We start from the raw sequence: 111,139 nt of genomic DNA on the forward strand, positions 1-111,139 counted from the left end.
CATTGCCAATACCCATATAATAGATAATAATGGAGATTAATAATAGAAAGGCAAAAAATATATTAAGTAGGAGTCTATAAAACATTTAGGCTTTGTTATATCAGTCTTCTTTACCCGCTTTGAATAGAAAATCTTTTTCTGCTTGTGATAAACTTTCATAACCAGACTTACTGATTTTATCTAAGATAGCGTCTATCTTTCTTTGATGACTTTCTTTGTCGTAATCAACCTTGTTTTTTGTATTCTTGGTAGTATTTCTTTTATAAACCGTTTTCAATGGGGCCTTTTTAGTTTTAGATTTAAACAATTCCCCAATACTATCTAGTAATTTATTAAAACCTTCTCCGATATCGCGTCCTTTAAACAACTGCCTTGCATAAACGTAGCCCAAAAGTGCGCCACCTAAATGAGCAAACATTCCGCCTACGTTCTCACCAGAAGCCAAAGTGACAACATCTTTTAGAATAACAAAAGCTCCCAATTGCCATAGTTTGACATTGAAAAAAATAACCCGTATTTCCTGGTTTGGAATATAGGTGCAAATAAAAATTAATACTGCTGTAACACCGGCTGAAGCACCAATTAAAATAGCATTTGTAGCTGATAGTGTTGGAAAAACATTATAAGCTAACATAAAAAGCAGCCCCCCCACTATAACCCCTAAAAAATATACTGCAATGAATTTTTGTTTATCGAAGAGATTAAAAAAGATTCTACCAAAAAAATAAAGCAATAACATATTCCAAAAAATGTGACCAAAACCTCCATGAAAAAAGGAATAGGTAACTATCGACCAAGGTTGTGATACAAACGAACCTAAGGCCTCAGGCAACTCAAACCAGCTTATAATTTGCTCACTTGAAATACCGAAAAGTACAGGTAAAAGGTTTACCAACAAAAAGATAAACACATTTACAGCTATGAGCTTTTCTGCAAAATTTAGTCTACTAAATTGATATTGTAAGTTTCCACCAGCCATATTAATTCCAACGGTTTTTATTAAACTGATTTTTTTTCCAATACCACATCATAATAAAGCCAATTAGAGCCCCACCTATATGTGCAAAGTGTGCGATTCCTGTATTAGTTCCTGAAATACCAAAAAACACATCACCAAGAATTATTAAGGGAACAAAATATTTGGCTTTTATAGGAACTGGAAGAAAAATTAGCATTAATTCGGCGTTTGGATACATAAACGCAAAAGCAACCAATACACCATACACTGCTCCGGATGCACCAACTGCAGGTGTATTAAAGGCTGACAACATTCCTTCTACAACATTTTGACCAGCTAAACCATACCAGTCTGGACTATATTGACCATTCTTTAAAACCTTTAAAACTTGTGATTCATTTATACCACTATTAACAATTGCTTCCAAACCTTGGTTAAAGAAATAATAATTAGCGGCGGTATGTAATAGCGCGGCTCCTATTCCTGCAGAAAAATAAAAGAATAAAAACTTATTCCTACCCCATGCTTTTTCCAATGGTGAGCCAAAAGCCCACAGGGCATACATATTAAAAATTATATGCATCAAATTGCCATGCATGAACATATGAGAAATGACTTGCCACCACTGAAAATTTGAGTTCTCTATAAACCAGAGTGATAGCCATTGATACATTTGATCACCATACAACTGAGTTGCGATAAAAAAAAGTACATTGATTATCAATAAATGTTTTATAGCTTCTGTTATTCTTCCCATTTATATAAATTTCTTCTCAATTAAGTCTGTTTCAATAGTAGTATAAATAATTCGATTAAAAGGATCTAGCTTCGATTCTTCACACCCAAAAAGGTCATTTACCAAAGCTATTTGAGAGGTTGTATCTAAAGGTTGGCCACTCTTTAAAGCTAAAGTTCTACAAAGTATCTTAGCTATTAAAACTTCAGATGATAACACCTCTTCATCTGTAACTTCACTTTCATTGTTTATAAGCAATTCAGCGAATACTGTGCCAATTGAAGTTTCAGTCATAATAGTTGGTATACCTGACACAGTGACTTTCTGTTTTTTACCAAAATTCATGATAAAACCCAATACTGAGAGATGCTCATGAAATTGCTTAAGTTGTTGAATTTCTGGTCCTGTAAACTCCAGAGTTAACGGAAATAATAATTGTTGGCTAACACCTTGTTTTACTTCGTTATTAGCCAGAAATTTTTCATATAACACCCTCTGATGTGCACGGTTTTGATTTATGACCAACATTCCTGATTTTATTGTAGTCACAATAAACTTTCGACGTAATTGAAAAGCTATCTGATTGGTTTTTATATCTTCTTCTTGTCCTTCAAAAATATCAGGCACCTCAATTTGTGATTCAAATTGAACACTACTAAAAGAGTTGTCTTTATCGTCAAGGTCAGTATATAAATTTTCCCAACCTTCTATCGACTTCTTTTTAAAAGAGCTTGTTCTTACGGTGCTTGATTCCTTAGATTCAAACGGATTAAATCGAGCATCAACAGTTACTTTAGGAACAACTGCTTCTTTACCTTGGTACGAATATGGCGTTAATAAATTATTGTCATGCTCAAAATCTAAACTTGGCACCACATTAAACTGACCCAAACTATGTTTTATAGTTGACCTTAAAATTGCATATAAAGTATTTTCATCATCAAATTTAACTTCGGTTTTAGTTGGATGGATATTAATGTCAATTGCTTTAGGGTCAACGTTCAAGAACAAAAAATAACCAGGTTGCATTTCAGATTTAATTAAACCTTCAAAGGCTGCACCAATGGCATGATGTAAATACGGGCTCTTAATGAATCTGCCATTAGCAAAGAAAAATTGTTCTCCCCTACTCTTTCTAGCAAATTCAGGTTTGCATATAAAACCAGAAACTTTTACAACTTCAGTTTCTTCTTCAACCGGTACTAATCGTTCATTCATTTTTGCACCAAAAACATGGACAATTCGTTGTCGAAAGTTTTCTTTGGGTAAATTAAATAGTTCTGAACCATTGTTATAAAACTGAAAAGCAACATCAAAATGGACAAGTGCGACTCTTTGAAACTCATCTGTTATATGGCGGAGCTCCACTTGATTAGACTTTAAAAAATTTCTTCTAGCTGGAATATTAAAAAATAAATTTTTTACAGCAATTGAAGTACCTTTAGGCGTTGCCGCTACATCTTGAGCTGTTATTTTACTTCCTTCAATTTTTAAAAATGAACCTAATTCGGCATTCTCAGGTTTTGTTTGAACATCAACATGAGCTATTGCGGCAATGGAAGCTAATGCCTCGCCTCTAAAACCTTTTGTGTTTAAATTAAATAAGTCTTCGGCACATGAAATTTTTGAAGTAGCATGGCGTTCAAAAGAAAGACGAGCATCTGTCTCGCTCATTCCTATACCATTATCAACTACCTGAATTAATGCTTTACCCCCATCTTTAACGATAAGCTTGATATTGGTAGCCCCCGCATCAATTGCATTCTCTAATAATTCTTTAACTACAGATGCCGGTCTTTGTACTACCTCACCTGCTGCAATTTGATTGGCAACATGATCTGGCAAAAGTTTTATAATATCTGCCATTAAGCACTATAGAATATAGATAAATCGAAGTCAATAATAAACAAAAACAACAAAATTAAGACAGCTAAGATGATAATGAAACGCATCTTAATATTTCTATCTCCTTCTGTTTTTAAATCATCAAAAGCGGAAGAAAATTTATTTTTTAGGCCTCTATTTGTCGTTGCAGTACTTCGGAACTTATCAAGTTTATGTTCAATCTTGTATGGACTACCATCGCCTTTATAATATCGCGGCTTATACTCGAAAGTTCTATTTCCCCTTAGTTTTAAAAAGTTACGCATAGTGTCCAATACCTCTATTATCAAAGGTACTTAAAAACGAAAAATAGCGCATTGCCTAGGTCACAAAAATTGTTAAGGAAAAAAGGAGCTTAAATTTTAGAAAAAAGAAATCTTATTTTCCTAGAACAGCCATTTTAATTGCAGCTATTGCAGCCTCAGTACCTTTATTTCCATGTTTACCACCGCTTCGATCGATAGACTGTTGTAGATTATCATCTGTAAGAACACAGAATATAACTGGTACTTCATATTGTAGGTTCAAGTCTTTAATACCTTGGGCTGTCGCAGAACACACATAGTCAAAATGACTTGTTTCGCCTCGTATGACACTCCCGATTGCAATGACTGCATCTATTTCTTGAGAGGTTATAATCTTTTTACAGCCATGAATTAACTCAAAACTACCGGGAACGTTCCAACGAAGTATGTTGTGGGCTGATGCGCCACAATCGAGTAAGGCTTTTAATGCCCCCGAATAAAGTCCTTCGGTAATGGACTCATTCCATTCAGAAACAACAATCCCAAATCGAAGGTTTTTCGCGTTTGGGATTGTTGTCTTATCGTATGTAGATAAATTTTTATTCTCTGTAGCCATGATGCTACTTTTTTACTGAACCTATCAAAGCTTCAATATTTGTTGCTTCATTGGCAGAAGAAAAGTCTGCTTTAATTCGCTCAAAATATTGTAATGCCTTTTCCGTATACCCTAAATTCATCGCCGTGATGCCTGCTTTATATAAATATTTAGGTGTAGAATATGCATTCTCATTGTGGGCAATTGCTTTCTCATAATAGTCTAAAGCATCTTCAGCCTGACCTAATTGAGAAAATGAATCACCTATTGCTCCTTTTGCAAGAGCACCTAAAACAGCATCATCTGAAGAAAAATTCTCAAGATGCTCAATAGCCTCCTTATAATTTTGAGTATTCAAATAAGCCATACCAGCTGAATAGCTAGCTAAGTTTGCAGCTTTTGTTCCTTTATACTCACTAATAATATCTAAAAAGCCATATTTACCTTCTGAACCTAATAAAGCTAAATTCAACAATGAATCTTTATTAGCTTCATTGGTCATTGCTTGGTCAAAATTTTGTTGTGGGTAATACAATTCATTAGCCGCACTTTGTTCTTTAGGCTTTTGAATAAACTCGTTATATCCTAAATAGGCTAAAATACCAACAGCGACCAAAATAATAGCTCCAAGTATAAAATTTTGATTCTTTGAAACCCATGCTTCAGTTTTAGACGCGCTTTCATCTAGCGTGCTAAAAACTTCTGCTGTTGTACTATCCTGTACATCAAACTCATGCTCTTCAGCTTTATTTTTAGGTTTATAGCCTCGCTTCTTATATGTTGCCATTCTTAATTTTATTAATCGCGCAAAAATAAAGTTTTTATCCAAAACGGAAAGGTAAAATATTCGTTATTTTTGGAATCTTTCCTATTAAAATAACCATCGTCCGAAAGCAAAATATGTTTTTAAAACGCTTATCGTTAGTTAATTACAAGAATTTCTCTTCTCAAAATTTAGAATTCGACGCTACAATTAACTGTTTGGTGGGAGCTAATGGCATTGGAAAGACCAATATTTTAGATGCCATTTATCATCTTTCTTTCGGTAAAAGTTATTTTAATCCGGTGGCAACACAGAATATTAAGCATGGTACCGAATTCTTCATGATTGAAGGCGAGTTTGAAAAAGACAAAAGGTTAGAAAAGGTAGTTTGTAGTTTTAAACGCGGGCTAAAAAAAATCATTAAAAAAAATGGTAAAGCCTATGATAAATTCTCTGACCATATTGGCTTTTTACCACTTGTTTTAATTTCACCCGCCGATCGTGATTTAATAACAGAAGGCAGTGATACCAGAAGAAAATTTGTAGATGGTGTTATTTCACAGTCGGATAAGGACTATCTAAAAACCTTAATTAAATATAATAAGGTATTATTGCAACGTAATTCATTATTGAAATACTTTGCTTTGAATCGTACTTATGATCAAGATACTTTGAGCATATATGATGAACAATTACATACATATGGTACTATTATTTATAATAAAAGGCAGGCGTTTTTAGAAGCATTTATTCCAATATTTAAAGAGCAATATTTAAACATTTCTGGAAAAGATGAAGGTGTTTCATTGGAATACCAAAGCAAATTAAAAGAACAAGAGCTAAAAGTTCTGCTTAAAAATGCTGTTGAAAAAGATAGAGCTCTGCAATACACAAGTGTTGGTATTCATAAAGATGATTTAGACTTTGCAATTGATGGTCATCCCATCAAGAAATTTGGAAGCCAAGGACAACAAAAATCATTTTTAATAGCTTTAAAATTAGCTCAATTTCACTTTATCAAAGAACAAGCTAAGACTACCCCAATTTTACTATTGGATGATATCTTTGATAAGTTAGATGAAAGTAGAGTTTCTCAGATTGTCTCTTTAGTTGATAATGACTCTTTCGGGCAAATTTTTATAAGTGATACTCACCCTGATAGAACTGAAAATGTAGTTAAAAGTATACATCAGAGCTACAAAATTTTTAACTTGTAATATGTTGCGCTGCGGGTACATACTTATTTTGTTTTTTTTAGTGGGTTGCTCTAGTAAGGTATCCAAAAAAAATCTAGAATTCCTCAACGGGTATTGGGAAATAACTGCTGTTGAATTCTCAAATGGACAAAAGAAGACTTATAATGTCAACCCAAGCGTTGATTATATTAAGCTGGATAAATTGAAGGGATTTAAAAAGAAAGTGCAACCAAAATTTGATGGTTCTTACGTAATCTCAAATGATACAGAATTCTTTACCATTTTTGAAAAAGATGGGAGTTTAATTATTTCTTTTGAAAATGACTTAAGTTCTTGGGAGGAACAAATAATTACGCTAGAAGAAGACTTTTTTTCTATAGTTAATCAGGACAATATTACGTATTCTTACAAGCGTTATGAACCTATCAATATTCAGAATTAATGGCTAAGAGACAAAACTCACATCTAAATATGGGTGATGCCCTTAATGAGTTTATTAAAGAGAATAAACTTCAAAAAGGAATTGATAAAGTTGATGCAAAAGCAGCATGGGCCAGTTTAATGGGCAACGGGGTTAATAACTATACCGCTCAAGTTGAACTACGAAACGAAACTTTATTTGTATCGCTTACTTCTTCTGTTTTAAGACAAGAATTAAGTATGGGTAAAAGCAAAATAATTGCCATGCTCAATGAGGAACTCGGAAAAGACTTGGTTAAAAAATTAATATTGAGGTAATAAAAAACCCCAATTCGTTAAATTGAGGTTTTATCTTTTAAACTAATAAATATATTATTTAATTTCTTCCATGGCGTTTGAAATTAACGTTCTCAAATGTGTTTTATGAGCCCTAGAAGTTACGTTCCCACTTGAATTATTGGCCATTCTATTTATTGCTTTTAAATTATATAGTGCCATCGATTTTGCTGCATTAGTATAATTTGACTTCCCGACTAAAATATCTATCAATTTTTTGGTGTAAGCTAATTGTAGATTTTGTCTAAACGAATTTACTGAACCATAGATATCAGCCTCAAAAACCCCTTTATTTAAATCGGTCATAAATTCACCCAAATCATACGAATTGCCATATAATTCAGAATCTTGAATGCGTTGCATTGTATTTGGATGCAATATATGACGCATAATATTTGTTTGAAATCTTAATACCGTGGCATGGATTTTAGGATCTTCAGGACCACCAAAAAAGTTAAACCCCCTGCGCTGTCTTGCCAAATAATTATAGAGATCATTAGGTGTTTTAAAGGCTTCTTTTGAAAAGAAGCTTTTGTTAAGTGCTTCCATTGCCCTTTTTTGGTCTTTGTAAGCTACCGGTGTAAAGGGCATTGTGGAACCTTCTTGCCCTATAGTTGACCGATCTACATAAACTCCACCTATAAACCTTGATATCACATTACCAGCTTGGGCATATTGCCCCATTAGAATTGCATGTGCTATTCTTAAGTCATTATAACTACTTCCCTTATCAGCGTATTTATCTTTTATCTTCCCGAACATTCCATTCACCAAATCAATACGCTTTAAAGAATATGCAATCTGGTCATTTGATAAGTCACCCGTATTTACCCTAGGGTCAATACCTTTTCCTGGCGCACGCATATCATCTGCATCATTACCAAAAATTAGTTCCGGTTTTGTTGATTTGTTCAGCAAATTTTCCATTTCGTTGGCATCCTCAAACTCTTGATAGCCAAATTGAATGGCCCACTCATCGTACGGACCGATTGTAGTACTATAATATGGACCTTGATTTTCTGGGTCATTGGCAACATTAATTGCGGTATAGTCCATAACAGAACCTACAAGGGCCTTGCCTTTTAAGAATTCAGGATTATCCAGTTCTTCAGGACTAAATAATTGACTCGCCTTCATATTGTGATTAAGCCCTAAGGTATGTCCAACCTCATGCATAATGAGTTCTAGCATTGCTTCTTTACGGAGACCTTCCATCTCCAATGGGTTTGCATCTACCAATTCTAATACCGTTTGTCCGAACTGCGTATTGAATTGCATCATATGGCCATACGAACAATTAATTTGGTTATGTCCCTCATTATTCCAAATCTCCTTATCACTATCAGCCGCGGTAATGGCATCAAATAGTTTCTCAACACGAACTCTATTTGTATGGTAAACAAACTCTAACATGATATCAGCACCCAAGATTTGGCCTGTTTTAGGGTTTACAAAACTAGGTCCATACCCTCCAAAAGGTGGGTTTGGTGATGATGTCCATCGCAACACATTATAGCGAATATCGCCTGCATCCCAATCTGCATCGTCTGGTTGAACCTTAACAACCATAGCATTTTTATATCCAGCTTTTTCAAATGCTCTGTTCCATTCCAAAACACCCTGCTTAATAGTTTCCCTAAATTCAAGTGGGGTAGAGTTTTCAATCCACCAAGTAATAGGCTCTACAGGTTCCGAAATGGCCGCCTCAGGATTTTTTTTCACCAAGTTCCATCGGTGGATTTTATCCCTATAATTAGCAGCATTAACGGATGTCATATCGTTCTGTGAAGTAAAGAAATAACCCACTCGTGGGTCATCAAAACGAGATTTATATCCATTCTCAGGAAGATCAATAAAGCTGTGGTACATTTGTATAGCAACATTTCTTCCATCAGTTACGGCTTGGCTTCCACCGTTGAGAACTGAGCTTTTTGAATAGACGTAAGACACCGTAAGATTAGTGTTCTTAGGATAGTTTTTAATTGAATTAATTTTTGTTTTATCCTTATCAAGATTCCCCAAAGAAAAGTCTGTTGGTTTTCTGCCGGGGAAATTCGGTGGTTTGATTTGTGATAAGGTTTCTTTCAAGAACAAATTGCTAGCCTTTATCAAATAAAGCTCTTTTTCCGCATCATGTGCCTCAATCTTAAAACTTGCCAATGGCGCCTCACTTATATTAGCGTTACTTGATTTTGACAGAGCATTATCAGGATTAAAATAATAGGACAAATTCTCATAAACAAATTCTAATTTATCATAATATTTTTGAATGGTAAATATTCGTGAACCGCGATAAGCACCTCTAAAACTAAAGGCATCTGTCACTCCATTTGCCACTTGGGTGAAATAGATAAACTCTTTATTCAATTGGTCTTCTGAAACCAGCAATTGAATGGAACCGTTTACGGTGTCTCGATAAATAGTAAAAAGTCCCTCTAATTTCTCGCTTGATTTTACAAGTTCATCAATTGTTTTCTCTTTTGTCTTCTTTTTTGTGGTTTCTTCAACCAGTTCTTTCTTCTTTTTCTTTTTCTGTGCTGGCAAAGTATTTGTAGTGAAAAACAAAGCACCTAAAAAGAGCATTGCTAGCGGAAAAGATGTGGTTCTTAATTTCATTTTGGATTTTTAAATTTAAAATAGATGGTATTGAAAAAGGAACCACCATTTCATTTTAATGAAACACAAAATAGAGTAAACTGCTCAATTTATGCAATAATTATTTGTTAAATACATAAATACTGACCATAAAAAAACCACCCCAAAGAGGTGGTTTTTTTACATTATATATATTATTCTCTAGTAAACTTCTCTTCCTGAAAAATGAAATGCACCTTCAATAGCAGCATTTTCGTCACTATCAGAACCATGTACAGCGTTTTCACCAATACTTGTGGCAAAAAGTTTTCTAATTGTACCCTCAGCAGCCTCAGAAGGATTAGTAGCTCCAATCAATGCTCTGAAATCTTCAACGGCATTATCTTTCTCTAAAATTGCAGCAACAATTGGTCCTCTGGTCATAAATTGTACTAGCTCACCAAAAAATGGGCGCTCACTATGAACAGCATAAAAAGCTTCTGCATCTCGCTTGCTTAATTGCGTAAATTTCATAGCTACAATTTTAAAACCAGCAGCTGTTATTTTTTCCAAAATAGCACCGATGTGTCCGTTTTCAACAGCATCTGGCTTGATCATGGTAAACGTTCTATTTGTTGTCATTATCTAAAATTTTGCGCAAAAATAAGGTTTTTAAACAGCTTTACCATATTAAAACCTTTGTTTTAATTCTTGTAAAACTTCTCCATTATCACCCATAATTTTAAGCAATGCTGTACTACTTTCCACATTTATTTCAATAAGACCGTAACTAGGAACAAAGGTTACATCACCAACACGATAAGGGTTAGGTTCTCCACTAAAGCTGGAATACGAATGTGTTAAACCACTACTAGTAAAGTCTAACAAAGGATAAGACATACCTTCAACATCAGTTTTAGAAAATTCAGAGATATGACGGTCGCCTGACAGAATGATTACTCCTTTTGCTTTTGAAGTACTGATAATTTGTTTCATTTTATCAACTTCAGCCGGATGATTGGCCCACTTTTCAAAACCATGTTTATCTGATAAAAACTGAATACTACTTATAATTAAATTAAAATCTGCTTTTGAATTATTTAATTCATCTTGAAGCCATGTCCATTGTTGCACACCTAGAATAGTACCTTCTCCATAATCGTTAGCTCTGTATCTTCTTCCTTCTGCCTTATCATCTGTGAGGTTTGTTCTAAAAAACCTTGTATCTAAGTTGATAATCTTTACTGAGCCATTTGGTTTTGAAATCAATTGAGATGAATAAACGCCATCTCGTTCTCTTCTTGCATCCCTTTCAGGCACATCCATGAAATCTAAAAATGCTTGTTGACTTCCTTTCTTAGCTGAAAATTCTACCCCACCATCATTAAGTCCATAATCATGGTCATCCCAAGTACCTGTAATAAAAGTTTCTTTTTTTAGTAACGAATAGCCAGGTACCGCATCTTGCATATCATAGAACTCCCTAAGTTTTGTAATATCGTCAGTATCTGCATAAATGATATCGCCTCCCCAAATAAACACGTCTGGGTTTTGTCCTAAAATATCGTCCCAAAAAATATTTTCAACATTGTGTTTATTACAAGAACCAAAGGTTATGACAAAATCTGTTGTGGTAGCTGAGTTGTTATTTAATCTTTTTTCTGTTGTAGATGTCTTTGTCTTACATCCAATTAATAAAAACAAAAGAACTATGACAAAAAAAATATTACGCATGTTATTAATTTTTTAACAACGTAAAAATAGCGCTTCTTGAATTAGCACTGTGTTATATTATTGTATCTTTGAACGCATGAATTCAGCTGACATCGCTACTATAAAGTCGCTACTTGCAACTCCTCAAAACATTGTTATTATACCACATAAAAATCCTGACGGTGATGCTATTGGCTCGTGTTTAGGGCTGTCAAAATTTCTTGATTGTTTAGGCCAAAATTCTACTGTGGTAGCTCCAAATGACTATCCAAAATTTTTAAAATGGATTCCTGGTAATGAAGAAATTCTAAATTTCGAACGAGAAAATTCACAATCTAAAAGACTTATTGAAGAAGCTACGCTAATTTTTACTTTAGATTTTAATCACTTGTCAAGAACTGGACAAATGGAATCTTACTTAGAGGCTGCTAGTGCGGATTTTATAATGATAGATCATCACCAACAACCAAGTGATTATGCTAGAGTAACGTATTCTGATGTTAGCATGAGTTCAACCTGTGAAATGGTGTATAACTTCATTGATTCTTTAGATGGTGTTAGCAAAATATCTAAAGACATTGCCACGTGTCTTTATGTTGGTATCATGACAGATACAGGTTCTTTTAAATACGCTTCGACCACTAGTCAAACACATAGAGTAGTTGCTCAACTTATAGACAAGGGTGCCGAAAACATGCAAATTCATCAGCAGGTTTTTGACAACAATTCGCCTGCTAGATTGCACTTATTGGGGGTCGCGCTAAATAATTTAGTGATTTTAGAAAAGTATAAAACTGCCTATATCACTATGTCTCAAGACGAACTTGACAAACATAATTACAGTAAAGGTGATACAGAAGGCTTTGTAAATTATGGATTAACCTTAGATGGAATTATTTTTGCTGTAATCTTTATAGAAAATAAAGAAGAAGGCATTATAAAAATTTCCTTCAGATCAATAGGTGATTTTTCGGCTAACGAATTTGCTAGAGAACATTTTAATGGCGGAGGGCATACCAATGCTGCCGGGGGTCGAAGTGATTTTAATATGGAAGAAACCACAGAAAGATTTATTGAACTTTTGAAAAATTATCAAAAACAACTCAATTCATGATTCGAACCTTATTACTTCTAAGTATAGTTCTATTTTGGGGATGCGGTGAAACGGAACCTAGAAAGCCGATTCAAGTAAAATCAGGTAGTTTTTATGAGAATTCAATCGAACGTAGTAAAAAGCTACTTCAACAAGAAGAACAACTAATACTAGCCTTTATACAGAGAGATTCAATGAATTCTTACTCTATTAGTAATAATGGGTTCTGGTATAAATATGAAACTAAAAATGAAACTTCAGATTACGAACTAAAAACCGATGATGAAGTATTACTGACCTACACATTGATGAGTTTCAATAACGATACACTTTATTCTAGCGATAACATTGGTATTGTGCAACATGCCATTGATAAGTCACAATTATTTCCTGGTTTGAGAAATGCTGTTAAGCTTTTAAAGGAAGGTGAAAAAGCTACATTTCTTTTTCCATCTTCTCAGGCATATGGTTATAAAGGTGATGATAATAAAATAGGTCCAAAGACACCTATCATATCAAGTCTTGAATTATTAAAAATTCTCAATAAAAAAGATAGTTTAAATTAAATGTAAGCATACCATGAAAAGATTTTTTATTTATTCCACTATTTTATGTTTGATTTTTTCAAGCTGTAAATCAAGTAAATATGCTGATTTAGGTGATGGGATTTACGCAGATATTCAAACTAATAAAGGTGATATAGTGGTGCAGTTGTACCATGACGCCACACCAGTTACTGTTGCCAATTTTGTTTCCTTAGCAGAAGGCAATAGTCCTTTTGTAAGCGAACAGTTTAAAGAAAAACCTTTCTATGACGGACTCACTTTTCATAGAGTTATGAAAGATTTCATGATTCAGGGTGGTGATTATTTAGGCAATGGCACGGGGAATCCAGGTTATAAATTTAAGGATGAAATAGTAGATTCTTTAAAACACACAGGGAAAGGTTTATTATCAATGGCGAACGGTGGTCCAAAGACCAACGGAAGCCAATTCTTTATAACTCATAAAGAAACACCTTGGCTAGATGGTATTCATACCATTTTTGGAAAAGTAGTTGCTGGTATTGACGTAGTTGATACTATTGCTAATGTGAAGGTGTTAGCTCAAAACAAACCTGAAGTTCAAGTAACCATGAATAAGGTTGAAATTATTAGAAATGGCAAGGAGGCTAAAAAGTTCGATGCTATTCAAATAATGACCGATTATTTTGCTGAAGAAGAGAAAGTTATTGCAGAAATGGCAAAAATGAAAGCTGATTTTGTCACTGAACTAAGAGAACAACAAGCAAATGCTGTAGGAACTACGAGTGGACTTAAAATATTTTCATTAAAAAAGGGAGAAGGAGAGCAACCCAAAATTGGTCAAAAAGTTGCTTTAAATTATGCAGGTTGGTTACTAGCAGATGCAACTTTATTCGATACCAGTTTAGCTGAAGTAGCAGAAAAATTTGGCAACTTAGCTCAAATCAAACAAATGCATAGAGGTCAATTTAGTCCAATGATAAGTGAATATAGCGCTGAAGCTCCATTAGCAGCCGGTTTTAAAGAAGGAATGTTGACTATGAAGGTTGGAGATAAAGTAAGGTTATTTATTCCTCCACATTTAGGTTATGGAGATAATGACTATGGGCCAATTCCTGGAGGTTCTACCTTGGTTTTTGATTTAGAAATGGTAGGAATTCAATAAAATAACGCTTACTATGCTACAACGGCCCAATGTGTTATTTGCTATTTTACTGACCATTTTGGTGAGTTGTACTTCCTCAAGTGAGAATAAAAACCCTATAACCGTTAATGACTCTTCAGAAACCGAAGAGTTAAGGGATACCGAGACAAGCTTGACTTCTGCTGTAGAAACGCATGGGCAATTAAAAGTAAGTGGAAATAAAATACTAGACCAAAATGACATCCCCGTTCAACTTCGTGGGATGTCATTATTTTGGAGTCAGTGGATTGGTAAATATTATAATGCCGAAGCTATTAATTGGTTAACGGATGATTGGCAATGTAATATTGTGAGGGCAGCAATGGCTGTTGATGAAGGCTTAGGCTATATTACTAATCCAGAGATTGAAAAGCAAAAAGTTTTTGATGTAATTGATGCTGCTATAGAAAATGATATTTATGTCATAGTCGATTGGCATAGTCATCATGCTGAAAACTATCTTGAGCAGGCCAAAGAATTTTTTACTGAAGTAGCCAAAAAGTACGGAGACCAACCCAACATCATCTATGAAATTTATAACGAACCATTAGATGTTAGTTGGAACGAGGTTTTAAAACCATATCACACCGAAGTGATTCAATCCATAAGAATGCACGACCCCGATAACATTATTGTTTGTGGTACTAGAAATTGGTCTCAGCGCGTAGATGAGGTTATTGGAAATGAAATAGAAGCTAGCAATATTGCCTATACCTTACACTACTATGCAGCAACACATAAATCGGAACTACGTGAAATAGCGCAGCAAGCAATTAATAGCGGTCTTGCACTATTTGTTACAGAATACGGGGTAAGTGAAGCATCAGGAGATGGTTCAATTGACCAGACCGAAGCTAATAGATGGTGGCAATTTTTAGACGATAATAAAATATCATGGTGCAATTGGTCAATTGCCGACAAACAAGAACTTTCAGCAGCGTTAAAACCTAATGCAGCGGCAAACGGTAATTGGACTATGGAAGAACTCACTATTTCTGGTGCAATGGTTCGAGAAGAAATAAAAAGTAAAAATCCTGAGTATAACTAAAATTTAAGGGCAACTAAACTCTAATGAAGTACTACAAAAAACTACTGGCGATATCTATAGTTCCCCAGATTATTTTTGTAAAATGGTTTGGTAGTTATCCCGATTTAGTAGAAAAATATTATTCGGAGGGCCTTTATCCATTCATTTCTAAATTTTTAAGAATACTATTCGGTTGGATTCCTTTTTCTATTGGTGACCTTTTTTATACTTTACTAGTATTATCAGTATTTAGGTACTTTTATTTGTTTGGAAAGTCAATTAGAAAAACACCAAAACAATTCCTGCAACATTTGGGCTTATTCTTATCCATTGCCTACTTCATTTTTCATTTATTCTGGGGAATGAATTATTATCGTTTGCCCATCAATGAAAAAATGAATTTCAAAATAGAATATTCAAAAGAGGAATTAGTGGAATTCACTTTAAAAATGGTAAAGTATACCAATCTATCGCAAAACTATTTAACCAACGACACGATCACAGCGGTTCAAATACCTTATTCCACTAAGGATATTTATATTAAAACCTTAGAAAGTTATAGTAGAGCTTCAACTATTTTTCCATTTTTTGAATATCAAACACCTAGTTTAAAATCGTCATTATATTCAACTCCATTGACATATATGGGTTACGGAGGTTACTTAAACCCCTTCACCAATGAAGCACAGGTTAATGCAATTGCACCAAAACTTAGGTTACCATCAATTAGTGGTCATGAGGTTGGGCATCAAATTGGATATTCTTCTGAAAGTGCCACCAATTTCATTGGTATGTTAGTCACCTTCAGTAACAAAGATTTGTATTTCAAATATGCTTCTCTATCGCATATATTAGCTTACTGTCTCTCAGATCTAAAAAATAGAGATGAGGAAGCTTTTCAAATTATTTTTGCTCAATTAAGTCCAGGAGTGAAAAACAACTACCAAGAATTGAATGATTTCTGGGCACAATATGAAAACCCAACAGAGCCCATCTTTAAGTCCGTTTTTAATACTTTTTTAAAAGCTAATAACCAAGAAAGAGGTATCGAAAGCTACAATGCCGTGGTAGGGCTATTGGTGAATTTTGATAGCGATTTTTGGTATACCTATTTTTGGCAAGACTTGAACTTGCAGAACTAACACTGTTCTGCTACCTTTAGACAGCTAATTCAAAAAACACTTCAATGAAATTAAAATTATTTGCACTAACCCTGTTATGGTGCTGTGCTACTACATTTTCACAGGACTACTTCCCTGAAAATGATGGTGTTAAATCAAAAAATAACAATTATATGGCATTTACTAATGCCAAAATATATGTTACACCAACCCAAATTTTAGAAAAGGGTACATTACTAATTCAAAACGGCAAAGTTGTCGAAGTAGGCACTTCAATTTCTATTCCTAAAAACGCAGTGGTTGAAAATCTAGAAGGAAAATCTGTTTATCCTTCTTTCATTGATGCTTATTCTGCTTTCGGAGTAGAAAAACCAAAACGTGCTCCCGGACGTGGCCGTGCTTCACAGTATGAAGCTACTCGTGAAGGGTTTTACTGGAATGATCATATCATGCCGGAAAATGAAGCAATATCTAAATTCAAATTTGATAATAAAAAAGCTGGGGAATTACGTAAAGCGGGCTTCGGGGTTGTAAATAGCCATATTCAAGATGGCATTGCAAGAGGAACTGGTGTTCTTGTTGCCTTAAATAGTTCTGGTAGTGACGGTGATAGAATTTTGGAAGATCAATCGGCACAGTACTTTTCATTTTCTAAAAGTATCGCTAAAAGACAATCCTACCCTACATCACTAATGGGAGCGACAGCCTTATTACGTCAGTTACATTATGATCTAGATTGGTATGCAAAAGGTAATGTATCAACTAAAGATCGGTCTTTGGAAGCGCTTATAGAAAATAAAGGCTTACCTCAAATTTTTACTGCTGGCAGTAATGGTAATGTAATGCGTGCAGATAAAATTGGCGACCAATTCGGAATTCAATACGCAATTCTAGGAGGTGGTGATGAATACCAGTACATCAGTGCAGTTAAAAACACTAATGCTAAATTGATTATTCCTATCAATTTTCCAAAAGCCTATGATGTTTCAAATCCGTATTCAGCAGATTATGTAAATCTTTCTGATATGCGCCATTGGAACCTAGCTCCAACAAACCCAAAGGTCTTAGAAGATAATGGGGTTCAATTCTCTTTGACTACGCATGAGTTAAAATCGCCTTCGAATTTTAAAGCAATGTTGATGAAAGCCATAGCACATGGTCTTTCAAAAACTAAAGCACTTGAAGCTCTGACAACTGTGCCCGCAAGTATCCTAGGAAAATCTGGTATGATAGGAACATTACAATCAGGTAGACAGGCCAACTTTCTAATCACATCTGGGGATATTTTTGATAAAAGCACAACACTCTACGAAAATTGGGTTCAAGGCACTAAAAACGTTATTAATAATAAAAATCAAAAAGACATCAGAGGTAACTATGATTTGACCGCAGGCGGTCAGTCTTATAAAATGTCCATAACTGGAGAAATTAGCAAACCCAAGGTTGAAATCAAAAAAGATACGACTAAGCTAAAATCTAAAATTGATTATGCTACTGATTGGTTGAACTTTTCTATCACTTCTGAAGATGGAAAAATTTATAGAATGACAAGTTTGGTCTCAAAAAACTCTGATAACCTTAATGGAAAACTGATTCTTCCTTCTGGTAAAGAAAGTTCGTTTACGGCAAATAAAACTAGCTCTTTTGAAGCTGCGGAAAAGAAGAAAACTAAAGAAAAAGGAGCCCCAGAATTGGTAACGATGACTTACCCAAATATTGGTTACGGTAATGTCTCCAAACCAAAGCAAGAAACTCTAATTTTTAAAAATGCAACTGTTTGGACAGGGGAAACCATATTAGAAAATACTGATGTATTAGTTAAAAACGGTAAAATTAGTAAAGTAGGTAAAGACCTAAGCGGTGGCAGTGCAAAAGAAATTGATGCCACAGGCAAACATTTAACTGCTGGTGTTATTGATGAACATTCACATATTGGAGCATTAGCTATTAATGAAGCAGGACATAATTCTACCGCTGAAGTTAAAATGGAAGATGTAGTTGATCCGCGAGATATTGATTTATACAGAAATCTTGCCGGAGGAGTTACAACCATTCAATTGCTACACGGCTCTGCAAATCCTATTGGTGGGCGTTCAGCAGTATTACGTTTGAAATGGGGTGAAGGCGTAGACGGGCTTTTATTTCCTAATATGCCTAAATTTATAAAGTTTGCCTTAGGTGAAAATGTAAAACAATCAAATTGGCAAAGCTTTTCACGTTTTCCTCAAACCAGAATGGGTGTTGAACAAGTATTCATCAATTACTTTCAAAGAGCTAAGGAATATGATAGTAATAAGAAGTCTGGTAAAGCCTATCGCTATGATGAAGAAATGGAAACCTTGGCTGAAATTTTAAATGGTGAAAGGTATATAAGTTGTCACTCTTATGTACAAAGTGAAATTAATATGCTAATGAAAGTTGCTGATCAGTTCAACTTTAAAATCAACACCTTTACTCATATCTTGGAAGGTTACAAAGTAGCCGATAAAATGGCTGAACACGGTGTTGGTGGTTCTACTTTTAGCGACTGGTGGGCATACAAATACGAGGTTAAAGATGCTATTCCGCATAATGCTGCAATAATGGCAAGTCAAGGAGTTACCGTTGCTATTAACAGTGACGATGCCGAAATGTCTCGTAGATTAAATCAAGAGGCAGGAAAAACCATTAAATATGGCGGAGTTTCAGAAATAGAGGCATGGAAAATGGTCACTTTAAACCCTGCAAAATTACTTCATATTGATGATAAGGTTGGCACTATTGAGGTCGGTAAAGATGCTGATTTGGTACTTTGGTCTGATTATCCAATGTCAGTATATGCTAAGGCAGAAAAAACAATCATTGAAGGAGCGGTATATTTTGATTTAGAAAAAGATAAAGTACAGCGAGAAACCATTCAGAAAGAGCGCAATAAACTGATAACATTGATGCTTAAAGAAAAAGATGGTGGTGCAAAAATGCAAGGGCCAAGACAAAACAAAAAAGCACGATTTGAGTGTGACACCCTTTAAACTAATTAAAAATGAAAAAATTAAATATAGTATTAGCAATTTTATGGGGTTTTGCACTAATAGGGCAACAAACTCCCGCGGATAAACAATCTGAGCCAATAACCATTGAAGGTGCCGTTGCACATTTAGGAAATGGAAAAGTTATTGAAAACTCACTTATCATGTTTGTGGACGGTAAAATCACTTTCGTTGGTGATGCAAAAATGAAGATTGCCCGAATTGGCAAGGTGATTAATGCTAAAGGAAAGCACGTGTACCCTGGCTTTATAGCACCTGGAAAATCTCTGGGTTTAGTAGAAGTAAATGCAGTGCGCGCCAGTGATGATCAAGATGAAATTGGCGACATCATACCACATATTCGCAGTTTAATTGCTTACAATGCAGAATCACAAGTAGTGGAGAGTATGCGACCTAATGGGGTTTTACTAAGTCAAATTACTCCCCAAGGTGGTCGCATTTCAGGCACTTCATCCATTGTTCAATTTGATGCTTGGAACTGGGAAGACGCCGCTGTAAAAGTTGACGATGGTATTCATTTAAACTGGCCAAATACCTTTAGAAGAGGTCGCTGGTGGATGGGTGAACCGAGAGGGTATCAACCCAATAAAAACTACCAAAAAGATGTTGATGAGGTCAAAAGTTTTATGGGTAATTCTGTTGCATATGGTAAAACTATTGCCAAAGAAAGCAATCAACCATTTGAAGCAATGCAAGGACTTTTTGATGGTACACAAAAATTATATATTTATGCCCACGGTCAAAGGGAAATAATGGATGCCGTAACCTCTGCCAAAGATGCTGGAGTTAAACATGTTGTCTTAGTTGGTGGATATCATGCTCATAAAGTAACTGATTTTTTAAAAGAAAATGATATACCAGTATTGGTGAGATTTACTCACACACTGCCCTTCTTTGAAGATGATGACTATGATTTCACTTTTAAACTTCCAAAAATACTAGTTGATGCTGGTTTGTTAGTAGGTCTTCAGAATTCTGATGCATCCAACTTTCAGACTAGAAACCTGCCTTTTTATGCTGGCCAAGTGGTGGCGCAAGGTTTAGATAGGGAAACTGCCTTACAACTAATTTCTAGTAATAATGCTAAAATATTAGGTATTGATGCCAATTATGGCTCATTAGAAGTTGGTAAGAGTGCTACACTTTTTATATCCGAAGGTGATGCTTTAGACATGCGCACCAATCAATTGAGCAAAGCTTATATTGATGGACGTGATTTATCTTTAGAAACACACCAAACTGAGCTTTGGAAAAGGTATATGGGTAAGTTTGAAGGAAAGTAAAATTTGAAGAAACAAAAACATCGAATAGCTACTATCCCAGTAGCTATTCGAAACGTTTAAATTAAAAATTAGTTATTTTCATTTCAATGAAAATTAAATTCCTTTAAATTTACTTTTGAGGTTTTTGCCAATACATCGCCTTTTCTGGTTTAGCATAAAATTCATCTGAAAGTCTGACCTCAGTCGCTGAAATATTTTCAAAGTCCACTGTATTACGAGCCTCTTGAATCTCACGCCCTTCATAATTATGCCATGTAATTGATTTGGGTAAAACCAAGTTATTTACTGCTGCCCAATTATCATATCGAATCCATTTTACATTATCAGATTTTTCGCCACTTCTATATGTTACCGTATAACCTAACCATGACATTTGATGGGTTTCAGCATCAAAATGAATAAAATATTCATCCTTTGGTGTAGTTCCAACGCCATTGTTGTAACTGATACTTATTCCTGGATAATTGACACCTTCAAAAACCAAATCTTCAGTCTCACCATAAACAATACCATCATCAGCCCATACAAAAGGCATGGCATAAAAGTAAAACATCAGATTATGGTAAAACTCTACATTGCCTTTATAATTTTTATTAGAATCAAGTAACCAGGGCTTTCCATCAAAACCCATTGAAAATTGTTCGGTATCAATTCGGTCATTCCTATTCCATAAATCGGTCGTATGTGTCTCAGGGTTACTTTCTTTAGTTATGGTATATATTAGGGTGCGCTGTTTTTTCCAAACATCAAGTCCTCCGTGAGCTTCAAATATCTGCTCTAAACTTTTTGGGTATGTTTTGACTATAGTCGCTTCTTTTGATTCTTCTTTAATAATTTCTTTAGCTTCTTTAGGAGCAGGCTTACAACAAATAATAAAGAATAAAAGATAGAATAGAGAAATATATTTCATGATTTGTTATTTGTGATTTATGTCGGAATGGCGCCTATAAAATTACTGGAATACCTACTTTTAAAGTGTGGAGGAACAAAAAACAATTACAAGTTTGCAAAACCCTTTGGTTAAGAAGGTTTTACAGCTTCAAGAAAAATCTCGAATAAGAAAAAAACTAGGCCTTTTTATTATCGAAGGGCAGAAAGAATTAGAGTTAGCCCTAAAAAGAGGAATTGAGCTTGAAACAGTATTAATTTGCGAAGACTTAAGAGATTCAGCACTACAAATCGAAAAAGTAAGTCATCAACTAATTATAATTTCTAAACTTATTTATGAAAAACTAGCCTATCGAAAAACTACAGAAGGCATTATTGCTATTGCCAAAGTAAAAACTCATGCTTTAGAGAATTTAAAATTTCAAAGAAATAATCCTTTAGTTTTGGTAGCTGAAGCTCCAGAAAAACCGGGAAATATTGGGGCCTTGTTAAGAACGGCAGATGCAGCAAATTTAGATGCGGTTTTAATCGCAAACCCAAAATCGGACATATATAATCCAAACATCATTAGATCAAGTGTGGGATGCGTATTTACGCAACAAATCGGCTTAGGTTCAACAGAAGAAATCATCAGTTTTTTAAAAGATAAAAAACTAAAAATTTATTGTGCTGCGCTAAGTGCATCTGATAATTACATAAATATTGATTATACCCAAGCAACTGCAATCGTGGTAGGTACAGAATCAACAGGCTTAAGTGATACATGGTTAGAAAATGCCGACAAAAATATCATCATTCCCATGCAAGGTGAGATTGACTCAATGAATGTTTCTGTATCAGCAGCAATACTTATATTTGAAGCTAAACGCCAACGCGGATTTTGAATTATATGAGCAGTAGTTCCCTTTTTTATAGCATCATTTCCATATTGATTATTCAATTTTTAATTGATTTTTTGCTTGATTATTTAAATGCCATGCGCTTTAAAGAAAGTGTTCCTATGGAATTAAGTGATATTTTTGATGAAGCCGATTATGATAAATCTCAAGACTATAAAACCACCAATTACCGCTTTGGAATTTTGAATGATATCTTTTCGTTAACCTTAACCCTTGGATTTTTGTTCTTCGGTGGCTTTGAGTGGCTAGACAATTTTGTTCGCGAGTTTACCGAAAATAATATTGTTATGGCATTGTTGTTTTTTGGGGTACTAGTTTTTGGAAGCAGTATTATCTCTTTACCATTTTCATTTTATCAAACTTTTATTATTGAAGAAAAATTTGGTTTCAACAAAACAACCAAAAAGCTTTTCTTTCTTGACATGTTCAAAGGCTGGTTGATGACCGCTATTTTAGGTGGTGGGGTTTTAGCACTGGTTATTTGGATTTTGCAATGGTCAGGACCTAATTTCTGGCTATATGCATGGGGTGTTGTAATCTTTCTAATGCTTTTCATGAACCTCTTTTACAGCAAGTTAATTGTGCCACTATTTAATAAACAAACACCTTTAGAAGCTGGTAACCTTAAGAACGCGATAGAGAGTTATGCTAAAAAAGTAGGTTTTGAACTCAAAAATGTTTTTGTTATTGACGGCTCAAAACGTTCAACAAAAGCCAATGCATATTTTTCAGGTTTCGGTAAACAAAAACGAGTTACACTTTTTGATACTCTTATTAATGATTTAGATGAAAAAGAAATCATTGCTGTTTTAGCGCATGAGGTTGGCCATTATAAACGAAAGCATATCATTTTTAATTTGACAGCTTCAATTTTACTGACTGGGTTAACATTATTTGTTTTGTCCATTTTCGTAAACAATCCAGATTTATCATTAGCTATTGGTGTTAAGCAACCTAGTTTTCATGCAGCATTAATCGGTTTTATGTTATTGTATAGTCCAATTTCTGCAATTACAGGGTTGGCAATGAATTTCCTCTCAAGAAAGTTTGAATTTCAAGCCGATGATTATGCTAAAGAAACCTATGAGGCGGCACCACTTATTACTTCATTAAAAAAGCTATCGAAAAACAATTTGAGCAACTTGACTCCACACCCCGCGTACGTATTCATGCATTACTCTCATCCTCCGCTAGTAGAACGTATCCGTAATTTAAAGGCATAATTTTTGTTGTTTACCTCTTAAGTTTACGCTATTTTTAATCCTATATGACGGAGGCTGCCATTGCACAAGAGAATAAAGAAATTGCGAAGCAATACAAAGAATTGCTTCGAATCAGCTATCAAACGCTCAGTGCTTCGGATAAAAAATTGATACGTTCTGCTTTTGATGTCGCTGTTGATGCTCATAAAGAACAACGACGAAAATCTGGTGAAGCGTATATTTTTCACCCGATTGCTGTTGCCAAAATCGTAGCTTCAGAAATAGGTCTTGATGCAGTTTCTATTGCCTCTGCCCTGCTCCATGATGTGGTTGAAGACACGCCATACACCCTTGATGATATTGAACGCATATTTGGTGAAACGGTAGCTCGTATTGTAGATGGACTTACTAAAATTTCGCACCTAAAAAAAGATAAAAATATAAGTCAACAAGCGGAAAACTTTAGAAAGATGCTCTTGACTTTAAATGATGACGTACGCGTTATCATTATAAAAATCGCGGACCGTTATCACAATATGCTTACAATGGATTCTATGCCGGAGCATAAACAAGTTAAAATAGCATCAGAAACTCTATATATTTATGCTCCACTAGCACATCGTATCGGCCTTTACAATATTAAAACTCAATTAGAAGATTTAAGTTTAAAATATACAGAGCCAGAGGTTTACGCTGATATTTTTAATAAAATAGAAGACACCGAAGAGGAGCAAAAAGCGTATATTAAATCCTTTACTAAAGTCATCCGAGACTCTTTAGATACTGAAAACCTCAGTTATGATATTAAAGGTCGAATGAAATCAATTTTTTCTATTCGTAGAAAAATGATTACTCAAAGCGTTGCGTTTGATGAGATATATGACAAATTCGCCATTAGAATCATCTACAAGGCTGACAGAAAAAATGAAAAATTTGTCGCTTGGAAAATTTATTCCATTGTTACCGACCATTTTACACCAAATCCTGTGCGCCTTCGAGATTGGATTACTTCTCCCAAATCTACTGGTTATGAAGCCTTACATATAACTGTTATGGGTCCGGAAGGTAAATGGGTTGAAGTTCAGATTAGGAGTGAACGAATGCATGAAATTGCTGAGAAAGGATACGCCGCTCATTTTAAATACAAACACGGTGAACAAAAAGAACAAGGAATTGAAATATGGCTAAATAGATTGCAAGAGGCTTTAGAAAATGCTAATACTAATGCCGTTGATTTTGTAGAAGAGTTTAAACTCAGTTTATACTCAAAGGAAATTTTTGTCTTTACTCCAAAAGGAGAATTAAAGTCATTACCTAAAGGGGCAACGCCCCTTGATTTTGCTTTTCATATTCACACACAAGTTGGTATGAATACTAGAGGGGCAAAAGTAAATGGAAAACTAGTACCCTTGAATACAGTTTTACATAGTGGAGACCAAGTAGAGATTATGACTTCTGAAAGCGCTAAGCCTAATCAGAATTGGTTAGACTATGCAAGCACTGCAAGAGCTCGAGCAAAAATCAAATCATCTTTGCGAGAAGAAAAACGAGAGGTTGCAGATGAAGGCAAAGAAATCTTGCGCAGAAAATTAAAATCTCAAAAAATAAGTTTAAATGAAGATGTGGTCAATAAAATGGTCATATACTTTAAATTAAAAACTAGTCTTGACTTGTTTTTTAGAATTGGTAATGGGGTTATTGATAATCAAAAAATAAAAGAATTCGCCTCATCATACAATAATGCCTTTCTCAATTTTTTCAAAAATAAAATTAGACGCACTCCAACACCTGAAGACATAAATAAGGATGAGATAACCAGCAATTATGACATGTTGGTATTTGGTAATGAAGAAGAGAAATTACCTTATAAATTATCGCAATGTTGTAGTCCAATACCAGGTGATGAAGTTTTCGGTTTTGTTAGTGTGAATGATGGTATAAAAGTTCATACAAAAAATTGCCCTAATGCTATTTCATTGCAGTCTAATTATGCGTATCGTATTATGAGTGCTAAATGGATTGATTCAACCCAAGAAGATTTTACAGCCGATATTCAACTAACCGGTATTGACAATCTTGGTTTAATCAATGAAATTACAAACGTGATTTCAGACAACATGCATGTCAACATGCGTAATCTAAATTTTAGCACAAACGGTGGTACTTTTACAGGTAAAATAACTGTCGTTGTAAAAAATAATGCGATTTTGAAGAAATTAACTGCAAATTTAAAACAGATAGGTGGTATCGATAAAATCAGCAGAATTTAATTTTTAGCTGTACATTTGCAAGATAGTAAAGTCACTATGGGCAACGTTAAAAATCAGGAAATTGTTAAAAATGTTTTCACCAGTTTTTTAGAAGAAAACGGACATAGAAAAACACCTGAACGTTATGCCATTTTACAAGAGATTTATGAAAGTGATGACCATTTTGATGTAGAGTCTTTATACATTAAAATGAAAACGAAGAATTATCGCGTAAGTCGCGCTACGCTGTACAATACCATAGAATTATTATTAGATTGTAAATTGGTCAGAAAGCATCAATTTGGTAAAAATCAAGCTCAATATGAGAAGTCTTACTTTGATAGGCAGCATGATCATGTTATCTTAACTGATACTGGTGAAGTCGTTGAGTTTTGTGACCCAAGAATTCAATCTATTAAAAAAACAATTGAAGAGGTTTTTGACATTAAAATTAATAACCATTCATTATACTTCTACGGAACAAGAAACAAAGAAGAAAACCTAACCGAATAACCAAAAAACTTCATGGTAGATTTATTGCTTGGACTCCAATGGGGAGACGAAGGAAAAGGAAAAATAGTTGATGTTCTTACCACGGATTACGATATTATCGCGAGATTTCAAGGAGGACCAAATGCCGGACATACTTTAGAGTTTGATGGTATCAAACATGTATTACACACTATACCTTCAGGTATTTTTCATAAAAATGCATTGAATGTTGTGGGTAATGGAGTTGTAATAGACCCTGTTATATTCAAAAAAGAGCTTGACAATCTTAAGAAGTTTGATATTGATATTGTTTCAAAACTTTTTATTTCAAGAAAAGCGCACTTAATTCTTCCAACGCATCGTTTACTTGATGCTGCGTCAGAGGCTTCCAAAGGGAAAGCCAAAATTGGTTCAACACTAAAAGGGATTGGACCTACCTACATGGATAAAACCGGACGTAATGGTATGCGTGTTGGCGATTTGGAATTTGAAAATTGGGAAGAAAAATATAGAACCTTAGCTGATAAGCACGAAGCAATGATAGGTTTTTACAACGTAGATATTCAGTATGATTTAAAGGAACTTGAAGCTGAATTTTTAGAAGGAATAAAGGAGCTAAGAAAATTAAAATTCATCGACAGTGAAGAATTTATTTTCTCGGCGATGAATGAAGGAAAGAAAATTTTAGCTGAAGGAGCTCAAGGTTCACTTTTAGATATTGATTTTGGTACTTATCCTTTTGTTACTTCATCTAACACTACTGCCGCTGGGGCCTGCACAGGTCTTGGTGTTGCTCCAAATAAAATAGGTCGTGTATTAGGTATTTTTAAGGCTTATACTACACGTGTTGGTAGCGGCCCTTTTCCTACAGAATTGTTTGATGAAGATGGTGAAACCATGGGGCGTGTTGGTAATGAGTTTGGTGCCACCACTGGTCGTCCAAGACGTTGTGGTTGGCTTGATTTGGTAGCTTTAAAATATGCTGTTCAAATCAATGGTGTAACAGAATTGATGATGATGAAAGGCGATGTATTAAGCGGTTTTAAAAAGTTAAAGGTTTGCACCGGTTATAAATATAAAGGAGAAACGATTTCTCATTTACCGTATAATATAGAAGCAGAAAATATAACTCCGATTTATAAAGAAATGAAAGGATGGGATAAGGATTTAACCAAACTAACTTCAGAATCTGAATTTCCAGAGACTTTGAACGAGTATATTAATTTTCTTGAAAAAGAACTGAATGTACCTATTAAAATAGTTTCGGTAGGGCCAGATAGAACGCAAACTATTCATCGATAAGTTTCCCAAACCTTTCTAAATCAAACTAACAAGTTGCATCAAAAATCATACTTTTGAGCAAAACTCGGCGATTTGAAAAGAATATTATTTTTCGTCTTTATTTCAACTATTTTGGTTGTTCACGCACAAGAGGAAACCAAAGAGGGCAAACAAATCAATATTGTATATGGAGCTAATTTTACTAAAGATGAGGCTTCAGCACCTGGCGCTTCCATTTTTAGCAAAGACAACGACCGTCAAGTTCAATTTGAGCATCAAGGAGCCGATTTATGGTGTGATATTGCCATCTTTTATTCCGCCGAAAATAAATTAAGAGCTATTGGGAATGTCCGTTTGCAACAGGGAGATTCCATCGAGATGAATAGTGGCAAATTAGACTATGATGGTAATACCAAAATTGCAAGAGCTTGGCAAAACGTTGATTTAACCGATGGTCAAATGATTTTGACCACAGATACCCTTTATTTCAATAGAGAAAAACAAGAATCATTTTATAAATCTGGTGGTAAAGTTGTTGATTCGGCGAACACCTTAACGAGTATTATAGGGACCTATTTTATGGAACTTAAAAAGGTTCAGTTTCGTAATAATGTTCATATTGACAACCCGGAATATACAATAGATTCGGAACAACTTGATTATTATAGGGTTTCCAAAAATGCATACATGTATGGCCCTTCTACTATTATTGGCGAAGAATATACTATATACTGCGAAAGAGGATTTTACGACACAAAAATTGAACAGGGTTACGGAGTTAAAAACACAACCATTAACTATAGCAACCGAATTATAGAAGGTGACAGCGTTTATTTTGATAAAACTACTTCTTTCGCCTCGGCTACTAACAACATTAAAGTTACTGACACCATAAATGATGGTGTTATCAGGGCTCATTACGCAGAAGTATTCAAAGAAAAAGATTCTCTTTTTGCAACAAAAAGAGCTGTAGCAATTAGTCTAGTTCAGCAAGATTCACTCTATATTCATGGTGATACTTTAATGGTCACTGGCCCTCCAGAGGATAGAAGATTACGTGCATTCAGAAATGCAAAATTTTATAAGACAGATTTAAGTGGAAAATGTGATTCTATACACTCTTCGGAAAAAACAGGAATCACAAAATTAATTACTGAACCGATACTTTGGAACGTTGATAATCAAATGACTGGTGATAGTATTTACCTTATTTCAGATTTAGAAACAGAAAAATTAGATTCTTTAAAGGTGATTGAAAATGCCTTTATAATTGCTTTAGACACTATCGGTAAGGTTGGTTACAATCAAGCTAAAGGCGTAAATCTGTATGGGAAATTCATAGAGAATGAGCTAAAAATAATTGATTTAGTTAGAAATACGGAAGTCGTTTATTACCTCTATAATGATGATAATGAACTCATTGGAATTGATAAAACTATATGTAGCAAGATTCGTTTAGAGATGGCCAATAGCGATATTGAAGACATTACTTTTTTTGTAAATCCTGATGGTAATATATTTCCTGAAGAAGATTTACCAGAAGAAGGTCGTAAGTTAAAGGGGTTTATTTGGCGAGGTGACGAAAGAATCTATTCAAAAGAAGAAATCTTTGACGAAGACGATAATAATATTCAATTAGTTAAGATAAGAGGTATTGACAATCCTATTGATATTGATGCCGAAGAGCAAGAAAGAAATGGTATTCCAATATCCACTCCTCCTAAAGTTCAAAAACCAAATTCAAAAGCTATAACAAACAAAAAACCAGTACTTAAAAGAACGAATAGTAACTAATAATTTAGGAGGGTCTAAATGAAGGAAGATTTCTTCAAATATCAAGCACAAACTACACCACACCCTTTAGCATTAGAAATATCTCATGCAAAAGGAAGCTATATTTACGACATTGATGGTAACGCCCATTTGGATTTTGTTGCAGGTGTTTCAGCTTGTAGTCTTGGACACTGTCACCCAGCTGTTATAAAAGCAATCGAAGAACAACTTCAAAAATACATGCATGTAATGGTTTACGGAGAATACGTGCAAAAGCCTACTGTAGAATACACCAAGCTTTTAGCCTCTCTATTACCAGCAAAGTTAGATACTACTTATTTGGTAAATTCAGGAACAGAAGCCATCGAGGGAGCACTAAAATTAGCTCGCCGTGTGACCGGCCGTTCTCAAATAATTTCAGCTGAACATGCTTACCATGGTAGCACAATGGGTAGTTTGAGTGTAATGGGGTTTGAAGAAAGAAAAAAAGCCTTCCGTCCATTGATTCCAGATATTAGTTTCATCAATTTTAATAATGAAAATGATATTTCCAAAATAAATAAAGAAACCGCCGCGGTCATTTTAGAGACAATTCAGGGTGGTGCAGGTTTTATTACCCCCAATAATGACTACCTTCAAAAGATTCGTCAACGCTGCGATGAAGTTGGCGCCTTACTCATTCTAGATGAAATACAACCCGGTTTTGGAAGAACAGGGAAACTATTTGCTTTTGAACACTATGATATTGCGCCCGACATTTTGGTTATTGGAAAAGGGATGGCATCTGGGCTGCCTGTTGGCGCATTTATAGCTTCAAATCAAATGATGGCTTGTTTAAAAGATAAGCCAAAACTGGGCCACATTACAACCTTTGGTGGAAACCCTGTAATAGCTGCAGCATGTTTAGCCACATTAAAAGTTCTATTAAAAGAACAGCATATTAAAGAAACTCTCGAAAAAGAAAAACTATTCAGAAGTCTACTAATTCATCCATCAATTAAAAAAATTAGAGGCAAGGGTTTAATGCTAGCATTGATGTTGGAAACTACTGAAATTGTTAACTATTTAGTTTTGTCTGCGGCCAAGAAAAAACTTATTTTGTTCTGGTTATTGTTTGAACCCAAAGCCGTTCGAATATCGCCACCCTTGACTATTTCTAATGAGGAGATTAGACAAGGATGCGAGCAAATAATCAAAATTTTAAATGGATATCAATCAACAACTGTTAACTAATTTGTTGATAACATACCCAAATCAAGGACTCAAATTAGACTAGATAAAGGCTAATTTTAAGTCCATAGCAAAACACGATACGTTTATATGGCGTTAAGACCTAACGAAAATAATGATGACTCAATTCTCAAGTTTGAGTCAATGCTAAAAACTGATGACGTCTACTTCTTTGATGCAGACGACTTCGAAAGTATTATTCACCACTATCTCAATATTGGTAAAATTGCTTTAGGTAAAAAAGCTATTCAAATTGGTTTACAACAACATCCTCATTCTTCTGAAATAAAATTACTTCGTGTTGAAGTACTTGTTTTTGAAGATAATTTTGAAAAAGCCGAGCAATTACTTGATGAATTACAAACTATCGACAATAAAAACGATGAGATTTTTATTCAAAGGGCTAATATTTTATCTAAACAAGATGACCACCAGGGGGCAATTAATATGCTCCATAAAGCATTGCTAATTTCAGACGAAAGCTTTGATATCTATTCCTTATTAGGTATGGAATATTTATTCTTAGATGATTTTGAAAAAGCAAAAGACAACTTTGTTAAATGCTTACAATATGATGAAAGTGATTATTCATCCTTATATAATGTTATCTATTGCTTCGAATTTTTAGAAGATTTTGATGGGGCTATTGTTTATTTAAATGACTATTTAGAAAGAAACCCATATTGCGAAGTTGCATGGCATCAATTAGGCAAAATGTATTTCACCAAAGAGATGTTTCTAGAAGCACTTGCAGCTTTCGATTTTGCTATAATTTCAGATGAATCATTCCTTGGTGCCTATTTTGAAAAAGGGCGTGTTTTAGAACGATTGGGCAAGTACAATGAAGCCATTGAGAGTTATCAAACAACAATTAGTATTGATGACCCTACTTCTCATGCTTATTTAAGAATTGGAAGATGTCATGAAAGGTTAGGTAATGATGATTTAGCTAAATATTATTACTACAACACAGTTCACGAAGACCCTCTTTTAGATAAGGGTTGGTTGGCGATTACTGAGTTTTATACAAAAAAGAAAGAATTTTCTAAGGCGCAGCGATATATCAATAAAGCTATCAATATTGATGGTGAAAATGCACTTTATTGGAAAAAAAGCGCTAAAATCTTTGTTGCACTAAATAATTTGGACGAGGCGGACTTTGCTTTTAAACAAGCCGTTGATTTAGGAAATTACGAAATAGATACTTGGCAAGAGTGGAGTGCTGCACTACAAAAACTAAACGATTTTCATTCTGCAGTTCAGGTTTTGATACAAGGATTGGAGTTTTACCCTGATAACGCCGAAATGTGTTATCTACTTTCTGGTTTGTATCTAAAAACCAATCAAATAGACTTGGCGAAAGAGAAATTAGGTATTGCCCTACAATTAAATTCAGAAAAAGCTGTTTTCTTTAAAAAGAAATTCCCCGAATTTATTAATGTAAAATGGGTAAAGGATATTTTCTCAAAGAACAAAAAGGCGTCAACTTAATTCTCACAGTTACTTAAACATTATGGCAGGTCGTAATTTAATAGACTACGTATTTATTACGTTGAAGGGTATAGCAATGGGTGCCGCTGATGTTGTACCTGGCGTATCTGGTGGAACTATAGCATTTATCTCAGGAATTTATGAAGAATTGATTTCTTCAATCAATAACATCAACTTAGAACTCTTTAAAACCCTAAAAAAAGAAGGATTTAAAACAGCGTGGAAACAGTTAAATGGGAATTTTTTATTAGCACTTTTTACTGGTATTTTCATCAGCCTCTTTTCTCTTGCCAAATTTTTAAGTTGGTTGCTTGAAAATGAACCGATTCTACTTTGGTCATTCTTTTTTGGTTTAGTAACTGCAAGTATTTTTTTAGTAGGTAAAGAGATTAAAAGATGGAATGCAATTGCTGTTATAGCCCTACTGATAGGCACTGCCGTTGCTTACTTTATAACCACATTACCTCCAAATGAAAATGTCAATAGTCTACCTTTTCTATTTCTATCAGGTGCTTTAGCAGTATGTGCAATGATACTTCCTGGAATTTCTGGAGCCTTCATTTTGGTGCTATTGGGGTCATATAAAACTATTTTAGACGCCGTTCATGAACGCGATATCAAAATGGTCACCACAGTAGCTATTGGAGCAATTTTTGGTCTTTTGAGTTTTGCTCGTCTTTTAAAATGGATGTTTAAAAACTATAAGAACACTACATTAGCGATTTTGACCGGATTTATTCTTGGTTCACTAAATAAAATATGGCCATGGAAAGAAGTTTTAGAAACAAAGGTTTTTGATGATAAAATCATTCCAATAAAAGAAAATAGTGTTTCTCCACTTTCCTTTGAGGGTGAGCCTCAATTAATGCTAGCCATTATGCTAGCGGTGCTAGGTTTTTCCCTTATTTTTATCCTTGAAAGAGTGGCTTCCAAAAAATAGAAGAAGCCAACATATTCTATGCTTCAACCAAGGAAATTTACAGATAAAATATTTTTGGTCATTAAAGGACTCTTTATGGGTGCAGCCAATAAAGTTCCAGGAGTTTCTGGAGGTATTGTTGCATTTGTTGGTGGCTTTTATGAAGAATTTATTTACTCCCTTCAAAAAATCAATGCTAAGGCTTTTAGATTACTTATTAATGCTAGATTTAAAAGCTTTTATCAATACATAAATGGTACTTTTCTAGTGCTTCTGATTACTGGTATGCTTATCAGCTATTTCAGTATATCTCGTCTGTTAGATTATTTTTTAGAGAAAAAAGAACTTTTTGTTTGGGCAGCCTTTTTCGGTATGGTATTAGGTTCCATTTACTATATATCAAAGGATTACCAGCATTGGAATAAAAAAACAATTTTCACTGGTTTGATTGGTTTGATTGTCGGTATTTCAATAAGTTTTTTAAGTCCAGCAAAAGAAAACGATAATCTAATTTTTATATTTTTCTGCGGTATGATAAGCGTTTCAGGTATGACTCTACCTGGTTTATCAGGTTCATTCATCCTAATCCTTTTAGGTAATTATGTGCTTTTATTAGTAGATTCTGTAAACGGCTTATATGATACTTTTGCTGAGTTATTAAACGGTGATTTTAGTTTTTATAGAAATGAGGTACGTATTCGAATTTTAACCATATTAGGTGTTTTTACCTTAGGCTCCGCAACTGGCCTGGTAACTTTATCGCATTTATTAGGCTATGTTTTAAAGCATTACAAGCGTATAACAACATCCGTAATTATTGGATTTATAACGGGATCTTTAGGTGTTATCTGGCCCTGGAAAAAAACGATTTTTAAAACCAATGAATTCGGTGCCACCCTATTAGACTCTAATGGAGATAAGATAATTTTGAACTACGAGCGATATTGGCCAAATGTTTCATCAATGGAAACGTGGGGTGCTATTTTCTTCATTATTTTTGGCATCTTCGTATTGTTGAGTTTAGATTGGTATGGAAAAAACAGAAAAGAAAGAGAACAGGTTCGGACTAGTAGGTAAAGACATTTCCTATTCCTTTTCACAAGGTTATTTTTCAGAAAAGTTCGATAAGCTTGGCTTATCAAATTGTTCATATGAAAACTTTGATTTACCCAACATATCAAATTTCAAAGAATTACCAAATCAAAAAAATATAAAAGGCCTCAACGTTACCATACCTTATAAGGAGCAGGTAATTCCTTATTTAGATGATTTAGATCAAGAAGCTAAAACTATTGGAGCCGTCAATACTATTAAATTTACCAAAAACGGATTAAAAGGTTTTAATACTGATGCCTACGGCTTTAAAAAATCAATAACGCCAAATATCAGAAAGCATCATAAAAAAGCATTAATACTTGGTACGGGCGGAGCTTCCAAGGCCATTGCTTATGTTTTTGACACCATCGGTATAGACTATATTTATGTCTCAAGAAACCCTTCCCGAACACAGTTTAATTATAACGACTTGGATGAATCTGTTTGTAATGAATATAAAATTATAGTGAATTGCAGTCCAGTTGGGACCCATCCAAATATTAAAGAAAAGCCCAATATACCTTATCACTTGTTAACATCAAATCATTTATTATTTGACCTTATTTACAATCCTAGTAAAACCGCATTTTTAAAAGAGGGCGAACAAAAAGGAGCTACAATCCAAAATGGTTATAAAATGCTTGAATTACAGGCAGAAAAAGCCTGGGAAATCTGGAATTTGTAATTCCAATACTCCAAACCCAGTTGAAACACCATCAAAAGAATAAAGATTATCTTTGACAATGCAGGGTATAGTTAGTAACTTACTCATAAATGCCATCAATCTAAAACTTTAAAGAATACTCGTGATGGACGAAAAAGAAAACAAACTGCAAGATACCGCAGGTGAAGAAAAACAGGCGACCCCTGAAACTGAGAATACCGAAAACACTGTAAATGAAAATACAGTGGCGAAAGATATTACTACTGAAGATGGTATTGAATCATCAACTACTCATGCCCTTGAAGAAAAGCCTATAGAGGTAAAAAACGATGAGGTATTAGAAGAAATTGATCAAGAAAACGCTGAGGATGCTGAAGATTCGGAAAATGAAAAGCGTCATCAAATTCCTGTTCTAGACTACCATTCCATGTCCATGGAGAACTTAGTAGGCGAGTTGCAACGTTTGGTAAAGAACGAGAAGGTACAAGCTATAAATAAACATGTTAATGATATCAAGCATGAGTTTGACCTTAAGTTCCAAGAATTTTTAGAACAAAAAAAGGAAGAGTTTGTCACTAATGGCGGTAACGAAATCGATTTTAGATATAATTCCGTTACTAAAAGACAATTCAACGAAGTTTATGGAGAGTTTCGTGAAAAACGAAATCAGTACTATAAAAACCTTGAAAAAAGTTTAAAACAAAATCTTGAAAATCGTCTTCAAATTATTGAAGAATTGAAGGGACTAGTTAATGTTGAAGAAGACATTAATACTACCTATAAAAACTTTAAAACTATTCAGGAACAATGGCGAAACGCCGGACCTGTTCCTAGAAATAATTATAATGATGTATGGCGCACCTACCACCATCATATCGAGATTTTTTATGACTTCCTCCATTTAAATCGAGAACTACGTGATTTAGATTTTAAACACAATCTAGATGAGAAACTGAAATTGGTTGAACGGGCGGAAGGTCTTCAAAACGAACCAGACCTCGGCAAAGCTTTTAGAGAACTTCAAACCTTGCATAAGGTTTGGAAAGAAGATATCGGACCAGTAGCGAAAGAAAAACGAGAAGAAATTTGGGAACGTTTTAGTAATGCTACTAAAGCTATTCATGCAAGAAGACAAGATTACTTTAACGAGTTAGAGGCTTCTTATGAAGAGAACTTGGTTAAAAAGAATGAAATTATTGAAGCTATAAATAGTATCGCGGAAAAAGTTTCAAATAACCATAAAGGAATTCAAAATCAAATTAAAGAGGTAGAGGCACTAAGAGAATCTTTCTTTAAAGCTGGTAAAGTTCCTCAAAAGGTAAATGAGGCAACCTGGTCGGCTTTTAAAGGTGCTGTTAGAGCTTTCAATCGCGGAAAGAATGGCTTTTACAAAGGTTTAAAGAAAGAACAACACGACAATCTTGAGAAAAAACGTGCATTACTCAAATTAGCCATAGCGTTAAAAGATAGTGATGACCAAACGACAGCAACCCCAGAATTTAAACGTATTCAGAGTGAGTGGAAGAAAATAGGTCATGTACCTAGAAAATATTCAGATAAAATCTGGAACGAGTTTAAAGATGCCTGTAACCACTATTTTAATAAATTACATTCAGAAAAGAACGAAGCACAAAAAGAAGAGTTTGCCAATTTTGAAAAAAAGAATGCCTGCTTAGACCGATTGAAAGTTTTTCAACTTTCAGGTGACAAGAAAAAAGATTTAGCTTCCATCAAAGAATTTATATCAGAGTGGAAAACCTATGGCCGTCTTCCTTATAACAAAAAACATATTAACGGTAAATTCAATAAAATTATTGATGCTCTTTTTAAGAAACTCGATATCTCAAAACAAGAGTCTGAACTACTTAGATATGGTGATAAGATAAAACAACTTGCTAATTCTGATAATGATTATGCAATCAATAACGAAAGAACATTTATTCGTCGTAAAATAGACGAAAGTAAAAGTGAAATTCGTCAATTAGAAAATAATCTACAGTTCTTCTCGAATGCTTCAGAGGATAATCCATTAGTAAAAGATGTTATTAAAAACATCAACAGACACAAAGATTCTTTAGAAAGTTGGAAAGCAAAACTAAAGAACCTTAACATCATGGAAAATAACCTCAATAAAGAGGCTGAAGCTGAAAAAGATAATTCGGAGGAAGAGTAGTTCAAACTCTTTTTTAAAGATTCGAACTACTCTATCTATTATATTGATTGAATTTTATTTGGCCACATTCACCGCTCTTGTCTCACGAATCACGGTAACTTTAACCTGACCTGGATAGGTCATGTCAGTCTGTATTTTCTGAGATATTTCAAACGATAGTTCAGCAGCTTTATCATCATTTACTTTTTCACTCTCAACAATTACCCTAAGTTCGCGACCCGCCTGAATTGCATAGGCCTTTTGAACTCCATTGAACCCGAAAGCAACGTCTTCTAAATCTTTTAAACGTTGAATATAAGAATCCAAAACTTGACGTCTTGCACCAGGCCTCGCACCGCTAATAGCATCACAGACTTGAACAATAGGCGATATTAATGTTGTCATTTCAATTTCATCGTGGTGCGCACCAATAGCATTACAAACATCTTTCTTCTCTCCAAACTTTTCTGCCCATTGCATACCTAATATAGCATGTGGAGTTTCTACCTCAACCTCTGTATTTGGCACTTTACCAATATCATGAAGTAATCCAGCTCTTTTTGCTAGTTTCGGGTTTATACCTAATTCTGCAGCCATCACACCACATAGCTTAGCCACTTCACGCGAGTGTTGTAATAAATTTTGACCGTATGAAGAGCGGTACTTCATTCTACCAACAGCTTTTATCAATTCTGGGTGTAACCCATGAATACCTAAATCAATAACTGTTCGTTTTCCTATTTCAACTATCTCCTCGTTAATCTGCTTTTCAGTTTTCTTTACTATCTCTTCGATTCGTGCCGGGTGTATGCGGCCATCGGTTACTAAACGGTGTAATGATAATCTTGCGACTTCTCTTCTGACAGAATCAAAACATGAAAGTATAATTGCTTCTGGAGTATCATCAACTATAATCTCAACTCCTGTGGCCGCTTCAATTGCTCGAATGTTTCGACCTTCACGACCAATGATCCTACCTTTAACATCATCTGATTCTAAATTGAAAACGGAAACACAATTTTCAACAGCTTCTTCTGTACCAATACGTTGTATCGTATTAATTACAATTTTACGAGCCTCTTGTTGAGCTGTAAGTTTGGCTTCTTCTAAAGTTGTTTGAAGATAAGCCATTGCATCAGTCTTTGCGGTTGCCTTTAAAGACTCCATCAACTGGCTTTTTGCATCATCAGCTGATAATCCAGATATTACTTCGAGTTGTTGTACTTGACTTTTATGAAGTTTTTCTACCTCGGCTTGTTTCTTATCTAGAATTTCCCCTTTGTAATTAACTTCCTTGATTTGTGTATCTAATTGTTCCTTAAGTCTTTTTCCTTTAGCGAGCTCGCTACTAATCTGTGACTCTTTATCTCTAGTGCGCTTTTCAGCTTCGGCTATTTTCTTGTCTTTATTAATAATAACTTTTTCATGCTCAGCTTTTAATTCTAAAAACTTCTCTTTTGCTTGAAAAATTTTATCCTTCTTTATATTCTCTCCTTCTTTTTTAGCTTGTCTAATTATACTAGATGCCTCTTTTTTGGCATTAGTAATGGTTTTTGCAGCTTTTCCTTTCTCTAATACTTTGGCAATAATAAAGCCAATTACTAGTCCAACTAATGCTGCTATGATAATTATTGTGGTACTATCCATTGTGTTACGTTTGGTTAAAAAAAAAGCCCACATGGCATGAAGTTTTGTACAAACTCCTAATAACAGGTTTAGGGCTAACAAGCTGCTCAAGAATCCCTATACGAGTAGGGCCTGCTTTTACAACTTAAACTCACCCTTTTTAAAATGTAATAACGTTGAGTTTGTCAAAAAGTAAATACCGATGTGGGCAGTAAAATTATTTTAAAGAACTTATTATGACCCTAGTTTGCTGTGAATTAAATCGTCAAGTGCAATCAATCGCTCTTTTGCCGTTTTTGTATTCTCAGATTCGTTAATTCCGCTTTGCTCAATTTTAGAGGCAAACTGCAATGCGCACATCGCAAGAACATCTTGCTTATCACGTACTGCATAGTTTTGCTCAAATTTCTTCGCTAAGTGGTCAATATTCTTAGCGGCTTTTCGCAACCCTTCTTCTTGCTTAGGATCAATCGTTAAAGGATAGACCCTGTCTGCTATAGAAAGCTTGATTTTGAGCTTTTCCTCCATATGCTATAGTTCACTATTCTGCTAATTGGGCAATACAACTGTCCAACTCTCTAATTAGTGTATTTATTTTGAGCTTTGCTTCTGTTTTATTTGTGTTACTGCCTAACATTGAACTTGCGAGTTTCAAGGAATTATATTTTTCTTCCCAATCCACCATAGCACTTTCAGTCTTTTGTTTTTTCTCTTTGGCAGCTATCAACTCCTCTTGAAGTTTAATATTTGACTGCTGAAGTAACTCAAGCTTGTGCAAAAGTTTACTTACCTTATTTTCTAAAGAATCAACAATTTCAACCAGTTCGCCCATGTGCAAATCGCAATGCGTATCTCACAAAGTTAACCAACCTTAGTCAACCTAGCAATACTTTTATCATTTAATGTTATGGTCATTTAAGTGAGGTAATCTAAGGGTAGAAATTTCCTTTTTTAAAGATTGAACACTATTTCCTACTTTAGTAGAAATTTCTTTTCTACTATGCGTTTACCCCTTTTTAGCGTGTTCTTTATTGCCCTAACAATAGTTCATTCACAAGATAAATACCCTAAAAACGTATTTGCCAATCCTCTGGATATTCCTATTGTTTTGGCAGGAACTTTTGGCGAATTACGTTCAAATCATTTTCATGCTGGTATTGATATCAAAACTCAAAGACGTCAAGGTCTTCCTGTCTATAGTATTGCCGATGGCACAGTTACTAGAATCAAAATTTCTCATTGGGGCTATGGAAAAGCAATATATGTAGCTCACCCGAATGGATACACTTCAGTTTATGCACATCTTCAAAAGTTTAGTCCAGAAATAGAAGCTTATATTAAGAAAGAGCAATACCGCAAAAAATCTTATCAAGTTGAGGTTTTTCCAGATTATGGAGAACTAGAAGTGAAAAAAGAAGCTGTGATTGCCTACTCCGGTAACACCGGGGGTTCATCTGGACCACATTTACATTTTGAAATACGTAGTAGTGTAACAGAAAAACCTACAAATCCACTTTTTTATGGCTATGAAGTCAGAGATGCAACCAATCCAACTTTGGTAGGCTTGTTCGGTTATCCGCTTTCAGAAGATGCTCAAATAAACCAAAACGCTAATAAGATTCAGCTTAATTTCACAAAACAAAGTGATGGTACATTTTTAGCAGATAAAGTTACGGCGCTAGGCACAATTGGTTTTGGTTTCAATGGTTTTGACCGTCAAGATATGGCTGAAAACAAGAATGGTGTTTACTCTGTCAAACAGACTGTGAATGGAAAAGTACACTCTAAATATAAATTTGAAACCTTCTCATTTGGAGAAACTCGTTATATAAACACTTTAATTGATTATGCCCATTTTGGAAAGTTCAAACAACGTATTCAGAAATGCTTCAAAGATGAAACCAATAAACTCAATATTTATGAGTCTTTATATCTTGATGGAAAAATTTTAGTTCAAGAGGGATTCGATTATAAGGTTGTTCTTGAAATTGCTGATATCATGAATAATACCATTACTGTTGTAATTCCAGTAGAAGGCAAGAAAGAAAGTTTAAAAAGAGAAAAGAAGATTCTTAAAACAGATAATTATATTCTAGCGAATAAACCTAATAGTTATGATCTAGATGCGGCCAAAGTCTATTTTCCTCCAAGTACATTTTACAAAGATTTTTTTATTGATTTAGAAAAAGGAGTAGATACAGTCACTATTCATAATAATACAGTTGCTGTGCATCGTAATTTTACAATCACTTTTGATACTGATAAATTTCCAAAAGAAGAACATAAACGGTTGTTCATCGCTAGAATTGATGACAAAGGAAATTTACGGCATAATAAAACATATAGACGAGGAAATACTTTTACAACAAGAACAAAAACATTGGGTTCTTACACTATGGCCAAAGACACTGTTGCCCCCAAAATAAGACCAAAAAACTTCAAACCTAAAGAATGGTTGAGCAATTACAGGTACCTAAGCCTAAAAATTACAGATGATTTAAGTGGGATAAATACTTATTCTGCGACCATTAATGGTAACTGGGTTTTGATGGAATATGAACCTAAAACCAATACAATCACCTATAATTTTGATGATAAAATTGAAAATGAAACGCAATGTGATCTTAAAATCGTAGTTACCGATAATGTTGGTAATTCGACTACCTTTGAACAGACCTTCTTTAGAAAATAATATTTTGAACAAAGCAAAACCATTGTTTTATGTCTTGCTTTTCTTTGGTGTTTTCACCATGTTTTCGCAAACTGCTTCTATAACTGGAATCGTTTTAGATGAAAAAAACCTACCCCTTGAGAATGTTAACATCAGTTCTAAAACCTCAGGAACTACTACAAAAAGTGACGGAACGTATTTACTGCAAATTACAGCTGACACCAAGAATACAATCACTTTCTCACATATTGGTCATAATAACATTGTTTTAGAAGATATAATTCTAAACACGAATGAAACTTTTGAGTTCAATCCTGTAATGAAAGTTGGAGCAATTCAAATAGCCGGGGTCGAAGTTTCTCCAACCGGAAAAAAGAGCATCACGGGTATTATAACCGTTTCTCCTGAACTTATAAGACGAATTCCTGGTGCTAATGCTGGAGCAGAAAATCTTCTTAAATTACTCCCTGGTGTATCATTTAGTAATGAACTTAGTACTCAATATAATGTCCGAGGGGGAAATTTTGATGAAAATTTAGTTTATGTGAACGGTATTGAAGTCTACCGTCCTTTTTTAGTGCGTTCAGCTCAACAAGAAGGTTTTAGTTTCATCAATAGCAGTATGATTGAAAATTTAGAATTTTCTGCTGGTGGTTTTCAATCAAAATACGGAGACAAATTATCTTCAGTACTTGACATTACTTATAAAATTCCGAACTCTTTCGCACTGCAAGCAGAAGCTAGCCTCTTAGGTGGTGGGTTAACTCTTGAAACGGCATCCAAGAATAGTAATTTTTCGAGCATTACCGGTATACGTTATAGAAACAACGCACTCTTTATCAATAGTCAGCAAACGCAAACCAATGTAAATCCCACTTTTATTGATGCTCAAACATATCTGACTTATCGCCTATCAAGTAAGTTTAGGATTAACTTTTTAGGTAATCTTTCGGTTAATGATTATCAAAATGAACCATTAAATAGACAAACTAATTTTGGAACTATTGCTGAGCCTAGAGCTTTGTTAGTTTTTTATGAGGGACAAGAAAAGAACAAATATCAAACGGCCCTAGGGGCCATCAAAGCAGATTACTTTTTAAATGATATCACTAAACTAGAATTCATAAGTTCTTTATATCATACAACTGAAGAAGAGTTTTCAGATATCATTGCCACCTATGAATTGGGGTCAGTAGACACCAATTTAGGAAGTGAAAATTTAGGTGATATCATTGATTCTAGAGGAATTGGAGCCCAACAAAATAGAGCAAGAAATCAACTAGACGCCCTTATTTTCAATCTTGCCCATAAAGGTGTTATCAAAAAGGAATCAAAATCATTAGAATGGGGAATTAAATTCGCACATGAAGATTTTAGAGATCAGCTTCGAGAATCAGAATTTATTGATTCCGCTGGATTCTTTATTCGACCACCTAATGCTAATCTCATTAACAATCAACCTGAGGAACCATTTGAAGAAGATATCATCCCATTTGAAAGTGTTCGAGCTACCAATTTTATAAAAACTAATAGAGTATCTGCTTACACTCAATTTGATAACCGAACAAAAATAGGAAATAACAATATTTATTATAACCTAGGTATAAGGGCGCAATACTGGAGATTAAGTGGTGAAAATATTGAAAGTAATGTTCAATTTTTAGTTAGTCCTAGAGTACAATTCGGCATCAAACCAGATTGGGAAAAAGACATGCTCTTCCGTTTTGCAATTGGCAGTTATCAACAACCTCCTTTTTATCGAGAACTACGAGACCTAAATGGTAATATAAATGCTCAGGTAAAAGCTCAGAAATCAATTCATCTTGTTTTAGGTAATGAATACAGCTTTAATTTATGGAATAGACCTTTTAAACTGGTAAGCGAGGCCTATTACAAAAAGTTGAATGATGTAAACACCTATACTATCGAAGATGTGCGTGTGCGTTACAGCGCAAATAACAATGCTAAAGCTTTTGCCTATGGATTTGATTTTAGACTCAATGGTGCTTTTGTGCCAGGTGCTGAATCTTGGGTAAGTTTGGGCTATTTAAGAACGGAAGAAAACATAGATAATCGAGGTTACATTTCAAGACCTACTGACCAACGATTAAAATTTGGGCTTTTATTCCAAGATTATATGCCCACTATCCCTAATTTAAAGTTATATCTAAACCTAGTATACAATACCGGCGTGCCAGGAGGTTCACCAAATAATGAAGATCCCTATGAATTTCAGAATAGATTAAGAGATTACAGACGTGCTGATCTTGGAATTTCATATATTTTTGCAGATAGAACTAATAGGCACCCTAAAGGTCATTGGCTGCATAAGTTTAAAGAGTTGAATGTTGGTTTTGAAATTTTCAATTTATTCAATAATCAAAATTCAATAACTAATACATGGGTAAGAGATGTTGATACGCAACAACAATTTGCAATACCAAATTTTTTGACCTCTCGCATCTTAAATATTAAATTGAGTTCAAGGTTTTAAATATGATTTTAAAAAAACTGGTTTTCGTACTTTTTGTTCTAAGTGGCTTGATAATGCATGCCCAAAAAAATATTTATGAAAGCAATCGTTTTGATGAACTGAGTCAGGACCATGAAATTTTAGCAATTATTCCATTTCTAGCAAAACTAGAGCTTGAGCAAAAAATTTCTAAAGACGAGTTAAAGCAACTAGCAAAACGAGAAGGAAATGCCGTTCAAGACGCTTTAGAAACTTATTTCTCTAAAAGAAAAAAGAGAAAAAAATTCAATGTTGAATTTCAAAATATTGATGACACAAACGCTCTTTTAGCACAAAATAATATTACCTACGAGAATATTGATATTTATACCGTTAAACAGCTTTCAGAAATTTTGAACGTAGATGGAATAATAAGTGGAAATCTTGATTTGAACATTTTATTATCTAAAGGCGTTCCTACAGACTTCAACTTTTTAGATTATTTCAATGGTAGTTCAGATTACGGCAGAATAGGTATTAAAATAAGTGATGGCACATCAGGTAAACTTCTTTGGAAGTATGAAAAGCAAATCAACAAAAAGACCGGCAAAAATACCTCGGAGCTTATTGATAAAATGATGAAACTTGCTTCAAAAAAGTTTCCCTATGATAAGGAAAAGAAAAAGAAGAAAAAAAGAGGTTAATCTAATTTTCAGCAAATTCTTTTAATACCTGAATCGTGTAATCAAGTTCCTCTTTAGTGTTGTATTTAGAAAATGAGAACCTCAATGAGGGCTTAGACAATTCTTCATCACTTAAGATTTCAGAAAGAACATGAGATCCTTTTGCACTACCTGACTGGCAAGCACTCCCTTTAGAACAAGCTATACCTTTTAAATCTAAATGAAAAAGTAACATCAATGATTTTTGAGTATCAAATGGTAAACGAACATTAGTCAAAGTGTAGGTGCTTTTATCCAAATCTCCTGAAAGACCATTGAATTCTACTTCAGGTATTTCATTTTTAATTTTCTCAACGAAATACTTTTTAAGGTCTGTTACAAACTTCTTTTCTACATCTAAATTCTCGTAAGAAGCTATAAAAGCTTCTTCTAAGCCAACGATGTTATGAAAAGGCTCTGTACCCGCTCTAAAACCACGTTCTTGAGAACCACCTACAATTAAAGGCTTTAAACCAGAATTTCTTCTAACAAAGGCAAAACCTATTCCCTTTGGACCATGAAACTTATGAGCAGCTGCGGTTAAAAAATCAATAGGGTTTTCTGCCAAATCCCATTTAAAATGACCAACAGACTGCACAGTATCAGAATGAAACAACGCACCAGTATCTTTGCATAACTGAGCAATTAGGTTTACATCAATGATGTTACCCAACTCATTATTTACATGCATTAAACTTACCAGCTTTTTTGAATCATTATGACCTAACAGTTTTTTTAGATGGGTAATATCAGGGTTCCCTGATTCATCTAAATCAACAAAAAGCAATGTTATACCATATTCTTTTTCCAATTCTTGGGCAGTATGCAAAACTGCATGATGCTCAATCTTAGAAGTAATTATTGTTTTTACACCTAAATCACGAACTGCGCAACGCAAAATCATATTATCAGCTTCGGTTCCACCAGAAGTAAAAATTATTTCAGCAGGGTGAGCATTCAAATACTTTGCAATAGTCTTTCTTGCTTTTTCAATAGCCGTTTTGGCAGAACGTCCAAAACTATGAGTAGAGGAAGGATTGCCATAAAATTCACCCAAGGCCTGTTGCATTTTTGTGATTACCTCATCACGGACCTGGGTTGTTGCGGCGTTGTCTAAGTATACCTTTTGCATTACTATTACATCATTTTTGAATTTGGTAAAAATAGGTATTATTAAGTTAATTTCTTCCAAATTCAGTTGGACCAAATAGGATATTCAACAGGAATTCATGTAAATTTGAATTCATGAAAAGAGCTCTTTTTTTAGGATGTCTACTCACATTAATTTCTTGTGACGATGGAGACTTGCAAATCGAAACTTTAGATTTTGATAGTGTTGATATTGATTTTTGTGATGACCCTATTGCAACTTCAAGTAATCTACTATTTAAGATAAATGATGATGAAGCTTTAATTTTGACTTTAGAGAGTGGAGTTTTAAATAATGGCGAAATTGGAACTGATACTATACAAGATACAAGTTTAATACCAAGTCAATCTCAAATTACGTATCGTATTTTTTCTGAAAGCGTAACAGATGACTATTTCTGCGATGATTTTCCACCAGTGTCTCCAACAGTTATTGAAGAAATTGAAGCCGAAGATGGAATGGTCATTATCAATACAGTAATGAATGCCGATTCAACTTTATTCACTCATACTATTGAACTTAGCGGAATTTCGTTAGTTAGCAGTATTGGTGAAAGAATTACTGATCAGACAATTAATGAGTTTGGGGAAGTGACTACTGCGGTGCCTGCGAATTAACTGTTTTGAAAAATATATACCTCCGTTGCTCCTAAACCATACTTTTGGTATTCAGCATCATAGTGTTTTATGTTTTCATATCGATTAAAAAGATATTTCAATTCTTCTTTTAAAACACCTTCACCAACACCATGAATAAAAACTACTTTTTGAATTCGTTTTATCATAGCGAATTCTAATTGTCTTTTTGCAGTATCCAATTGAAGATTAAGCATTTCAAAGTTAGTCATTCCACGAGTTGAAGCTGTTAGTTGATGAATATGCAAATCAACTTCCATTCTAGGTGCTGAACGTTCCTTTGGTTTAACAACCGTAAAATTCTTTCGTGCTTTTTCTTCTTTCTGTGTTTTGATTTCTGCAACTTCAAAACTACTTACTTCAAAAGCACCTTCTAAAAGTAGTAGTTGATTAGGTGTAAAATCTAATTTAAAACCATCTTCATCTTCAATAGTAATGATATCAGTTTGTATAGCAATCACCATTCCTTTGGCAGCTTCATCTAAAACCTCAACTTTATCTCCTATTTTAAATTTCGACATACTTTTTAGTTTTTAGCGAAAAAATATATTTGTTATCAATGGTATTCAAAAATAATAGTATTTTGGGCTAGATTAAGATAGAAATTAATGATCAATGCTACTCTTATTTATTTTTTAACAATCAAAGATTACATGTTACCATGTTTTAGCAAACAATTGTTTGGTATTGATTGTCCAGGGTGCGGTTTGCAAAGATCAATTCTTCTTTTACTTAATGGTGAGTTTATAGCGGCTTTTAAAATGTACCCCGCAATTTATCCTTTGCTTGCACTTGGATGTGTTATCCTATTGAATAAAATCCTGGGCTTAAAGTATGCTACGCAAATGATAATGGGACTAAGTATTTCAAGTGTTGCATTAATATTAATCAACTTTTTTATAAAACTAATACACTAACAAATTTCAATTATGGAACAAAAAAAATTACCTAATGGCGTGCTTTCTATTGTACTCGGAATTTTTGGATTTTTATGCTGCTGTACCGGTATTCTAGGGGCTATTTCTTCTGGAATAGGGTTAAAATTAGCATTAAAATCTGAAAAGCTTTTCAAAGGAGCGCCAGAAGAATATGATAATTTTAGCCAGATTAAGACGGCAAAGATTATTAATATAATTGCCTTGGCATTGAGCGTACTTATGATTATACGATGGATTTATATTATTTTCAATGCGGGTGGTTTAGGTCAATTTATAGAAGAATTTAAAGAAGCTTATGGCCAAGCCATGGAGCAATATGGTGAACAATAAATATTAGTATGAATCAACAACCTTTACCAGGAGCAAGTACAGTGCTCACCATGGGAATTATTTCCATAGTGGGCACAGTATTGTGCTGCGGTCCATTCGGAATTGTTTTCGCGATTATCGGATTAGTAAAAGCAAAATCGGCTGAAAAATTATATTTAGAACAGCCAGAACATTATAATGATTTTAGTAACGTTAAAACAGGAAGAATTCTTTCATATATAGGTCTCGCTATTGCCTTAATTTATTTAGTATTTGTAATAATTTATTTTGGCGCAATAATTGCAATTATAGCTTCAAATGGAGAATTTAATAATTTCTAAAAAAGGGCTGATTTTTAACGTCAGTCCTTTTTTAATTTGCAACTTCGCTCATAAACTTTAAGCGGTAAATTCTAAGATCATCTTCTTCATATTCACCGTCAAACTCAGAAACTGCTTCATCAATTGAATCTGATTCTGCTTCCAAGAAATAGTCATGAATCTCTTCTTGTTGATCTTCGTCTAAAAGTTCATCTACCCAATAGGCTAAATTAAGCTTGGTACCACTAAAGACAATTTGCTCCATTTCTTTAATTAATTGCGGTATTTCTAAACCTTTAGCAGCAGCGATGTCTTCTAAAGGCAACTTTCTATCTACATTTTGAATTATGTATAATTTTAGAGCAGAATTAGCACCAGTACTTTTAACTACTAAATCATCAGGGCGAACAATATCATGTTCTTCTACATAGCTATTAATTAACGCTATGAAAGGCTTTCCATACTTTTTAGCCTTACCCTCTCCAACTCCATGAATATTTAATAGCTCTTCCATAGAGATAGGATACTTCAAAGACATATCATCTAAAGATGGATCCTGAAAAACGACAAATGGCGGTACATCATTCTTTTTAGATTCCTTCTTTCTTAAATCTTTGAGTAGTCTAAGTAATTTTTCATCCGCTACGCCACCAGCAGATTTTGCAGCCGTGACTATAGCATCATCATTCTCTGGACTGTAGACATGATCTTTTGTCATCATAAAAGACTTAGGGCTATCTATATATGCATGACCCATTTTTGTAACATGTAACACACCATATTGTTCAATCTCTTTTTTTAAGAGACCAGCGACTAGAACTTGTCTAGTTAAAGCCATCCAAAATGGTTCTTCTTTATCATCACCAATACCAAAAAAGTCTTTTTCATTTGTTTTGTGTGAGGTAATCAAGGCATTGGTTTGACCAACTAAAGCTTTTACAATCTCTTTAGTTTTGAACTTCTCCATGGTCCCTTTAACTACTTTCAAGAGTTTAACGACATCTTCTTTAGCCTCTTCTTTAGGTTTGGGATTTTTTGCATTATCATCCATCTCCGCGCCTTCGCCTTTTACTGCATCAAACTCTTCCCCAAAATAATGAAGAATAAATTTTCTTCTAGACATTGAGGTTTCGGCATAGGCTACAATTTCTTGCAAGAGTGCATTACCAACTTCTTGTTCAGCCACAGGTTTCCCTGACATAAACTTTTCAAGTTTTTCAACATCCTTGTATGAGTAATAAGCTAAACAATGACCTTCTCCCCCATCCCGGCCGGCTCGACCCGTTTCTTGGTAATAACTTTCGATACTTTTAGGAATATCATGATGTACAACAAAACGTACATCAGGCTTGTCTATACCCATTCCAAATGCAATAGTAGCAACCACAACATCAACATCTTCCATCAAGAACATATCTTGATATTTTGATCTAGTCTTTGCATCAAACCCAGCATGATAAGGAACAGCACTTACACCATTAACTTGAAGAACTTGCGCAAGTTCTTCAACTCGTTTTCTACTTAAACAATATATAATACCAGATTTTCCTTGGTTTTGTTTGACAAAACGAATGATATCTGCATCAACATTAATGGTCTTAGGACGTACTTCATAGAAAAGATTAGGTCTATTGAAAGATGCTTTGAAAACCTTGGCATCACTCATACCTAAATTCTTGATAATATCTTCTTGTACTTTTGGCGTAGCCGTAGCGGTCAATCCAATAATGGGAATATTATCATCTAGTCTACCAATAATACTTTTTAAATTCCGGTACTCTGGTCTAAAATCATGACCCCATTCAGAAATACAATGAGCCTCATCAACAGCAACAAAAGAAAGCTTTACGGTTTGTAAAAAATTAATATAATCTTCCTTAGTTAATGACTCAGGTGCTACATATAACAATTTTGTTACTCCATTGGTAATATCTTCCATCACCTGTTTAACCTCTGTTTTATTTAAAGAAGAATTTAAAACATGAGCAATGCCATGTTCCGAAGAGACGCCACGAATAGCATCTACTTGATTTTTCATTAAGGCTATTAAAGGGGAAACTACTATCGCAGTGCCCTCTTGCATAATAGCCGGCAATTGATAACAAAGAGATTTACCACCACCTGTTGGCATAATAACAAAAGCGTCATTACCAGCCAATACGTTTGTGATGACATCTTCTTGCAGCCCTTTGAATTTTGTAAACCCAAAGTATTTTTTTAATGCAGCATGCAAATCCATTACAGTCGAACCAATTTTTGGTATTCCATTAATAAAACTAATATACCGGTGCTATACGTTTTCTTTGAAGAAAAGGGTCAGTGTTAGTGTTTATGATAGCACCCTTTTTATATCAAATAATCAATAATTACGATTACGTTTGTTTAATTTTGTAATCTTAAAGATAAGACATTCTTTTAGGAATGCAACTCAAAATATCAATATTACTTTGAAGCCTGTAAACTCAATTATTGACATCGCCAAACAAACTATCGAAAATGAGAGTGATGCAATTAAAAACCTTGTAACGCTGCTCGACAGTAATTTTGAAAATGCAGTTAACTGTATTCTCAAATCAAAAGGTAGGGTAGTTATATCTGGTGTTGGCAAGAGCGCCCTAATTGCTTCAAAAATTGTTGCCACCTTTAATTCTACTGGTACTCCAGCCATATTTATGCATGCAGCTGACGCCATTCACGGTGATTTAGGTACTGTTCAAAAAGACGATGTTGTTATTTGTATTTCAAAAAGCGGTAATACTGAAGAAATTAAAATGTTGATTCCTTTAATCAAAAGAGGTGGCAACAAATTAATAAGCATCACCGGAACAATGGATTCTATACTTTCTAAACAATCAGATTTTACTTTAAACACATATATCAAAAAAGAGGCCTGCCCTAACAATCTTGCTCCTACGACAAGTACCACAGCGCAACTTGTTATTGGTGACGCCTTGGCTATTTGTTTACTAAAATTAAAAGGTTTTAGCAGCTCTGATTTCGCCAAATATCATCCTGGTGGAGCATTAGGTAAAAAACTATATCTGCGGGTTGCTGATATCGTAGAAAACAATCAGAAGCCTGCAGTTTTAATTGATTCTAAAGTAAAAGAAGTCATCGTCGAGATTTCAAAAAAGATGCTCGGTGTAACAGCTGTACTTGAAAATGACCAGGTGGTCGGAATTGTTACAGATGGCGATATTAGACGCATGCTCAATAAGCATGAGAATATTGGCGGACTTACAGCTAAGGATATTATGACTTCTAACCCTAAGTATGTCAGCCCTAATATTTTAGCAATTAAGGCACTTGAGATAATGCAAGAACAAGGCATTTCACAATTGTTGGTCTTAGACGAAAACGATTATTTGGGCGTCATTCACATTCATAATCTTATAAATGAAGGTATTATATAATGGCAGAGGCAACTAAAAATCAAGAAGAAATGTCCTTTTTGGACCATTTAGAAGAACTTAGATGGCATTTGATTCGTTCGGTAATAGCAATTGTCATTGTTGGATGTGCGGCTTTTGTGATGAAAGAATTCATTTTTGACACAGTCATTTTTGGTCCAAAAAAAATGGACTTTCCAACCTATCAATTCTTTTGTAAAATAGCCACTTTTTTTGGTATTACTTCTGAGTTTTGCGGCGATTCGTTACCCTTTACAATTCAAAGTAGAAAAATGGCTGGGCAGTTCTCCGCTCATATTTGGACTTCAATTTGGGCAGGCTTCATTGTATCTTTTCCATATGTTCTTTGGGAAGTATGGCGTTTTATAAGCCCTGGTTTACACAAAAAAGAACGCAAACATTCTAGAGGATTTATTTTAGTTGCCTCTGCCCTATTTTTCTTAGGTGTGCTTTTTGGTTATTATGTAGTAGCACCTTTATCCATTAATTTTTTAGGTACTTATCAGGTAAGTAAAGAGGTTTTAAATGAGATAGATATTGATTCTTTCATTGCCACAGTGAGAGCATCCGTAATTGCATGCGGAATTATGTTTGAACTCCCAATTATCATCTACTTTTTAACTAAAGTTGGATTGGTAACTCCTGAGATTCTTAAAAAATATAGAAAGATTGCCTTAGTTGTGGTACTGATACTTTCTGCAGTTATAACACCGCCAGATGTTGCAAGCCAGATTGTAGTATCTATACCTGTACTAATTTTATACCAAGTAAGTATTTATATATCAAAATTAGTCATCAAACGTGATGCAAAAAGAGAAGCAAATTATGCCAAATAAAGTTGAAGAGTTCAACACCTACCGCGTTAAAATGAACGACAAATTACTCGCCGAAAACAATAAAGTTATTAAGCGAATATTTAACCTTGACACCAATGCCTTTTTACCTGGTGCTTTAGATGTAAAAACTAAAGAATTATTGGGTTTGGTGGCCTCTGCCGTTATGCGATGCGATGATTGCGTTAAATATCATCTTGAAAGCTCAATGGATAGCGGTGCGTCAAAAGAAGAAGTAATGGAAACCTTGAGTGTTGCCACTTTAATTGGAGGCACTATTGTAATTCCTCACCTGAGAAAAGCTTATGAATATTGGGAAGAATTAGAAGATATAAAGCATTAAAAAAATCACAAAGCATATCCTTCTGAATAGGATTATGTTTAGTTTTAGTCACTTATGAAGTTACGTGCTGAAAACATAATGAAAGCCTATCGAGGGCGAAAAGTAGTAAAAGGTATTTCTCTTGAGGTAAACCAAGGTGAAATTGTCGGGTTACTTGGCCCTAATGGTGCGGGTAAGACCACTTCTTTTTATATGATTGTAGGACTTATAAAACCCAATGGCGGTCATATTTTCTTGGATGATATGGAAATCACTGATTTTCCTATGTACAAAAGAGCACAGAACGGAATTGGTTATTTAGCACAAGAAGCTTCGGTTTTTAGAAAACTTAGTATCGAAAAAAATATATTGAGCGTTCTACAAACCACTAATCTTTCAAAAAAAGAGCAACACATGAAAATGGAGTCGCTCATTGATGAGTTCGGATTAGGACATATTCGTAAGAACAGAGGTGACTTACTATCTGGTGGTGAACGCCGAAGAACAGAGATCGCCAGAGCTTTAGCTACAGACCCAAAATTTATTTTATTAGACGAACCATTTGCGGGTGTTGACCCAGTAGCTGTGGAAGATATTCAACGTATTGTGGCTCAATTGAAAAATAAAAATATTGGCATATTAATTACTGATCATAATGTTCAAGAAACCTTGGCGATAACTGAGCGTTCTTATCTTATGTTTGAAGGTGGTATTTTAAAAGCAGGAATACCTGAAGATTTAGCTGAAGACGAAATGGTACGTCAAGTATATCTGGGTCAAAACTTTGAACTTCGAAAAAAGAAACTGGATTTTTAATTCGCTAGAAACTGTTTTTCAATTATCGAGGCTAATATATAACCTACCACAATAAAAGGAATTGCTAGAAATTTCATAGTTAATAAAAGTACTAGGCTACCAATCAAAAACAAGTATTTAATGCCATTATCTTTAAAACTCCAATTCTCAAACTTTAGCGCGAATAATTCTATTCTGGAGTTTAACAAAAAGGCGCTTAAAATTGTCAAACCGATTAAAAACCATTGATTTAAAATTACTACACTTACGGTTTCATTATTCTGGTAAAACAGTATCAATGGTAATGATAAAATCAATAAAGTATTTGCCGGTGTTGGCAATCCTAAGAAAGAAGAAACTTGGTTCTCATCAACATTAAACTTTGCCAATCTATAAGCTGAGGCTAGTGTAATAATAAAACCAGATAAAGGCAACAACCCAACTTGGCTATGCATGCCGAACAAGTCTAAATTCCATCCGTCTTTTTGAGCCATATTCAACAATTGAAACATAACTATACCGGGTACTACTCCGCTTGTTACCATATCAGCCAATGAGTCTAGCTGAACACCAATCTCGCTTTTTACGTTCAAAATTCGTGCAGCAAATCCATCTAGAAAATCAAAGAAAATACCTAGAAAAACGAAAACTGCAGCAAATTCTAATTGATTCATTACCGCAAAAACGACGGCAACACATCCACAAAAAAGATTGAGTAGCGTAATGAAATTCGGAATATGCTTCTTCATTAGTTTGGTTTTTGTAAAAATAAACTAAAAATTAACTTTTTGATTGCGATTAGATAGCCCTAGAATTTAATTATACTGATATTTGTATTGGATTATTATGAGAACGAGGCTTTTAATTATTTTTCTTTTATTGCTACAGGCATGTCAAATGCTTTATGCTAAAATTCCTGTTCTTTCTAAAAAAGCTCAAATAAGCGTATTAACTTGTTCCGCTGGTGACCAACTCTTTTCTTCTTTCGGTCATACCGCTTTTAGAGTACAAGATCCTGAATTAGGTATTGATGTGGTCTACAATTATGGAACGTTTGATTTTAACAAACCAAATTTCTACTTGAATTTTGCCAAAGGCAAATTAATTTATTCGCTTTCCAGAAAAAGTTTTGAAGCTTTTCTTTATGACTATCAGCTTGAAAAAAGATGGATTAAAGAGCAGTTACTTGACTTAAATCAAGAACAAGCGAACCATCTTCTTAAATTTTTTGAAGAAAACTATAAACCTGAAAACAGAGATTATCCATATGATCCCCTATTCAACAACTGTTCCACAATTACCGGCGATATTTTAGAAGAACAAATTGGAAACGCTATCGTTTTCAATGGTTCACATTTAAAAGAATTAATGACCTTTAGACAACTTGTTCATCAACATATTAAAACGAACGAATGGGGTACTTTCGGAATTGATTTAGCATTTGGTGGAATCACTGACAAACAGGCAACAGTACGTCAACATATGTTTTTGCCGTACTATGCGATGTATCAATTGAACAACACAACTTACAATGGCAAACCTCTATTAAGTCGTGAACGAACTATTTCTGATTACCCAGAAAAATCAGACCAAAGTACTTTTTTAACCTCACCCCTTTTCTGGTTTATGTTTGTTTTGTGCTTTGTAATTGCTATTACTTACCTAGATAAAAAACATGATGGCCAAAATAAATGGTTAGATTTTACACTGTTCTTTGTTTCAGGACTTGCAGGTTTAATTCTGATGCTTTTGTGGTTTGCAACAGACCACGTTGTTACACAATTAAACTTTAATTTTTTATGGCTGTTACCGACCAATCTAGTAGTAGCTTTTTATATCGTTTCAAAAAAGAAACCAACATGGTTGACGAAATACCTGTGGTTGGCATTGGGCTTAATGGTGGTAATACTTTTGATATGGATATTTAAGATTCAAATACTGTCTCCTTTGAATATTCCTTTACTTCTAATTTTAGCTATTCGGTATCTGTTTTTATTAAAAAAGATATAGTTTTCACCAATCAAAAGTTACCTTATGAATCTTCTTACCGTTGAGAATATTTCAAAATCATATGGTGAATTAGTCTTGTTTTCTAACATTTCCTTCGGAATCAACAAAGACCAAAAGATTGCTCTAATTGCCAAGAACGGAAGCGGCAAAACTTCTATTTTAAATATTATTTCAGGAAAAGATAGCACGGAAACCGGCCAAATCACTACAAGAAAAGGCATCAAAATATCTTTTTTAGAGCAGGAACCTAACTTAAATCCAAATCTAACTATTGAAGAAACCATATTTGCATCAGGTAATGAAGTTTTAAACGTCATTTCTAGGTATGAGCAGGCTGTTTTAAATTCAGATGACCAAGAAGCTTATCAGAAGGCATTTGAGGACATGGATAGATTTCAGGCTTGGGATTTTGAAACGCAATACAAACAAATACTTTTTAAACTCAATTTAACCGAACTTAACCTAAAGGTAAATGTACTATCTGGCGGACAGAAAAAGCGCTTAGCTTTAGCAAATGCTCTTATTAACAAACCTGATTTACTAATTCTAGATGAGCCTACTAATCATCTTGATTTAGAAATGATTGAATGGCTCGAAGAGTTCTTTAAAAAGGAAAATATCACACTCTTTATGGTTACTCACGACCGTTATTTTTTAGAGCGTGTTTGTAATGAAATTATTGAATTAGACAACAATCAACTCTATAGCTATAAAGGCAACTATTCGTATTATTTAGAGAAAAGGGAGGCCAGATTAGAGCGTGAAGCAGTTGAGCAACATAAAAATAAAATTCTATTTAAAAAAGAATTAGACTGGATGCGACGCCAACCCAAAGCAAGAACGACCAAGTCTAAATCTCGTATTGATGATTTTCATGAAATAAAGTCAAGGGCAAACAAAAGAAGACAAGAACATGAGGTCCAATTAGAATTGAACATGGAACGTCTAGGCAGTAAAATTGTTGAGCTTCATAATGTCGCCAAAGCTTATGGAAAGAAAGTTTTACTAGATAAGTTTGATTATAGTTTCACAAAAGGTGAACGCATAGGAATCATTGGCAAAAATGGTACTGGCAAGTCAACTTTTTTAAATGTTCTCACCGGGACAGAAGCTATAGATGGGGGCAAAATTGTAATTGGTGACACTATAAAATTTGGCTATTACACTCAAAAAGGAATTACACCTAAAGAAGGCCAAAAAGTAATCGACATCATAAAAGAATTTGGCGATTTTATTCCACTTAAAAAAGGAAGACAAATATCTGCGCAACAACTATTAGAACGTTTTCTATTTGATCGTAAAAAACAGTACGATTTTGTTGAAAAATTGAGTGGAGGTGAACGAAAACGCCTTTATTTATGTACCGTGTTAATTCAAAATCCTAATTTTTTAATTTTAGACGAACCTACTAATGACCTCGATATTGTAACTCTAAACGTTTTGGAAAGTTTTCTCTTAGATTTTCCCGGATGTTTACTAGTTGTTTCACATGATCGCTACTTTATGGATAAAATTGTCGATCATCTTTTTGTTTTTCAAGGCGATGGTATTGTAGAAGATTTTCCTGGCAACTATTCAGATTACAGGGTTTATGAAAATAGTAAGGCCTTTGAAAAAAGAGAAGCAAAAAATAAAAGCTCCGAAAAGACTGAAAAAGTTAATTGGAAAGAAAAAGATGAGTCAAAAAAACTTTCATATCAAGAACAGAAAGAATACAATAAATTAGAAAAAGAAATTCAAAAACTTGAAGAACAAAAAGCAGAAGTTCAGAATAAATTTACCGACGATTCTCTTTCTGGAGATGATATAAATGAACTTTCTATAAAATTAGGTGAACTGGACAGTGAAATTGAAAACAAAACTGAACGTTGGTTTGAACTAGGTTCAATAATTGAGGGTTAATGTTTTTCCGTTTTATTTCTTATTTGAACTTTCTACGCCATTCAACTAATCAGCATGATGTTCACTCCCCTTTCGTTTACAATTATGTAACTAATTGCCTGTACCAAAAACCAAAAAAGTCTAAAAAAAAGTGCTTAAATGTTCTTTTAAAAAGTATTGAATATTTCAAATTCAAGAAAGTAAAGATTCAAGAGAACGATGAATATAAATCCAAGATAAAGCTTCAATTTTCGAACTTAATTTGGGATTCATCAAAAATAGACCTGATGTACTTTAAATCAACAAAGTATACAAATCCTACAGAGCTATTGAAAGACGTAGAGATTAATAATGGAACTCTACTATTTTTTGATAATATTTACAGAAGCCCTGAAGAACATTTTTATTGGAAGAACTTTGTGCATTGGAATAAAGCGACAGTTACAATTGACTTGTACTATTGCGGACTTGTCTTTTTAAGAAAAGAACAAGCTAAAGAACATTTTACAATACGGATTTAAAAAAGTAATTTGGGTTATTAAAGTACTCTATAAATGAATAATATCGTTTTTTACATTTTAGCCGTATTAGCGCTCATTTACTTTGTGGTTTTATTTAAGAATAAACGCAACAGCAGAAGGCGTAAATCAAGATCTTTTATGGATGGCAAAAGAAGGCATGACAAATGAAAATCTATACTAAAACAGGTGATAAAGCTACAACCGCTCTTTTTACAGGAAAAAGAGTATCAAAACATCATATCAGAATTGAAAGTTATGGTACCCTTGATGAGTTAAATTCTTTTTTGGGTTTAATACGTGACCAGAAAATTGATGATATCTCAAAACAGAACCTGACTATAATTCAAAATAAGTTATTTACAGTTGGTGCAATTTTAGCCACAGAACCAAAAAAGGATAATCGTTTAAAAATACCGAGAATACATAACCAAGACATATCCTTATTAGAAAACCAAATGGATTTAATGAATGAAGAGCTTCCTGAAATGACACATTTTATTCTTCCAGGTGGGCACACAACGGTGTCATACTGTCATATTGCAAGAACAGTTTGTCGTCGTGCAGAACGAATGATTTCTTATTTAAATGAGAATGAGCCAGTACCTGAAAATCTGCTCGCTTATATCAATAGATTATCTGACTACCTTTTTGTATTGGCACGAAAGTTGTCAAAAGATTTACAAGCTGAAGAAGTCAAGTGGATTCCTGAAAAACTAGACTAATAAATTTCCAAATTAAACGTTACAAATTTATTAAGTTGAAAATATTTTTTAAATAATCTGAAAATTGCTTGGCAGATTGGGTTTAAAAATTATTTTTGCAAAAAATTTAAAATCAAACCATTACTATGTATTGGACATTAGAACTAGCATCTTATTTAAGTGATGCACCTTGGCCAGCCACAAAAGACGAGTTGATTGATTACGCAATTAGAACTGGAGCTCCGTTAGAAGTTGTAGAGAACTTGCAGTCAATGGAAGAAGAAGGTGGTGAAATCTACGAATCAATCGAAGAAATCTGGCCCGACTATCCAACGGATGAAGATTACCTCTGGAACGAGGATGAATATTAATAACAAATAAGTTTAAAACACAGAAAGCCTCATTTTATTGAGGCTTTTTTTATTACTGCTTTTTGTTGATTAATAACGCCGATTACTCGCATTAGACGGTAGTCTGCAACTACATAGGCAAAAAGATGGTATCGAAAGCTAATTTTGCTACCAATACCGTTGAGTTTAAAAGAGTTCTGTGTAATTTTGGCAGCCAAGTTGACATAAATGGTCAAACTTGACAATGGAACAGCTTTTGCTGAATAAAACAAAAAATCACCCATGAGTATTTTAAATTCTGTACTGAAGGTCTTTGTAGGAGATAAATCGGAGAAAGATGTAAAATCAATGCAACCTTTGGTCAAAAAGATAAAATCTTTTGAACAAGCAATGGAGGCGTTAAGTCATGATGAGTTACGTCAAAAGACACTTGATTTCAAAGCCAAAATAGCAGAAAGTTGTAAAGAAATCAATGGAAAGATTACAACTTTAAAAGAAGAAGTTGAAACCTCTTCTGATATTGATAGAAATGAAGAAATCTATTCTGAAATTGATAAACTTAACGAAGAAGCTTATAAAATTTCTGAAGATGTTTTAAATGATATTCTACCTGAGGCCTTTGCTGTAGTAAAAGAAACCGCAAAACGTTTTGCTCATAACGAAACGCTAACCGTAACAGCTTCAGAATTTGACCGCTCTTTATCAGGTTCGGCTGACTATGTAATATTAGAGGGTGATAAAGCTACCTGGAAGAACTCTTGGGACGCCGCAGGAAAAGAGGTTACATGGGACATGATACATTATGATGTTCAGCTAATTGGTGGTATCGCATTGCATCAAGGTAAAATCGCAGAAATGCAAACTGGTGAGGGTAAAACCTTGGTTGCAACTCTACCACTCTATCTGAACGCACTTCCCGGTAAAGGTGCACATTTGGTAACGGTAAATGATTACTTAGCAAAACGTGATAGTGCCTGGATGGCTCCTATATTTCAATTTCACGGACTTTCAATTGACTGTATAGACAAACACCAACCTAATTCAGAAGGTAGACGTAAGGCTTATAACGCCGATATTACCTACGGTACAAACAATGAATTTGGTTTTGATTATCTACGTGATAATATGGCACATACACCTGATGATTTGGTACAACCACCTCACCACTATGCTATTGTTGATGAAGTAGATTCTGTATTAGTTGATGACGCTAGAACACCACTAATCATTTCTGGTCCAGTACCGGAAGGAGACCGTCATGAATTTAATGAGTTAAAACCACAAGTATCTAACATAGTTCAAAAACAACGTCAACATTTGACAGGGGTTTTGGCCGAAGCTAAAAAATTAATAAAAGAAGGAGACACCAAAGAAGGCGGATTTTTACTTTTACGTGTTCATAGAGGACTCCCTAAAAACAAAGCTCTCATTAAGTTTTTAAGTGAAGAAGGGGTAAAACAGTTGTTACAGAAGACAGAGAACTTCTATATGCAAGACAACAACCGAGAAATGCCAAAAGTTGATGAAGATTTATTATTCACTATAGAAGAAAAGAATAATCAAATTGAACTTACCGATAAAGGGATTGAATACATCTCTGGGGACGGAGATAAAGACTTTTTCGTAATGCCTGATATTGGCGGAGAAATAGCAAAAATTGAGAATCAGGATCTTGAGATTGAAAAAGAAGCTGAACTTAAAGATGAGCTTTTTAAAGAGTTTGCTGTGAAAAGTGAGCGAATTCATACCATGAGTCAATTACTAAAAGCATATACCTTATTTGAAAAAGATGTGGAGTATGTTGTGATGGAAAATAAGGTCATGATTGTTGATGAACAGACTGGTCGTATTATGGATGGTCGTCGATACTCAGATGGTTTACACCAAGCTATTGAGGCAAAAGAGAATGTTAAGATCGAGGCATTGACTCAAACTTTTGCAACAATAACATTACAGAATTACTTCAGAATGTATAACAAGTTAGCAGGTATGACCGGTACTGCAGTGACTGAAGCTGGTGAGTTCTGGGAAATTTACAAATTAGATGTGGTTGAAATTCCTACCAACAGACCAATTGCTCGTGATGACAGGCACGATTTAATTTATAAAACAAAACGAGAAAAGTATAATGCAATTATTGAAGAAGTAACACAACTTTCAAAAGCTGGACGCCCAGTTTTGATTGGTACGACTTCAGTTGAAATTTCAGAATTACTATCAAAATTATTAAGCGTTCGAAAAATTCCACATAATGTACTAAATGCCAAACTCCATAAAAGAGAGGCAGATGTAGTAGCTGAAGCAGGCCAAGGTGGCATTGTGACAATTGCAACCAATATGGCAGGTCGTGGTACAGATATTAAACTTTCTAATGAGGTAAAAGCCGCGGGTGGTTTGGCCATAGTCGGAACGGAACGTCATGATTCAAGGCGAGTAGACAGACAGCTACGAGGTCGTTCTGGTCGTCAAGGTGATCCTGGAAGCTCACAGTTCTATGTTTCTTTAGAAGATAATTTGATGCGCTTATTTGGTTCGGACCGTGTCGCCAAAATGATGGATAGAATGGGCCTTGAAGAAGGCGAAGTAATTCAACATTCCATGATGACGAAGTCAATTGAACGTGCTCAGAAAAAAGTTGAAGAGAACAACTTTGGCATTCGTAAGCGCTTATTAGAATATGATGATGTCATGAATGCGCAACGAGAGGTTGTCTATAAGCGTAGACGTCACGCTATTCAAGGTGAACGTCTAAAAGTTGATATCGCAAATATGATTTATGATACTTGCGAAGTGATAACTGAAACGAACAAAGCCGCGGATGACTTCAAAAATTTTGAATTTGAATTAATCAAGTACTTCTCCGTGACTTCACCGGTAACCGAAGAAGAATTCAATAAACTTGGATTTCAAGAAATTTCGAACCAAGTTTATAAAGTAGCCTATGACCATTATCAAGAAAAAATGGAGCGAAGTGCAAAACAAGCATTTCCGGTTATTAAAAATGTTTATGAAAATCAGTCGAATAAATTTGAGCGCATTGTTGTGCCTTTCACTGATGGTGTAAAGTCTTTAAATGTTGTAACTAATCTTAAGAATGCCTACGAGAGTAATGGAAAGCAGCTAGTAACTGATTTTGAAAAAAATATAACGCTTGCCATTATTGATGATTCTTGGAAAACTCATTTACGTAAAATGGATGAGTTAAAACAATCCGTACAATTAGCAGTTCACGAACAAAAAGATCCGCTACTCATTTATAAATTTGAAGCTTTTGAATTGTTTAAAAGCATGATCGACCAAGTAAATAAAGAGGTTATTTCGTTTTTATTTAAAGGTGAACTTCCTGCAGAAAACTCTAACCAAATTCAAGAGGCTAGAAGTGTCAGAAGACCAAAGGAGAACATTAAAATGAGTAAGGAAGAAATTCCTAATAGCGATGAATTAGCAGCTCAAAACAGAGCTGCAGGCCAAACACAAGGTCAACGTCCACAAAAAACGGAAACAATAACTAGAGAGCGTCCAAAAATTGGTAGAAATGATAGAGTAACGATAAAAAATGTGATGTCAGGTGAAAGCAAAACTGTTAAATACAAGCAAGCTGAGCCCCTTATCGCAAAAGGAGAATGGGTTTTAATTGAAGGTTAAATAAACTCTAGAAAATTTAAAATTGTTAAAACGGTGACCAAAATTTGGTCGCCGTTTTTGATTATGTAATAAAACATATTTAGATTTACATTTGATTTTTACCCCAAAATCGTATTTATGTTTGACTTTTTAAGTCATCTTTGAATAACCTAAAACGTACATGAAAAACCTTAGCGACGAAAATCAACATCCAAAGAGCAAAAGCGGGATGTTTGAGACTTTAAATTATATAGCCGGATTTATGGCTATTGCTTTAGGGATATTCTCATTTACTAAAGGTTATCAACTAGGTTTTCTTGTAGTTTTAGTATTTTTAGGAGTACTATTTATTGCTACCGCCTTGTTCTTAAAATCTATTAAGAATGATAATACTTCAGCTAAGGTCTTAGAACATAAACTACATGAAAAAGAAACTTTACTAAAAGAAGTACACCATCGCGTAAAGAATAACCTACAGACGGTTTCAAGTTTATTGAGTTTACAATCTCGTTCTATAGAAGATAAAAAAATCAGCAGTATTATTAAAAGTAGTCAAAACCGTGTAGTTTCAATGGCTATGGTTCATGAAATGCTTTATAAACGTGATGACTACACATCTAAAGTTGAATTAAAACCTTACGTTGAAGAGCTTTGCGAATATTTATTACGCTCGGTAAAAGGCAATGAAAATAATATTACCACCAAACTAGATATTGGTGATTTTAAATTAAGCATTGACACCGTAATTCCGTTAGGCCTAATTATCAACGAAACGGTGACCAATGCACTTAAATATGGTCTTCCAGAAGATGTTAAGGGCGAAATATTAGTGAAACTATCTAAAAAGGGAGTCAATACCTATCAAATGTATCTTGGAGATAACGGTATTGGATTTCCTGAAGACATCAATCCTAAAAACACTAAATCATTAGGTCTTAAGTTAATTCATAATTTATCAAGGCAACTTCGAGGCAGTGTTCAAAGAGATACTAAAAGTGCTGGAACTTATTATCAAATAACTTTTGAAGAAGTTATTGATGATTTTAATTCAGTTGATTAAGTGGTATTTTTTGAACTAGTTCTTTATCTTTAAAAACTAACTCAAAAGACTACCAGCCCAATGTTCAAGAAACTCCTTCTTGTAGCACTATGTATTAGTGGTACACTTTCCGCTCAAGATTATTTTTTAGAAAAATACAAACCTTTTAATACCGAAATTCCTTCGCCTGAGCAGTTTTTAGGCTATGGTATTGGAGAACATCATACCAGACATGACTTAATTGTCGCTTATTTAACAAAGCTTGCGGAGGTTTCTGAACGTGCTAGTATCTATGAATATGGCAAAACACATGAAGGACGTAAATTGGTAATACTTACCATTACCACACCTGAAAATCTTCAAAATCTTGATAATATAAAAGAGCAACACTTAGCTTTTACAGACCCTTCTAAGTCTGTTTCCAACTATAATGATGTACCAATCTTTATTAATTTGGCTTATAATGTTCACGGTAATGAGCCTTCAAGTTCTGAAGCAGCTTTACTAGCGGCTTATACTTTTGTTGCCTCAGATAGCCCTGAAATAAGTAAGTATTTGAATAATTCTATAATAATGGTTGACCCAACTATTAATCCGGATGGGCGCGATAGACATACCCAATATGCTAACATGTATCAAGGTAGTCCGCTGGTTGCAGACCCACAAGATGCTGAACATAATGAATATTGGCCAAGAGGGCGAACAAACCACTATTGGTTTGATTTGAACAGAGATTGGCTATTAGGTATAAATCCTGAAAGTCGTGGTAAACTAACTTGGTACCATGAATGGTATCCTAATGTAGTGACAGATTTCCATGAAATGGGTAGTCAGAGCTCTTACTTTTTTGAACCAATGAAAGTGAACGCATCGCAAGATCCGATTATGCCAAAAGAAAATTATGAAGATTTGAACAATCTATTTGGTGATTATTTTGCCAGTGCTTTAGATAGTATCGGATCATTTTACTTCACAAAAGAAGTTTTTGATGGTACCTACCCTGGTTACGGGTCTTCATACCCTGATTTACAAGGTGGTTTGGGACTTTTATTCGAACAAGCAAGTTCTCGAGGGCACAAGCAAAAAACAAAATTCGGTGAAATCACTTTTCCTTTCACGATTAGAAATCAATTCACATCAAGTATAACAACAGTTAGAGCGGCTGTCGAGAACAAAGGAATGCTGAGAAAATACCAACAAGATTTCTTTAAAAGTGCCTTAGGTAACGCCTCTAGAAGTAAAATTCGAGGATATATTTTTAAGGATGATTATGACAAAAATCGAGAGAAGGCATTTATAGACAAACTTTTATTGCACAAAATTGATGTATACAAATCTGGTAATCAATTTGTAGTACCAACTAACCAACCTCAATACCGAATGGTGCAAACTATGTTTGAAACCTATTCTAAATATCGTGACAGTGTTTACTATGATGCTTCAGCTTGGTCAGTGGCTAATTTCTACAACATGAAATACAAGCCCGTCACCAGTTTAAATAAAGGTGAAAAAATAACTACTACTGCTGATCTAGTGAAGACATCAACCGTTAAGAAAACGGACTATGCATATATCATTAATTATGATGATTATAATGCGACGACTGCATTAAACTACTTACAGCAAAACGAAATTGTGGTTTCTTCTTCATTTAAACCTTTTACAACTACAACGAATAAAGGTCTGACTACTTTTAACTATGGCACACTAGTTATTCCAGTAAGTCTTCAAAAGAAAGGTTCTGATGATGTTTTTAAACTGGTTCAAAAGGCTCAACAAAAATTTCAAGTAGATGTACATAGTGTAAATTCAGGCTATAGCAATAAAGGGATTGATTTAGGTAGCCGGTATGTTTCTCCTATCACCAAACCAAAAGCAATGATGCTCATTGGCGATGGTGTTCGCTCATATGAAGCAGGTGAGGTATGGCATTTACTAGATACAAGAGTTCATATGCCTATCACTAAAATTCCAATGCGCAATTTCAATCGTGCAAATATGGATAAATACAATACCCTTGTTATGGTATCAGGTAACTATAATCTAAACAAAAAGCAGCGCGAAAAAATTAAAACTTGGGTTAGCAAAGGAAACACCTTAATAACCATAGGAAGTGCTTCAAAATGGGTAATCAATAAAAAACTAGTAAATGAAAAGCTTACGGAAGGAGCTAAAAAAGATAGTTCAGAAATAGCAGAAAGAAAACCTTATGTTGATGCTGGTGAAAATATTGGAAAGGAAAGTGTTGGTGGTGCTATTTTTAAAGTAGATTTAGATTTGACTCACCCCCTAGCCTTTGGGTATAGAGATACTCAAATTCCGGTTTATAAAAATAATTCCGTTTGGTTAGCACCCAGTAAAAATGAATATGCTACGGTTGCCAAATACACTCAAAACCCTCACATTGATGGCTTCATTACAAAAAAGAACAAAGAAGAATTTTTAAAACCTTCGGCTTCATTGGTAGTAAGTAAAGTTGGAAGAGGGCGTGTTGTACTTTTCGCTGATAATCCAAATTTTAGAGGCAGTTGGTATGGTACAAACCGTTTATTTTTAAACGCCTTGTTTTTAGGAGATAAAATTAGAATACCAGAATAAATTATTATGAAAAAATTACTGACATTAATCTTCGCAATTACTCTTATAACTAATATTTTTTCACAAGAAAAACTAAGTGAAGGACCTTTTAATCAGTTAATAATAAGAGGAGTAACCCTCATAAATGGAAATGGTGCACCTCCAAGAGGGCCTATTGATATTGTAGTTGAAAACAACAAGATTGTAAAAATTCAAGTTGTTGGTTATCCCGGGGTTGCTATCAATGAAAATAAACGACCTAAACTTAAGCAAGGAGGAAAAGAGCTGGATTGCACAGGGATGTACCTAATGCCTGGCTTTGTCGATATGCATGGACATATAGGAGGAGTTTCTCAAGGAGCTGACTATGATTATGTTTTTAAACTTTGGATGGCACATGGTATTACAACGGTACGCGAACCTAGTGGTCGTGGCGTAGATTGGGCACTAGATTTAAAGCGAAAAAGTGAAAAGAATGAAATTATAGCACCAAGGGTATTTGCTTATACGGGTTTTGGGCAAAGCTCCGGTAGTTTTAATCCTTTGAATGATGCTCCAATTAGCACGCCAGATCAAGCTCGAAAATGGGTGCGTGCAAATGCTGAACGTGGTGCCGATGGAATTAAGTTTTTTGGTGCTGCTCCTGAAATCATGGCTGCAGCCCTTGATGAAAACAAAAAATTGGGACTGCGCTCTGCTTGTCATCATGCTCAACTCGACGTAGCGCGTTGGAATGTTTTAAATTCAGCAAGGGCTGGTCTAACAAGTATGGAACATTGGTACGGACTACCAGAAGCTTTGTTTGATGATAAAACCGTACAAGACTATCCTTTAGACTATAACTATCAAAATGAACAAGATCGTTTTGAAGAAGCAGGTAAACTATGGAAGCAAGCGGCAAAACCATATTCTGAGCATTGGAATAATGTAATGAACGAGTTAATTAGTTTAGATTTCACCTTAGACCCCACGTTTAATATTTATGAAGCCAGTAGAGATTTACAAAGAGCGCGAAGAGCTGAATGGCATGAAGATTATACCTTACCATCGCTTTGGGAGTTCTACCAACCAAGCAAAATTAGCCATGGGTCTTATTGGCATGACTGGGGTACTGAACAAGAGGTCGCTTGGCGAGAGAATTATAAACTTTGGATGACTTTCGTAAATGAATATAAAAACCGTGGAGGTCGCGTTACAACAGGTTCAGATTCTGGGTTTATATTCCAGTTATATGGCTTTGCTTATGTTCGAGAACTAGAGTTATTAAGAGAGGCCGGTTTTCATCCTTTAGAAATTATTAGATCTGCCACTTTAAATGGTGCAGAAGCATTAGGTATGGATTCTAAAATTGGTACTGTTGAAGTAGGTAAACTTGCTGATTTTGCAATTGTTGAAGAGAACCCATTACAAAACTTAAAAGTACTTTATGGAACCGGAGCGGTAAAACTTACTGAAGATAATGAGGTAGTTCGTGTCGGTGGAGTCAAATACACCATTAAAGACGGAATTATTTTTGACGCGAAGGCTCTTTTAAAAGATGTAAAAACAACAGTAGCGAAGCAAAAAGAAAAAGAGAACTACATAATAAAACAACCTGGGGTAAAAAATTAAAAGTTATCATTAGGCCATTTTAGATTTGTTTCTTTTCGTCTTAAAAGCTAAAGCTTTCTTTACTCTAGAATTTTTAAACATATAAAGTCTAGCAACCTCTGTTTCAGTTTTGATTTCTTTAGCAACTTGAACGGTAACATTCATTTCAATTGATACAGTAATAGTTTCTACTTTAACTTCCTTAGTAGAGTTCTGTGCAAATGCTGTAGTAGTGAAGAAGATTACTGCGATAAAGGTTAAAATTGCTTTCATAACTTGGGTTGTTTTACTTTGTAAATGTACCCTGAGGTCAATGTAGAAGCCAGATAACTCGTTTTAGAACAAGAATTACTCGTTTAAAAACATGAAAACAGATGAAGTGTAAAAAACCATCGATAACGGTTTTCAAACCGATGAACAGCACACCGAACTGATGTGTATTTAATCGATATTAAAAGATAGATATAATTGTGGTTTAGCTATTTTTTGATAGGGATTTTAGCTTCCTTTAGAGAAAGTAGAGATGCGGTAATTACAAAAATTGTACTCAAGACTAAGGTTACCGGTACTAAGATTGTTTCTAACATATTAAGCCAATTTTGATTTGTTTCTTTTAGTTCTAAAAGCCAAAGCTTTCTTTATTCTAGAATTTTTAAACATATAAAGCCTTGCAACCTCAGTTTCAGTTTTGATTTCTTCAGTCAATTCATTCTCAACATTTAATTCAACAGAAGCAGTAGTTGTTTCAACTTTTACTTCTTCTATAGTGCTTTGTGTAAATGCTGAAGTAGTAAAGAAAATTACTGCGATAAAGGTTAAAATGACTTTCATAACTTGGGTTGTTTTACTTTGTAAATGTACCCTGAGACCAATGCAGTGGCGAGATAACTCGTTTTACAACAATATTTATTCGTTTAAAAACACAAGTTGGGATAAAGTGTAAAAAAGCATCGACAACGGTTTTCAACGAGCTGAACAGCACACCGAAAGCAGGTGCATTTAGTCGATGTTTTCTAGTAAAGCCTTAAAAGAAGATTCGGATCTGGGCAGTTGTTTTTATAAAAAGCTAAATCCATTTGACTACAAACACCGGGGTAATCACCTGTATATCCTTGAAGATTAAGAATAAGTTGAAAATGAAGATGAGGAGCATAATTCACGTTAATGGCAGGAGACCCTAATAAAGCAAGTTCGTCGCCAGCCTTAAATCGTTTACCTATATATATGTTATCGAGTGATTCAATTGAAAGGTGGCCATATAAAGAATAGTAAGTACTATCAATAGTCTTATGTTCTAGTATAATTGTTGGTCCATAATTACCTATATCGTCATTATTCTGAAAACTATGTACAACCCCCTCAACAGGAACTAATACTTTGGTGCCCTGCTCACACCAAAAATCAACACCCAAATGAATGTTTCTAGATTCCCCTTCAGAAAACCGACTAGCATTTGCATATAAGTTACGTTTCTCAAGATATCCGCCATAGGCGACCATCCCTCCGCTCTTAACTAATGTTGCATCTATATAAAGCTGGCAATCTTCAGGATTGGTAATATCTAAAGTATTCAGTGCGCTATTCGACGATGACAAATCAATAGGATGATATTTGGCAAGAGGAATTGAAGCATCTAAAATTGAAATTGGTCTTATAGAAGTAGTTTTAAATAAATTGTCTCTATCCATCCCTTCAATACAAGCTTAACATTTTTTAACGTCTTCTAATGTAATTGGTGTTATACTTTCGCAACTAAAAGCAAAAATCTAATCATGAAGATAGCCAGAAATATAGTTTTAGTTCCTCTAATAATGTTATTTGTAAGTTGCCAAGCAAAAGTAAAAGACAAACCATTAACAGAAAACCAACTAACTGAAAAAACAATTTTATCTGCTGAGGCGCTTCAAAAGTATGACACTGCCTATTTCGCCAGTGGTTGTTTTTGGTGTGTAGAAGCAGTCTTTGAAAGCGTAAAAGGTGTTAAAGAAGTGGTATCTGGCTATTCCGGAGGAAAAGAACAAAACCCCACTTACGAACAAGTTGCTTATGGAAGAACTGGGCATGCTGAGGCAGTTGAAGTTTTTTATGATTCAAAAATTATCTCTTTTGAAGAGCTTGTTCAAGTATTCTTCGGTTCTCATGACCCAACAACATATAATCGTCAAGGTCCGGATAGAGGCGCTCAATACCGCTCTATTGCCTTTTTTAAAAATAATTCTGAAGAAAAGGCTATACGAAACTATATTGAAGCTTTAGAAAAAGAAATGGTTTATGACGCCCCGATTATAACGCAAGTAGTTGCTTTTGAAAAATTTTGGAAAGCTGAAGAATATCATCAAGATTTTGAAAGAAATAATCCGAATCAATCTTACGTAAGAGCAGTTTCAGTACCTCGGCTAAACAGATTTAAGGCAAATTTTAAATCATTTTTAAAAGAAGATAGTCATTAAGGGAATTTAAATAGGTCAATTGATTTGAGATATTTAAGTAATATAAAGCTAGTTTTCTAGAACCACTTCGCTGTATTTTGAATTAACAGTTATTAATTTACCTGAGTTATTGTTAGTCTTATAGCCTTTATGAATAACTGTTTCAAAATTATTGGTTCTATTCATTTTAAAATCTAAAGGATAAACAATTTTAGATTTAGTTCCATTTAAATAAAGAGAAACAGGCCCGCTTGGCATTTCACAACGGAATTCACCGTTTTGTACTGACACATCAATATCAGAAAAATTATTTGAAACTGAATTAATAACCAATTCTCCAAGATCATTAACTACAATGGCTCGGTCATTCAGTTGTTCAATAACAACATTTGAAGATGTTGCATTTAAACGCAAATCTCCGACTTGTTTTAGACTTACATGCTCAGCATAATCCGCTTTTAGTTGACCATAATTCCATTTTTGAACGATTACAGGACTATATGATGCTCTGATATCAGTTTGTTTGCCATCAATAGTTGAAGCAAGCAAACTTGCGTAGCGCAAGCTTGCATTGATATTGTTAGTTGTTCTAGCCAGTTTCACCTCACCATGTTTTACATTCATTTTTAAACGTGTTGATTTTGGCATTTTAATTTTAATGGTTTTCTTGACTTTATATTTTTTACCCTCACCATCTGAAGAAAAATAAAAGATACTTGGTTCATCATCAGTATCACGAGAAAAGAATAAACTTCGTTTTTCACTTTCTTCTTCCATCTTTTCCCTTCGTTCCTCCATCTTCTCCCGTCGTTCCTCCATAAGTTTAGCACGTTCTGCAGATCTCTTCTCAAGCTCGGCAGCACGCTTTTCCATTTCCTTAGTTCGCTCTTTAATTCTTTGTTCCAGACGCTCAGACCTTTCTTTTGCCTGTTTTTCATATCGTTTTCCCCAATCCTCAAGTTTTTCTTTGTAGTCTTCATCAAACTCTTTTCTGAATTGTTTGGTCCATTCTTTCATATACTTATCTCCATCTTTTTGATAAGCATCATAATCAAATTGTTTAAAGTTCATTGACGGTAATGGAGGTATAACTGCCATTTCAGGCCATTCTCCAATCTCAGCTAACTCGGGTATTTCAATGTCTAAAAAAAATGGTTCGATAAAAGATTCAGCGTCAAACTCAAATTCAACTGCAGAATCGAAAAATCTATTAGGAAAAGAATTCCTGCCTGACGTACTTACTTCAATTTCTTTACTATTACCCATCATTTTGAAAGGAGTATTCTCAAAGTATTCTGCCGCTTCTTCATCACTTGCCCCTTCAAGCTCAACCATAGCGGTAATTTCCACTTGATTTTTATCCCAAGTTTCAAATTCAATATCGGTATGGGTAGTGTTAATTTCTACTACCGCATCATCAGCCACATTAAATGTTTCTTTAAAGGTCTTCGATTCTTTTTGAGCAAATAACCCTGTTGTTGACAACAGGGTCAAGGCCAATGTTTTAAATAATATTTGTTGATTCATGTTCATTTTTTGATGATTTTAATTGATTTAATTTTGATTTTAATTTTTGCATTAACTGCAATCGTAACTGAAGATTATTAATTGCTGCTTCAATAGTTTGATCATTAGGCCCTATTTCATTCAGCTCTTTATTTAAAACTTCATATTCTACATTTAGCTCATCTAACCGAGACAAAAAACCGTCGACAACTTCTTTATTTTCCTCCGACACTTTTAGTTTAGAGAGTTCGTAATTAATATTAGCGACGTAATAATTCTCAACTTTTTTTAACTCTGGTGATAAATCACCTAATGAAATAGATTTTTTTAAATCATCTTTAGTATGCTCTACCACGGTGGTTTTAATTACATCCTTATTATGGCTTTCTTTCAAGAGAAGATAACTTCCAATACTTAACACAATCACAACTGATGCAGCAATTTTTAACCATAAATATGAGTTTGTTCTTTTAGCAGATGGAAGCTCTTCTTCTAATAGACTTAAAAACCGATTCTCATGCCCATCTTTCATTTTGAATTTTTCATTCTCTCGTTGTTCTTTGAACAACTCTCTAAGATCCTGTGCCATACTTCACTTCCTTTAGTAATTCTTTTAATTTTCCTTTTCCACGAACTAACCTTGTCCTGGAAGCAGTTTCAGAAATTTTCAAAATTCCAGCAATTTCATTGTGATCATAGCCTTCAACTAAATAAAGTTGAACTACATATCTATACTTATCAGTTAAGGAATCTATTGCCTTTTTTATTTCATCTAAACTTACACTTTCATCAACCTCCCAATTATCATCATCTGTTATATGCATGTATCCCTCGTCAAGCTCCAAGGTTCTTTCCTTTTTCGATTTTAAAAAGTCGATACTTCTATTAACTACAATTCGTTTTAACCACGCTCCAAAAGTTACTTCACCACTATACTGTTCTATTTTTTGAAAGGCTTTGATGAAAGATTCTTGTAAAACATCTTCAGCATCATCGCTATTCTTCAAAAATCGCATTGCTACACAGAACATTCCTTCACAATATTGCTGATACAGCTTTAATTGTGCTTTACGGTCGTTGGTTTTACACCTTTCTACCAATTCAATGTGCAACATGGTTGATTTTAGTGTTGTTTATTGTTGTCTTAAAGACGAAGAAAAAATAACGGTGTGGCAAAATACTTTTATTTAAATAAAAAAATCCTATTAAAAATGATTCAATAGGAAGTTAATGATTTGTAATTCAGATTATTACATATCAATTAATAAATTTAAATGTACTGTTATATTATCTCTAGTTGCCTTACTATACGGGCAAATATCATGCGCAGCGGTTATAAGATTCTCACCCGTTTCTTGATTAACGGTTGGCAAATAGGTATCTAACGTAGCCTCTAGAAAAAATCCATCTTCTTCTTGATTGAAAGAAACGACTGCAGTGACACTAAAATCACCTAAATCATCAATATTATGTTCTTTTGCCACATGCTGCACAGCACCAGCAAAACAAGTAGCATATGCCGCTGCAAATAATTCTTCCGGATTTGTAGAGCCGGTATTTGATTTGCCTTTGCTTCTTGGCATTTCAATTTTATAATCTATCGTTCCATCTTCACTCTGAACATTTCCCGTTCTACCGCCAGTGTTCGTTGCTTTTGCTTCAAATAAAGTTTTCATTTATGTCATATTTTATGGTACAAAAATTATCATTTGTACTCTGATACTAGTAGCGGACACTATTAAATTTATGTGAAAAGTATACCTTAGTAGCATTAGAAGGTTTTGTGGTGAAAAAAACAGGCGTTAAATCAGGGCAAAAAGTCAAAAAAATCAAAAGGCAAGAACTAACAACCGAAGACTTGTTAAGTGGTATTCGCAATTTTGATAAGGCCGTTTTAGCAAAATCTATAACTCTTATAGAAAGTAATAAACCTGCACATTTTGATAAAGCCGAAAAACTCATTACTGAAGCTTTAAAATTTACATCAAAAAGTATCAGAATTGGAATTACTGGAATCCCTGGTGTAGGCAAAAGTACTTTTATTGAAGCTTTCGGTTCACATTTAACCGAACTAGGAAGAAAAGTCGCAGTATTAGCTGTTGACCCTTCAAGCACTGTTACAAAAGGTAGTATACTCGGGGATAAAACTAGAATGGAAACTTTGGCTAAAGACCCTAATGCTTTTATAAGGCCTTCTCCTGCAAGTGATTCTCTTGGTGGAGTTACTCGAAAAACTAGAGAAACAATTGTTTTATGTGAAGCAGCGGGTTATGACATTATTTTGGTTGAAACCGTAGGCGTTGGACAAAGTGAAACCGCAGTTCATAGCATGGTAGATTTCTTTTTGTTGTTGAAATTGGCAGGAGCGGGAGATGAATTACAGGGGATAAAAAGAGGTATAATGGAAATGGCAGATGCCATTGTAATCAATAAAGCAGACGGAAATAATTTAAAAAATGTAAAAATTACGCAAACGGAGTTTAGTAGAGCTCTACATTTATACCCACCTAAAGAGAATAAATGGACTCCACAGGTTTTAAGTTGTTCGTCCATGGAAAAAACTGGTATTTCCGAAATTTGGAATATGATTTCGGAGTTTATAGAACTAACCACAAACAATGAATACTTTGAAATAAATCGCACTAATCAAAATCAAAATTGGTTTTTACAAACAGTTGACGAATTACTAAAACATCAGTTTTATCAAAAAAACAAAATTAAAGAGCATTCCAAAGAGCTCTTAACCCAAATTAAAGCAAAGCAAATTTCCCCATTTACCGCAGCAAAATTATTGGTGTTTGAACCCAAATAATAACAAGTTTAAAAACCCTAAATTTGCCAGAATTTACAGCCATGACATGCATATAGTAACAGACTCTTTTTTATCTATAGTTGTTCCTTTTTATAATGAACAGGACAACATAGTTCTTCTTACTCAAAAAATTCATGAAAGCCTAAAAGGATATCATTATCAAATTATTTATGTTGACGACTTTTCAACTGACAGTACAAGAAAGGTTGTTAAAGATATGGATGATGACAAAGTGCATTTAATTGAATTAAAGAAGAATTATGGTCAAAGTCTAGCATTAGCCGCTGGAATTGATTACGCAGAAGGAGATTATATTATTACCATGGATGGGGACTTACAAAATGACCCTTCAGATATTCCTGAAATGCTAGAATTTGCAATTACAGATGAATATGATTTAATCACGGGGATTCGTCAGAAAAGAAAGGATTCTCTTATCAAAAAAATACCATCAAAAATTGCAAACTTTTTAGTACGTCGAGTAACAAAACTTGATATTAAAGATAATGGTTGTGCTCTCAAAGTTTTTACAAAAGATATTGCAAAAGGTCTTAACCTATATGGTGAAATGCATAGGTTCATTACCCTCTTGGCACATTTAGAGGGGGCTCAGATTAAACAGGTACCAGTAAAACATCATGCGCGTAATGCCGGTGTCTCTAAATATGGTTTAGAACGTGTTTTCAAAGTTGTCGCTGACATGATGCTTCTTCTATTTATTCGCAAATACTTTCAACGGCCCATACACTTATTTGGAATCTTTGGCGTGCTACTTATGATACTTGGAATACTTATAGAAATGTATCTTTTAGTGGTTAAATTTGGGTTTGGACAAGATATTGGTACCCGACCGCTCTTAATATTCGGTATGATGTTTATTCTTGGAGGTATTCAATTATTCACTATTGGTATTGTGATGGAGTTATTAATTAGAACCTATTACGAATCGCAATCGAAACGCCCTTATAGAATTAAGAAAATCACAATAGGTGACGGAAAATCAGCGTAAACTATTAACCACAATCATAAAGGTTGCTGTTAGCACAGCTCTAATTTATTTCATTTTCACCAAAATCAATTTTGGTGATGTTCTACTTGTTGTTAAAAAAGCAAAGCTAGGATACCTTATACTTGCCTTACTACTTTTTGTATTTTCTAAGATTTTGAATGCGTTAAGACTCAACCTTTATTTTCATACCATTGGTGTAAAACTTAATCAGTTTAGCAATTTAAAATTGTACTTACTAGGTATGTTCTACAATCTATTTTTACCAGGTGGTATTGGCGGTGATGCCTACAAAGGCTATGTGATTCAGAAAAAATTCAAGGCCGGTACTAAAAAAGTGTTTTCCGTTTTATTACTGGATCGCTTAAGTGGTATGCTATTAATTTTTTTATATGTCTGTCTTTTAGGTTTAATATTAGAACATCAACTTATCCAGTCTTTTAGCATACTCTTTTTGACTGCTATTCCTCTAAGTATTCTAACTTTTTGGGGGCTAAACAAAAAAATATTTCCATATGCTATTTCGGCATTTTGGGGTTCTTTTCTTTATTCTGCTGTTTTGCAAGCAACCCAATTATTGGCTGTTGTTTGCATTTTAAAATCCCTAGCTATTACTTTAAATGAGGTGGCTTATTTATTTGTGTTTTTGATTTCGTCTATAGTTTCTGTTGTACCTTTAACCATTGGTGGTATTGGTAGTCGTGAGGTAACTTTTTTATATGGTGCGAAGTGGTTACAGCTTAGTGCTGATACCTCAGTAGCCATTAGCATGGTTTTCTTTTTAATAACCGCATTGGTATCACTTTTTGGAATTTATTATCACTTTAGAAAGCCTGAACTAGAAGTTTTAGAGTATTAATAAATATGTACCAAGTGCATTTTATTAAGCTTTTTGGCTCTAGTTGATGGTTCAAGAAATTTCAATTGTAACCGCGTAATTCGAAATTGGTCGACAGTTAATTGCTTGTCCCAATCAAAACCAGCAGAAATAAGTTTTTTTAACTCCTTATCATTGGCATAAATCCAGATATCTTTTTTATCACTCAATTCTTCTAAAGATGTTATTTTAACTGGTTGTTTATTGTAAAAATCTAAAGCCCAGCTATAATCACCGAATTTGTAAATAGTATTTACATCAATATTATGCTCTTTTACCTTTTGAGCCATATTTGATCCACCTTGATATTTTAAAAGCGAAGGATAAAATTGTGTATTCAAAATTCCATTTAACAATAGAGAACTGCAAACAGATAAGGTAATAATACGCATGTAATAAGCTTCTCTCTTCAGACAGAAATAAACAATTATGAGTAATGTCAAAATAAGAATAACATAGCTGTACCAGTTTTGAAACTTAAAAACATAAAAACACACTAAAACTGAAAAAATAAATACCAGACTTAGTATAAAGTATTGAACTCCGAGTAATACTTTTATAATTTTCTCTTTAGTAAACCGGTGGAGGCTATGTAAATAAGATGCAGTTAAAATCGCGTAAAGCGGCATCATTATGTTCATATAGTGCGGCAGTTTAAATTGCGCAAAACTTATAATCAAAAAAATAAGTGTTATTCCACCAAGTGTTAAGAACTCATAATTAGAATTATATAAAAACTTAAGTTTAATGAACGTTTTTATACGCCAACAATATGCTATTAATGCCAATACCGTCCAGGGTAAGAAAATCCATAAAAAAGTATGAAAAAAGAAAAAGTAATCACTGCTATTTTTTCCTACACCTTCTCCACTTAATCGCTCAAAACTTTGTTCCCAAAAGATAAAGAAGATACCACTGCGATTACTTTTACCTCTTATTATTTTCTCTGGATGTAAATCAAACTGCATGTAATATGCATAGAGCATAGGAGTAATAGTTACTATAAATACTAAAAGGGCCACAAGCACCTTCCAGCTTAAAAATTGCTTCCACTTTCTAGTATATGCCATATGACATAAAATACAGATACCAATGACTAGTAAGGCTATTTGTCCTTTGGTTGAAAAAGCCAAACCAGCTCCGAATGCACCAAGTATAATATTTTTAAGAGTATTACTTTCAACATATGTAATGAGTTGCCATATAGCGAAAATTGTGAACCCGGTTAAAACTGCATCTGTTCGAACATCAATAACGGATAGTACTATCGTTTGACAAGTCATAAAGATTAAAGCAGAGAATCTACCTATATCTTTATTGTAAAGTAACCTACCAAGTCCAAAACAACTATAAGCCCCCAATAAAGTAGCCAAAAAGCCAGGTATTCGATACGCCCAATCGTGAAGTCCAAATATTTTATATGAAATAGCGGCTAGCCAATAATGCATATGCGGCTTGTCAAGATATTCATTTGGTCCTTTAAAAAGGTTTATGAAATCGTTTTCTTGAACCATGCGCATTGCCATTACGGCAAATTGAGCAGAATCGTTCTCAAACAAAGTAACAAACATGCCAGCGATATAAACCAACACAATTAAAGCCACTAAAAACCAATATCTTATTGTAGAAATCATGCTTTAATTTTGAACGTTGCGAAGGAATATAAGTTAGCAAAAATCCACCCTAAAATACCACCAATTGTTAAACCTGTTAATACATCTAAAGGAAAGTGCACTCCGATATAAATTCTACTGTAACTCACAGATATTGACCAAAGCAAAAGAAAAGGTCCCAATATTTTATATTTACTTTTAAAAAGAATAGCAAAAAAGCTAGCAAGTGCAAACGAACTGGCTGCGTGAGCTGAAAAATAACCGTATTTGCCTCCGCATCGACTTTTTACCAAGCGCATGACATTCATTAAATCGTCATCATGACAAGGTCTAAACCGACCTACACCGTATTTAAAAAAGTTACCCAACTGGTCGGTACATGTAATCATCAATGCTATTGTAACTAATAAAACTCCCGTCTTTTTTGCGCCAAAAGATTTGTAAGAAATGAATAATAAAAAGGCATAAAGGGGAATCGTAATAAAACTAAATTTTTGAGATAGGTATAACCAAAAACCATCCCAACTTTCAGTTCCTAAACCATTTAAAAATAAGAATAAGTCTCTGTCAAATTGAACTAATTGATCTACCATATATCAATCTTCATACCTAGAAACTTCTCTATCATAAAAAGCTGTTGCAGCTTCGATAGTATGCTCCATTTCAGCTTCTAATTCTTTCTCATCTTCCTTATCAAATTCTTCTAACCATTCCACCTCATCATCTTCTAGATTGATAACAAACCGAGGGAATTCAGTATGAACAATATAAATCCCGTTTGGGTAATCAGTATTATCCCCAAGTAAAAATTTAGGTAGTTCCATTAATCTTATAATTTATTCTTTTTTAAAAGCTGATGATTGAACAATTAAACGCTTTGTTAAATAATTAAATCTAATATACAACATTACAGCTGATGCCGTAAGACCTAATAACAGGCCAATCCATATACCTGTACTTTTCAAATTTGTATACAATCCTAAGTAAAAGCTTACTGGGAAACCTATCAGCCAATAAGCTATAAAAGTAATTAAAGTAGGTATTTTAACATCTTGAAGACCTCTTAAAGCTCCTAAAACTACTACTTGAATTCCGTCTGATATTTGAAAAATAGCGGCGACTAAGAGTAACTCGGCAGCAAGTATAATTACCTTGGTATTATCTATTTGGTTCACTAAATCATCAACATCTAAATAGATGGTTGGCAACCAATCGCGCCCCACTAAAAATATAGTCGCAAAAATAATTTCTAATAAAAAAGTCAACAGAAATATAGATTGGGCAATTCTTCGCAAGTCAGTAAAATTCTGTAATCCTTTTTGATTACCAACACGAACCATTGCGGCCACGCCGAGGCCCATACCCACCATAAAAGTCATACTACTTAAATTCAAAGCAATTTGATTAGCAGCCTGGGCATTTTTACCAAGAACACCACTTAACCAAATAGCTGCTGTGAAAATAGCAACTTCAAAAAACATTTGTAAAGCAGAAGGAAAGCCTAAGCTAATAATCTTTTGCATTACTTTTTTTTCAATTTTCTTAAAATTAAAGCCGGTGACATAATCGTGAAACTTCTTTTTACGCTTTAATAAGAACCAGATATAAGCAACCATAATACATCTAGAGACTAAAGTACCTATTGCAGCACCCACGATACCCAGTTTTGGAAATCCGAATGAACCAAAAATCAATAGATAGTTTAAAACAATGTTGACCACATTAGCTATAATTGTAGCATACATTGGATACTTGGTTTGTGATAGCCCTTCTGAGAATTGCTTAAACGCTTGAAATATAATTAGAGGAACCAATGAAAATGCAACTAATTCAAGATAGGGAATAGCCAATTCAACCACTTCTGGTGGCTGTTGCATGGTGTAAATCAATGGTTTTGAAAGTAAAATAATACCAAAAAGTGATAGACCTAAAACTGTACACAATAGCAAACCATGTTTCAATGCACTTTTACCATTTGCTGGATTGCCAGCACCATCGGCCTCGGCAACTAACGGGGTTATTGCAGTCGAAAATCCAATCCCTAAAGACATCGCAATAAAAACAAAGCTATTACCAAGTGAGACTGCGGCCAATTCAGCGGTACCTAACTGCCCCACCATAATATTATCAGCAAAAGCAACAAATGTGTGCCCTAGCATACCTAGTATTACAGGGTAAGACAGTCTTAGATTATAAGCAAATTCCTTAGTGTACTGCTTCAAACTTTCTCTTTATTAAATTGAATTGTGACAATTCTAAAAACACTATTAGTACTCGGTTGACTTTGCTTCCTCCCAGAACTCATTCATTTCTGCTAGTGATAATTCTTTTAAGGATTTACCAGCTTCTTTTGCTTTTTTTTCTAAAAATTGGAAACGGCCAATAAACTTCTTATTAGTCCTTTCCAAAGCATTTTCAGGGTTAATATCTAAAAATCGTGCATAATTGACCATTGAAAACAATACATCACCAAATTCAGCCTCCATTTTAACTCTATTTTCCGCTTTTACCTCATCTTGAAATTCCGCTAGCTCTTCTTCTAACTTCTCAAAAACTTGATCTGGTTTCTCCCAATCAAAACCAACACCAGCAACTTTTTCTTGAATTCTATTAGCCTTAACTAACGCCGGCAAACTATTTGGAACTCCTTCCAAAACACTTTTCTTTCCCTCTTTAAGTTTTATAGTTTCCCAATTACGTTTGACATCTTCTTCGTCCTTAACCTTTACATCTCCATAAATATGCGGATGCCTATTAATAAGTTTCTCACAAATTCCATTAGCTACATCAGCAATATCAAAATCATTAGTTTCAGAACCAATTTTGGCATAAAAGACAATATGTAACAATAAATCACCTAGTTCTTTCTTTATTTCTTCCAAATCATTATCCAAAATAGCGTCACCTAACTCATAGGTTTCTTCTATTGTTAAATGGCGGAGTGTTTGCAGCGTTTGTTTTTTATCCCATGGACATTGCTCACGTAATTCGTCCATTATTGTCAATAATCTGTCAAAAGCTTCTATTTTATCTGATCTTGTAGTCATTAGTATTCAATTGTATTTCAAAGCTACAAACTGATTTGGCATGAATTTTACCAATATTTCAAAAGAAAACCATCATTTATTAACCGACGTGATTTTTAAGAATTAGAATTGATTTGTGGCAAGAAGTACTAAAGTACAAGACACCTCTACTTTAATTCCTTCATTTTCAAGCAGTTTGTAGAAGTCAGGATTTTCAGTTCCGGGATTAAAAATAACCCTTCTTGGGCTCAATGCTATGATGGTGTCATAGTATTGCTTTTGCCGTTCAGAGTTCAAATATAACGTTACAGTGTCTATTTTTGGTAATTCACTGAAATTAGTTTTAATTTGCACTTTATCAACCCAACCAGTTCTTAAACCAAAGGCAACTGTTGAAATGTTTTTTTCTAAAAGACGTTTTATTGCCAAATTACTGTATCTGTCTGGTTTTAAAGATGCTCCAAAAACGAGAGTTGTTTGCATATGTTAATTTATGTGTTAAACGAGCAAAAAAAAGTAACAATAGCGAAAAAATTGCGTCTATTGTAAGTAACAAAGAAATTAATCGTTGGTAAGACTGTATTTTTATAGTTAATGGTTAGTGTTTAGTATGGCTTATCAATGACAAAACCCTGACGTCTGCAAAGATGTTCAGGGTTTACTTTTTTATCAAAATCATTACTCGAGTTAATTTTTTGCAAAATCAGTAACATATTACATTTTCAAGCGTCTTTTATTGAAAGGCTAATAATCAATTTAAAAAATTGACCAAGCTTGAATTGTAAATGGTTGGTTAGTTCTTTTCAAGTGGTCACTAAAACCCTGATAGCAATGTCAGGGTTTATCTTTTTTAAAAATTGCTGTATCATGCCCATCAAGACTTTGTGTATTCTTCTTTTCCCAGTAAGCTCTTATACCATCTTCTCCCTTATTTTCAGCCCAATCAATAAGTCCTTGGCGCTCTTCTTTAAAATCCATCAAGGGGACAGCCATTCCACAAGAAGTTTGAACTAAATCAATCTTAAAATCGATTAATTGTCGCCTGCCCGGAATGTCTTTAAAGAGTGAAATATGTTCCTTCCAAAAAGCATCATATTGGTGATATATGTTGGCAGTACCATATAATCTTAAAATTAAAGGAGGACCTTCAAAAGCGCAAAACATCAAGGTCATTCTATTTTGTTTCAACAAGTGTGCAGCAGTTTCATTGCCGCTCCCTGTTAAATTGAGCCATACAACACGATTTTCGTTCAGGACTCTGAGAGAATCTAATCCTTTCGGAGATATATTGATTTTGCCTTCTTGCATAGAAGTACCTACAAAGAACATGGGCTGTTTCTTAATAAAATCAGTAAGTTTAGGCGTGAGTTCTTTTAGTTGTTTGCCCATTTATCTTGTTTACCATCTTATAATAACGCTTCCCCAGGTAAATCCACTTCCAAAAGCCGCCAATACTACGAGGTCCCCTTCTTTGACTTTACCAGCCTCCCAGGCTTCAGTCAATGCTATTGGAATTGAAGCCGCTGTAGTATTACCATATTTCATGATATTATTAAATACTTGGTCGTTAGAAAGACCAAATTTGCGTTGTACAAACTGAGAAATTCTAAGATTAGCTTGATGTGGCACCAACATATTGATATCGGTAGCCTCCAACCCATTGGTCTTTAAACCTTCAATAATAACTTCACTAAATCTAACTACAGCATTCTTAAAAACAAATTGGCCATTCATATATGGAAAATAAGACTCATCATCCGGGTTATTATCATTGATAATATCTGTTACCCATCGTTTACCCATACCTGGTGCAATTAACGATAATTCTTCGGCATGTTGACCTTCTGAGTGTAAATGTGTTGATAGAATTCCTTTTGAGGTATCTTCTTCTCTACTTACAACAGCAGCACCAGCACCATCGCCAAATATTACGGAAACACCTCTACCACGAGTGGTCATATCCAAACCACGCGAATGTACCTCTGAACCAATCACCAAAACATTTTTATACATTCCGGTTTTAACATATTGATCAGCAACTGAAATACCATAAACAAAACCTGAACATTGATTTCTAACATCCAATGCCCCTACTGTTTTTATTCCTAAATCACGTTGCACTAAAACTCCCGGCCCAGGGAAATAATAATCAGGACTCAAGGTGGCAAAAACGATAAAATCGATTTCATCTTTATCTATACCTGCACGTTCGATTGCTACTTTTGCTGCTTCAACCCCCATTGAGGTAGTGGTATCAGCTTCGGAATTAACATGTCTTCTCTCTTTAATTCCTGTTCGTTCTTGAATCCATTCGTCATTAGTATCCATGACCTTAGAAAGATCATCATTACTTACCACATTGTCAGGCACGTAATAGCCAAGACCAGTTATTTTAGAATTATACATAAAATGCGTTGTTTACGGGATTATAGCCGCTATTTAATGGAAAAGTAAAAAAATATATTTTGTACTCCTTAAAAAAAACGAACTTTCAGTAAAGTTTAGCTTATCTAGTCGATATACTTCCTAAAATTATTAACCTCAACCTTAGCCCTTAAATCGTGTAATAAATTATATAATCCAAAGAAGGTTCGATTCATATATAAGAAATGTTTGGAGCCCCTATTACCATTCATTTTACGTATCTGATCATCCTTAGAATAACGTTCACTTAAATCGGCAATCTGAGACCAAAACAAATCATTTCCAAAATCAAAGGTCTCTTCATTAAAAGGTGAAGTAAATAAAGTGAGCATTTCTTTGAACAAAGCAGTGAAAAATTCCAATTCTTTTTTAGAATCTGTAGGTGTTAAAATCTCTAACTCGTACAGCTTTTCTGTAAATACTTTTTGATTACTGATATTATCTTTTTCCGCTAATTCAAAATAAGGTATATAAAACTCATCTGGAATTTGTTTGATACAACCAAAGTCAATAGCTATTAGAGTATTCGTTTCACTCACTAAAAAATTACCGGGATGCGGATCAGCATGAACTTTTCGTAAACCATGTATTTGAAACATGTAAAAATCCCATAATGCCTGACCTAATTTACTACCAATATCAGATGTAAAGTCAGTTTTAGCGAACTCACTTAAATGCTTCCCTTTCATCCAATCCATTGTGATGATTCTCTCGCTGGATAAAGCTTCATAATACTTTGGAAATGCAATATTTGGAATGATATTACAAGCCTCGGTAATTTCTTTGCTTTGTTTAAGTTCTAAAATATAATTAGTTTCTTCAACCAGTTTATGCTCGACTTCCTTAAAATACTTGTCAGAGTCTTTTCCTTTTAAATTAAACATTCGAATGGCAATGGGTTTAACAATAGCTAAATCACTGCTAATGCTTTGAGCCACTCCTGGGTACTGAATTTTGACAGCCAGAACTTTGTCATCTTTGGTTGCTTTGTGCACTTGCCCAATACTCGCAGCATTTATGGAATCTTTGGTAAACGTGTCAAATATATCTTCAGGATATTTACCTAGGTATTTTTTAAAAGTTTTTCTAACTAAAGGTGCAGATAATGGTGGAACTGAAAACTGGGACAACGAAAATTTTTCAACATATGCATTAGGCAATAAGTTCTTTTCCATGCTCAACATTTGAGCTACTTTTAAGGCACTACCCTTTAAGCTTTTTAATCCGTCATAAATATCTGTAGCGTTATCTTCGTTTAATTCATCTTTGCCTAGCTCAGGATTTACAAGTTTCTTACTATAATATTTGGCATAATTACCTCCAATTTTAACACCAGTTTTAACCAACTTACCTGCTCTTTCAATTTTACCTGTCGGAATTTTATCAAGTGTTTTCATAACTTATTTTTTTAGGCAAAATTTTCTTTATATAAAAACTTTCCAAAATCAATTAAACTATCTAAAGGTGTATTATCAAAAACATCAAAAATTGTTGTTACTGATTTCTCAATAGCCAAATCTGTTTTTTCAAATCCAGCGGAAGAATCGTCCATCCAAAATTTCAATAAAAATGCAAACTGTACCCATGCACCCTCTGAAAATACTCTTGGGCTCTGTTTGGTGATTTTAAGCGTTTTATCAGCATTAGATTCTTCAATAAGCTCAGTAGCAAATTCTTTAATATGACTTCGTAAATCTTTTAGCTCTGCCATTTTATCCAACATTTTGCGATTAGTACTTAACGTAAAAAGAACATAACTGCGATTCATTGTCAACAATTCAAACATGGTGTAGAAAAATGTCAGCATTTTATCTTTGTTACTGAAATTTTCATAATCCTTGTTCTTATGTAATAAAGTGGTGGTATTTAAAAAGAACTTATTCCAAATACTTTTTTGAAGAGCCTCGAAAGACCCAAAGTACTTGTAAAACTCATCTTCCTTAATTTTATGCTCTTTACAAAATTTAAATACCGACTTAGGATGAACCTCATTTTCCAATACAAAATTCATATAGTGAGCGATTATTTTATCATCCGTCATTTTAACTGAACTTACTTTTGTTGCCATTTTATATTTTGTTTACTCTAAATTAAAAAAAATAGAACTAATCTTTCTTTATTATTTCTTAAAAACAGAAAACGCACCTCTGAGCGGAGGTGCGTTTTCAACAACCTAACCAATAAATAAACAAACTTGTTGTGGATAAATCCTTTTTCATAGCAATTAAATATCCCAACAGAACAAAAATAGTTATTGTTTAATTATTACAGGTATTTATTAAACAAAATATATGTTAAAGTTTGTATTAAGAGATTTGAAATTCTTTATAAATGCCAGTTTGTCACCTTAGTCTTCATTGGTACTTTTTTTGAAATGAGTTAAACGTAAAAATTAACACAAAATTTAAAGTAATATGGCCACAGGAAAAATTAATGTTTCAGTAGAAAACATTTTCCCTTTAATAAAGAAATTTCTTTACAGCGATCATGAAATCTTCTTGCGTGAACTTATCTCAAACGCCACCGATGCAACTTTAAAACTAAAGCATCTAACATCAATCGGTGAGGCAAAAGTGGAATATGGTAATCCGCAAATTGAAATCAAAATTGATAAGGATGGTAAAAAAATTCACATTCTAGATCAAGGTCTTGGTATGACTGAAGACGAAGTCAAAAAGTATATTAATGAAGTTGCTTTTTCTGGAGCAGAAGAGTTTTTAGATAAATATAAAGATGCTGGACAAGATGCCGGAATAATTGGTCATTTTGGTCTTGGCTTTTACTCTGCCTTTATGGTAGCAGAAAAAGTAGAGATCATTACCAAGAGTTTTAAAGAAGAACCTGCAGTTCATTGGTCTTGTGATGGCTCTCCAGAATTTGAACTAAAAACCTCAGAAAAAACAGATAGAGGAACGGAGATTGTTCTGCATATAGCTGATGATTCTACTGAGTTTTTAGAAGAATCAAGAATTAGCACTTTATTAACCAAGTACAATAAATTTATGCCTATTCCGATTAAATTCGGAACAAAGACAGAGACACTTCCAAAACCGGAGGGAGCAAAAGATGAAGACCCTGCGCCTACTCAAGAAGTTGACAACATCATTAATAACCCTAACCCTGCATGGACAAAAAAACCTGCAGATTTAGAAGATGAAGATTATAAAGGGTTCTACAGAGAATTGTATCCAATGCAATTTGAAGAGCCTTTGTTCAACATTCATTTGAACGTTGATTACCCATTCAACTTAACCGGAATTTTATATTTTCCAAAGTTGACGAATGACATGAACATTCAAAAGGATAGGATACAACTGTATCAAAATCAAGTTTTCGTAACTGACAATGTTGAAGGTATTGTACCTGAATTCTTGACAATGCTTCGTGGAGTTATTGATTCTCCGGATATTCCATTGAACGTATCAAGGTCATATCTTCAAGCAGATGGTGCAGTTAAAAAGATTTCATCTTACATCAGTAAGAAGGTGGCAGATAAAATGAATTCTTTATTTAAAAACAACCGCGAAGACTTTGAACAAAAATGGAATGATATCAAAGTAGTTATTGAATATGGTATGCTTTCAGAAGATAAATTCTTTGAAAAAGCTGAAAAATTTGCTCTTTATCCTACTGTCGACGGAAGTTATTTCACTTTTGATGAATTGTTAGCTAAAGTAAAAGACTCACAAACTGACAAAGATGAAAAAACAGTAATACTTTATACATCAGACAAAGAGGCGCAGCACAGTTACATAGAAGGTGCAAAGGCCAAGGGGTATGAGGTACTACTTTTAGATTCACCAATTATTCCGCATCTAATGCAAAAGTTAGAAACTTCGAAAGAAAAAATAACGTTTGCACGTGTTGACGCAGATCATATTGACAACCTTGTCAAAAAAGAAGACACTGCAATTTCAAAACTGTCAGAGGAAGAGAAAACTAGTTTAAAAGAGAAAATTGACGCAGTTGTTGGAGAAAATAGCTCATTCACAGTTCAGTTAGAAGCTATGGATAGTTCTTCACAACCTTTTATCATTACAGAACCTGAGTTTATGCGCCGCATGAAAGACATGCAACAAACCGGTGGTGGTGGAATGTTTGGTATGGGTAACATGCCCGATATGTTTAATCTAATTGTGAATACTAATCACGAATTGGTAGGTGAAATTTTGAATACTAAAACTGCTAAGAAAAGAGAACGATTAATTAATCAATCTTTAGACCTTGCTAGACTTTCAAAAGGTCTGCTAAAAGGTGAAGAGTTGACCAAGTTTATCAATAGAAGTTATGAAATGATTAAGTAATGTACTTATAACTATAAAATTATAACCGCCTAAGCCCATGTTTAGGTGGTTTTTTTATGCAAAAGCTTTATCTTGATACGATAACTAAGCAAAATCAATGAACAACGATTACAAAAGTCCTTCGTTTAAAAAGCTTTTAGATTCTCTACAACAACAAAGTTGGGAGTTAGAGCTACTTATTTCTGGTTTTGCGATTTTCGGACTTTTTACAGCATACGAGCCCATTTCTATTGAAATGAGCAATGCTGGGAATGAACAACAGATATATCGGTTTGTTATTTATTTTTTGGCTCTTGCGGCCTGTTCCATTCTTCTTTTTAATTTACTCCTGCATGTAGTTTTGAGGGGACTTTGGATAGGAGCTCTAGGGTTAAGATATGTCTCAGGTGATATTGAATTTGATAAACTAAAATATTCGGAACGTTTTAAAAATTATCTCAATAAAAGAATTGTCTCTTTTGACCGCTACATAGGCAGTTTAGAAAACTATTGTAGCATTCTATTCGCAATTTCTTTTCTTCTTATTTTTTATGTTTTAGCAATGACTATTGTAATGATAACTTTTGTTTTAATAGCAAATTTTATCATTGACAATGATAGCCTACCAAACTGGATTTCTAAAGGTGTTGGCATTCCCTTGATGGTCTTTTTAGCAATTGGTATGTTTTTAACCTTCTTTGACTTTATAACTCAAGGACTTCTTAAAAGAAATAAATGGGTATCTAAAATCTACTTTCCAGTGTATTGGGTATTTAGTTTTTTGACATTATCCTTTTTGTACAGACCGTTGGTTTACAATTTTTTAGACAATAAATTTGGAAAAAGGTTAATTCTTTTTCTTACCCCAATTTATTTACTGATTTTGATTATTGCATCTCTAGAATATAAAAATTCTAATTATCTTGATATTGAAAGAAACTCGTCTTCTCAATTTGCCAATAAAGAAAACTACAGGAATTTAATGACAAAAGACGGAGATTTTCCGGGTAGAATGGTAATTCCATCTAAGATTATTCGAACACCTTACTTGCCTATTTTTGTTCCGTACCGAGAAAATTTGGAGGATAGAATTTTTGCGTACGATACGACCATTACTCCAAAGAATGATAAAAGAGGTCTAGCTTCAGGCATTAATTTTGGAAATGGATGGGAAGAAGAATGGAACACAAAAAGGCAACGTGATAGTATCCGTAAGCGATATTTAGAAATTTTTAATGAAACACATTCCTTTAAAATTGACAGTCTCAAACTAGATTCTGACTTTATTGTTACTACTGATAATAATGGTCAAATAGGTTTTGAAACCCATTTAAACATTAGAGAAATTTCGGAGGGTTTACATGTTTTGCAATTAAATAGAATAAGAAAACAAAAAGACTCGATTCTAAACTTAATTGAAACAAAAATTCCGTTCTGGTATTTTAAAGAATAAATAATGAAATTTCCTTGGCATTTATATTTAATGTCTGCAATGTACATTTTTGCGGGGGTTATGCATTTTGTAAAACCAAAAGCATACATGCGCATCATGCCTAAATATCTACCATTTCATAAAGGTTTAGTCTATTGGAGTGGTCTAACTGAAATAGTATTAGGTATTGGTCTATGTTTTACCAGTACAAAGGCTTTTGCTATTTGGAGTATAATCGCAATGCTTCTTGTTTTTTTACTAGTTCACTTTTATATGTTAACTGGTAAAAAAGCTTCCGCGGGCATGCCACAGTGGATTTTAATCCTTCGAATTCCTTTACAATTTGGCTTGATATATTGGGCTTACTGGTATTTACAATTTTAAGCAAATCTACTGTCCACATGTTTTTTCAAAATGAGGGTTTGAACAAAAAACAAAAAACCTCCCAAAATAATGACGTAGGTTGCAGTTTTTGAAAATCGATCTTGCCCAAAGAAATTGTTAATTGATGCACCCATATCATTAAGATTATTTATATAACGGGAATCAATCTCCGAAAAACCATAATTTTTTAAAATAACCACTACTAAAGACAAAACCAAAAACGCTCCAATAATAAAAATAGACTTCGGCAGCAAGGGTTTATAAACAAAATGAGCGTTTTGTATTCCTGGTAATTTCGCCAAAACGTTCTCTGTAAAGTCTAAAGAAGGTTGATCTAAACTGTCATTAACCATCAACTTATCAATAAGCTTTTCTAATTCTTCTTGATTATCCATAATTTTCTAGAGTTACAGGTTTCAATTGTTTTTTTAATATGATTGCCAAACGTGTTCTAGCTCTAAAAAGGCGAACTTTTACCGTATTCTCACTTAGACTTAAAATAATACTCAACTCTTTCAGATTTTTCTCTTCAAAATAAAAAAGCGAAATTATTGCTGCATCCTTATACGATAATTGCTCAACACATTTACGTACAAGTAAAGCCTTTTCATTGGCTAAAATAGTATCCAAAGCATTATTTACGTCCTTAATATCAAAACCTTCAACCGCATCAATTGATGTATTCAACAATTCTTTTTTATTCTTTTTAATTCTATCAAGACATGTATTATAGGTTACTCTATATATCCAAGTTGAAAACTTAGAATCGCCTTTAAAATGTTTTAGCGACTTAAAAACTTTTACAAAAGTGTCTTGCGCTACTTCTTCAGCTTCTTCTGTATTTTTTAACATTCTTAAAGCAACAGTATATACCAAATTCTTATAATCATCTACAAGCTTTGAAAAAGCTTGAGAATCTCCATTGAGAATAGCTTCGATATTTGGTTGGTTACCTTTTTGTTGCATTCTAAGTGTAAGACGAAAAAAGTTACCAATAGGTTACACAAAATAAAAAAAATATAATTGATGTAACCTTACTCAAAAAACATTCGTCATAGTTCGTAAATGAGTTTATTTATCAATTTAAAAAATCAAACATGGCAGAAGCAATTTTTATTCCAATCAGTTTTTTTATTACCGTATTTTCAATTTTATACTTGTACTTTTCTACTAGAAACAAAGAACGTCTAGCACTCATAGAAAAAGGTGCGGACGCAAATATTTTTGTTAAAACAAAAGATTCCGGCGGAGTTGCAACTTGGAAAATTTTTCTTATCAATTTCGCAGTTTTATTAATAGGCATTGGAGTTGCAATTTTTATAGCCTCAATTTTGGAAGCAGCATTAGGTGTTGATGAAGACATAGCCTATCCTGGCACTATTTTCTTAATGGCCGGAGTCGGTTTATTAGTTGGTTTTACCATGACAAAAAGATTAGAAAAATAGTCTACTAACAACCAATCAATTTAAAAAGCCAACGTTATATACGTTGGCTTTTTTTATCTTCAAGGCATGAAAGTTATTGCAACCAATATCGGCAAGGCTACTACTGTTGAATGGCGTGGTAGAAATATAGAAACAGGCATTTTTAAATATCCAATAGAAGAACCACTTTTATTAAAAAAAGAAGATGTTGCTAATGACACGGTAATTGACAGAAAACATCACGGTGGTGAATTTAAAGCTTGCTATCTTTTTTCTTCAGACTACTATGATGACTGGAAAGAAAAATACCCAAATTTAAAATGGGATTGGGGCATGTTTGGTGAAAATCTAACCATTACGGATTTAGACGAAAACAAGTTGTTCATCGGTGATGTTTATAAGCTTGGCGAAGCCTTAGTTCAAATTACTGAACCGCGACAGCCATGTCATAAATTAGGAATACGTTTTGAAAATCAAAAAGTGATTCAAGAATTCATTGCATACGGACACCCTGGCACCTATATTAAAATTTTAGAAGAAGGACTAGTTAAGGTTGGTGATTCTATGCTTTTAGAGAAATCTTCAAACAACGGACTAACGGTACAACAATATAATATGCTTGTAAATAGTCGCGAAAAAGATTTGGATTTGGTCCGTCTAGCTACAGAAAACCAAGGAATTAGAGCAAAGAAAAGAGAAGCTCTTAAAAAATTATTATCATAAAAAAAAGCCCCAACGTTACCGTCAGGGCCAACTGAATAAAAATTAACTATAACTAAACTTACTTTACTGCAACTTTTTCTTTGAAGGTTTTATCATTGTCGATAATTACAACAGTATAATTGTCTTCATAGGCTTGTTCAAAGTTGAATGCCTTTTCAACAACAACGTCACCTTCGATGACTTCTTTAAATACTATTCTACCTTCACTATCGATAACTTTAATAGTCACCTTTTCTTGATCTAGGTTTAAAAGATTAACAAATAATTTTTGTCCTTTTTTCTTAAAAACTGGATCTAGCTCTACGCTAATCAAATTCTTTTCTACCTCTAAAGCTTTTTTACCAAAAGTACTTTCAGGTCCGTTTGCCAAGCTTACTACTGTAGTAAACATTAAGGCCGCTACTAATGTGTTTTTCAAAATTGATGTCATAACACTCGTTTTTAGATTTGTAAATAAATTACACTGCAAACATACCACCAGCTTGACCCTTGAGACTACCACAGAATTGACCAATATCTATGCTATATTATCACAAAAACTATGTTAAATAACCTTAAGGGTTAAAATAGTATATATTTTGGTTAAATTTGCATAGAAACATTGTTTTGGTTAGGTATAATTTTACTTTATGGAAAAGACTCTAACACTTAATAAGAAGAAACCAGCATTTGAAGCTATAGCTCCAAGTTTCGGCCATTCTTTTACCTATAAAAAATTCGATGAGGGCAATGAAAACACCTTCACTTCCTGGCATTTTCACCCTGAACTTGAACTCGTTTATATTAATGGTGGTTCTGGAAAAAGACAGATAGGCAGTCATGTATCTTATTTTGGAGATGGAGATCTTATATTAATTGGCTCTAATCTTCCCCATTGTGGATTTACCGATAAGCTCACCGGGAATAAAAGTGAAACCATGATTCAGATGAAACCTGACTTTTTGGGTAATGATTTTTTCGAGATTCCAGAAATGAAGAACATTCAAAAGCTATTTAATATGGCCAAAGGCGGTGTGGCTTTCAGTGGAAAAACAAAGAAAAAAGTTGGTGAAAAAATGGAAGTATTAGAATATCAAACTGATTTTCAAAGATTACTTTCAATTTTAAATATTCTTAATGAACTTAGCTCTTCTGATGAATTTAAAGTACTTAATGCAGAGGGGTTTGCTATACAGACCGAAATAAAAGACAATGACCGTATCAACATTGTTTTCAATTTTGTAAAAACAAATTTTAAAGAGGATATCAGTCTTGATGAAATAGCTGACCTTGTTAGTATGACTGTGCCTTCATTTTGTAGATACTTCAAGAAAATTACCAATAAAACTTTTGTTCAATTTGTCAATGAATACAGGTTGGTGCATGCTTCAAAACTATTAGCAGAGCAAAATATGAGTATTACTGAAGTCTGTTTTGAAAGTGGGTTTAATAATTTTTCTCATTTTAATAAATCATTCAAAACATTCACAGGTCAAAACCCCTCTGAATATAGAAATCAGCTAAAAACAGTTCTTCAATAAAATGAGACTTTTTGAGGATAAGGTGCATTTAAGCTTACCTGAATCAGATATTACCTATTATCCTAGTTTTCTTAGTCACGAGAAAGCTAATTACTATTTTGAAGCACTAAAAAACAATGTGCCATGGCAGCAAGATGATATAACTATTTTCGGTAAGACTTATGAGCAACCTCGTTTAACTGCGCTATATGCGAATAATGACAGACCCTACTCCTATTCTAACATCACAATGCATCCTCATGTATTTAATGATGAACTATTACAAATAAAATCTTCAATTGAAGAGATAATTCCTTCTGAGTTCACCTCTTGTCTTTTAAACTTATATCGTGATGGAAAAGATAGTAATGGATGGCATTCGGATGATGAAAAAGAATTAGGCAAAAACCCAATAATTGCCTCCATCAGTTTAGGACAAGAGCGCTTTTTTCATTTAAGATATAAAAAGGATAAGACCTTAAAACAGAAATTACTTCTAGAACATGGCAGCTTGTTATTAATGAAGGGCGAAACGCAACATCAATGGCAACATCAAATTGCCAAAACTTCAAGAAACGTTGAAGAACGAATAAATTTGACATTTAGGATAATTAAATGATTTATTGAGGTATCTGATATAAACTTATCTTTGTATCGCTATGAAAGAATTTACAGAGAGAGAATTAGACCGAATCATTGAAATGGCTTGGGAAGATCGGACACCTTTTGAGGCTATTACTTTTCAGTTTGGAATATCGGAACAAGAAACCATTGAAATCATGCGCCGTGAAATGAAGCCTAGTAGTTTTAGAATGTGGCGAAAAAGAGTACAGGGCAGAGCTACCAAACACGCTAAATTAAGAGGTGGAGAAGTAGATAGATTTAAATGCTCTAGACAAAAAAATATTTCAGGAAATAAAGTTTCTAAAAGATAAATCTCAACTAAAAATCTCATTAAGCACTTTCGCCAAACGGAATCCTCCTTTTTGTAATTGTTCGAACAAAAGCTTGTTATATTTATAACCATATTGATAACGAAGCTTTTCTCCAACTTCAACAGAAGCGTATACCTCAACTGCTTTTTGATGAGATTCATGAACCCAATCATAAAGACTACCGGCTTGTATTTCTAATTTCTTTTTTTTATCAACACTTTCTTCTAATTCATCACCTAGCTCATAGTAAGTCATACCATATGAATTAATAAGATTAGAATCCCACACACGATGAAGATTTGTACCCTCATCAAACCATTGCAACTGAATATCGTTACCACCACGATCATCGCCCTTACCAGCATGCATAGGTTGGTGCAAATCACCTACTAAATGAATCAACATTTTTAAATGAAAAACTTTATCTTCCCGAGAGCTATTTTTATCGCTAATAATATGCTTACAAGTTTCAATACCCATAACCACATCACCATATTTACTTTTCTCTGAGTCTTCGTATCTGATATCCATAGGGTAATTGACATAATGCCAAGCAGAATATTTAGAAAAACTCCGATCGGCTTTAATCTCATCCGCAAAAGTCGAAGCGAAAGCCAGGCTATGGCCATCAAGTAAATCATTTATTGCTCTTTTTGCTTTTCTAGTCAAATGTTTTTCAGCAATATGGCCCGTAACTCTGTGTCCAGTTTTGGACCAAATCAAATTGCCGTGACAGGTAATTGAAATAAAGAATGCAAGAAAAAAGAGAATTCTCATAAGATTATTTTTTTTCAAAAATACAATCTATATAAGTCAATCTTTGATAGTTTGAAAAATTTCAACTTTTAATAATATTTGTAAAATTCATTTTAATTCAATATATTTATGATATCATTTTAATATCACAAAATCAATCATATCATGACAAATGAAAAAATAATAGCTCCTTTAAATGGTTACTTTATGTTATTTATTAGTCTAATACTATTTTTAGGAGGTATAGCCGCTTTAATTCAATTCGGAACACCTTGGTTCGGCCTTTCTATATTTTTAGGCCTTATTACTTCTTTGGGTTTGGTATTGGTAAACCCGAATAGCTCTAGAGTGTTATTGCTTTTTGGAAAATACGTAGGCACCATAAAAAGAAACGGTCTTTTTTGGGTTAACCCCTTATTCTCAAAAAAGAAGATTTCATTAAGAGCTAGTAATTTCGATAGTGAACGGTTAAAGGTGAATGACAAACTAGGTAACCCTGTTATGATTAGCACCATTTTAGTTTGGAGGGTTACAGATACTTATAAAGCAGCATTTGATGTGGACGACTATAAAAATTTTGTACGTGTACAAACAGATGCAGCTGTTCGTAAACTAGCTAGTATGTATCCTTATGACAATTTTGCTGATGAAGGAATTGAAGAGGATATTACGCTTCGTTCAAGCGTTAATGAAGTTAGTGAAGCTTTAGAGAAAGAGATTCAAGATAGACTTCAAATGGCAGGAATAGAGGTGCTAGAAGCAAGAATAGGATATTTAGCCTACGCTCAAGAAATAGCTAATGCCATGCTAAAAAGACAGCAAGCAACGGCAATTGTAGCTGCCAGACACAAAATTGTTGAAGGAGCTGTCAGTATGGTAGAGATGGCCTTAGAAGAATTAGGTGAAAAAGAAATTGTCGATTTAGATGAAGAAAGAAAAGCAGCAATGGTGAGTAATCTAATGGTTGTTCTTTGTTCAGATAAAGATGCTTCACCCGTTTTAAATACTGGCACTTTAAATCATTAAGATAATGAGAGTATTTGTAGAAAAACAATGGTTTAATCAATGGTGGCTCCATCTCCTTACAACAATTCCTTGTTTTGGTTTTTTAATTTATGTCTGCATCAAGTGGTTTCTTCATGAACATTCCGTAGACAAGGTAGGGCCTTATGATTATGATTCACAAATTCTTGTCATCGTTTTGTTAGTAGCTACTTTGTTGTTGATTTTCATGTTTAAACTTTACATTGAAATTGACGAAAAAGGTATTCAATATAAGTTCTTTCCTTTTCATAGAACTATGAAGTTAATTACTTGGAACGAAATAGAAAATTGTCAAACCAGAACTTACCGTCCCATTAGTGAATATGGTGGATGGGGGTATAAAATTGGTATGGGTGGGACAGCGTTTAATGTAAAAGGTAACCAAGGTATTCAAATAAAGTTAAAGAATGGAAAAAATATTCTTTTAGGCACTCAAAAACCAAAAGAAGCTCAACTAGTTATCAATAAATATTTTAATAATGAAGGAATATAAAGTGGTTAGTTGGAAAATGGGATTATCCAACAATGACCAAAGATTGGAAAATACATTAAACGAATATGCTAAGCAAGGTTGGCAACTAAAACAATTTGCCGAAAATTCAGCCAGATTAGTTTTCGAAAGAGATAAAAATCGATGAAAAAATTAACTCTATTAGCGTTATTTATTTTTGGTAGTATTTTTTCGCAAGAAGTAGTTTCAGAAGAAATACTCCTCACCAACTATGAAATTAAATTACCCGGTACTTTAAGTTATTTGGAAAATAATAAACCTCAACCTTTGGTTATTTTTATTCATGGATCGGGCAATATTGATAGAAATGGAAATCAAGGTATTTTATCAAGTACTAATTATATAAAGAGTTTTGCCGATAGTTTGAATTCAAAAGGTATCGCATTTTATCGTTATGATAAACGTACATCAAACGCTGATAATTTGAATTTATTCAATGAAATCAGTTTTAATGATTTAGTGGAAGATGCAAAAATCAACATTGATTATTTTAAAAAAGACAAACGTTTTAATAGTATACATTTAATTGGGCACAGCCAGGGCTCTTTGGTAGGTATGTTAATTGCTAACGAAAATTGTAAAACCTATACTTCACTAGCTGGACCAGGTACTGATATTGGCACAACTCTTATTTCTCAAATTACGGCTCAACAAGGCGATCTTGGCAAAGCCACAGAAATGCATATTACAGAATTACTTACCACGGACACGATACAAGAAGTGAATCCATTTTTAATGGCGATATTTCAACCTAGAAATCAACAATTTTTAAAGGAATGGATACTACTTGATCCCATTGAGGAAATTAAAAAACTAACCTTGCCAACTCTTATAATTAATGGCGATGAAGATTCTCAAGTTAAAATTGAAGATGCTAAGTTGTTATCAGCGTCCAAACCAGATGCCAAATTGGTAATCATTAAGAAAATGAATCACCTATTGAAGACTGTTGAAGACAGTACTGAAAATCTACAATCATATACTGACTCAACATTTCCAATATCGACCGAATTAGTGCTTACCGTTACTGAATTTATTAAAGAAAATGAGTAAGAAAAAAGCTTTCGCATTGCGAGTAAATGAAGAAATGCTTAAAGCTATTGAAAAATGGGCCAGTGATGAATTTCGTAGCACCAATGGACAAATTGAATGGATGCTCATGAAAAGTCTGAAAGATGCTAAACGAGAACCAAAGAACAAGAAAGCAGAAAAAGACTAGTTCTTTTACATTTTTTTAACATCCGTATAGCTTAAATTTGATTGACTAATTTATTATAACCTATGGCAAAGATTTACGCTTCGCTATTCTTTCTTTTCATTATTTTTCAATCCAATGCACAAAATCAAGAGAAATCTTTTACTGTAAAACTTATTACGGAAGAGATTAAAATTGATGGCATTCTTGATGAATCTGTTTGGGAAAAAGCAGAAAGTGCTAAAGATTTTCATCAATATTTCCCATCGGACTCTGTAATGGCAATACAACAGACAGATATCAAAATGTTGTACGACAATAAAACCTTATATATTGCCATAAAGGCTAATGCAGAAGGAAGAGATTTTTTAACCAATTCATTACAACGCGATTTTAGAGGCGGTGGAATAGATCAAATTAGTTTGGTATTTGACACTTTTAATGATGGAACAAACGCATTTCTTTTTGGTATTAACCCATTTGGTGTGAGAAGAGAAGCATTGATTTCTGGTGGAGGTATTACAAGAAATGGTTTTACGACTTCATGGGACGTAAAATGGCGAGGAGAATCTAAGATATATGACAATCATTTTATTGCAGAGATGGCCATACCATTAACCTCTTTTAAATTTAAAGAGGGAGAAACTAAGTTCCGTTTTAATAGTTATCGCTTAGATATGCAAACTAATGAACGTACCACTTGGATGAAAATTCCACAAAATCAGTTCATCTTTAGTTTAGCATTTATGGGCGATATGATTTTTGAAAAACCCTTAGGAAAATCAAGAACTCCCTTAGCTTTAATTCCTTATTTAAATGGTATTAGTGCCAAAGATTTTGAGAATAGTACGAGTCTTAATAATTTTAAAGTAGGAGCAGATGCAAAAATAGCTGTAGGCAATAGCCTTAATCTTGACTTAACTATAAATCCCGATTTCTCGACAGTTGAAGTAGATAATTTCATAACAAATCTGACTCGTTTTGAAGTAGCCTTGCCGGAAAGGCGTCAGTTTTTTGTGGACAATAATGACCTCTTCGGAAGTTTTGGTGGTGGCAGAGATGCTAATCCTTTCTTTTCAAGGAGAATTGGCATCGCGGTAGATACTGCAGACAACACAATTGAAAATAGGATTATTGGTGGCCTACGCTTAAGTGGAAAATTAAATCAAAACCTTCGACTCGGATTTCTTAATATTCAGACAGAAGAAGATTCAGAAAATGAAATACCTTCTAATAATAACATGATGTTCGCGCTACAGCAAAAGTTATTCTCAAGATCCAACTTAGGAGTTTTCTTCATTAATAGACAAGCAATTAAAGCGGATTCGTTTTTGCCAGAAGATGAAGAATACAATCGAGTAATTGGATTGGACTATAACTTGGCCTCTGCAGATAATAGCTGGACCGGTAAATTCTATGCACATAAGTCTTTTCAACCTGGAGATAACGATGGAAATTACTCACTAGGATTTAACTTAGGCAAAAACACCCGTAATCTCACGGCTGTTATTGATGTCGTTTCTGTTGACGAAGAATTTAATTCTGATTTAGGCTTTATTCGCAGAAAAGATATCTTTAAAGTAGCCAATATCCTTGAAGGGCGGTTATGGCCTAAAAAAGGAAAAATAAATAGATACGAAGGTCAATTGTTTAGTTTAGTAACATGGAGACCGAATCTTGATTTTTTATATTCTGATTATAATTTCTTTGCAAACGTTACTGGTGTCTTTAAAACTTTAGAACAGTTGCAAATAGGTTTTGAGAAAAGATTCGTTTATTTGACAAGTGAATTTGAACCGACTGGTAAGGATGATGCTTTGGCCTTACCTGCAGATCAGGGCTTTCATTTTAATAATTTTCAACTTTCATATCAATCTGACAATCGCAAACTGTTTTCATATTCCATACGTCCTAGTTATGGAGGTTTTTTCAACGGGAATCGCTTTTCAATGGAAACAAGTTTCACTTTGCGCTTTATCCCTAAAGTAAATATTGGTTTTAACGCTCAGTATGACCATATAGAATTACCTGACCCTTATTCTACTGCTGACATATGGTTAATTAGCCCCAGAGCCAATATCACTTTTAGTAAATCTGTATTTTGGTCTACACTCGTTCAGTACAGTAATCAACGTGATAATTTAGGTATTAACTCTAGACTACAATGGCGTTTTGCTCCGCTATCTGATCTATTTATTGTTTATAATGACAATTATTTTGTGAACTCGTTTATGCCAAGAAGTCGTTCTATAAACTTGAAATTGACATACTGGTTAAACATCTAAAACAATTTTTAATTTTATACTTTCTTATACTTTATAGATTTTATCTATAGTCTTTTGGGATTTTTTTAACGTGCGTAAGACTTAAATTTGGGCGCTAATTCAAACCAACATATGCCAAAAACTTACCTTTTACCATTTCTTTTATGTTTTTTTTTAATTGGTAATGCGCAAACTAATCCCAAATCATTCACAGTAAAATTTATAGAAGAAGAAATAAAAATAGATGGCATATTAGATGAAGCTATTTGGGAAAAAGCTGAAAGTGCGAATAATTTTCAACAATATTTTCCTTCTGATTCTATTCTAGCTGAACAGCAAACTGAGATTAAAATGCTTTACAGCAGCACTACTCTTTATGTTGGCAGTAAAATATATACTTCAGGTGATGACTATGTAGTACCTTCTTTACAACGTGACTTTAGAGCTGGTGGTAATGACAACATTAGTATCATGTTTGATACTTTTAACGATGGTACTAATGCATTTTTATTTGGCTCAAACCCATATGGCGTAAGAAGAGAAGCATTAATATCAGGTGGTGGTTTTGACCTTAATGGTTTTACGACCTCTTGGGATGTAAAATGGCGTGGCGAATCGAAAATTTATGATGGTTACTACGTTACAGAATGGGCCATTCCTTTAACATCATTTAAATTTAAAGAAGGTGAAACTAAATGGCGTATGAATAGTTATCGATTTGACACCCAATCAAATGAGACTAGTACTTGGATAGAAATACCACAAAACCAGTTGATATTTAGTTTGGCCTTTATGGGCGATATGGTGTTTGAAAAGCCTCTAGGCAAGTCTAGAACTCCAATAGCTTTAATACCTTATGTTAACGCTATTAGCGCTAAAGATTTTGAAACCAATGATAACCTAAACACGTTGAGTGTCGGTGGAGACGCAAAGATTGCTGTTGGCAATAGTTTAAATCTAGATTTGACCCTAAATCCAGATTTTTCGACCGTTGAAGTCGATAATTTTATCACTAACCTAACTCGCTTTGAAGTTGCATTACCCGAAAGGCGTCAATTTTTTGTTGACAACAATGATCTTTTTGCAAGCTTTGGCAGTCGCCGTGATGCTAATCCATTTTTTTCAAGACGAATTGGTATAGCACAAGATATTGACGGTGAAAGTGTTGAAAATGGTATTATTGGCGGAATGCGGTTAAGCGGCAAATTAAATGAAAATTGGCGTTTAGGCCTTTTAAACCTTCAAACGGAAGAAGATATATCAAATGAAATAGCAAGTAATAACAATACTGTATTTGCCCTTCAAAAGAAGATGTTCTCAAGATCTAATCTAAGCTTCATTTTTGTGAATCGTGAAACTTTTAAAGATTATGATTTTGTAGAAGCATCTGATAGATATAATAGAGTTGTTGGCCTCGATTACAACCTTGCTTCTGCTGACAATACTTGGGTCGGTAAATTTTACTATCATAAGTCTTTCGCAACTGATATAGGAGATGAAGACAGTTCTACTGGCGTGGACCTAAGATATAACTCTAGAAATGTCAATTTTGGAGTTAGAGGTAATTATATAGGCGACGATTTTAGATCGGATTTAGGTTTTATTAGACGAACTGATATTATTGCAGCTCGTCCTTTTGCAGAATATAATTTTTGGCCTAAAAAAGGTAAACTAAATACTCATGGTTTTAGGTTTAGTCCTAATTTTATTTGGAGGCCAACTTTAGATTATCAAAATACAGATTACACTATTTTTAGTTCCTGGAGTGCCCAATTCAAACAACAACAAGAAATTTCTGTTCGAATGTTTAATAGGTATACCTTTTTAACAGATACTTTTGACCCTACTGGTACGGATGGTGCTGTAGAATTACCTGCTGATATTGGTTATAATTATACAGCATTTGAAATACAGTTTCGTTCTGATAGACGGAAAGTCTTTTCTTATTCTCTAGAACCCCAATATGGCGATTTTTACAATGGTACACGTTTTTCTTTTGAAGGCGATATGAGTTTGCGTTTGCAACCCAAAGTATTTCTTTCGTTGAACGTCAATTACGATAAAATTACCCTTCCAGACCCTTATCCAAGTGCAGATTTATGGTTAATTAGTCCAAGAATCAACATCACTTTAAACAAATCTATTTTCTGGTCTACACTTGTACAATACAGTAACCAACGTGATAATTTAGGTTTCAATTCTAGAGTGCAATGGCGTTTTGCACCACTGTCAGATTTATTTATTGTCTATAATGACAACTATTTCGTTAATACTTTCATGCCTAGAAGTCGTTCTATAAACTTAAAATTCACCTACTGGTTGAACATCTAGCTCTTTTTGATTTTGCTATATTTGAGGCAATAGCTTCAACTTATGAACCAACTACCTTTTACCGAAGACACTGTTATTTTTGGTCTTTTAGCCTTGTGTCTAGGCCTCGTTTTCTATACCTCTTCATTAAAGACAACCTTTTGGAAAAAATTCTACGCCGTTATACCTACGGTCTTGATGTGTTATTTATTACCATCCATATTAGCAAGTACAGGAATTATTGATGAAAAAAGTTCTCAAACCTACTACATAGCTAGTCGCTATTTATTACCTGCAGCTTTAATATTGATGACTTTAAGTATTGATTTAAAGGCAATTTTGAATTTAGGATCCAAGGCATTGATTATGTTTTTAACGGGTACGGCAGGTATTGTCATAGGTGGACCAATAGCTATTTTAATTGTTTCAATATTCTCGCCTGAAACAGTTGGCGGTGTTGGTCCCGATGCTGTTTGGAGAGGTTTAGCCACAATTGCAGGTAGTTGGATTGGTGGTGGGGCTAATCAAGCCGCTATGCTTGAAGTATTTGAGTTCAATCAAGAAAAATATGGAGGTATGGTTTTGATTGATATTGTAGTAGCAAATTTATGGATGGCTGTTATTTTACTTGGTGTAGGTAAAACCAAAAAAATTGACTCGTGGCTTAAAGCCGATACATCTTCAATTGAAGCACTAAAAATCAAAGTGTCTGAGCATACAGCTAAAATTGCAAGAGTGACCTCTCTTCATGATTTTATGATGCTTTTACTTTATGCATTTGCAGGAGTTGGCCTTGCTCATTTTTTAGGCAATCACTTTGCTGAATTTTTAGAAAATACTTTTGAAGTAATCCGCGATAAAGACAAAGTGCTATCATCTCTGGGATCAAAATTTCTTTGGATGGTCGTTTTTGCTACTTCAATTGGTATTGGCCTTTCATTTACTAAAGCCAAAAACTATGAAGGTGCCGGAGCCAGTAAAATAGGTAGCGTTTTCATTTATATTTTAGTTGCCACAATTGGCATGAAAATGGATTTAGGAGCGGTATTTGAAAACCCAGGTTTAATAGTAATAGGTCTAATTTGGATTTTAATTCACGCCGCACTTCTTATTATAGTGGCTAAACTTGTTAAAGCTCCTTTTTTCTTTCTAGCCGTCGGCAGTCAGGCAAATGTAGGCGGAGCTGCTTCAGCACCAGTTGTAGCTGCGGAATTTCATCCTTCTCTTACTTCTGTGGGCATTTTATTAGCAGTTTTTGGTTACGTTGTTGGTACCGGAGGGGCCTATTTATGTGCACTTTTAATGGAAGTCGCTTCAAAAGTTTAAAAAGACAAACACTTTCTCGATATTTGCGCTTTCAAATTTCAGACATGAAGAAATTACTTTTAGTATTTATTTTAATTTCAATACTTGGTGCTTGCGAAAAAGCGACTAAAAATACCATGACAATAAATGGTAATATAGCGGGTCTTAAAAAAGGTATGCTTTATTTACAACATCTTAAAGATTCTACCTTAACGAACATAGATTCAATAGCATTAAAAGGTGACGGTAATTTTACTTTTAATCATGAAGTAGAGAGTCCTGAAATTTTTTATTTGTATTTAGATAAAGCTGACAATAATACTATAAATGATAGAATTACCTTTTTTGGTGAACCAGGCTTAATATATATAAAAACTGCATGGAATACTGTTGATACCAAATCTGAAGTTTCAGGATCTAAATCACAAGACAAACTTTCAGAATTCAATGCGATGATAACAAAATTCAACACTAGAGATATTGAAATTTTTCAAAGTAGTCTTTTGCCAGAAATCAAAGAAAATAAATCAAAGCTGGACTCCTTAAAAATAATAAGTGAAAAGAATTTTGTGAGTCGATATAAATACACCACAAACTTTGCGCTAACAAATACCGATTCATTTATAGCGCCTTACGTAGCATTAACAGAAATTTCGGATGCAAACCCTAAATATTTAGATTCTATTTATAATAACTTAACAGAAGAAGTTGCTAAGTCAAAATATGGAAAAGCTCTAAAAGAACATTTGAAGACACTTAACAAATAAAGAATTAGCTAGGCAATGCATTTAGTTTTTCAACTAGCTCTGTTGCTTTTGCTTCTAATTCACTGCGCACAGTTTTAAAATGAGCTTTTTTGTCTTCTGCATTGGTATTCACCTTGTCCATCAAATAGTCGAAAGCTTCAATGGCTTTATCCACTAAACTAGACCCTTCTGCAGAATTTTTATTATCAGTTGCTGCCTCCCATTGGTACACAGCCTCTATTATATCGCCAAGAACAAAATTAATGTCCTTTTTTAAATCACGGATGCTTGCCATAATATCGTTTTACTCAAAAATACCAATTAAATCGTTACTTCTAAAAGGTGTGCACTATTTGTTATAATTTCTAGTGTACTACTTGAGGCAGGGATTAAAACAGTTTCGCCTTTTTCAATTTCACAAGTACCGTAATCATTAGCAATATTTGCGCCTCCTTTAACACACATGAGAATTGTAAAAGAATCTCTTGTTTTAATATCCTGTATTAGGTTTTCGGTAAGATGTAGTGCGTTTGTTTTAAAATAAGGGCAATCTACCATTTGGTTAGATTGATTTATTTTACGCTCATAATTAACTTTAAAATCGTCTTTTTTACTATAGTCGATAGCCTCTAGAGCCATATCAGTATGTAGCTCTCTTAAGTTGCCGTTTTTATCTCTTCTATTAAAATCAAAAATGCGATAAGTAACATCTGAAGTTTGCTGAATTTCAGCCAGTAACACTCCAGCTCCGATAGCATGAATCTTACCTGTATTTATAAAAAAAGTATCACCTTCTTCTACTGCTTCATAGTTTAAAAGATCCAAAAGTGTGTCATTTTCAACACTTTCTTTGTATTCTTCCTTTTTAACATCCTTATTAAAACCAACGATTAAATTAGATCCTGGATCAGCATCCATAATGTACCACATTTCCGTTTTACCAAAAGAATCATGGCGTTCTTTTGCGAGTTGGTCATTTGGGTGTAGCTGAATAGATAAATCTTGCTTGGCATCAATAAACTTAATTAAGATTGGAAATTCTCGTCCAAAGCGTTGTACGATACTTTCTCCTAATAATAAGTCTTCATATTCATTTATCAAATCTTGCAATGAATTACCTTTTAAATCACCATTAGCAACAACAGAAACATCACCTTTAACAGTTGAAAGTTCCCAGCTTTCACCGGTAATATCACTTTCAATTGACTTATTCAGAACTTCTTTTAGCTTAGTACCACCCCAAAGTCGTTCTTTTAGAATGGGTTCGAATTTTAAAGGATACAAATTCATAATTAGAATGATTAACCTGAGTAGGTAACGAAATTACGCGGCGTTTCGTACAAGACTACCTCTATTTCATTATCGGAATTAATATGAGGTCTCAATTTGTTCCATATGACAACTGCAATGTTTTCTGCAGTAGGATTTAATTCTTTAAAATCAGGAACGTCGACATTTAAGTTTTTATGATCAAAAGCTTCTTCTACTTCATCTTTAATGAGGTCTTTCAAAACTTTCATATCCATGACATAACCCGTTTCTTTATCGATTTCACCAGTAACGCTTACTATTAAATCATAATTATGACCATGAAATTTTGGATTATTACATTTACCAAATATAGCGTCATTCTTTTCAAAACTCCAATCGGGTCGGTATAAACGATGTGCCGCATTAAAATGGGCTTTTCTACTAATTTTTACGCGCATGGTTTCTGATTTTCAATTAAATAATCATAAAATCGGTCAAAAATGATTTTAAACCATGCTGTATATACATCAGGGTTTTTTGCAATGTCGTTTTTTATCGCCTCCGGTTGCATCCATTTCCATGCTTGAACTTCATCAGGGTTAATCTTTGGTTCTAAGTTGGAGTATCCAACCATTACATGATCGTATTCATGCTCAGTTAAACCATTATCAAACGGCGCTTTATAAATAAATGAAAATACCTCTTTCAAATTCACTTCAAAGCCCATTTCTTCTACTAATCTGCGTTTACCAGCTTCAATATTAGTTTCTCCATCACGTTGATGACTGCAACATGTATTTGTCCAAAGTAAAGGGGAGTGATATTTGTGTGCTGCACGTTGCTGTAGCATTGTTTCGCCTTTGTCGTTCATTACAAAGACAGAAAATGCTCTATGTAATACAGCTTTTTCATGAGCTTCCATTTTAGGCATTAGACCTAACTGTTGATTATTATGATCAACTAAAATGACTTTCTCTTCCATAAGGCAAAAATATAACCTTTAAAAGAAAACTATTCAACTTAATAGTCAGAAATACTTATGTAGTTATAGGGTAAATCTAAAAGAATCTTGGAGATTTTAAGTTACCTACCGTTCTAATGAAATCATAACGCAATACTATTTCAAAAGAACCGTCATTAAAAGTAGTGGCTCCTAAATCTGTTATCTCTCTATCATATGCAATACCAATTAAGAACTGATCAGAAATCTGAAACCCTGCCAACCCACTAAAAGCGGCATCCCATCTATATGCAGCTCCAAGCACGAATTTTTCATTATACATGAAATTTGCTGATACATCTACTTGTAAAGGTGCTCCCTGGGTAGCCTTAGCAAGAATAGCTGGTTTAAATTTTAAAAAGGCATTTACATCCCAAACGTAACCCGAAATAAAATACCAGTTCATTTGTTCAGCTGCAGTTGACAATGATGATTCATCAAAATGAGTAGTTTCTAAAAATCTTGGAATTGATAAGCCAGCATAAAAATTTTGAGTATGATAATATACTCCAGCCCCTACATTAGGTGAAAAACGATTGTCAATATTCTGCTGTAATGTTGGGTCTGCTCCCTGGCCTGTGTCTTGATTTAGCTCTGAGAATTTTATATCTAACAAATGTGCACCAGCTTTTAATCCGAAACTAAGTTTACCATCGATACCCGTTAAAACGGTATATGAAAAATCCACATCGAAATAGGTTTCTGATGTCGGACCGATAATATCATTCACAATTGATACTCCGGCACCTACTCCGCGATATCCTAAAGGTGTATGAATATTAAAAGTTTGTGTCTCAGGTGCTCCTTCGAGACCCACCCATTGAGCGCGATACAAAGCACCTATACTCATATGCCCTCTTGAACCGGCATATGCTGGATTAACACTCACAGTGTTATACATATATTGTGTGTACTGGGCATCTTGCTGTGCCAAAGCTATGTTGAATGACATCAGCATAATGGGCAATCCCAAAATTCTTATAATATTTTTTAAACGCTTCTCCACAGTCTTTTCTTTTACCTATTAATGTATATGTAACCTGACAATTGTTTCACGTTACCAGTTAGGTCTTCGTAATCTATGATATAGAAATACGTTCCAACTGGAAGCTTATTGTCTTGATTTATAGTAACTCTACCTGTAGAGGTACCATCAAAGACATTGCCTGAGGAGTTATAGGACTTGGTCACAAAAACCAATACGCCCCATCTGTTATAAATTTTTACGGTATTGTTTGGATAATCTTCTATGTTCGCTATTCTAAGTACATCATGCACTCCATCTCCATTTGGAGTTAATACATTAAATACTTCAATTTCATCAACCTGAGTAGGTCCTAAATCTGGATCTAAATAGTTAGGAACGCCATCATCATCTGAATCATCATTGGCAAAATCACCATCAGCATTTAAATCTTCATCTACAGTTTCTATACCATCATCGTCATCATCAAAATCTCGGTAATCAGACTCACCATCCTGATCAGTATTTGGCAAATCGCCCAATGGATCATCTATCTCATCATTCACGTCTTCGTCAATCTGAGTATCACCTTCGTAACCATCATCAAGGCCATCCATATCTTTATCAGATCCAGTCCAAACCACATCAGGGATACCGTCTTGATCAAAATCATGAGCTTCAATATTGTCAGGCACACCATCATTATCACTATCTTCATCAACGTAATCAGGTAAGCCGTCTCCATCCGTATCAACTGGTATTATACCAATATTTCCATCATTCTCATAAGCATCGTCAAGGCCATTGGTGTTTAAATCAACACCACTCGGCGCAATATAATCATCGGTACTTTGCCCTTCAACATTATCAGGCACCCCATCATCATCACTATCGATATCTAAATAATCAGGAATTCCATCCTCATCGCTATCTGTTGGGTCTGTCGTTGGGTCATTATCACCATCAAGATTCAAATCTTCAAAACTATCTATGATACCATCATTATCGGCATCAATATTGGACACCATATCGTCAATTACGATTATAGTGATAGTTGCAGTATCACAATTACCTAAATCATCACAAACGGTATATTCAAAACTATCAGTTCCTGTAAAACCTGGGTTTGGAACATAATCAATATCATCATCTGATGGATCATTTGGTGTTCCGTTATCATTCAAAATAACAGTACCATTAGCTGGGTCTGTATTAGAAAAAGTCCCCACATTTGGTAAATCATTGTCATTCAGACTCCAAGGAATATCGACTGTTACATTTTCATCTGTAGTTACTGAATCATCAAAAGTGTCTACTATCGGAAGTACATCTATTGTCACTGTTGCGGTACTACAATCACCAGCGGTATTACAAACTGTGTAATCAAATGAATCAGGACCATTATAATCCGGGTCTGGCGTGTAAGTTACCATATCATCACTTGGATCGTTCGGTGTTCCATTGTCATCTATTGTTACAGAACCGTTTGCTGGGTCTGTAGTCGTAAGTGTTCCAGAATCTGGCAAACCGGAATCGTTATCATAAATTGGAACGGTTACAAATTCATCTTCGTTAACCGTAATAAAATCATCAAAAAGGTCAGCCGCTTGATTTAAACAAACTACTGTGAATATTGGTAATTCAGAAGAATTACCTGCCTTATTTATGGTAGCGACATAACGCTCAACATCCTCAGTAGCAACTACTGTTGGTTGTGATTGATCACCTGATAAAGCTGGGTTCCAACTTACAGTTGCAGTGGCCGGTACATTTGCCGTAATATCTAAAGTAACTTGATTATCTGGGGCGTTACAATTAGTTAATATAAAATACCCCGTTGCATTTGAACCGCACAGTGTACCGTCATAAGTTGCAAAATAAACACCGGGTTGAGTTGCTTCGTAAAACGAATCAGTTCCTAGAACAGTAGTAGTATCTTGAGCTTCGTACCAGCGATAATTATTCTCATCGCCACTATTTGGAGCCTGTAATAAAAACTGGGCGTTAGTAACTGCCATCCCAAGCATTACAAAAGCAATACTTAGAAAAGAAGTTTTATATGTTTTTAGATATTTCAAATCGATTTGGGGTCGTTTTTAAACGTTATTTTACTACAAATACTATATTTAGTAATGAATTGTAATCTGCAGGTTGACCTATAATGTCATATTCCATAACTCCAGTGTTGCTTATTTCAATATTCGCGAATACCGCAGGATCAAAATAAGTAACATAGTAATACAATTCACTTGCTGCATAAATAGGTACTGCACTTGGAGCCCCGTCACTAGCAATAGTATTGACTGAAGCAAATTGAGCTACGTATTCCGCATATAAATCTTTTGTTGCATTAACTATATTTGTTGAAGCATCAATTGCTATCGATGGAGGGTAAAATATTCTTCCTGAAGCTGACGTGATTGGCGCTATTGCTTGTAAAGCTTGTTCTACCGTTGTTTCGTCAGTAGGCGAAGGAAGTCCACCTTCATCCATATCGATTGGGCTTATTAAATTTACTTCTCCTGCATTTTGTACATCAGTCGTAACCCAGCCAGATGTAGTATACATATATACTTTTTGGTCATCGGTAACAAAAACAGATGATCCAATATTGGGTGACGTAATTGTTGTCATTTCGGCCGCAGTAAGTTGAGGAATACTAGGTATTGAAGTTCCTTCAATTTGTGCATTTGCCGGAAGGCAAATAATGAACAATCCTATAACTGTTATTAACTTCTTCATTAATCTTTAACTTCTTGGTTAGTTTATTTGTTTATGGTAAAACAATAACAGTGAACATAAATTCTAAATCAATGTCATCTTTTTGAGTAGCACCATTATCACTATCGCCAATATTTATTTTAAACCCAGAGGCTAGTTGGTCATAATAAGTAATACCTGGGTCATCATAGTCAGAACCTGTATTACCAGGACAATCACCGCCACAATCAAATGTTACTAATTGAATAATATAATTAGCATTTGCGGCAGCTGCACTAAAAGTAACTTGATAATCACCTTCATTAATTCTAGAAACGGTTGCTCCGTAAATTGATGCTGCTACACCTGTGCCCGCGACTTTTCCAGTTGCGTAAATTTTAGGCATAGCATCTAAAACACTTAAAGCTGCTTGTACCGTTGTTTCATCTATTCCATCTGCATCAAGATCAACATCGGTTGCTAAATCAACTTCATCGGCTTCTTGGTCATCAGAACCGATATCAGATAATGCTACCTGACGTGTTGTTCCAGCTTCTTCTATTTCAAGGTTAGTACCATTAACTTCAAATCTAGTTATTAACTCGTTTGTAGTACTTAAATCCTGGTCGGCTGAATTATGTGCGGTGATATCTCCATCTAATTCTTCTAAAGCTGTTTGTACATCAATACTACTAATATTTCCTGCAGGTGTAAAAGGAACCTCTCCTGCTGATTGGTTATCGGCTGCCCAAAAACCATCGGCAAAAACAAAAAGATTGTTACCTGCGACAGCACTTACTCTTCCTGATACTGTGTATTCGGTGTTATTTCCAGCTACGGTACTTGTAACATCAATACCATTACCTGCTACGACAGTGGTGGTTAATTCATCTCCAGAAATCTGATTTGCCAGTTCCGTTAGAGCACCTTCAACATCTGTTGCTGTAAAATTTCCTGCTGTATCTGTCACTGGTACCTCAGATGCATTCTGATTGTCTGATGCTGGATCCCCTGCCGGACCTTGTGGACCTGTTGGGCCTTGGGCACCTGTTGCTCCAGTTGCTCCTGTTGGACCGGGGTCACCTTGTGGACCTACATTACCTTGTGGACCTTGTGCTCCTGTTGGACCAGTTGCACCTGTTGCCCCGGCTGGACCGGCAGGGCCTTGGGCACCATCTGCTCCGTCTGCTCCATCGGCTCCAGGTAATCCTTGTGGGCCTTGGGCACCG

General features: G+C 34.2%; 110 protein-coding genes, 1 other RNA gene and 1 pseudogene (1 of these 112 running past the window's edge). 63 read left to right on the plus strand and 49 right to left on the minus strand.

Annotation, left to right across the window (positions count from 1 at the left end; all coding sequences use genetic code 11):
- The 7 genes from RM520_RS13905 to RM520_RS13935 all read right to left on the minus strand — a co-directional run.
- A protein-coding gene (locus RM520_RS13905; protein ID WP_311388407.1) for an endonuclease/exonuclease/phosphatase family protein crosses the window boundary here: on the minus strand, nt 1-85 show its 5' portion. It extends 947 nt beyond the left edge of the window; the window shows 85 of its 1,032 coding nt (coding positions 1-85); its start codon is at nt 83-85; its stop codon lies beyond the left edge, outside the window.
- A gap of 15 nt (nt 86-100) precedes the next feature.
- Nucleotides 101-979, minus strand: a complete 879-nt coding sequence (locus RM520_RS13910; RefSeq protein WP_311386167.1) for a rhomboid family intramembrane serine protease — start codon at nt 977-979, stop codon at nt 101-103.
- A gap of 1 nt (nt 980) precedes the next feature.
- Nucleotides 981-1,715 (minus strand): rhomboid family intramembrane serine protease, encoded by a 735-nt coding sequence (locus RM520_RS13915; protein WP_311386168.1) that lies wholly within the window; start codon nt 1,713-1,715, stop codon nt 981-983.
- Nucleotides 1,716-3,560, minus strand: coding sequence for a DNA mismatch repair endonuclease MutL (gene mutL, locus RM520_RS13920; protein WP_311388408.1), 1,845 nt, complete (start codon nt 3,558-3,560; stop codon nt 1,716-1,718).
- Nucleotides 3,560-3,844, minus strand: coding sequence for a riboflavin synthase subunit beta (locus RM520_RS13925; RefSeq protein ID WP_311386170.1), 285 nt, complete (start codon nt 3,842-3,844; stop codon nt 3,560-3,562). The genes mutL and RM520_RS13925 overlap by 1 nt, the downstream gene beginning before the upstream one ends.
- A 112-nt stretch (nt 3,845-3,956) precedes the next feature.
- Nucleotides 3,957-4,439, minus strand: a complete 483-nt coding sequence (gene ribH / locus RM520_RS13930; protein WP_311386171.1) for a 6,7-dimethyl-8-ribityllumazine synthase — start codon at nt 4,437-4,439, stop codon at nt 3,957-3,959.
- A gap of 4 nt (nt 4,440-4,443) precedes the next feature.
- The gene (locus RM520_RS13935; RefSeq protein WP_311386172.1) at nt 4,444-5,205 is read right to left on the minus strand and encodes a tetratricopeptide repeat protein; all 762 of its coding nucleotides are present in this window, start codon (nt 5,203-5,205) and stop codon (nt 4,444-4,446) included.
- 113 nt (nt 5,206-5,318) lie between these two features.
- Here RM520_RS13935 and recF point away from each other — a divergent pair, with 113 nt between their 5' ends.
- From recF to RM520_RS13950, 3 genes are all read left to right on the plus strand, one after another.
- Entirely contained in the window at nt 5,319-6,398 is a 1,080-nt protein-coding gene (recF, locus tag RM520_RS13940; RefSeq protein ID WP_311386173.1) for a DNA replication/repair protein RecF, read from the plus strand.
- 181 nt (nt 6,399-6,579) lie between these two features.
- Nucleotides 6,580-6,819, plus strand: coding sequence for a hypothetical protein (locus RM520_RS13945; protein WP_311388409.1), 240 nt, complete (start codon nt 6,580-6,582; stop codon nt 6,817-6,819).
- Complete coding sequence (locus RM520_RS13950; RefSeq protein WP_311386175.1) at nt 6,819-7,115, plus strand: DciA family protein; 297 nt, start codon at nt 6,819-6,821, stop codon at nt 7,113-7,115. The genes RM520_RS13945 and RM520_RS13950 overlap by 1 nt, the downstream gene beginning before the upstream one ends.
- 54 nt (nt 7,116-7,169) lie before the next feature.
- On the opposite strand, the gene RM520_RS13955 is transcribed toward RM520_RS13950, so the two are convergent.
- The 3 genes from RM520_RS13955 to RM520_RS13965 form a co-directional block, all read right to left on the minus strand.
- Entirely contained in the window at nt 7,170-9,749 is a 2,580-nt protein-coding gene (locus tag RM520_RS13955; RefSeq protein WP_311388410.1) for a zinc-dependent metalloprotease, read from the minus strand.
- 180 nt (nt 9,750-9,929) lie between these two features.
- The gene (locus RM520_RS13960) at nt 9,930-10,349 is read right to left on the minus strand and encodes a nucleoside-diphosphate kinase (protein WP_311386177.1); all 420 of its coding nucleotides are present in this window, start codon (nt 10,347-10,349) and stop codon (nt 9,930-9,932) included.
- A gap of 48 nt (nt 10,350-10,397) precedes the next feature.
- The gene (locus RM520_RS13965; RefSeq protein WP_311386178.1) at nt 10,398-11,441 is read right to left on the minus strand and encodes an alkaline phosphatase D family protein; all 1,044 of its coding nucleotides are present in this window, start codon (nt 11,439-11,441) and stop codon (nt 10,398-10,400) included.
- Between the two features lie 76 nt (nt 11,442-11,517).
- Between RM520_RS13965 and RM520_RS13970 the strand changes: the two genes are divergently transcribed.
- From RM520_RS13970 to RM520_RS14000, 7 genes are read left to right on the plus strand one after another with little or no spacing between them, the layout of a single operon-like run.
- The gene (locus tag RM520_RS13970) at nt 11,518-12,534 is read left to right on the plus strand and encodes a DHH family phosphoesterase (RefSeq protein ID WP_311388411.1); all 1,017 of its coding nucleotides are present in this window, start codon (nt 11,518-11,520) and stop codon (nt 12,532-12,534) included.
- Nucleotides 12,531-13,079, plus strand: coding sequence for a gliding motility-associated peptidyl-prolyl isomerase GldI (gene gldI / locus RM520_RS13975; RefSeq protein WP_311388412.1), 549 nt, complete (start codon nt 12,531-12,533; stop codon nt 13,077-13,079). Before RM520_RS13970 ends, gldI begins: the two co-directional genes overlap by 4 nt.
- 13 nt (nt 13,080-13,092) lie before the next feature.
- On the plus strand, nt 13,093-14,202 hold the full coding sequence (locus RM520_RS13980) for a peptidylprolyl isomerase (protein WP_311386181.1): 1,110 nt from the start codon (nt 13,093-13,095) through the stop codon (nt 14,200-14,202).
- A 13-nt stretch (nt 14,203-14,215) separates the two neighbouring features.
- On the plus strand, nt 14,216-15,268 hold the full coding sequence (locus RM520_RS13985; protein ID WP_311388413.1) for a glycoside hydrolase family 5 protein: 1,053 nt from the start codon (nt 14,216-14,218) through the stop codon (nt 15,266-15,268).
- A 23-nt stretch (nt 15,269-15,291) separates the two neighbouring features.
- Nucleotides 15,292-16,389, plus strand: coding sequence for a DUF3810 domain-containing protein (locus RM520_RS13990; protein ID WP_311388414.1), 1,098 nt, complete (start codon nt 15,292-15,294; stop codon nt 16,387-16,389).
- 44 nt (nt 16,390-16,433) lie between these two features.
- On the plus strand, nt 16,434-19,379 hold the full coding sequence (locus tag RM520_RS13995) for an amidohydrolase family protein (RefSeq protein ID WP_311388415.1): 2,946 nt from the start codon (nt 16,434-16,436) through the stop codon (nt 19,377-19,379).
- Between the two features lie 11 nt (nt 19,380-19,390).
- The gene (locus RM520_RS14000; RefSeq protein WP_311386185.1) at nt 19,391-20,680 is read left to right on the plus strand and encodes an amidohydrolase family protein; all 1,290 of its coding nucleotides are present in this window, start codon (nt 19,391-19,393) and stop codon (nt 20,678-20,680) included.
- Between the two features lie 109 nt (nt 20,681-20,789).
- Here RM520_RS14000 and RM520_RS14005 read toward each other — a convergent pair whose 3' ends face one another.
- Nucleotides 20,790-21,590, minus strand: coding sequence for a DUF6503 family protein (locus RM520_RS14005; RefSeq protein WP_311388416.1), 801 nt, complete (start codon nt 21,588-21,590; stop codon nt 20,790-20,792).
- Between the two features lie 67 nt (nt 21,591-21,657).
- On the opposite strand from RM520_RS14005, the gene RM520_RS14010 reads away from it, so the two are divergent.
- The 12 genes from RM520_RS14010 (at nt 21,658) to RM520_RS14065 (ending at nt 37,036) form a co-directional block, all read left to right on the plus strand.
- Nucleotides 21,658-22,452: a TrmH family RNA methyltransferase gene (locus RM520_RS14010; protein WP_311386187.1), complete on the plus strand. Its 795-nt coding sequence runs from the start codon at nt 21,658-21,660 to the stop codon at nt 22,450-22,452.
- A gap of 5 nt (nt 22,453-22,457) precedes the next feature.
- On the plus strand, nt 22,458-23,690 hold the full coding sequence (locus tag RM520_RS14015) for a M48 family metallopeptidase (RefSeq protein ID WP_311388417.1): 1,233 nt from the start codon (nt 22,458-22,460) through the stop codon (nt 23,688-23,690).
- A 44-nt stretch (nt 23,691-23,734) separates the two neighbouring features.
- Nucleotides 23,735-25,939: a RelA/SpoT family protein gene (locus RM520_RS14020; protein WP_311388418.1), complete on the plus strand. Its 2,205-nt coding sequence runs from the start codon at nt 23,735-23,737 to the stop codon at nt 25,937-25,939.
- A 36-nt stretch (nt 25,940-25,975) separates the two neighbouring features.
- Nucleotides 25,976-26,431, plus strand: a complete 456-nt coding sequence (locus tag RM520_RS14025) for a Fur family transcriptional regulator (protein WP_311350543.1) — start codon at nt 25,976-25,978, stop codon at nt 26,429-26,431.
- 12 nt (nt 26,432-26,443) lie between these two features.
- Nucleotides 26,444-27,712: an adenylosuccinate synthase gene (locus RM520_RS14030; RefSeq protein WP_311388419.1), complete on the plus strand. Its 1,269-nt coding sequence runs from the start codon at nt 26,444-26,446 to the stop codon at nt 27,710-27,712.
- 72 nt (nt 27,713-27,784) lie between these two features.
- Nucleotides 27,785-29,485: an OstA-like protein gene (locus RM520_RS14035; RefSeq protein WP_311388420.1), complete on the plus strand. Its 1,701-nt coding sequence runs from the start codon at nt 27,785-27,787 to the stop codon at nt 29,483-29,485.
- 18 nt (nt 29,486-29,503) lie between these two features.
- A complete protein-coding gene (locus RM520_RS14040; protein WP_311388421.1) occupies nt 29,504-30,697 on the plus strand; it encodes an aspartate aminotransferase family protein in 1,194 nt (397 codons plus the stop codon).
- A gap of 87 nt (nt 30,698-30,784) precedes the next feature.
- Complete coding sequence (locus RM520_RS14045) at nt 30,785-32,185, plus strand: tetratricopeptide repeat protein (protein ID WP_311388422.1); 1,401 nt, start codon at nt 30,785-30,787, stop codon at nt 32,183-32,185.
- 22 nt (nt 32,186-32,207) lie between these two features.
- On the plus strand, nt 32,208-33,125 hold the full coding sequence (locus RM520_RS14050) for a polyprenyl-phosphate transporter (protein ID WP_311388423.1): 918 nt from the start codon (nt 32,208-32,210) through the stop codon (nt 33,123-33,125).
- A gap of 18 nt (nt 33,126-33,143) precedes the next feature.
- Nucleotides 33,144-34,181 carry a DUF368 domain-containing protein gene (locus RM520_RS14055; protein ID WP_311388424.1) on the plus strand — a complete coding sequence of 346 codons (1,038 nt, stop codon included), beginning with the start codon at nt 33,144-33,146 and terminating at the stop codon, nt 34,179-34,181.
- Nucleotides 34,135-34,884 (plus strand): shikimate dehydrogenase family protein, encoded by a 750-nt coding sequence (locus RM520_RS14060; RefSeq protein WP_311388425.1) that lies wholly within the window; start codon nt 34,135-34,137, stop codon nt 34,882-34,884. Before RM520_RS14055 ends, RM520_RS14060 begins: the two co-directional genes overlap by 47 nt.
- Nucleotides 34,885-35,008: 124 nt before the next feature.
- Nucleotides 35,009-37,036, plus strand: a complete 2,028-nt coding sequence (locus tag RM520_RS14065; RefSeq protein WP_311388426.1) for a DUF349 domain-containing protein — start codon at nt 35,009-35,011, stop codon at nt 37,034-37,036.
- A 54-nt stretch (nt 37,037-37,090) separates the two neighbouring features.
- Here RM520_RS14065 and rny read toward each other — a convergent pair whose 3' ends face one another.
- The 4 genes from rny to RM520_RS14085 form a co-directional block, all read right to left on the minus strand.
- On the minus strand, nt 37,091-38,662 hold the full coding sequence (gene rny / locus RM520_RS14070) for a ribonuclease Y (protein ID WP_311386198.1): 1,572 nt from the start codon (nt 38,660-38,662) through the stop codon (nt 37,091-37,093).
- A 50-nt stretch (nt 38,663-38,712) separates the two neighbouring features.
- Nucleotides 38,713-38,823: non-coding RNA, 6S RNA (gene ssrS / locus RM520_RS14075), on the minus strand.
- Nucleotides 38,824-38,875: 52 nt separating this feature from the next.
- Nucleotides 38,876-39,169 carry a cell division protein ZapA gene (locus tag RM520_RS14080; RefSeq protein ID WP_311386199.1) on the minus strand — a complete coding sequence of 98 codons (294 nt, stop codon included), beginning with the start codon at nt 39,167-39,169 and terminating at the stop codon, nt 38,876-38,878.
- Between the two features lie 13 nt (nt 39,170-39,182).
- On the minus strand, nt 39,183-39,473 hold the full coding sequence (locus RM520_RS14085; RefSeq protein WP_311386200.1) for a hypothetical protein: 291 nt from the start codon (nt 39,471-39,473) through the stop codon (nt 39,183-39,185).
- Nucleotides 39,474-39,641: 168 nt separating this feature from the next.
- On the opposite strand from RM520_RS14085, the gene RM520_RS14090 reads away from it, so the two are divergent.
- Genes RM520_RS14090 through RM520_RS14100 form a run of 3 tightly spaced genes read left to right on the plus strand, consistent with a single transcriptional unit; the run spans nt 39,642 to nt 44,468 of the window.
- Nucleotides 39,642-41,333 (plus strand): M23 family metallopeptidase, encoded by a 1,692-nt coding sequence (locus RM520_RS14090; protein WP_311388427.1) that lies wholly within the window; start codon nt 39,642-39,644, stop codon nt 41,331-41,333.
- A complete protein-coding gene (locus RM520_RS14095) occupies nt 41,287-43,806 on the plus strand; it encodes a TonB-dependent receptor (protein ID WP_432264902.1) in 2,520 nt (839 codons plus the stop codon). The genes RM520_RS14090 and RM520_RS14095 overlap by 47 nt, the downstream gene beginning before the upstream one ends.
- Nucleotides 43,807-43,808: 2 nt before the next feature.
- Nucleotides 43,809-44,468 carry a hypothetical protein gene (locus RM520_RS14100; protein WP_311388428.1) on the plus strand — a complete coding sequence of 220 codons (660 nt, stop codon included), beginning with the start codon at nt 43,809-43,811 and terminating at the stop codon, nt 44,466-44,468.
- 1 nt (nt 44,469) lies between these two features.
- Here RM520_RS14100 and RM520_RS14105 read toward each other — a convergent pair whose 3' ends face one another.
- The gene (locus RM520_RS14105; protein ID WP_311388429.1) at nt 44,470-45,618 is read right to left on the minus strand and encodes a cysteine desulfurase family protein; all 1,149 of its coding nucleotides are present in this window, start codon (nt 45,616-45,618) and stop codon (nt 44,470-44,472) included.
- 113 nt (nt 45,619-45,731) lie between these two features.
- Between RM520_RS14105 and RM520_RS14110 the strand changes: the two genes are divergently transcribed.
- The gene (locus tag RM520_RS14110) at nt 45,732-46,253 is read left to right on the plus strand and encodes a hypothetical protein (protein ID WP_311388430.1); all 522 of its coding nucleotides are present in this window, start codon (nt 45,732-45,734) and stop codon (nt 46,251-46,253) included.
- Here RM520_RS14110 and RM520_RS14115 read toward each other — a convergent pair.
- Nucleotides 46,250-46,792, minus strand: a complete 543-nt coding sequence (locus RM520_RS14115) for a DUF8465 domain-containing protein (RefSeq protein WP_311388431.1) — start codon at nt 46,790-46,792, stop codon at nt 46,250-46,252. The genes RM520_RS14110 and RM520_RS14115 overlap by 4 nt on opposite strands.
- 132 nt (nt 46,793-46,924) lie before the next feature.
- Here RM520_RS14115 and RM520_RS14120 point away from each other — a divergent pair, with 132 nt between their 5' ends.
- The 3 genes from RM520_RS14120 to RM520_RS14130 are packed head-to-tail and all read left to right on the plus strand — an operon-like array spanning nt 46,925 to nt 47,859.
- Nucleotides 46,925-47,188 carry a DUF2752 domain-containing protein gene (locus RM520_RS14120; RefSeq protein ID WP_311388475.1) on the plus strand — a complete coding sequence of 88 codons (264 nt, stop codon included), beginning with the start codon at nt 46,925-46,927 and terminating at the stop codon, nt 47,186-47,188.
- Nucleotides 47,189-47,200: 12 nt separating this feature from the next.
- Nucleotides 47,201-47,539: a CCC motif membrane protein gene (locus RM520_RS14125; protein WP_311386206.1), complete on the plus strand. Its 339-nt coding sequence runs from the start codon at nt 47,201-47,203 to the stop codon at nt 47,537-47,539.
- A gap of 8 nt (nt 47,540-47,547) precedes the next feature.
- A complete protein-coding gene (locus RM520_RS14130) occupies nt 47,548-47,859 on the plus strand; it encodes a CCC motif membrane protein (protein WP_311388432.1) in 312 nt (103 codons plus the stop codon).
- A 31-nt stretch (nt 47,860-47,890) separates the two neighbouring features.
- Here the strand turns inward: RM520_RS14130 and RM520_RS14135 are convergent, their stop codons facing one another.
- Nucleotides 47,891-50,077, minus strand: coding sequence for a RecQ family ATP-dependent DNA helicase (locus tag RM520_RS14135; protein WP_311388433.1), 2,187 nt, complete (start codon nt 50,075-50,077; stop codon nt 47,891-47,893).
- Between the two features lie 208 nt (nt 50,078-50,285).
- Between RM520_RS14135 and RM520_RS14140 the strand changes: the two genes are divergently transcribed.
- From RM520_RS14140 to lptB, 4 genes are read left to right on the plus strand one after another with little or no spacing between them, the layout of a single operon-like run.
- On the plus strand, nt 50,286-51,251 hold the full coding sequence (locus tag RM520_RS14140) for a KpsF/GutQ family sugar-phosphate isomerase (protein WP_311388434.1): 966 nt from the start codon (nt 50,286-50,288) through the stop codon (nt 51,249-51,251).
- Nucleotides 51,251-52,084 carry a twin-arginine translocase subunit TatC gene (tatC, locus tag RM520_RS14145; RefSeq protein ID WP_311388435.1) on the plus strand — a complete coding sequence of 278 codons (834 nt, stop codon included), beginning with the start codon at nt 51,251-51,253 and terminating at the stop codon, nt 52,082-52,084. Before RM520_RS14140 ends, tatC begins: the two co-directional genes overlap by 1 nt.
- The gene (locus RM520_RS14150) at nt 52,074-52,424 is read left to right on the plus strand and encodes a carboxymuconolactone decarboxylase family protein (protein ID WP_311388436.1); all 351 of its coding nucleotides are present in this window, start codon (nt 52,074-52,076) and stop codon (nt 52,422-52,424) included. The genes tatC and RM520_RS14150 overlap by 11 nt, the downstream gene beginning before the upstream one ends.
- Before the next feature lie 54 nt (nt 52,425-52,478).
- On the plus strand, nt 52,479-53,219 hold the full coding sequence (gene lptB, locus RM520_RS14155) for an LPS export ABC transporter ATP-binding protein (protein ID WP_311386212.1): 741 nt from the start codon (nt 52,479-52,481) through the stop codon (nt 53,217-53,219).
- On the opposite strand, the gene RM520_RS14160 is transcribed toward lptB, so the two are convergent.
- Entirely contained in the window at nt 53,216-53,947 is a 732-nt protein-coding gene (locus RM520_RS14160; protein WP_311388437.1) for a CDP-alcohol phosphatidyltransferase family protein, read from the minus strand. The genes lptB and RM520_RS14160 overlap by 4 nt on opposite strands.
- Nucleotides 53,948-54,044: 97 nt before the next feature.
- Here RM520_RS14160 and RM520_RS14165 point away from each other — a divergent pair, with 97 nt between their 5' ends.
- The 5 genes from RM520_RS14165 to RM520_RS14185 all read left to right on the plus strand — a co-directional run bounded on the left by RM520_RS14165 (nt 54,045) and on the right by RM520_RS14185 (nt 58,682).
- Nucleotides 54,045-55,208, plus strand: a complete 1,164-nt coding sequence (locus tag RM520_RS14165) for a lipoprotein N-acyltransferase Lnb domain-containing protein (protein ID WP_311388438.1) — start codon at nt 54,045-54,047, stop codon at nt 55,206-55,208.
- Between the two features lie 24 nt (nt 55,209-55,232).
- Nucleotides 55,233-57,110 carry an ABC-F family ATP-binding cassette domain-containing protein gene (locus RM520_RS14170; protein WP_311388439.1) on the plus strand — a complete coding sequence of 626 codons (1,878 nt, stop codon included), beginning with the start codon at nt 55,233-55,235 and terminating at the stop codon, nt 57,108-57,110.
- A gap of 266 nt (nt 57,111-57,376) precedes the next feature.
- Nucleotides 57,377-57,610, plus strand: a complete 234-nt coding sequence (locus tag RM520_RS14175; protein ID WP_311386216.1) for a hypothetical protein — start codon at nt 57,377-57,379, stop codon at nt 57,608-57,610.
- Between the two features lie 164 nt (nt 57,611-57,774).
- Complete coding sequence (locus RM520_RS14180; RefSeq protein ID WP_311388440.1) at nt 57,775-58,332, plus strand: cob(I)yrinic acid a,c-diamide adenosyltransferase; 558 nt, start codon at nt 57,775-57,777, stop codon at nt 58,330-58,332.
- Between the two features lie 125 nt (nt 58,333-58,457).
- Nucleotides 58,458-58,682: a DUF2795 domain-containing protein gene (locus RM520_RS14185; RefSeq protein ID WP_311386218.1), complete on the plus strand. Its 225-nt coding sequence runs from the start codon at nt 58,458-58,460 to the stop codon at nt 58,680-58,682.
- Nucleotides 58,683-58,711: 29 nt separating this feature from the next.
- Here the strand turns inward: RM520_RS14185 and RM520_RS14190 are convergent, their stop codons facing one another.
- Entirely contained in the window at nt 58,712-58,945 is a 234-nt protein-coding gene (locus tag RM520_RS14190) for a hypothetical protein (RefSeq protein WP_311388441.1), read from the minus strand.
- Here RM520_RS14190 and secA point away from each other — a divergent pair.
- From secA to RM520_RS14210, 4 genes are all read left to right on the plus strand, one after another.
- The gene (gene secA, locus RM520_RS14195; RefSeq protein ID WP_311388442.1) at nt 58,944-62,306 is read left to right on the plus strand and encodes a preprotein translocase subunit SecA; all 3,363 of its coding nucleotides are present in this window, start codon (nt 58,944-58,946) and stop codon (nt 62,304-62,306) included. The genes RM520_RS14190 and secA overlap by 2 nt on opposite strands.
- A 160-nt stretch (nt 62,307-62,466) precedes the next feature.
- Nucleotides 62,467-63,345 carry a sensor histidine kinase gene (locus RM520_RS14200; RefSeq protein ID WP_311386221.1) on the plus strand — a complete coding sequence of 293 codons (879 nt, stop codon included), beginning with the start codon at nt 62,467-62,469 and terminating at the stop codon, nt 63,343-63,345.
- A gap of 60 nt (nt 63,346-63,405) precedes the next feature.
- A complete protein-coding gene (locus RM520_RS14205; RefSeq protein ID WP_311386222.1) occupies nt 63,406-65,922 on the plus strand; it encodes a M14 family zinc carboxypeptidase in 2,517 nt (838 codons plus the stop codon).
- Nucleotides 65,923-65,928: 6 nt separating this feature from the next.
- On the plus strand, nt 65,929-67,512 hold the full coding sequence (locus tag RM520_RS14210) for an amidohydrolase family protein (RefSeq protein ID WP_311388443.1): 1,584 nt from the start codon (nt 65,929-65,931) through the stop codon (nt 67,510-67,512).
- Between the two features lie 9 nt (nt 67,513-67,521).
- Here the strand turns inward: RM520_RS14210 and RM520_RS14215 are convergent, their stop codons facing one another.
- From RM520_RS14215 to RM520_RS14225, 3 genes are all read right to left on the minus strand, one after another.
- Nucleotides 67,522-67,764 (minus strand): hypothetical protein, encoded by a 243-nt coding sequence (locus tag RM520_RS14215; protein ID WP_311388444.1) that lies wholly within the window; start codon nt 67,762-67,764, stop codon nt 67,522-67,524.
- 315 nt (nt 67,765-68,079) lie between these two features.
- On the minus strand, nt 68,080-68,322 hold the full coding sequence (locus RM520_RS14220; RefSeq protein WP_311388445.1) for a hypothetical protein: 243 nt from the start codon (nt 68,320-68,322) through the stop codon (nt 68,080-68,082).
- Nucleotides 68,323-68,504: 182 nt separating this feature from the next.
- Nucleotides 68,505-69,179 (minus strand): peptidoglycan DD-metalloendopeptidase family protein, encoded by a 675-nt coding sequence (locus RM520_RS14225; protein WP_311388446.1) that lies wholly within the window; start codon nt 69,177-69,179, stop codon nt 68,505-68,507.
- An 84-nt stretch (nt 69,180-69,263) separates the two neighbouring features.
- Between RM520_RS14225 and msrA the strand changes: the two genes are divergently transcribed.
- The gene (gene msrA, locus RM520_RS14230) at nt 69,264-69,941 is read left to right on the plus strand and encodes a peptide-methionine (S)-S-oxide reductase MsrA (RefSeq protein WP_311388447.1); all 678 of its coding nucleotides are present in this window, start codon (nt 69,264-69,266) and stop codon (nt 69,939-69,941) included.
- A gap of 48 nt (nt 69,942-69,989) precedes the next feature.
- Here msrA and RM520_RS14235 read toward each other — a convergent pair whose 3' ends face one another.
- The 4 genes from RM520_RS14235 to RM520_RS14250 form a co-directional block, all read right to left on the minus strand.
- Nucleotides 69,990-71,447, minus strand: coding sequence for a hypothetical protein (locus tag RM520_RS14235; protein WP_311388448.1), 1,458 nt, complete (start codon nt 71,445-71,447; stop codon nt 69,990-69,992).
- Complete coding sequence (locus tag RM520_RS14240; RefSeq protein ID WP_311388449.1) at nt 71,425-72,015, minus strand: hypothetical protein; 591 nt, start codon at nt 72,013-72,015, stop codon at nt 71,425-71,427. Before RM520_RS14240 ends, RM520_RS14235 begins: the two co-directional genes overlap by 23 nt.
- Nucleotides 71,999-72,541 (minus strand): RNA polymerase sigma factor, encoded by a 543-nt coding sequence (locus tag RM520_RS14245; protein ID WP_311386230.1) that lies wholly within the window; start codon nt 72,539-72,541, stop codon nt 71,999-72,001. Before RM520_RS14245 ends, RM520_RS14240 begins: the two co-directional genes overlap by 17 nt.
- Before the next feature lie 135 nt (nt 72,542-72,676).
- Entirely contained in the window at nt 72,677-73,102 is a 426-nt protein-coding gene (locus RM520_RS14250; protein WP_311388450.1) for an Ohr family peroxiredoxin, read from the minus strand.
- 110 nt (nt 73,103-73,212) lie between these two features.
- Between RM520_RS14250 and meaB the strand changes: the two genes are divergently transcribed.
- The 3 genes from meaB to RM520_RS14265 are packed head-to-tail and all read left to right on the plus strand — an operon-like array spanning nt 73,213 to nt 76,103.
- The gene (gene meaB, locus RM520_RS14255) at nt 73,213-74,238 is read left to right on the plus strand and encodes a methylmalonyl Co-A mutase-associated GTPase MeaB (RefSeq protein ID WP_311388451.1); all 1,026 of its coding nucleotides are present in this window, start codon (nt 73,213-73,215) and stop codon (nt 74,236-74,238) included.
- 46 nt (nt 74,239-74,284) lie between these two features.
- Nucleotides 74,285-75,247, plus strand: coding sequence for a glycosyltransferase family 2 protein (locus RM520_RS14260; RefSeq protein ID WP_311388452.1), 963 nt, complete (start codon nt 74,285-74,287; stop codon nt 75,245-75,247).
- A complete protein-coding gene (locus RM520_RS14265; protein ID WP_311388453.1) occupies nt 75,228-76,103 on the plus strand; it encodes a lysylphosphatidylglycerol synthase transmembrane domain-containing protein in 876 nt (291 codons plus the stop codon). The genes RM520_RS14260 and RM520_RS14265 overlap by 20 nt, the downstream gene beginning before the upstream one ends.
- Here the strand turns inward: RM520_RS14265 and RM520_RS14270 are convergent.
- From RM520_RS14270 to RM520_RS14315, 10 genes are all read right to left on the minus strand, one after another.
- A complete protein-coding gene (locus RM520_RS14270) occupies nt 76,100-77,755 on the minus strand; it encodes an ArnT family glycosyltransferase (RefSeq protein WP_311388454.1) in 1,656 nt (551 codons plus the stop codon). The genes RM520_RS14265 and RM520_RS14270 overlap by 4 nt on opposite strands.
- The gene (locus RM520_RS14275; protein WP_311388455.1) at nt 77,752-78,327 is read right to left on the minus strand and encodes a phosphatase PAP2 family protein; all 576 of its coding nucleotides are present in this window, start codon (nt 78,325-78,327) and stop codon (nt 77,752-77,754) included. Before RM520_RS14275 ends, RM520_RS14270 begins: the two co-directional genes overlap by 4 nt.
- Nucleotides 78,328-78,330: 3 nt before the next feature.
- The gene (locus RM520_RS14280) at nt 78,331-78,558 is read right to left on the minus strand and encodes a DUF8828 family protein (RefSeq protein WP_311386236.1); all 228 of its coding nucleotides are present in this window, start codon (nt 78,556-78,558) and stop codon (nt 78,331-78,333) included.
- Nucleotides 78,559-78,570: 12 nt separating this feature from the next.
- Entirely contained in the window at nt 78,571-79,956 is a 1,386-nt protein-coding gene (locus RM520_RS14285; protein ID WP_311388456.1) for an MATE family efflux transporter, read from the minus strand.
- Nucleotides 79,957-80,001: 45 nt separating this feature from the next.
- Nucleotides 80,002-80,781: a nucleoside triphosphate pyrophosphohydrolase gene (mazG, locus tag RM520_RS14290; RefSeq protein WP_311388457.1), complete on the minus strand. Its 780-nt coding sequence runs from the start codon at nt 80,779-80,781 to the stop codon at nt 80,002-80,004.
- Nucleotides 80,782-80,883: 102 nt separating this feature from the next.
- Nucleotides 80,884-81,243: a CoA-binding protein gene (locus RM520_RS14295; protein ID WP_311386239.1), complete on the minus strand. Its 360-nt coding sequence runs from the start codon at nt 81,241-81,243 to the stop codon at nt 80,884-80,886.
- Between the two features lie 351 nt (nt 81,244-81,594).
- Nucleotides 81,595-82,149 (minus strand): pyridoxamine 5'-phosphate oxidase family protein, encoded by a 555-nt coding sequence (locus RM520_RS14300; protein WP_311388458.1) that lies wholly within the window; start codon nt 82,147-82,149, stop codon nt 81,595-81,597.
- A 9-nt stretch (nt 82,150-82,158) separates the two neighbouring features.
- Nucleotides 82,159-83,166, minus strand: a complete 1,008-nt coding sequence (locus RM520_RS14305; RefSeq protein ID WP_311388459.1) for a 3-oxoacyl-ACP synthase III family protein — start codon at nt 83,164-83,166, stop codon at nt 82,159-82,161.
- Between the two features lie 104 nt (nt 83,167-83,270).
- Nucleotides 83,271-84,581: an ABC1 kinase family protein gene (locus RM520_RS14310; protein ID WP_311388460.1), complete on the minus strand. Its 1,311-nt coding sequence runs from the start codon at nt 84,579-84,581 to the stop codon at nt 83,271-83,273.
- 11 nt (nt 84,582-84,592) lie between these two features.
- The gene (locus RM520_RS14315) at nt 84,593-85,252 is read right to left on the minus strand and encodes a TetR family transcriptional regulator C-terminal domain-containing protein (RefSeq protein ID WP_311388461.1); all 660 of its coding nucleotides are present in this window, start codon (nt 85,250-85,252) and stop codon (nt 84,593-84,595) included.
- 346 nt (nt 85,253-85,598) lie between these two features.
- Between RM520_RS14315 and htpG the strand changes: the two genes are divergently transcribed.
- From htpG to RM520_RS14330, 3 genes are all read left to right on the plus strand, one after another.
- Nucleotides 85,599-87,488, plus strand: a complete 1,890-nt coding sequence (gene htpG, locus RM520_RS14320) for a molecular chaperone HtpG (protein ID WP_311386244.1) — start codon at nt 85,599-85,601, stop codon at nt 87,486-87,488.
- Nucleotides 87,489-87,585: 97 nt separating this feature from the next.
- Nucleotides 87,586-88,920 (plus strand): hypothetical protein, encoded by a 1,335-nt coding sequence (locus RM520_RS14325; RefSeq protein WP_311386245.1) that lies wholly within the window; start codon nt 87,586-87,588, stop codon nt 88,918-88,920.
- 3 nt (nt 88,921-88,923) lie between these two features.
- On the plus strand, nt 88,924-89,283 hold the full coding sequence (locus RM520_RS14330; RefSeq protein ID WP_311388462.1) for a DoxX family protein: 360 nt from the start codon (nt 88,924-88,926) through the stop codon (nt 89,281-89,283).
- On the opposite strand, the gene RM520_RS14335 is transcribed toward RM520_RS14330, so the two are convergent.
- Together RM520_RS14335 and RM520_RS14340 are read right to left on the minus strand one after the other, a co-directional pair.
- A complete protein-coding gene (locus RM520_RS14335) occupies nt 89,280-89,678 on the minus strand; it encodes a hypothetical protein (RefSeq protein WP_311388463.1) in 399 nt (132 codons plus the stop codon). The two genes, RM520_RS14330 and RM520_RS14335, sit on opposite strands and share 4 nt — an antisense overlap.
- Complete coding sequence (locus tag RM520_RS14340) at nt 89,671-90,249, minus strand: RNA polymerase sigma factor (protein ID WP_311388464.1); 579 nt, start codon at nt 90,247-90,249, stop codon at nt 89,671-89,673. Before RM520_RS14340 ends, RM520_RS14335 begins: the two co-directional genes overlap by 8 nt.
- Before the next feature lie 131 nt (nt 90,250-90,380).
- Between RM520_RS14340 and RM520_RS14345 the strand changes: the two genes are divergently transcribed.
- A complete protein-coding gene (locus tag RM520_RS14345; RefSeq protein ID WP_311386249.1) occupies nt 90,381-90,728 on the plus strand; it encodes a DUF6249 domain-containing protein in 348 nt (115 codons plus the stop codon).
- A 66-nt stretch (nt 90,729-90,794) separates the two neighbouring features.
- On the plus strand, nt 90,795-91,430 hold the full coding sequence (locus RM520_RS14350; RefSeq protein ID WP_311386250.1) for an MOSC domain-containing protein: 636 nt from the start codon (nt 90,795-90,797) through the stop codon (nt 91,428-91,430).
- Nucleotides 91,431-91,488: 58 nt separating this feature from the next.
- On the opposite strand, the gene RM520_RS14355 is transcribed toward RM520_RS14350, so the two are convergent.
- Nucleotides 91,489-91,860 carry a hypothetical protein gene (locus RM520_RS14355; protein WP_311386251.1) on the minus strand — a complete coding sequence of 124 codons (372 nt, stop codon included), beginning with the start codon at nt 91,858-91,860 and terminating at the stop codon, nt 91,489-91,491.
- 199 nt (nt 91,861-92,059) lie between these two features.
- Here RM520_RS14355 and RM520_RS14360 point away from each other — a divergent pair, with 199 nt between their 5' ends.
- From RM520_RS14360 to RM520_RS14370, 3 genes are read left to right on the plus strand one after another with little or no spacing between them, the layout of a single operon-like run.
- Complete coding sequence (locus tag RM520_RS14360) at nt 92,060-92,950, plus strand: AraC family transcriptional regulator (RefSeq protein WP_311386252.1); 891 nt, start codon at nt 92,060-92,062, stop codon at nt 92,948-92,950.
- Nucleotide 92,951: 1 nt separating this feature from the next.
- A complete protein-coding gene (locus RM520_RS14365; protein WP_311386253.1) occupies nt 92,952-93,548 on the plus strand; it encodes an alpha-ketoglutarate-dependent dioxygenase AlkB family protein in 597 nt (198 codons plus the stop codon).
- A 40-nt stretch (nt 93,549-93,588) separates the two neighbouring features.
- Nucleotides 93,589-93,864, plus strand: a complete 276-nt coding sequence (locus tag RM520_RS14370) for a TIGR03643 family protein (RefSeq protein WP_311386254.1) — start codon at nt 93,589-93,591, stop codon at nt 93,862-93,864.
- Between the two features lie 3 nt (nt 93,865-93,867).
- Here RM520_RS14370 and RM520_RS14375 read toward each other — a convergent pair whose 3' ends face one another.
- Nucleotides 93,868-94,641: a S1/P1 nuclease gene (locus RM520_RS14375; RefSeq protein ID WP_311386255.1), complete on the minus strand. Its 774-nt coding sequence runs from the start codon at nt 94,639-94,641 to the stop codon at nt 93,868-93,870.
- Between the two features lie 144 nt (nt 94,642-94,785).
- Here RM520_RS14375 and RM520_RS14380 point away from each other — a divergent pair, with 144 nt between their 5' ends.
- The 9 genes from RM520_RS14380 (at nt 94,786) to RM520_RS14420 (ending at nt 104,016) form a co-directional block, all read left to right on the plus strand.
- Nucleotides 94,786-95,646 carry an SPFH domain-containing protein gene (locus tag RM520_RS14380; RefSeq protein ID WP_311388465.1) on the plus strand — a complete coding sequence of 287 codons (861 nt, stop codon included), beginning with the start codon at nt 94,786-94,788 and terminating at the stop codon, nt 95,644-95,646.
- A gap of 4 nt (nt 95,647-95,650) precedes the next feature.
- Complete coding sequence (locus tag RM520_RS14385; protein ID WP_311386257.1) at nt 95,651-96,157, plus strand: hypothetical protein; 507 nt, start codon at nt 95,651-95,653, stop codon at nt 96,155-96,157.
- Nucleotides 96,144-96,302, plus strand: coding sequence for a DUF4177 domain-containing protein (locus RM520_RS14390; RefSeq protein WP_311386258.1), 159 nt, complete (start codon nt 96,144-96,146; stop codon nt 96,300-96,302). The genes RM520_RS14385 and RM520_RS14390 overlap by 14 nt, the downstream gene beginning before the upstream one ends.
- Nucleotides 96,299-97,228 carry an alpha/beta hydrolase gene (locus RM520_RS14395; protein ID WP_311388466.1) on the plus strand — a complete coding sequence of 310 codons (930 nt, stop codon included), beginning with the start codon at nt 96,299-96,301 and terminating at the stop codon, nt 97,226-97,228. The genes RM520_RS14390 and RM520_RS14395 overlap by 4 nt, the downstream gene beginning before the upstream one ends.
- Nucleotides 97,221-97,394, plus strand: coding sequence for a type II toxin-antitoxin system antitoxin (locus RM520_RS14400; RefSeq protein ID WP_311386260.1), 174 nt, complete (start codon nt 97,221-97,223; stop codon nt 97,392-97,394). The genes RM520_RS14395 and RM520_RS14400 overlap by 8 nt, the downstream gene beginning before the upstream one ends.
- A 62-nt stretch (nt 97,395-97,456) precedes the next feature.
- Nucleotides 97,457-99,655 carry a DUF5916 domain-containing protein gene (locus tag RM520_RS14405; protein ID WP_311388467.1) on the plus strand — a complete coding sequence of 733 codons (2,199 nt, stop codon included), beginning with the start codon at nt 97,457-97,459 and terminating at the stop codon, nt 99,653-99,655.
- 111 nt (nt 99,656-99,766) lie between these two features.
- The gene (locus RM520_RS14410) at nt 99,767-101,965 is read left to right on the plus strand and encodes a DUF5916 domain-containing protein (protein WP_311388468.1); all 2,199 of its coding nucleotides are present in this window, start codon (nt 99,767-99,769) and stop codon (nt 101,963-101,965) included.
- Nucleotides 101,966-102,007: 42 nt separating this feature from the next.
- Nucleotides 102,008-103,270 (plus strand): DUF819 family protein, encoded by a 1,263-nt coding sequence (locus RM520_RS14415; protein WP_311388469.1) that lies wholly within the window; start codon nt 102,008-102,010, stop codon nt 103,268-103,270.
- Between the two features lie 44 nt (nt 103,271-103,314).
- Entirely contained in the window at nt 103,315-104,016 is a 702-nt protein-coding gene (locus tag RM520_RS14420) for a DUF4369 domain-containing protein (protein WP_311388470.1), read from the plus strand.
- Nucleotides 104,017-104,020: 4 nt separating this feature from the next.
- Here RM520_RS14420 and RM520_RS14425 read toward each other — a convergent pair whose 3' ends face one another.
- The 8 genes and pseudogenes from RM520_RS14425 to RM520_RS14460 form a co-directional block, all read right to left on the minus strand.
- On the minus strand, nt 104,021-104,290 hold the full coding sequence (locus RM520_RS14425) for a hypothetical protein (protein WP_311386265.1): 270 nt from the start codon (nt 104,288-104,290) through the stop codon (nt 104,021-104,023).
- Between the two features lie 26 nt (nt 104,291-104,316).
- Nucleotides 104,317-105,285, minus strand: coding sequence for a type I phosphomannose isomerase catalytic subunit (locus tag RM520_RS14430; protein WP_311388471.1), 969 nt, complete (start codon nt 105,283-105,285; stop codon nt 104,317-104,319).
- Between the two features lie 11 nt (nt 105,286-105,296).
- The gene (locus RM520_RS14435; protein WP_311386267.1) at nt 105,297-105,704 is read right to left on the minus strand and encodes a 6-pyruvoyl trahydropterin synthase family protein; all 408 of its coding nucleotides are present in this window, start codon (nt 105,702-105,704) and stop codon (nt 105,297-105,299) included.
- Nucleotides 105,695-106,228 (minus strand): isopentenyl-diphosphate Delta-isomerase, encoded by a 534-nt coding sequence (idi, locus tag RM520_RS14440; RefSeq protein ID WP_311388472.1) that lies wholly within the window; start codon nt 106,226-106,228, stop codon nt 105,695-105,697. The genes RM520_RS14435 and idi overlap by 10 nt, the downstream gene beginning before the upstream one ends.
- A 76-nt stretch (nt 106,229-106,304) precedes the next feature.
- Nucleotides 106,305-107,204: a PorP/SprF family type IX secretion system membrane protein gene (locus RM520_RS14445; RefSeq protein ID WP_409220557.1), complete on the minus strand. Its 900-nt coding sequence runs from the start codon at nt 107,202-107,204 to the stop codon at nt 106,305-106,307.
- Between the two features lie 59 nt (nt 107,205-107,263).
- Nucleotides 107,264-109,237, minus strand: a complete 1,974-nt coding sequence (locus tag RM520_RS14450; RefSeq protein WP_311388476.1) for a T9SS type B sorting domain-containing protein — start codon at nt 109,235-109,237, stop codon at nt 107,264-107,266.
- Nucleotides 109,238-109,313: 76 nt separating this feature from the next.
- Nucleotides 109,314-109,952 carry a hypothetical protein gene (locus RM520_RS14455; protein ID WP_311388473.1) on the minus strand — a complete coding sequence of 213 codons (639 nt, stop codon included), beginning with the start codon at nt 109,950-109,952 and terminating at the stop codon, nt 109,314-109,316.
- A 31-nt stretch (nt 109,953-109,983) separates the two neighbouring features.
- Nucleotides 109,984-111,139: pseudogene (locus RM520_RS14460) on the minus strand (hypothetical protein); the annotation flags it as partial.

Source organism: Croceitalea vernalis, assembly GCF_031846405.1.
Classification (GTDB): Bacteria; Bacteroidota; Bacteroidia; order Flavobacteriales; family Flavobacteriaceae; genus Croceitalea; species Croceitalea vernalis.

What these genes read in the sequence shown, in the direction of transcription:
- RM520_RS13910 (WP_311386167.1), bottom strand. Translation starts at nt 979, where the DNA reads ATGGCTGGTGGAAACTTACAATATCAATTTAGTAGACTAAATTTTGCA.
- RM520_RS13915 (WP_311386168.1), bottom strand. Translation starts at nt 1,715, where the DNA reads ATGGGAAGAATAACAGAAGCTATAAAACATTTATTGATAATCAATGTA.
- mutL (WP_311388408.1), bottom strand. Translation starts at nt 3,560, where the DNA reads ATGGCAGATATTATAAAACTTTTGCCAGATCATGTTGCCAATCAAATT.
- RM520_RS13925 (WP_311386170.1), bottom strand. Translation starts at nt 3,844, where the DNA reads ATGCGTAACTTTTTAAAACTAAGGGGAAATAGAACTTTCGAGTATAAG.
- ribH (WP_311386171.1), bottom strand. Translation starts at nt 4,439, where the DNA reads ATGGCTACAGAGAATAAAAATTTATCTACATACGATAAGACAACAATC.
- RM520_RS13935 (WP_311386172.1), bottom strand. Translation starts at nt 5,205, where the DNA reads ATGGCAACATATAAGAAGCGAGGCTATAAACCTAAAAATAAAGCTGAA.
- recF (WP_311386173.1), top strand. Translation starts at nt 5,319, where the DNA reads ATGTTTTTAAAACGCTTATCGTTAGTTAATTACAAGAATTTCTCTTCT.
- RM520_RS13950 (WP_311386175.1), top strand. Translation starts at nt 6,819, where the DNA reads ATGGCTAAGAGACAAAACTCACATCTAAATATGGGTGATGCCCTTAAT.
- RM520_RS13955 (WP_311388410.1), bottom strand. Translation starts at nt 9,749, where the DNA reads ATGAAATTAAGAACCACATCTTTTCCGCTAGCAATGCTCTTTTTAGGT.
- RM520_RS13960 (WP_311386177.1), bottom strand. Translation starts at nt 10,349, where the DNA reads ATGACAACAAATAGAACGTTTACCATGATCAAGCCAGATGCTGTTGAA.
- RM520_RS13965 (WP_311386178.1), bottom strand. Translation starts at nt 11,441, where the DNA reads ATGCGTAATATTTTTTTTGTCATAGTTCTTTTGTTTTTATTAATTGGA.
- RM520_RS13970 (WP_311388411.1), top strand. Translation starts at nt 11,518, where the DNA reads ATGAATTCAGCTGACATCGCTACTATAAAGTCGCTACTTGCAACTCCT.
- gldI (WP_311388412.1), top strand. Translation starts at nt 12,531, where the DNA reads ATGATTCGAACCTTATTACTTCTAAGTATAGTTCTATTTTGGGGATGC.
- RM520_RS13980 (WP_311386181.1), top strand. Translation starts at nt 13,093, where the DNA reads ATGAAAAGATTTTTTATTTATTCCACTATTTTATGTTTGATTTTTTCA.
- RM520_RS13985 (WP_311388413.1), top strand. Translation starts at nt 14,216, where the DNA reads ATGCTACAACGGCCCAATGTGTTATTTGCTATTTTACTGACCATTTTG.
- RM520_RS13990 (WP_311388414.1), top strand. Translation starts at nt 15,292, where the DNA reads ATGAAGTACTACAAAAAACTACTGGCGATATCTATAGTTCCCCAGATT.
- RM520_RS13995 (WP_311388415.1), top strand. Translation starts at nt 16,434, where the DNA reads ATGAAATTAAAATTATTTGCACTAACCCTGTTATGGTGCTGTGCTACT.
- RM520_RS14000 (WP_311386185.1), top strand. Translation starts at nt 19,391, where the DNA reads ATGAAAAAATTAAATATAGTATTAGCAATTTTATGGGGTTTTGCACTA.
- RM520_RS14005 (WP_311388416.1), bottom strand. Translation starts at nt 21,590, where the DNA reads ATGAAATATATTTCTCTATTCTATCTTTTATTCTTTATTATTTGTTGT.
- RM520_RS14015 (WP_311388417.1), top strand. Translation starts at nt 22,458, where the DNA reads ATGAGCAGTAGTTCCCTTTTTTATAGCATCATTTCCATATTGATTATT.
- RM520_RS14020 (WP_311388418.1), top strand. Translation starts at nt 23,735, where the DNA reads ATGACGGAGGCTGCCATTGCACAAGAGAATAAAGAAATTGCGAAGCAA.
- RM520_RS14025 (WP_311350543.1), top strand. Translation starts at nt 25,976, where the DNA reads ATGGGCAACGTTAAAAATCAGGAAATTGTTAAAAATGTTTTCACCAGT.
- RM520_RS14030 (WP_311388419.1), top strand. Translation starts at nt 26,444, where the DNA reads ATGGTAGATTTATTGCTTGGACTCCAATGGGGAGACGAAGGAAAAGGA.
- RM520_RS14040 (WP_311388421.1), top strand. Translation starts at nt 29,504, where the DNA reads ATGAAGGAAGATTTCTTCAAATATCAAGCACAAACTACACCACACCCT.
- RM520_RS14045 (WP_311388422.1), top strand. Translation starts at nt 30,785, where the DNA reads ATGGCGTTAAGACCTAACGAAAATAATGATGACTCAATTCTCAAGTTT.
- RM520_RS14050 (WP_311388423.1), top strand. Translation starts at nt 32,208, where the DNA reads ATGGCAGGTCGTAATTTAATAGACTACGTATTTATTACGTTGAAGGGT.
- RM520_RS14055 (WP_311388424.1), top strand. Translation starts at nt 33,144, where the DNA reads ATGCTTCAACCAAGGAAATTTACAGATAAAATATTTTTGGTCATTAAA.
- RM520_RS14060 (WP_311388425.1), top strand. Translation starts at nt 34,135, where the DNA reads ATGGAAAAAACAGAAAAGAAAGAGAACAGGTTCGGACTAGTAGGTAAA.
- RM520_RS14065 (WP_311388426.1), top strand. Translation starts at nt 35,009, where the DNA reads ATGGACGAAAAAGAAAACAAACTGCAAGATACCGCAGGTGAAGAAAAA.
- rny (WP_311386198.1), bottom strand. Translation starts at nt 38,662, where the DNA reads ATGGATAGTACCACAATAATTATCATAGCAGCATTAGTTGGACTAGTA.
- RM520_RS14080 (WP_311386199.1), bottom strand. Translation starts at nt 39,169, where the DNA reads ATGGAGGAAAAGCTCAAAATCAAGCTTTCTATAGCAGACAGGGTCTAT.
- RM520_RS14085 (WP_311386200.1), bottom strand. Translation starts at nt 39,473, where the DNA reads ATGGGCGAACTGGTTGAAATTGTTGATTCTTTAGAAAATAAGGTAAGT.
- RM520_RS14090 (WP_311388427.1), top strand. Translation starts at nt 39,642, where the DNA reads ATGCGTTTACCCCTTTTTAGCGTGTTCTTTATTGCCCTAACAATAGTT.
- RM520_RS14095 (WP_432264902.1), top strand. Translation starts at nt 41,287, where the DNA reads ATGTTGGTAATTCGACTACCTTTGAACAGACCTTCTTTAGAAAATAAT.
- RM520_RS14100 (WP_311388428.1), top strand. Translation starts at nt 43,809, where the DNA reads ATGATTTTAAAAAAACTGGTTTTCGTACTTTTTGTTCTAAGTGGCTTG.
- RM520_RS14105 (WP_311388429.1), bottom strand. Translation starts at nt 45,618, where the DNA reads ATGCAAAAGGTATACTTAGACAACGCCGCAACAACCCAGGTCCGTGAT.
- RM520_RS14110 (WP_311388430.1), top strand. Translation starts at nt 45,732, where the DNA reads ATGAAAAGAGCTCTTTTTTTAGGATGTCTACTCACATTAATTTCTTGT.
- RM520_RS14115 (WP_311388431.1), bottom strand. Translation starts at nt 46,792, where the DNA reads ATGTCGAAATTTAAAATAGGAGATAAAGTTGAGGTTTTAGATGAAGCT.
- RM520_RS14120 (WP_311388475.1), top strand. Translation starts at nt 46,925, where the DNA reads ATGTTACCATGTTTTAGCAAACAATTGTTTGGTATTGATTGTCCAGGG.
- RM520_RS14125 (WP_311386206.1), top strand. Translation starts at nt 47,201, where the DNA reads ATGGAACAAAAAAAATTACCTAATGGCGTGCTTTCTATTGTACTCGGA.
- RM520_RS14130 (WP_311388432.1), top strand. Translation starts at nt 47,548, where the DNA reads ATGAATCAACAACCTTTACCAGGAGCAAGTACAGTGCTCACCATGGGA.
- RM520_RS14135 (WP_311388433.1), bottom strand. Translation starts at nt 50,077, where the DNA reads ATGGATTTGCATGCTGCATTAAAAAAATACTTTGGGTTTACAAAATTC.
- tatC (WP_311388435.1), top strand. Translation starts at nt 51,251, where the DNA reads ATGGCAGAGGCAACTAAAAATCAAGAAGAAATGTCCTTTTTGGACCAT.
- RM520_RS14150 (WP_311388436.1), top strand. Translation starts at nt 52,074, where the DNA reads ATGCCAAATAAAGTTGAAGAGTTCAACACCTACCGCGTTAAAATGAAC.
- lptB (WP_311386212.1), top strand. Translation starts at nt 52,479, where the DNA reads ATGAAGTTACGTGCTGAAAACATAATGAAAGCCTATCGAGGGCGAAAA.
- RM520_RS14160 (WP_311388437.1), bottom strand. Translation starts at nt 53,947, where the DNA reads ATGAAGAAGCATATTCCGAATTTCATTACGCTACTCAATCTTTTTTGT.
- RM520_RS14165 (WP_311388438.1), top strand. Translation starts at nt 54,045, where the DNA reads ATGAGAACGAGGCTTTTAATTATTTTTCTTTTATTGCTACAGGCATGT.
- RM520_RS14170 (WP_311388439.1), top strand. Translation starts at nt 55,233, where the DNA reads ATGAATCTTCTTACCGTTGAGAATATTTCAAAATCATATGGTGAATTA.
- RM520_RS14175 (WP_311386216.1), top strand. Translation starts at nt 57,377, where the DNA reads ATGTACTTTAAATCAACAAAGTATACAAATCCTACAGAGCTATTGAAA.
- RM520_RS14180 (WP_311388440.1), top strand. Translation starts at nt 57,775, where the DNA reads ATGAAAATCTATACTAAAACAGGTGATAAAGCTACAACCGCTCTTTTT.
- RM520_RS14185 (WP_311386218.1), top strand. Translation starts at nt 58,458, where the DNA reads ATGTATTGGACATTAGAACTAGCATCTTATTTAAGTGATGCACCTTGG.
- secA (WP_311388442.1), top strand. Translation starts at nt 58,944, where the DNA reads ATGAGTATTTTAAATTCTGTACTGAAGGTCTTTGTAGGAGATAAATCG.
- RM520_RS14190 (WP_311388441.1), bottom strand. Translation starts at nt 58,945, where the DNA reads ATGGGTGATTTTTTGTTTTATTCAGCAAAAGCTGTTCCATTGTCAAGT.
- RM520_RS14200 (WP_311386221.1), top strand. Translation starts at nt 62,467, where the DNA reads ATGAAAAACCTTAGCGACGAAAATCAACATCCAAAGAGCAAAAGCGGG.
- RM520_RS14205 (WP_311386222.1), top strand. Translation starts at nt 63,406, where the DNA reads ATGTTCAAGAAACTCCTTCTTGTAGCACTATGTATTAGTGGTACACTT.
- RM520_RS14210 (WP_311388443.1), top strand. Translation starts at nt 65,929, where the DNA reads ATGAAAAAATTACTGACATTAATCTTCGCAATTACTCTTATAACTAAT.
- RM520_RS14215 (WP_311388444.1), bottom strand. Translation starts at nt 67,764, where the DNA reads ATGAAAGCAATTTTAACCTTTATCGCAGTAATCTTCTTCACTACTACA.
- RM520_RS14220 (WP_311388445.1), bottom strand. Translation starts at nt 68,322, where the DNA reads ATGAAAGTCATTTTAACCTTTATCGCAGTAATTTTCTTTACTACTTCA.
- RM520_RS14225 (WP_311388446.1), bottom strand. Translation starts at nt 69,179, where the DNA reads ATGGATAGAGACAATTTATTTAAAACTACTTCTATAAGACCAATTTCA.
- msrA (WP_311388447.1), top strand. Translation starts at nt 69,264, where the DNA reads ATGAAGATAGCCAGAAATATAGTTTTAGTTCCTCTAATAATGTTATTT.
- RM520_RS14235 (WP_311388448.1), bottom strand. Translation starts at nt 71,447, where the DNA reads ATGAATCAACAAATATTATTTAAAACATTGGCCTTGACCCTGTTGTCA.
- RM520_RS14240 (WP_311388449.1), bottom strand. Translation starts at nt 72,015, where the DNA reads ATGGCACAGGATCTTAGAGAGTTGTTCAAAGAACAACGAGAGAATGAA.
- RM520_RS14245 (WP_311386230.1), bottom strand. Translation starts at nt 72,541, where the DNA reads ATGTTGCACATTGAATTGGTAGAAAGGTGTAAAACCAACGACCGTAAA.
- RM520_RS14250 (WP_311388450.1), bottom strand. Translation starts at nt 73,102, where the DNA reads ATGAAAACTTTATTTGAAGCAAAAGCAACGAACACTGGCGGTAGAACG.
- RM520_RS14260 (WP_311388452.1), top strand. Translation starts at nt 74,285, where the DNA reads ATGCATATAGTAACAGACTCTTTTTTATCTATAGTTGTTCCTTTTTAT.
- RM520_RS14270 (WP_311388454.1), bottom strand. Translation starts at nt 77,755, where the DNA reads ATGATTTCTACAATAAGATATTGGTTTTTAGTGGCTTTAATTGTGTTG.
- RM520_RS14275 (WP_311388455.1), bottom strand. Translation starts at nt 78,327, where the DNA reads ATGGTAGATCAATTAGTTCAATTTGACAGAGACTTATTCTTATTTTTA.
- RM520_RS14280 (WP_311386236.1), bottom strand. Translation starts at nt 78,558, where the DNA reads ATGGAACTACCTAAATTTTTACTTGGGGATAATACTGATTACCCAAAC.
- mazG (WP_311388457.1), bottom strand. Translation starts at nt 80,781, where the DNA reads ATGACTACAAGATCAGATAAAATAGAAGCTTTTGACAGATTATTGACA.
- RM520_RS14295 (WP_311386239.1), bottom strand. Translation starts at nt 81,243, where the DNA reads ATGCAAACAACTCTCGTTTTTGGAGCATCTTTAAAACCAGACAGATAC.
- RM520_RS14300 (WP_311388458.1), bottom strand. Translation starts at nt 82,149, where the DNA reads ATGGGCAAACAACTAAAAGAACTCACGCCTAAACTTACTGATTTTATT.
- RM520_RS14305 (WP_311388459.1), bottom strand. Translation starts at nt 83,166, where the DNA reads ATGTATAATTCTAAAATAACTGGTCTTGGCTATTACGTGCCTGACAAT.
- RM520_RS14310 (WP_311388460.1), bottom strand. Translation starts at nt 84,581, where the DNA reads ATGAAAACACTTGATAAAATTCCGACAGGTAAAATTGAAAGAGCAGGT.
- RM520_RS14315 (WP_311388461.1), bottom strand. Translation starts at nt 85,252, where the DNA reads ATGGCAACAAAAGTAAGTTCAGTTAAAATGACGGATGATAAAATAATC.
- htpG (WP_311386244.1), top strand. Translation starts at nt 85,599, where the DNA reads ATGGCCACAGGAAAAATTAATGTTTCAGTAGAAAACATTTTCCCTTTA.
- RM520_RS14325 (WP_311386245.1), top strand. Translation starts at nt 87,586, where the DNA reads ATGAACAACGATTACAAAAGTCCTTCGTTTAAAAAGCTTTTAGATTCT.
- RM520_RS14330 (WP_311388462.1), top strand. Translation starts at nt 88,924, where the DNA reads ATGAAATTTCCTTGGCATTTATATTTAATGTCTGCAATGTACATTTTT.
- RM520_RS14335 (WP_311388463.1), bottom strand. Translation starts at nt 89,678, where the DNA reads ATGGATAATCAAGAAGAATTAGAAAAGCTTATTGATAAGTTGATGGTT.
- RM520_RS14340 (WP_311388464.1), bottom strand. Translation starts at nt 90,249, where the DNA reads ATGCAACAAAAAGGTAACCAACCAAATATCGAAGCTATTCTCAATGGA.
- RM520_RS14345 (WP_311386249.1), top strand. Translation starts at nt 90,381, where the DNA reads ATGGCAGAAGCAATTTTTATTCCAATCAGTTTTTTTATTACCGTATTT.
- RM520_RS14350 (WP_311386250.1), top strand. Translation starts at nt 90,795, where the DNA reads ATGAAAGTTATTGCAACCAATATCGGCAAGGCTACTACTGTTGAATGG.
- RM520_RS14355 (WP_311386251.1), bottom strand. Translation starts at nt 91,860, where the DNA reads ATGACATCAATTTTGAAAAACACATTAGTAGCGGCCTTAATGTTTACT.
- RM520_RS14360 (WP_311386252.1), top strand. Translation starts at nt 92,060, where the DNA reads ATGGAAAAGACTCTAACACTTAATAAGAAGAAACCAGCATTTGAAGCT.
- RM520_RS14365 (WP_311386253.1), top strand. Translation starts at nt 92,952, where the DNA reads ATGAGACTTTTTGAGGATAAGGTGCATTTAAGCTTACCTGAATCAGAT.
- RM520_RS14370 (WP_311386254.1), top strand. Translation starts at nt 93,589, where the DNA reads ATGAAAGAATTTACAGAGAGAGAATTAGACCGAATCATTGAAATGGCT.
- RM520_RS14375 (WP_311386255.1), bottom strand. Translation starts at nt 94,641, where the DNA reads ATGAGAATTCTCTTTTTTCTTGCATTCTTTATTTCAATTACCTGTCAC.
- RM520_RS14380 (WP_311388465.1), top strand. Translation starts at nt 94,786, where the DNA reads ATGACAAATGAAAAAATAATAGCTCCTTTAAATGGTTACTTTATGTTA.
- RM520_RS14385 (WP_311386257.1), top strand. Translation starts at nt 95,651, where the DNA reads ATGAGAGTATTTGTAGAAAAACAATGGTTTAATCAATGGTGGCTCCAT.
- RM520_RS14390 (WP_311386258.1), top strand. Translation starts at nt 96,144, where the DNA reads ATGAAGGAATATAAAGTGGTTAGTTGGAAAATGGGATTATCCAACAAT.
- RM520_RS14395 (WP_311388466.1), top strand. Translation starts at nt 96,299, where the DNA reads ATGAAAAAATTAACTCTATTAGCGTTATTTATTTTTGGTAGTATTTTT.
- RM520_RS14400 (WP_311386260.1), top strand. Translation starts at nt 97,221, where the DNA reads ATGAGTAAGAAAAAAGCTTTCGCATTGCGAGTAAATGAAGAAATGCTT.
- RM520_RS14405 (WP_311388467.1), top strand. Translation starts at nt 97,457, where the DNA reads ATGGCAAAGATTTACGCTTCGCTATTCTTTCTTTTCATTATTTTTCAA.
- RM520_RS14410 (WP_311388468.1), top strand. Translation starts at nt 99,767, where the DNA reads ATGCCAAAAACTTACCTTTTACCATTTCTTTTATGTTTTTTTTTAATT.
- RM520_RS14415 (WP_311388469.1), top strand. Translation starts at nt 102,008, where the DNA reads ATGAACCAACTACCTTTTACCGAAGACACTGTTATTTTTGGTCTTTTA.
- RM520_RS14420 (WP_311388470.1), top strand. Translation starts at nt 103,315, where the DNA reads ATGAAGAAATTACTTTTAGTATTTATTTTAATTTCAATACTTGGTGCT.
- RM520_RS14425 (WP_311386265.1), bottom strand. Translation starts at nt 104,290, where the DNA reads ATGGCAAGCATCCGTGATTTAAAAAAGGACATTAATTTTGTTCTTGGC.
- RM520_RS14430 (WP_311388471.1), bottom strand. Translation starts at nt 105,285, where the DNA reads ATGAATTTGTATCCTTTAAAATTCGAACCCATTCTAAAAGAACGACTT.
- RM520_RS14435 (WP_311386267.1), bottom strand. Translation starts at nt 105,704, where the DNA reads ATGCGCGTAAAAATTAGTAGAAAAGCCCATTTTAATGCGGCACATCGT.
- idi (WP_311388472.1), bottom strand. Translation starts at nt 106,228, where the DNA reads ATGGAAGAGAAAGTCATTTTAGTTGATCATAATAATCAACAGTTAGGT.
- RM520_RS14445 (WP_409220557.1), bottom strand. Translation starts at nt 107,204, where the DNA reads ATGCTGATGTCATTCAACATAGCTTTGGCACAGCAAGATGCCCAGTAC.
- RM520_RS14450 (WP_311388476.1), bottom strand. Translation starts at nt 109,237, where the DNA reads ATGCTTGGGATGGCAGTTACTAACGCCCAGTTTTTATTACAGGCTCCA.
- RM520_RS14455 (WP_311388473.1), bottom strand. Translation starts at nt 109,952, where the DNA reads ATGAAGAAGTTAATAACAGTTATAGGATTGTTCATTATTTGCCTTCCG.